Source organism: Streptomyces speibonae (genome assembly GCF_984686075.1).
In genome coordinates, this window is record NZ_OZ480260.1 from 6696633 (window position 1) to 6808924 (window position 112292).

104 protein-coding genes, 1 tRNA gene and 2 pseudogenes (2 of these 107 cut by a window edge) are annotated in these 112292 nt (G+C 72.6%); 56 read left to right on the top strand and 51 right to left on the bottom strand.

Annotated features, from left to right (window positions below; all coding sequences use genetic code 11):
• Both AC5L3C_RS30125 and AC5L3C_RS30130 read right to left on the bottom strand, forming a co-directional pair.
• Positions 1-1075 (bottom strand): annotated as a pseudogene (locus AC5L3C_RS30125) (ABC transporter permease subunit); its annotated part reaches 892 nt to the left of the window's first position; the annotation flags it as partial.
• Between the two features lie 12 nt (positions 1076-1087).
• Positions 1088-1573: a hypothetical protein gene (locus AC5L3C_RS30130; RefSeq protein WP_493652122.1), complete on the bottom strand. Its 486-nt coding sequence runs from the start codon at positions 1571-1573 to the stop codon at positions 1088-1090.
• 133 nt (positions 1574-1706) lie between these two features.
• Here AC5L3C_RS30130 and AC5L3C_RS30135 point away from each other — a divergent pair, with 133 nt between their 5' ends.
• Genes AC5L3C_RS30135 through AC5L3C_RS30145 form a run of 3 tightly spaced genes read left to right on the top strand, consistent with a single transcriptional unit; the run spans position 1707 to position 4646 of the window.
• Positions 1707-2276, top strand: a complete 570-nt coding sequence (locus AC5L3C_RS30135; RefSeq protein WP_493654085.1) for an MTB12 C-terminal domain-containing protein — start codon at positions 1707-1709, stop codon at positions 2274-2276.
• Positions 2245-3546 carry an ABC transporter substrate-binding protein gene (locus AC5L3C_RS30140; protein WP_493652124.1) on the top strand — a complete coding sequence of 434 codons (1302 nt, stop codon included), beginning with the start codon at positions 2245-2247 and terminating at the stop codon, positions 3544-3546. The genes AC5L3C_RS30135 and AC5L3C_RS30140 overlap by 32 nt, the downstream gene beginning before the upstream one ends.
• A 59-nt stretch (positions 3547-3605) precedes the next feature.
• The gene (locus AC5L3C_RS30145; protein WP_493652126.1) at positions 3606-4646 is read left to right on the top strand and encodes a helix-turn-helix transcriptional regulator; all 1041 of its coding nucleotides are present in this window, start codon (positions 3606-3608) and stop codon (positions 4644-4646) included.
• Here AC5L3C_RS30145 and ctaD read toward each other — a convergent pair.
• Positions 4531-6222 (bottom strand): annotated as a pseudogene (gene ctaD / locus AC5L3C_RS30150) (aa3-type cytochrome oxidase subunit I); the annotation flags it as partial. The gene AC5L3C_RS30145 and the pseudogene ctaD sit on opposite strands and share 116 nt — an antisense overlap.
• Positions 6223-6644: 422 nt before the next feature.
• Here ctaD and AC5L3C_RS30155 point away from each other — a divergent pair.
• Positions 6645-6860, top strand: a complete 216-nt coding sequence (locus AC5L3C_RS30155; RefSeq protein ID WP_125507726.1) for an I78 family peptidase inhibitor — start codon at positions 6645-6647, stop codon at positions 6858-6860.
• A 10-nt stretch (positions 6861-6870) separates the two neighbouring features.
• Here AC5L3C_RS30155 and AC5L3C_RS30160 read toward each other — a convergent pair whose 3' ends face one another.
• Together AC5L3C_RS30160 and AC5L3C_RS30165 are read right to left on the bottom strand one after the other, a co-directional pair.
• A complete protein-coding gene (locus tag AC5L3C_RS30160; protein ID WP_493652128.1) occupies positions 6871-7872 on the bottom strand; it encodes a phosphatase PAP2 family protein in 1002 nt (333 codons plus the stop codon).
• A 231-nt stretch (positions 7873-8103) separates the two neighbouring features.
• Complete coding sequence (locus tag AC5L3C_RS30165) at positions 8104-9441, bottom strand: glycosyltransferase family 39 protein (RefSeq protein ID WP_493652129.1); 1338 nt, start codon at positions 9439-9441, stop codon at positions 8104-8106.
• A 267-nt stretch (positions 9442-9708) separates the two neighbouring features.
• Here AC5L3C_RS30165 and AC5L3C_RS30170 point away from each other — a divergent pair, with 267 nt between their 5' ends.
• Together AC5L3C_RS30170 and AC5L3C_RS30175 are read left to right on the top strand one after the other, a co-directional pair.
• Complete coding sequence (locus AC5L3C_RS30170) at positions 9709-11307, top strand: MFS transporter (protein WP_493652131.1); 1599 nt, start codon at positions 9709-9711, stop codon at positions 11305-11307.
• A 224-nt stretch (positions 11308-11531) separates the two neighbouring features.
• On the top strand, positions 11532-12722 hold the full coding sequence (locus tag AC5L3C_RS30175) for an acyl-CoA dehydrogenase family protein (protein ID WP_493652132.1): 1191 nt from the start codon (positions 11532-11534) through the stop codon (positions 12720-12722).
• 52 nt (positions 12723-12774) lie between these two features.
• On the opposite strand, the gene AC5L3C_RS30180 is transcribed toward AC5L3C_RS30175, so the two are convergent.
• Entirely contained in the window at positions 12775-13212 is a 438-nt protein-coding gene (locus tag AC5L3C_RS30180; protein WP_493652134.1) for a cell division protein SepF, read from the bottom strand.
• A 290-nt stretch (positions 13213-13502) separates the two neighbouring features.
• On the opposite strand from AC5L3C_RS30180, the gene AC5L3C_RS30185 reads away from it, so the two are divergent.
• The 4 genes from AC5L3C_RS30185 (at position 13503) to AC5L3C_RS30200 (ending at position 18313) form a co-directional block, all read left to right on the top strand.
• On the top strand, positions 13503-14654 hold the full coding sequence (locus AC5L3C_RS30185; RefSeq protein ID WP_493652136.1) for a DUF5685 family protein: 1152 nt from the start codon (positions 13503-13505) through the stop codon (positions 14652-14654).
• A 293-nt stretch (positions 14655-14947) separates the two neighbouring features.
• Positions 14948-15856 carry a S1 family peptidase gene (locus AC5L3C_RS30190; RefSeq protein ID WP_125507740.1) on the top strand — a complete coding sequence of 303 codons (909 nt, stop codon included), beginning with the start codon at positions 14948-14950 and terminating at the stop codon, positions 15854-15856.
• 214 nt (positions 15857-16070) lie between these two features.
• The gene (locus AC5L3C_RS30195) at positions 16071-17000 is read left to right on the top strand and encodes a slipin family protein (protein WP_493654086.1); all 930 of its coding nucleotides are present in this window, start codon (positions 16071-16073) and stop codon (positions 16998-17000) included.
• A gap of 242 nt (positions 17001-17242) precedes the next feature.
• Positions 17243-18313 (top strand): S1 family peptidase, encoded by a 1071-nt coding sequence (locus AC5L3C_RS30200; RefSeq protein ID WP_493652137.1) that lies wholly within the window; start codon positions 17243-17245, stop codon positions 18311-18313.
• Between the two features lie 301 nt (positions 18314-18614).
• Here AC5L3C_RS30200 and AC5L3C_RS30205 read toward each other — a convergent pair whose 3' ends face one another.
• The gene (locus tag AC5L3C_RS30205; RefSeq protein ID WP_493652138.1) at positions 18615-19670 is read right to left on the bottom strand and encodes a DUF3533 domain-containing protein; all 1056 of its coding nucleotides are present in this window, start codon (positions 19668-19670) and stop codon (positions 18615-18617) included.
• Between the two features lie 154 nt (positions 19671-19824).
• On the opposite strand from AC5L3C_RS30205, the gene AC5L3C_RS30210 reads away from it, so the two are divergent.
• Both AC5L3C_RS30210 and AC5L3C_RS30215 read left to right on the top strand, forming a co-directional pair.
• Positions 19825-23346 carry a DNA polymerase III subunit alpha gene (locus AC5L3C_RS30210; protein ID WP_493652139.1) on the top strand — a complete coding sequence of 1174 codons (3522 nt, stop codon included), beginning with the start codon at positions 19825-19827 and terminating at the stop codon, positions 23344-23346.
• Positions 23343-24311, top strand: coding sequence for a DNA polymerase Y family protein (locus tag AC5L3C_RS30215; RefSeq protein ID WP_493652141.1), 969 nt, complete (start codon positions 23343-23345; stop codon positions 24309-24311). The genes AC5L3C_RS30210 and AC5L3C_RS30215 overlap by 4 nt, the downstream gene beginning before the upstream one ends.
• 12 nt (positions 24312-24323) lie before the next feature.
• Here the strand turns inward: AC5L3C_RS30215 and AC5L3C_RS30220 are convergent, their stop codons facing one another.
• The gene (locus AC5L3C_RS30220; RefSeq protein ID WP_493652142.1) at positions 24324-24698 is read right to left on the bottom strand and encodes a cupin domain-containing protein; all 375 of its coding nucleotides are present in this window, start codon (positions 24696-24698) and stop codon (positions 24324-24326) included.
• A gap of 92 nt (positions 24699-24790) precedes the next feature.
• Here AC5L3C_RS30220 and AC5L3C_RS30225 point away from each other — a divergent pair, with 92 nt between their 5' ends.
• Both AC5L3C_RS30225 and AC5L3C_RS30230 read left to right on the top strand, forming a co-directional pair.
• Entirely contained in the window at positions 24791-25237 is a 447-nt protein-coding gene (locus AC5L3C_RS30225; protein ID WP_493652144.1) for a MarR family winged helix-turn-helix transcriptional regulator, read from the top strand.
• A gap of 173 nt (positions 25238-25410) precedes the next feature.
• On the top strand, positions 25411-26271 hold the full coding sequence (locus AC5L3C_RS30230; protein ID WP_493652145.1) for an esterase/lipase family protein: 861 nt from the start codon (positions 25411-25413) through the stop codon (positions 26269-26271).
• A gap of 76 nt (positions 26272-26347) precedes the next feature.
• Here AC5L3C_RS30230 and AC5L3C_RS30235 read toward each other — a convergent pair whose 3' ends face one another.
• Positions 26348-27409, bottom strand: coding sequence for a lytic polysaccharide monooxygenase auxiliary activity family 9 protein (locus AC5L3C_RS30235; protein WP_493652147.1), 1062 nt, complete (start codon positions 27407-27409; stop codon positions 26348-26350).
• Between the two features lie 178 nt (positions 27410-27587).
• Between AC5L3C_RS30235 and AC5L3C_RS30240 the strand changes: the two genes are divergently transcribed.
• Positions 27588-28061 (top strand): GNAT family N-acetyltransferase, encoded by a 474-nt coding sequence (locus AC5L3C_RS30240; protein WP_493652148.1) that lies wholly within the window; start codon positions 27588-27590, stop codon positions 28059-28061.
• Between the two features lie 20 nt (positions 28062-28081).
• On the opposite strand, the gene AC5L3C_RS30245 is transcribed toward AC5L3C_RS30240, so the two are convergent.
• The gene (locus AC5L3C_RS30245) at positions 28082-28216 is read right to left on the bottom strand and encodes a hypothetical protein (protein ID WP_125507759.1); all 135 of its coding nucleotides are present in this window, start codon (positions 28214-28216) and stop codon (positions 28082-28084) included.
• A gap of 138 nt (positions 28217-28354) precedes the next feature.
• Here AC5L3C_RS30245 and AC5L3C_RS30250 point away from each other — a divergent pair, with 138 nt between their 5' ends.
• Positions 28355-28975 carry a class I SAM-dependent methyltransferase gene (locus AC5L3C_RS30250; protein ID WP_493652149.1) on the top strand — a complete coding sequence of 207 codons (621 nt, stop codon included), beginning with the start codon at positions 28355-28357 and terminating at the stop codon, positions 28973-28975.
• Positions 28976-29038: 63 nt separating this feature from the next.
• On the opposite strand, the gene AC5L3C_RS30255 is transcribed toward AC5L3C_RS30250, so the two are convergent.
• Both AC5L3C_RS30255 and AC5L3C_RS30260 read right to left on the bottom strand, forming a co-directional pair.
• A complete protein-coding gene (locus AC5L3C_RS30255) occupies positions 29039-29539 on the bottom strand; it encodes a ribonuclease FAU-1 family protein (RefSeq protein ID WP_125507763.1) in 501 nt (166 codons plus the stop codon).
• Positions 29520-30449 carry a GNAT family N-acetyltransferase gene (locus tag AC5L3C_RS30260; RefSeq protein WP_493652151.1) on the bottom strand — a complete coding sequence of 310 codons (930 nt, stop codon included), beginning with the start codon at positions 30447-30449 and terminating at the stop codon, positions 29520-29522. Before AC5L3C_RS30260 ends, AC5L3C_RS30255 begins: the two co-directional genes overlap by 20 nt.
• Positions 30450-30556: 107 nt before the next feature.
• Here AC5L3C_RS30260 and AC5L3C_RS30265 point away from each other — a divergent pair, with 107 nt between their 5' ends.
• Positions 30557-30922, top strand: a complete 366-nt coding sequence (locus tag AC5L3C_RS30265; RefSeq protein WP_493652152.1) for a GntR family transcriptional regulator — start codon at positions 30557-30559, stop codon at positions 30920-30922.
• Positions 30923-31003: 81 nt separating this feature from the next.
• Here AC5L3C_RS30265 and AC5L3C_RS30270 read toward each other — a convergent pair whose 3' ends face one another.
• The 5 genes from AC5L3C_RS30270 to AC5L3C_RS30290 all read right to left on the bottom strand — a co-directional run bounded on the left by AC5L3C_RS30270 (position 31004) and on the right by AC5L3C_RS30290 (position 35587).
• On the bottom strand, positions 31004-31771 hold the full coding sequence (locus tag AC5L3C_RS30270) for a DUF72 domain-containing protein (protein WP_493652154.1): 768 nt from the start codon (positions 31769-31771) through the stop codon (positions 31004-31006).
• Between the two features lie 16 nt (positions 31772-31787).
• Positions 31788-32882, bottom strand: a complete 1095-nt coding sequence (locus tag AC5L3C_RS30275; protein ID WP_493652155.1) for a DUF5925 domain-containing protein — start codon at positions 32880-32882, stop codon at positions 31788-31790.
• A gap of 62 nt (positions 32883-32944) precedes the next feature.
• On the bottom strand, positions 32945-33766 hold the full coding sequence (locus AC5L3C_RS30280; RefSeq protein ID WP_493652156.1) for a polysaccharide deacetylase family protein: 822 nt from the start codon (positions 33764-33766) through the stop codon (positions 32945-32947).
• The gene (locus AC5L3C_RS30285; RefSeq protein WP_493652157.1) at positions 33759-34769 is read right to left on the bottom strand and encodes a glycosyltransferase family 2 protein; all 1011 of its coding nucleotides are present in this window, start codon (positions 34767-34769) and stop codon (positions 33759-33761) included. Before AC5L3C_RS30285 ends, AC5L3C_RS30280 begins: the two co-directional genes overlap by 8 nt.
• Positions 34766-35587 carry a glycosyltransferase family 2 protein gene (locus AC5L3C_RS30290; protein WP_493652159.1) on the bottom strand — a complete coding sequence of 274 codons (822 nt, stop codon included), beginning with the start codon at positions 35585-35587 and terminating at the stop codon, positions 34766-34768. The genes AC5L3C_RS30285 and AC5L3C_RS30290 overlap by 4 nt, the downstream gene beginning before the upstream one ends.
• A 607-nt stretch (positions 35588-36194) precedes the next feature.
• Here AC5L3C_RS30290 and AC5L3C_RS30295 point away from each other — a divergent pair.
• On the top strand, positions 36195-37001 hold the full coding sequence (locus AC5L3C_RS30295) for an SGNH/GDSL hydrolase family protein (protein ID WP_493652160.1): 807 nt from the start codon (positions 36195-36197) through the stop codon (positions 36999-37001).
• Positions 37002-37005: 4 nt separating this feature from the next.
• Here AC5L3C_RS30295 and AC5L3C_RS30300 read toward each other — a convergent pair whose 3' ends face one another.
• The 4 genes from AC5L3C_RS30300 to AC5L3C_RS30315 all read right to left on the bottom strand — a co-directional run bounded on the left by AC5L3C_RS30300 (position 37006) and on the right by AC5L3C_RS30315 (position 43968).
• Positions 37006-38676: a serine/threonine-protein kinase gene (locus tag AC5L3C_RS30300; RefSeq protein WP_493652161.1), complete on the bottom strand. Its 1671-nt coding sequence runs from the start codon at positions 38674-38676 to the stop codon at positions 37006-37008.
• A 9-nt stretch (positions 38677-38685) separates the two neighbouring features.
• A complete protein-coding gene (locus AC5L3C_RS30305) occupies positions 38686-40263 on the bottom strand; it encodes a HoxN/HupN/NixA family nickel/cobalt transporter (protein ID WP_493652163.1) in 1578 nt (525 codons plus the stop codon).
• Positions 40260-41666, bottom strand: a complete 1407-nt coding sequence (locus AC5L3C_RS30310; RefSeq protein ID WP_493654088.1) for a tetratricopeptide repeat protein — start codon at positions 41664-41666, stop codon at positions 40260-40262. Before AC5L3C_RS30310 ends, AC5L3C_RS30305 begins: the two co-directional genes overlap by 4 nt.
• 769 nt (positions 41667-42435) lie before the next feature.
• Positions 42436-43968, bottom strand: coding sequence for a DUF4331 domain-containing protein (locus AC5L3C_RS30315; protein ID WP_493652165.1), 1533 nt, complete (start codon positions 43966-43968; stop codon positions 42436-42438).
• Between the two features lie 246 nt (positions 43969-44214).
• Here AC5L3C_RS30315 and AC5L3C_RS30320 point away from each other — a divergent pair, with 246 nt between their 5' ends.
• The 3 genes from AC5L3C_RS30320 (at position 44215) to AC5L3C_RS30330 (ending at position 45971) form a co-directional block, all read left to right on the top strand.
• Positions 44215-44757 carry a sigma-70 family RNA polymerase sigma factor gene (locus AC5L3C_RS30320; RefSeq protein ID WP_125507782.1) on the top strand — a complete coding sequence of 181 codons (543 nt, stop codon included), beginning with the start codon at positions 44215-44217 and terminating at the stop codon, positions 44755-44757.
• Positions 44754-45569 carry an anti-sigma factor gene (locus AC5L3C_RS30325; RefSeq protein ID WP_493652167.1) on the top strand — a complete coding sequence of 272 codons (816 nt, stop codon included), beginning with the start codon at positions 44754-44756 and terminating at the stop codon, positions 45567-45569. The genes AC5L3C_RS30320 and AC5L3C_RS30325 overlap by 4 nt, the downstream gene beginning before the upstream one ends.
• Positions 45570-45695: 126 nt before the next feature.
• The gene (locus AC5L3C_RS30330) at positions 45696-45971 is read left to right on the top strand and encodes a hypothetical protein (protein ID WP_493652168.1); all 276 of its coding nucleotides are present in this window, start codon (positions 45696-45698) and stop codon (positions 45969-45971) included.
• Positions 45972-46148: 177 nt separating this feature from the next.
• Here the strand turns inward: AC5L3C_RS30330 and AC5L3C_RS30335 are convergent, their stop codons facing one another.
• Both AC5L3C_RS30335 and AC5L3C_RS30340 read right to left on the bottom strand, forming a co-directional pair.
• Positions 46149-46931 (bottom strand): ABC transporter permease, encoded by a 783-nt coding sequence (locus tag AC5L3C_RS30335; protein WP_493652170.1) that lies wholly within the window; start codon positions 46929-46931, stop codon positions 46149-46151.
• Entirely contained in the window at positions 46928-47905 is a 978-nt protein-coding gene (locus tag AC5L3C_RS30340) for an ATP-binding cassette domain-containing protein (protein ID WP_493652172.1), read from the bottom strand. Before AC5L3C_RS30340 ends, AC5L3C_RS30335 begins: the two co-directional genes overlap by 4 nt.
• Positions 47906-47967: 62 nt before the next feature.
• On the opposite strand from AC5L3C_RS30340, the gene AC5L3C_RS30345 reads away from it, so the two are divergent.
• Positions 47968-48681: a TetR/AcrR family transcriptional regulator gene (locus AC5L3C_RS30345; protein ID WP_493652174.1), complete on the top strand. Its 714-nt coding sequence runs from the start codon at positions 47968-47970 to the stop codon at positions 48679-48681.
• Between the two features lie 129 nt (positions 48682-48810).
• Here AC5L3C_RS30345 and AC5L3C_RS30350 read toward each other — a convergent pair whose 3' ends face one another.
• The 3 genes from AC5L3C_RS30350 to hmgA are packed head-to-tail and all read right to left on the bottom strand — an operon-like array spanning position 48811 to position 52165.
• Complete coding sequence (locus AC5L3C_RS30350; RefSeq protein ID WP_493652175.1) at positions 48811-50010, bottom strand: type ISP restriction/modification enzyme; 1200 nt, start codon at positions 50008-50010, stop codon at positions 48811-48813.
• A 25-nt stretch (positions 50011-50035) separates the two neighbouring features.
• Positions 50036-50785, bottom strand: a complete 750-nt coding sequence (locus tag AC5L3C_RS30355) for a GntR family transcriptional regulator (RefSeq protein ID WP_125507796.1) — start codon at positions 50783-50785, stop codon at positions 50036-50038.
• A 27-nt stretch (positions 50786-50812) separates the two neighbouring features.
• Entirely contained in the window at positions 50813-52165 is a 1353-nt protein-coding gene (hmgA, locus tag AC5L3C_RS30360) for a homogentisate 1,2-dioxygenase (RefSeq protein WP_493652176.1), read from the bottom strand.
• Positions 52166-52338: 173 nt separating this feature from the next.
• On the opposite strand from hmgA, the gene AC5L3C_RS30365 reads away from it, so the two are divergent.
• From AC5L3C_RS30365 to AC5L3C_RS30395, 7 genes are all read left to right on the top strand, one after another.
• Entirely contained in the window at positions 52339-52941 is a 603-nt protein-coding gene (locus AC5L3C_RS30365) for a hypothetical protein (RefSeq protein WP_493652177.1), read from the top strand.
• Positions 52941-53558, top strand: coding sequence for a TetR/AcrR family transcriptional regulator (locus AC5L3C_RS30370; RefSeq protein WP_493654089.1), 618 nt, complete (start codon positions 52941-52943; stop codon positions 53556-53558). The genes AC5L3C_RS30365 and AC5L3C_RS30370 overlap by 1 nt, the downstream gene beginning before the upstream one ends.
• Before the next feature lie 90 nt (positions 53559-53648).
• Entirely contained in the window at positions 53649-55916 is a 2268-nt protein-coding gene (locus AC5L3C_RS30375) for a molybdopterin oxidoreductase family protein (protein WP_493652179.1), read from the top strand.
• 75 nt (positions 55917-55991) lie between these two features.
• Positions 55992-56195, top strand: a complete 204-nt coding sequence (locus AC5L3C_RS30380) for a hypothetical protein (RefSeq protein ID WP_125507804.1) — start codon at positions 55992-55994, stop codon at positions 56193-56195.
• 208 nt (positions 56196-56403) lie between these two features.
• Positions 56404-57747 (top strand): ABC transporter ATP-binding protein, encoded by a 1344-nt coding sequence (locus tag AC5L3C_RS30385; RefSeq protein WP_493652181.1) that lies wholly within the window; start codon positions 56404-56406, stop codon positions 57745-57747.
• A gap of 104 nt (positions 57748-57851) precedes the next feature.
• Positions 57852-59240, top strand: coding sequence for an aldehyde dehydrogenase family protein (locus AC5L3C_RS30390; protein WP_493652183.1), 1389 nt, complete (start codon positions 57852-57854; stop codon positions 59238-59240).
• Positions 59241-59257: 17 nt separating this feature from the next.
• The gene (locus AC5L3C_RS30395; RefSeq protein WP_493652184.1) at positions 59258-60343 is read left to right on the top strand and encodes a Zn-dependent alcohol dehydrogenase; all 1086 of its coding nucleotides are present in this window, start codon (positions 59258-59260) and stop codon (positions 60341-60343) included.
• Between the two features lie 91 nt (positions 60344-60434).
• Here AC5L3C_RS30395 and AC5L3C_RS30400 read toward each other — a convergent pair whose 3' ends face one another.
• Positions 60435-61145, bottom strand: a complete 711-nt coding sequence (locus tag AC5L3C_RS30400) for an ArsR/SmtB family transcription factor (RefSeq protein ID WP_493652186.1) — start codon at positions 61143-61145, stop codon at positions 60435-60437.
• 32 nt (positions 61146-61177) lie between these two features.
• Positions 61178-61834, bottom strand: a complete 657-nt coding sequence (locus AC5L3C_RS30405) for a TetR/AcrR family transcriptional regulator (RefSeq protein ID WP_493652188.1) — start codon at positions 61832-61834, stop codon at positions 61178-61180.
• A gap of 88 nt (positions 61835-61922) precedes the next feature.
• Here AC5L3C_RS30405 and AC5L3C_RS30410 point away from each other — a divergent pair, with 88 nt between their 5' ends.
• The 3 genes from AC5L3C_RS30410 (at position 61923) to AC5L3C_RS30420 (ending at position 64166) form a co-directional block, all read left to right on the top strand.
• Entirely contained in the window at positions 61923-63074 is a 1152-nt protein-coding gene (locus AC5L3C_RS30410; protein WP_493654090.1) for an acyl-CoA dehydrogenase family protein, read from the top strand.
• A 60-nt stretch (positions 63075-63134) separates the two neighbouring features.
• Positions 63135-63422 (top strand): YiaA/YiaB family inner membrane protein, encoded by a 288-nt coding sequence (locus tag AC5L3C_RS30415; protein ID WP_125507816.1) that lies wholly within the window; start codon positions 63135-63137, stop codon positions 63420-63422.
• Positions 63423-63521: 99 nt separating this feature from the next.
• Positions 63522-64166 carry a TetR/AcrR family transcriptional regulator gene (locus AC5L3C_RS30420; RefSeq protein ID WP_493652189.1) on the top strand — a complete coding sequence of 215 codons (645 nt, stop codon included), beginning with the start codon at positions 63522-63524 and terminating at the stop codon, positions 64164-64166.
• Here the strand turns inward: AC5L3C_RS30420 and AC5L3C_RS30425 are convergent.
• Positions 64157-64618, bottom strand: a complete 462-nt coding sequence (locus AC5L3C_RS30425) for a MaoC family dehydratase (protein WP_125507819.1) — start codon at positions 64616-64618, stop codon at positions 64157-64159. The two genes, AC5L3C_RS30420 and AC5L3C_RS30425, sit on opposite strands and share 10 nt — an antisense overlap.
• A gap of 138 nt (positions 64619-64756) precedes the next feature.
• Here AC5L3C_RS30425 and soxR point away from each other — a divergent pair, with 138 nt between their 5' ends.
• Entirely contained in the window at positions 64757-65227 is a 471-nt protein-coding gene (soxR, locus tag AC5L3C_RS30430) for a redox-sensitive transcriptional activator SoxR (RefSeq protein WP_493652192.1), read from the top strand.
• Between the two features lie 604 nt (positions 65228-65831).
• Here the strand turns inward: soxR and AC5L3C_RS30435 are convergent.
• From AC5L3C_RS30435 to AC5L3C_RS30445, 3 genes are all read right to left on the bottom strand, one after another.
• Complete coding sequence (locus tag AC5L3C_RS30435) at positions 65832-66899, bottom strand: RNA ligase (ATP) (RefSeq protein ID WP_493652193.1); 1068 nt, start codon at positions 66897-66899, stop codon at positions 65832-65834.
• 170 nt (positions 66900-67069) lie between these two features.
• A complete protein-coding gene (locus tag AC5L3C_RS30440) occupies positions 67070-67672 on the bottom strand; it encodes a hypothetical protein (RefSeq protein ID WP_125507826.1) in 603 nt (200 codons plus the stop codon).
• Between the two features lie 429 nt (positions 67673-68101).
• Positions 68102-69352, bottom strand: a complete 1251-nt coding sequence (locus AC5L3C_RS30445) for an exo-beta-N-acetylmuramidase NamZ family protein (protein WP_493652195.1) — start codon at positions 69350-69352, stop codon at positions 68102-68104.
• Between the two features lie 168 nt (positions 69353-69520).
• Here AC5L3C_RS30445 and AC5L3C_RS30450 point away from each other — a divergent pair, with 168 nt between their 5' ends.
• Together AC5L3C_RS30450 and AC5L3C_RS30455 are read left to right on the top strand one after the other, a co-directional pair.
• On the top strand, positions 69521-70294 hold the full coding sequence (locus AC5L3C_RS30450; RefSeq protein ID WP_493652196.1) for an SDR family oxidoreductase: 774 nt from the start codon (positions 69521-69523) through the stop codon (positions 70292-70294).
• 200 nt (positions 70295-70494) lie between these two features.
• A complete protein-coding gene (locus AC5L3C_RS30455) occupies positions 70495-71088 on the top strand; it encodes a TetR/AcrR family transcriptional regulator (protein ID WP_125507833.1) in 594 nt (197 codons plus the stop codon).
• Here AC5L3C_RS30455 and AC5L3C_RS30460 read toward each other — a convergent pair.
• Positions 71027-71278 carry a hypothetical protein gene (locus AC5L3C_RS30460; RefSeq protein WP_493654091.1) on the bottom strand — a complete coding sequence of 84 codons (252 nt, stop codon included), beginning with the start codon at positions 71276-71278 and terminating at the stop codon, positions 71027-71029. The genes AC5L3C_RS30455 and AC5L3C_RS30460 overlap by 62 nt on opposite strands.
• Here AC5L3C_RS30460 and AC5L3C_RS30465 point away from each other — a divergent pair.
• Positions 71199-71360 (top strand): hypothetical protein, encoded by a 162-nt coding sequence (locus AC5L3C_RS30465; protein ID WP_493654207.1) that lies wholly within the window; start codon positions 71199-71201, stop codon positions 71358-71360. The genes AC5L3C_RS30460 and AC5L3C_RS30465 overlap by 80 nt on opposite strands.
• An 18-nt stretch (positions 71361-71378) precedes the next feature.
• Here AC5L3C_RS30465 and AC5L3C_RS30470 read toward each other — a convergent pair whose 3' ends face one another.
• Entirely contained in the window at positions 71379-72629 is a 1251-nt protein-coding gene (locus tag AC5L3C_RS30470; RefSeq protein ID WP_493652198.1) for an acyl-CoA dehydrogenase family protein, read from the bottom strand.
• 6 nt (positions 72630-72635) lie between these two features.
• A complete protein-coding gene (locus AC5L3C_RS30475; RefSeq protein WP_493652200.1) occupies positions 72636-73658 on the bottom strand; it encodes a phosphotransferase family protein in 1023 nt (340 codons plus the stop codon).
• Between the two features lie 161 nt (positions 73659-73819).
• On the opposite strand from AC5L3C_RS30475, the gene AC5L3C_RS30480 reads away from it, so the two are divergent.
• Positions 73820-74749, top strand: coding sequence for an NADP-dependent oxidoreductase (locus AC5L3C_RS30480; RefSeq protein WP_493652201.1), 930 nt, complete (start codon positions 73820-73822; stop codon positions 74747-74749).
• Between the two features lie 168 nt (positions 74750-74917).
• On the opposite strand, the gene AC5L3C_RS30485 is transcribed toward AC5L3C_RS30480, so the two are convergent.
• The 3 genes from AC5L3C_RS30485 to AC5L3C_RS30495 all read right to left on the bottom strand — a co-directional run bounded on the left by AC5L3C_RS30485 (position 74918) and on the right by AC5L3C_RS30495 (position 76277).
• A complete protein-coding gene (locus AC5L3C_RS30485; protein WP_493652202.1) occupies positions 74918-75214 on the bottom strand; it encodes a DUF202 domain-containing protein in 297 nt (98 codons plus the stop codon).
• Positions 75215-75282: 68 nt separating this feature from the next.
• The gene (locus AC5L3C_RS30490) at positions 75283-75684 is read right to left on the bottom strand and encodes a YidH family protein (protein WP_493652203.1); all 402 of its coding nucleotides are present in this window, start codon (positions 75682-75684) and stop codon (positions 75283-75285) included.
• A complete protein-coding gene (locus tag AC5L3C_RS30495; protein WP_493652205.1) occupies positions 75681-76277 on the bottom strand; it encodes an NUDIX domain-containing protein in 597 nt (198 codons plus the stop codon). The genes AC5L3C_RS30490 and AC5L3C_RS30495 overlap by 4 nt, the downstream gene beginning before the upstream one ends.
• Before the next feature lie 258 nt (positions 76278-76535).
• On the opposite strand from AC5L3C_RS30495, the gene AC5L3C_RS30500 reads away from it, so the two are divergent.
• The 4 genes from AC5L3C_RS30500 to AC5L3C_RS30515 all read left to right on the top strand — a co-directional run bounded on the left by AC5L3C_RS30500 (position 76536) and on the right by AC5L3C_RS30515 (position 80624).
• On the top strand, positions 76536-77486 hold the full coding sequence (locus tag AC5L3C_RS30500; RefSeq protein WP_493652207.1) for a hypothetical protein: 951 nt from the start codon (positions 76536-76538) through the stop codon (positions 77484-77486).
• 67 nt (positions 77487-77553) lie between these two features.
• Positions 77554-79095 (top strand): APC family permease, encoded by a 1542-nt coding sequence (locus AC5L3C_RS30505; RefSeq protein WP_493652209.1) that lies wholly within the window; start codon positions 77554-77556, stop codon positions 79093-79095.
• A 76-nt stretch (positions 79096-79171) separates the two neighbouring features.
• Positions 79172-79927, top strand: a complete 756-nt coding sequence (locus AC5L3C_RS30510; RefSeq protein WP_125507854.1) for a molybdopterin-dependent oxidoreductase — start codon at positions 79172-79174, stop codon at positions 79925-79927.
• Entirely contained in the window at positions 79911-80624 is a 714-nt protein-coding gene (locus AC5L3C_RS30515; RefSeq protein WP_493652211.1) for a cytochrome b/b6 domain-containing protein, read from the top strand. Before AC5L3C_RS30510 ends, AC5L3C_RS30515 begins: the two co-directional genes overlap by 17 nt.
• Here the strand turns inward: AC5L3C_RS30515 and AC5L3C_RS30520 are convergent.
• Both AC5L3C_RS30520 and AC5L3C_RS30525 read right to left on the bottom strand, forming a co-directional pair.
• The gene (locus tag AC5L3C_RS30520) at positions 80617-82014 is read right to left on the bottom strand and encodes a GntT/GntP/DsdX family permease (RefSeq protein ID WP_493652213.1); all 1398 of its coding nucleotides are present in this window, start codon (positions 82012-82014) and stop codon (positions 80617-80619) included. The two genes, AC5L3C_RS30515 and AC5L3C_RS30520, sit on opposite strands and share 8 nt — an antisense overlap.
• Before the next feature lie 75 nt (positions 82015-82089).
• The gene (locus AC5L3C_RS30525) at positions 82090-82608 is read right to left on the bottom strand and encodes a gluconokinase (protein ID WP_493652215.1); all 519 of its coding nucleotides are present in this window, start codon (positions 82606-82608) and stop codon (positions 82090-82092) included.
• Positions 82609-82745: 137 nt separating this feature from the next.
• On the opposite strand from AC5L3C_RS30525, the gene AC5L3C_RS30530 reads away from it, so the two are divergent.
• Positions 82746-83456 carry a FadR/GntR family transcriptional regulator gene (locus AC5L3C_RS30530; protein ID WP_493652217.1) on the top strand — a complete coding sequence of 237 codons (711 nt, stop codon included), beginning with the start codon at positions 82746-82748 and terminating at the stop codon, positions 83454-83456.
• Here the strand turns inward: AC5L3C_RS30530 and AC5L3C_RS30535 are convergent.
• Complete coding sequence (locus tag AC5L3C_RS30535) at positions 83453-83827, bottom strand: YchJ family protein (protein ID WP_493652219.1); 375 nt, start codon at positions 83825-83827, stop codon at positions 83453-83455. The genes AC5L3C_RS30530 and AC5L3C_RS30535 overlap by 4 nt on opposite strands.
• 63 nt (positions 83828-83890) lie before the next feature.
• Positions 83891-83975: transfer RNA gene (locus AC5L3C_RS30540), tRNA-Leu, on the bottom strand.
• Positions 83976-84174: 199 nt separating this feature from the next.
• Here AC5L3C_RS30540 and AC5L3C_RS30545 point away from each other — a divergent pair.
• From AC5L3C_RS30545 to AC5L3C_RS30555, 3 genes are all read left to right on the top strand, one after another.
• The gene (locus AC5L3C_RS30545; protein ID WP_493652221.1) at positions 84175-85500 is read left to right on the top strand and encodes a M20/M25/M40 family metallo-hydrolase; all 1326 of its coding nucleotides are present in this window, start codon (positions 84175-84177) and stop codon (positions 85498-85500) included.
• 152 nt (positions 85501-85652) lie between these two features.
• Entirely contained in the window at positions 85653-85886 is a 234-nt protein-coding gene (gene chpH, locus AC5L3C_RS30550) for a chaplin ChpH (protein WP_125507868.1), read from the top strand.
• Between the two features lie 167 nt (positions 85887-86053).
• Positions 86054-86755, top strand: coding sequence for a chaplin (locus AC5L3C_RS30555; RefSeq protein WP_493652222.1), 702 nt, complete (start codon positions 86054-86056; stop codon positions 86753-86755).
• 72 nt (positions 86756-86827) lie between these two features.
• Here the strand turns inward: AC5L3C_RS30555 and AC5L3C_RS30560 are convergent, their stop codons facing one another.
• Positions 86828-87016, bottom strand: coding sequence for a DUF5703 family protein (locus AC5L3C_RS30560; RefSeq protein WP_125507873.1), 189 nt, complete (start codon positions 87014-87016; stop codon positions 86828-86830).
• 47 nt (positions 87017-87063) lie between these two features.
• Here AC5L3C_RS30560 and AC5L3C_RS30565 point away from each other — a divergent pair, with 47 nt between their 5' ends.
• On the top strand, positions 87064-87747 hold the full coding sequence (locus AC5L3C_RS30565) for a hypothetical protein (RefSeq protein ID WP_125507875.1): 684 nt from the start codon (positions 87064-87066) through the stop codon (positions 87745-87747).
• A gap of 5 nt (positions 87748-87752) precedes the next feature.
• Here AC5L3C_RS30565 and AC5L3C_RS30570 read toward each other — a convergent pair whose 3' ends face one another.
• On the bottom strand, positions 87753-89732 hold the full coding sequence (locus AC5L3C_RS30570; protein WP_493654093.1) for an ATP-dependent DNA helicase: 1980 nt from the start codon (positions 89730-89732) through the stop codon (positions 87753-87755).
• Positions 89717-90703 carry an aldo/keto reductase gene (locus AC5L3C_RS30575; protein WP_493652224.1) on the bottom strand — a complete coding sequence of 329 codons (987 nt, stop codon included), beginning with the start codon at positions 90701-90703 and terminating at the stop codon, positions 89717-89719. The genes AC5L3C_RS30570 and AC5L3C_RS30575 overlap by 16 nt, the downstream gene beginning before the upstream one ends.
• 725 nt (positions 90704-91428) lie before the next feature.
• Between AC5L3C_RS30575 and AC5L3C_RS30580 the strand changes: the two genes are divergently transcribed.
• On the top strand, positions 91429-92487 hold the full coding sequence (locus AC5L3C_RS30580) for an LLM class F420-dependent oxidoreductase (protein ID WP_493652225.1): 1059 nt from the start codon (positions 91429-91431) through the stop codon (positions 92485-92487).
• 247 nt (positions 92488-92734) lie between these two features.
• Positions 92735-93523: a ferritin-like domain-containing protein gene (locus tag AC5L3C_RS30585; protein ID WP_493652226.1), complete on the top strand. Its 789-nt coding sequence runs from the start codon at positions 92735-92737 to the stop codon at positions 93521-93523.
• A 73-nt stretch (positions 93524-93596) separates the two neighbouring features.
• Here the strand turns inward: AC5L3C_RS30585 and AC5L3C_RS30590 are convergent, their stop codons facing one another.
• Positions 93597-94628: a magnesium and cobalt transport protein CorA gene (locus AC5L3C_RS30590; RefSeq protein WP_493652227.1), complete on the bottom strand. Its 1032-nt coding sequence runs from the start codon at positions 94626-94628 to the stop codon at positions 93597-93599.
• A gap of 62 nt (positions 94629-94690) precedes the next feature.
• Here AC5L3C_RS30590 and AC5L3C_RS30595 point away from each other — a divergent pair, with 62 nt between their 5' ends.
• The 4 genes from AC5L3C_RS30595 to mshC all read left to right on the top strand — a co-directional run bounded on the left by AC5L3C_RS30595 (position 94691) and on the right by mshC (position 98269).
• A complete protein-coding gene (locus tag AC5L3C_RS30595) occupies positions 94691-95377 on the top strand; it encodes a histidine phosphatase family protein (RefSeq protein ID WP_493652228.1) in 687 nt (228 codons plus the stop codon).
• Positions 95378-95477: 100 nt separating this feature from the next.
• Positions 95478-96068 carry a DUF3090 domain-containing protein gene (locus AC5L3C_RS30600; protein ID WP_125507887.1) on the top strand — a complete coding sequence of 197 codons (591 nt, stop codon included), beginning with the start codon at positions 95478-95480 and terminating at the stop codon, positions 96066-96068.
• Positions 96032-96865, top strand: coding sequence for an SCO1664 family protein (locus AC5L3C_RS30605; protein ID WP_493652229.1), 834 nt, complete (start codon positions 96032-96034; stop codon positions 96863-96865). Before AC5L3C_RS30600 ends, AC5L3C_RS30605 begins: the two co-directional genes overlap by 37 nt.
• A 174-nt stretch (positions 96866-97039) precedes the next feature.
• The gene (mshC, locus tag AC5L3C_RS30610) at positions 97040-98269 is read left to right on the top strand and encodes a cysteine--1-D-myo-inosityl 2-amino-2-deoxy-alpha-D-glucopyranoside ligase (protein ID WP_493652230.1); all 1230 of its coding nucleotides are present in this window, start codon (positions 97040-97042) and stop codon (positions 98267-98269) included.
• Between the two features lie 75 nt (positions 98270-98344).
• Here mshC and AC5L3C_RS30615 read toward each other — a convergent pair whose 3' ends face one another.
• The 5 genes from AC5L3C_RS30615 to AC5L3C_RS30635 all read right to left on the bottom strand — a co-directional run bounded on the left by AC5L3C_RS30615 (position 98345) and on the right by AC5L3C_RS30635 (position 104741).
• Positions 98345-99331 carry a PAC2 family protein gene (locus tag AC5L3C_RS30615; protein ID WP_493652231.1) on the bottom strand — a complete coding sequence of 329 codons (987 nt, stop codon included), beginning with the start codon at positions 99329-99331 and terminating at the stop codon, positions 98345-98347.
• Positions 99332-99576: 245 nt separating this feature from the next.
• Positions 99577-101193 carry a glycerol-3-phosphate dehydrogenase/oxidase gene (locus tag AC5L3C_RS30620; RefSeq protein ID WP_125507894.1) on the bottom strand — a complete coding sequence of 539 codons (1617 nt, stop codon included), beginning with the start codon at positions 101191-101193 and terminating at the stop codon, positions 99577-99579.
• Between the two features lie 8 nt (positions 101194-101201).
• Complete coding sequence (glpK, locus tag AC5L3C_RS30625; protein WP_493652232.1) at positions 101202-102740, bottom strand: glycerol kinase GlpK; 1539 nt, start codon at positions 102738-102740, stop codon at positions 101202-101204.
• Between the two features lie 83 nt (positions 102741-102823).
• Positions 102824-103618, bottom strand: a complete 795-nt coding sequence (locus AC5L3C_RS30630; RefSeq protein WP_493652233.1) for an MIP/aquaporin family protein — start codon at positions 103616-103618, stop codon at positions 102824-102826.
• Positions 103619-103976: 358 nt separating this feature from the next.
• Entirely contained in the window at positions 103977-104741 is a 765-nt protein-coding gene (locus tag AC5L3C_RS30635) for an IclR family transcriptional regulator (protein ID WP_125507900.1), read from the bottom strand.
• Positions 104742-105040: 299 nt separating this feature from the next.
• Here AC5L3C_RS30635 and metH point away from each other — a divergent pair, with 299 nt between their 5' ends.
• The 4 genes from metH to AC5L3C_RS30655 all read left to right on the top strand — a co-directional run.
• A complete protein-coding gene (gene metH, locus AC5L3C_RS30640) occupies positions 105041-108553 on the top strand; it encodes a methionine synthase (protein WP_493652235.1) in 3513 nt (1170 codons plus the stop codon).
• Positions 108554-108680: 127 nt separating this feature from the next.
• Positions 108681-109382: an HAD family hydrolase gene (locus tag AC5L3C_RS30645; RefSeq protein WP_493652237.1), complete on the top strand. Its 702-nt coding sequence runs from the start codon at positions 108681-108683 to the stop codon at positions 109380-109382.
• Positions 109383-109827: 445 nt separating this feature from the next.
• Entirely contained in the window at positions 109828-111435 is a 1608-nt protein-coding gene (locus AC5L3C_RS30650; protein WP_493652239.1) for an ABC transporter substrate-binding protein, read from the top strand.
• A gap of 57 nt (positions 111436-111492) precedes the next feature.
• A protein-coding gene (locus AC5L3C_RS30655) for an ABC transporter substrate-binding protein (protein ID WP_493652240.1) crosses the window boundary here: on the top strand, positions 111493-112292 show its 5' portion. The gene runs 781 nt beyond the window's last position; only the first 800 of its 1581 coding nucleotides appear in the window; the start codon lies at positions 111493-111495; its stop codon lies off the right edge, out of view.

Below are 112292 nucleotides of genomic sequence, written 5' to 3' on the forward strand. Positions count from 1 at the left end.
CGCCAAGACCCGCGTACGCCGCCTGCCCGAGCGAGATCTGTCCGCCCCGGCCGGTGACCACCACCAGGGACAGCAGGATCACCGCCAGCGCGGGCACCTGCACCGCCGTCCGCAGATCGTCCCCGGCGAAGCCCAGCGGCAGCAGCAACAGCGCCCCGGCCGCGATCCGGACGCCCGGCGGCGCCGGCACGCGTGCGCCGGTTGCGCGCGGAAGCGCGTCGTGCGCGCCGACGCCGGGCAGCACCAGCGCGGCGAACAGCAGCGCCACGACGAACAGGTTGGCGCCGACCGCCTGGAGCAGCGGCTCGCCCCACCCGGACGGGTGCAGCCGCGTCAGCTGACTCTGCGCCACACCGATGCCCAGCGCGACGACGACCGCCACCGTCAGACCGCGCATCCGCGCGGCGACCGCGACCGCCACCACCTCCATCACGAGCAGCGGCAGCCCGTACGGATCGAGCCGTACGTACGGCGCCAGCAGCACCCCTGTCAGACCCGCCGTGAACGAGCCGAACGCCCAGCCGGCCGCCGCCACCCGGTCCGCGTCCACCCCGGCGAGCACGGCCAGCTCCCGGTTGTCCACCACGGCCCGCAGCTCCCGCCCGAACCGCGTGCCGCGGATCACCGCCGCGGCCCCCGCCGCCAGCACCGCCACCACCGCGAGCTGCCCCCACGGCTCGGCCGCCACCAGCACCGGCGCGTCGTCCCGCGCACCCTGCCCCCACACCAGCGCCGCGCCGCCCACCAGCAGCACGAACACCCCGATGGACGCCACCAGCGTCCGCGCCGGATCACCGCCCCCCACGGACAGCGGCCGGAACACGAACCGCTCCAGCACCACGCCGATGCCCGGCGCCACGACCAGCAGGGTCAGCGCCGCGGCCGACCACAGCGGCCAGCCCTCGTCGACCACCAGAGCGCGCAGCACATACGCACACACCATGGCGATCGCGCCGTGCGCGAAGTTCAGTACCCCGGTCGCCCGGTAGGTCACGATCAGACCGATCCCGGTGAGCGCCGCGGCGGCGCCCACCGCCAGCCCGGCCAGGGTGAGGTCGTACGTCAGCGAGGACATCGGCGGCGCACGTCAGCCGGTCCCGTCGGCGGGTTCGCAGATCGGGCACGGCCCCAGCTCACCGCTCGCGATCAACGTGCCGTCCACCGGTACCGCCTCCGCCTTCCCCGCGACCAGCGGGCAGTCCGCGCGGTGCCACAGCGTCCCGCCCGGCACCATCAGCATCTCCCGGCCGACCGCGACCGGCGCGCCGGCCGGCCGTCCGGAGGCATCGGCGCCGGCGTCGGCCGGCCCGGCGTCGACCAGGAGGCCGTACAGCTCCTCCACGCGGAGCGCGGCCGCGGCGCCCCGGCCGTGCGCGAGCAGCACCGCCCCGGCGACGAGCAGCGCGGCCCCGGGAATCGTGCAGGACGCCAGGTAGGGCAGCTGCCGTTCGGCGTAACGCTCACCCGAGACGCCGTACCAGCCGAGGACGCACAGCACCGCGCCCGCGGCGAGGGCGGCCCAGCCCGCCCACAGCGCGGGGTGGGCGGTCCGCAGCCGGGCTGTCCGCGTCATGGCTCCCACCCCTCGGGGGTCCCGTCCGTGTGCCTGTCCATGTCAGCCGATGGCTTGCACTATGCCCCCTGGAAGCCGACCCTGAAAGCACCGGGCGGACATGGCCCGGACCGACACCCGATTGGTGAGCCAGATGGTTCTCGGCAGCGATCTCAGGCGGGGGAACGCGAAGAGAGGACGTGGCCCACGGGCGGCGGGGCGGGGCACGGCGCTGACCGCCGCCCTGGTGCTGGTCCTCGGGCCGGTTCTCACGGCATGCGGCGACGACGGCGGAGGCGGCGAGAGCCCGCCCCCGACGACGCCGGACCGTACGACGAGCGCACCGGGCACCGCGCCCGCGAACCGGCCGGCGGCCGAGCAGGAGATCCGGCAGAACTGGGAGAAGTTCTTCAGCCCCGACACCTCCCTGAACGAGAAGAAGGCCCTGCTGGAGAACGGCGAGACGATGGGGCCCGTCCTCGACGCGTTCAGCGGTGACGAACGGGTCGGACAGGTGCAGGCGCAGGTCAACGACGTCACGTTCACCTCGGCGACCCGGGCGGACGTGTCCTTCTCCCTGACCCTCCAGGGCGCCACCGCCCTGCCGGACGCCTCCGGGACCGCCGTCGAGCAGGACGGCACCTGGAAGGTGTCCGTCAAGTCCCTGTGCGCGCTGGTGCAACTGAGCGGCGATGGCTCGACGCCGGACATCCCGGGCTGTTAGCGCGCTCGCCGCGGCCCTGCTGCTGGCCCTGACCGCGGCGTGCGGCAGCCGCCTGCCGGAGAGCGACTTCGAGGGCGGGGACCGCCGCCCGCCCGCCTCCACGCGGGCCACGGGCGAGCCGTTGCGGGTCGGCATCATCACCAGCGCCACCAGCCCAGTCGGCGGCAGCGCCTTCACCGGCCCCCGCGACGGCGCCCGCGCCTGGTTCGACCGGCTCAACGAGCGCGGCGGCATCGACGGCCGCCGCGTCGAGGTGCGCCTGTGCGACGACGGGGGCAGCGGCGTCGGCAACAACGAGTGCGTCCACCGGCTGATCGACGAGGACAAGGTCCTCGCCCTGGTGGCCACCACCGCCCTGGACTACGCGGGCGCCTCCCGGGTCTCCGACGCGGGCGTCCCCGACATCGGCGGCCAGCCCATCGGCACCGCCTACGACACCTACCCGCACCTCTACGGCATCTACGGCAGCGACGCCCCCAGGAACGGCACCCCCGGCTGGGACGGCACGCTGTACGGCGGCACCGAGGTCTACCGCTACTTCAAGCGCGAGCACGGCGCCCGCACCGCCGCCGTCGTCTCCTACAACCAGTCCGCGTCCGCCGCCTACGCCCGCCTGGTGGAACGGGGCCTGAAGGCCGAGGGGTACGACGTCGTCACCGAGCAGCTCGACTTCGCACTGCCGAACTTCCGCGCGGTGGCCGCCGATCTGAAGGAACAGGGCGCCGACCTGGTCTTCGACGCCATCGACGGCCACGGCAACGCCCGCCTCTGCCAGGCCATGGACGATGTCGGCGCACAGGTCACCGCCAAGGTCACCAACGTGCAGAACTGGACGTCCAGCGTCGCGGAGGACTACAAGGACGCCCCGCGCTGCCGCAACGCCCTGTGGGCGACCGGCTCCAGCCGCAACTACGAGGACACCGGCCACGACGCCGTGAAGGAGTTCCGCGACGCCACCGAGGACCTGCCGACGCACTCCCAGTGGCAGCTGGAGGGCTGGGCCGCCGCCCGCTGGTTCACCGACGCGGCGACGTCCTGCGCCCGCACCGGCATCACGCGCGCCTGCGTCGACGCCTTCGTCGACGGTGCCGACGGCTACACCGCGGGCGGACTGCTGCTGCCCGTCTCGTTCACCCCGTCGCCAGAGCCGCCGAGGACCGCCAGGACCTGCCTGTCCGTGGCCCGTTGGCGCGACGGGCAGGGCTGGGTCACCCAGGGCGACATGAACCGCACCTGCTTCCGCGTGCCGCAACTCGCCTACGAGCCCTGAACCCCGGCTCCCGCCCTTGCGGACAGCACCTGTCCGCGGGGCCTGGCAGACTCGCCGCCATGTTGGAGACCTCGGCACGTCTGCTGCGCCTGCTGTCCCTGCTCCAGGCCCACCGCCAGTGGTCGGGCGCCGACCTGGCCGAACGGCTCGGGGTCAGCGCCCGCACCGTGCGCCGGGACGTGGACCGGCTGCGCGAACTCGGCTATCCGGTCAACGCCGGCCCGGGCACCGGCGGCGGCTACCAGCTGGGCGCGGGCGCGGAACTGCCGCCGCTGCTGCTGGACGACGAGGAGGCCGTGGCCGTCGCCGTGGGGCTGCGCACCGCCGCCGGACAGGGCGTCGAGGGCATCGGCGAGACCTCCGTACGGGCCCTCGCCAAGCTGGAGCAGGTGCTCCCGGACCGGCTGCGCCGCCGCGTGGGTGCCCTGAACGCCTACACCGTGCCGATGCTGCGCGGCCCGCGCGCGGACGCCGTCGACCCCGCCGTGCTGACCGAACTGGCCCACCTGTGCCGGGACGCCGAGCGGCTGCGCTTCGCGTACCGGGGGCACGACGGCACGTCCACGCGGCGCACCGTGGAACCGCACCGCCTGGTGTGCTCCGAGCACCGCTGGTACCTGGTCGCCTGGGATCTCGACCGCGAGGACTGGCGCACCTTCCGCGCGGACCGCATCACCCCCGCACCGCCGCACGGGCCGCGCTTCGTCCCGCGCGAGCCGCCCGCCGACGACCTCGCCGCCTATGTCTCCCGGGGCGTCTCCACCCACGCGTACGCCGCGCACGCGGTGATCCGCCTGCTGGTGCCGCTGGAGGAGGCCGTCGAGCGGATCTCACCCTCCACCGGGACGCTCGAGGCGGAGGGCCCGGACAGCTGCCTGCTGCGGACCGGGGCGGCGAGCCTGGACGTGATGGTGGTCCATGTGATGCTGCTGGGCTTCGACTTCGAGGTGCTGGAACCGGTCGCGCTGATCGACGCGGTCAGAGCGGCTCATGACCGGCTCGCTCGCTCCTTGGCTCGGGCTGGGACGACAGGGCCGCGTACTCGGGATGGTGCAGGTCGAACGCCGGCGACTCCGAACGGACCCGGGGCAGGGTCGTGAAGTTGTGCCGCGGCGGCGGACACGAGGTCGCCCACTCGAGGGAGCGGCCGTAGCCCCAGGGGTCGTCGGCCTCGACCCTGGTGCCGTACCTGGCCGTCTTCCAGACGTTGTAGAGGAACGGCAGTGTGGACAGGCCGAGCAGGAAGGAGCCGATGGTCGAGACGGTGTTGAGCGCGGTGAAGCCGTCGGCCGCCAGATAGTCCGCGTAGCGGCGCGGCATGCCCTCGGCGCCCAGCCAGTGCTGCACCAGGAACGTGGTGTGGAAACCGATGAACAGGGTCCAGAACTGGATCTTGCCGAGCCGTTCGTCGAGCATCTTCCCGGTGAACTTGGGCCACCAGAAGTAGAACCCGGCGAAGGTCGCGAAGACGACGGTGCCGAAGACGACGTAGTGGAAGTGCGCCACCACGAAGTACGAGTCCGTCACATGGAAGTCCAGCGGCGGCGAGGCGAGCAGCACCCCGGTCAGCCCGCCGAACAGGAACGACACCAGGAACCCGGTGGCCCACAGCATGGGGGTCTCGAAGGACAGCGAGCCCTTGATCATGGTGCCGGTCCAGTTGAAGAACTTCACCCCCGTCGGCACCGCGATCAGGAAGCTCATGAGGGAGAAGAACGGCAGCAGCACCGCGCCCGTGGCGAACATGTGGTGCGCCCACACCACGACCGACAGGCCGGTGATGGCCATGGTGGCGCCCACCAGGGTCAGATAGCCGAACAAAGGCTTGCGGCTGAAGACCGGGATGATCTCCGTGACGATGCCGAAGAACGGCAGCGCGATGATGTAGACCTCGGGATGGCCGAAGAACCAGAACAGGTGCTGCCACAGCAGAGCCCCGCCGTGGGCGGCCTCGAAGACCTGGGAGCCGAACCGCCGGTCCGCCTCGAGGACCAGCAGCGCCGCCGCCAGCACCGGGAACGCCAGCAGGATCAGGATGGACGTGAAGAGGGTGTTCCAGGTGAACAGCGGCATCCGGAACATCGTCATCCCGGGGGCCCGCATGCCGATGATGGTCGTGATGAAGTTGACCGCGCCGAGGATCGTGCCGAAGCCGGACAGGGCGAGGCCCATGATCCACAGGTCGGGGCCGAGGCCGGGGGAGTACTGCATGCTGTTCAGCGGGGCGTAGGCGAACCAGCCGTAGGCGGCCGGACCCCCGGTCACCGCCAGGGACCCGAGCACGATCAGCCCGCCGAAGAGGAACAGCCAGTACGAGAGCATGTTGAGCCGGGGAAAGGCCACGTCGGGCGCGCCGATCTGCAGCGGCATCAGTTCGTTGGCGAACCCGGCGAAGCTGGGCGTCGCGAACAGCAGCAGCATGATCGTGCCGTGCATCGTGAACAGCTGGTTGAACTGCTGGTTGTCGACGATCTGCAGTCCCGGCCGGGCCAGCTCGGCGCGCATGACCAGCGCCATGACGCCGGCGACGAGGAAGAACGCGAACGACGTGATCAGGTAGAGATGGCCGATCTTCTTGTGGTCGGTCGTGGTCAGCCAGTCGATCACCACCCGTCCGGGCCGCCGCCGGCGAGGGTGCTCCGGCAGCTCCGTCGCCCGAACGGTCTGCGTCCCCATCGCTCGCCCCTTCGCTCGTCGCGCGCCGGGCCCGGCCGGAGCCCGCGCCTCCGGTACCCCGGGCCCACGCCATGATGCTCGTCCCCCAGGGCACTCCCGACAGAGGGCGTGGCGGACCGGTGTGGAGAACGAGCACTTTGTGTGTGCACGGGTTTCGGCGGTCAAACACGGAGGAGAAAAGGAACGGCGTCCCGGGACCGCTTCCCACGGCACTTTCCGCCGGGGTTTATGGCGGCGCCGGTGTGACACGCGAGAATTACGTTCGAATACTTCGGAAGGCGTACCGAAGAGGCCATCCGGGTGACAGTCATCGGCATGAACGGCTGTCGTGATCCTGTGACACAAGTGTGACCACCGGGGGACGCTTCGCTCGTTCCCGGCCCGGACTTCCGCGGTCACGGGCCAGGGCATAGCGTGGCCGTATGGCTTCCATTCCGACACCCCCCGCGGAACCCGACGACAGCCCCGAGGCCTATGTCGGCCTCGCCGCCGAGAGGGCCGAGCGCCTGGCGCGCGAGCGCGGCTGGCCGACGGTGCGGGCGCTGGCCCCGGGGACGATCATCACGATGGAGTACCGCGTGGGCCGGCTGAACTTCGAGGTGAAGGACGGCCGGGTGGCGCGGGCCTGGAAGGGCTGACCCCCGGCCGTCAGGGACGGGTCGCCGACGTCGTACCGCGCGGGTGGCGGTCCGGGTGCGGCGGGCGGCGGCTGCCCGCCGGGGTGACCGGGGAGCGCTCGGCGCGGGTGGTGTGCGGGCCGGGCGCCAGGTACACCGGCGACCGGGACGGACGGCCCGCGGCCACCGGCTCGGGAGTCTGCTCCGCGCGGCCGGTGAGCGGCTTGAGCACGACGGGCCGCCCGACCACCGGTCGGGCCGTCGCGGCACGGGCCCCGCGGGCCCGCCAGCGGTCGCGCAGACCGAGGATCCGGGCCTCGGCACGCGCGATCGTTGGCTCGAACCAGGGCAGCGCGAGCAGGATCAGCAGGCCCGCGGCCCAGCCGAGGATCACGTCGCTCAGCCAGTGCGTCCCGATGTAGACGGTGGAGAGCCCCACGCCGAGCGAGGTCACCGCGGACAGGGCGGACAGCCAGCGGCGCGCTCTCGGGGTCGAGGCCAGGTAGGCCAGGATTCCCCACGTCACCACGGCGTTGGCGGTGTGGCCGCTGGGAAATATATCGCCGCCGAGCCACATCTCGTTCGAGCCGATCTCGGTGGCGTAGTGCGGCCCGAGGCGCCCCATGCCGTACTTCGCGGCACCCACGGTGATGTTGAGCAGCAGCAGTGAGACGCCCAGCGCGAGCAGCGGACGCAGGGTGTGCTGCCGCCAGGACCGCCAGCCCAGCCAGGCCGCGACCATCACGGCGGTCGGGCCGCGCTGGCCCAGCACCACGTAGTAGTCGACGAAGGCGTGGATCTCCGGCCACTGCTGATAGGGACGGAAGAACATCACCTGCCAGTCCAGCCGGACCAGCCAGGAGGTGACCACTACGGCCCACACGATCGCCATGTAGAAGGCCAGGGTGGCGCCGAAGAGCACCATCCGGTGCCGGCTCATTCGCGGCATGCCGATGTGAGCCGGTCGTTCCGGCTCTCGGTCCAGCCTCGCGAACACCCGGTCCAGACGGGTGTGGTTCCGTTCGGTACGCACCCAATCGACGTTACAGCGAGTGAGCGCGGAACCCCGACGAATCAGCGTCTTTGTGATGACGATGTGATGTGGGATTCCTCTCAGAACGATCTTTATTTCCGGTGAATCCGCGCCATGGCCTTCAATTACCACGACCGGGCGGAGCGTCGGTTTTTCCGCGCTTTTGAATTCGTTCACCGGGGCCTGGCGCGGATTTTTCCCGCCGCTCATCGTCCGAGTGGAGGGGCGGCGTCAGGGCGGCCCCGAGCCGTTCAGCCAGGAGGCGCCGTACACCGCCGAGGCCACCGCGACCGCCCCGACCACCAGTGCCGGCCGGGGTGCGCGCAGCCGGGCCAGGGCCAGGGCCGGCGGCAGCAGCAGGGGGAACGCGGGCAGCAGCAGCCGGGGCTTGGAGCCGAAGTAGCTCGACGCGCACAGCGCGAGCGTGGTGATGACCCCGGCGTACACCAGCAGCGGGAGCGGCTGCCGCTGCCGTACGCAGACCACGTACAGCCACACCACGAGGCAGACCCCGAAAAGCAGTCCGAGGCCCGCCAGGGCGGACGGGAACGAGGTGAACTCGGCGGCGACGAAGCGGGCGAATGCGTAGCCGCCGTCGAACCCGTTGCCCCACCCGGCCTGTACCTCGAGATATCCCAGTGGACCGTTCCCGGTCCGGTGGCCCACCCACAGAACGTAACCGGCGGCCCCGAGGGGCGCGAGCAGCACGCCGAGGATCCGGCGCACGCCCAGGGCGCGCTGGGCGGGGAGGGCGCCGTCCGGGGCGCGCACACGCCGGGCGGCCGCGTCCGGACCGGCGCTCCCATCGCCCCGCGCGCCGTCCGGCGCTCCCGCGCTGCCGCTCCCCACGAAGGAGGTGCCGCCGCGCCCGGAGCCGGGGCGTTCCCCCAGAAAGGAGCCGGAGCGGTCCCCCAGAAAGGAGCCGGGGCGTTCCCTCAGAAAGGAGACAATGGCCGCCGCCCACACCGCCGCGACCACCGCGAGCCCCACCGGCCGGGTCAGCCCCGCCAAGCACGCCAGCACCCCCGCCGTCACCCAGCGGCCGGTCAGCACGGCGTACAGCGACCACGCGGCGAGCGCGGTGAACAGGGACTCGCTGTACGCCATCGACTGCACGATCCCGACCGGCACCACCGCCCACAGCAGCACCGCGTGCACCCCGGCCCGCGGCCCGTACACATGGTCCGCCACCGCGAAGACGCCCCATGCCGCGGCGAGCGAGGCGAGCACCGAGACGAGGAACCCCCCGTCGGCGTACGACAGCGGCGACACCGCCGCCACCAGCCGCTCCAGCCACGGCAGCAGCGGGAAGAACGCCAGGTTGGAGTGCACCTCACCGCCCGGCAGCCGCACCTCGTAGCCGTATCCCAGCTCGGCGACCCGCGTGTACCAGAGCGCGTCCCAGCGGGCGGTCAGCAGCGTGTACGCGTCCTTGCCGTGCGCCCGGCTCCACAGGAACAGCACGGCCAGGCCCAGGGCCCGCACGGCGGCGTACCCGAGGAGCGCCGATGCCGCCCGGCGCAGGGCTCCGGGGAGGGCGGGGACAGCACGGGTCTCGAGATCGTTCACGGGCCCGATTATCGACCCGGCGCGCAGCCGGCCCGCCCCGCGGACCGTCCGCACCGGGCGAGCGGACGTGGCGCACGCCACACCGGTCCGCCGGAACTGTTGAGAGGCCCGCCCCTCGACCTCCGGCCGCACTGGCGTACTCTGACGTGTCACTCGCCGCTCGTAGCGCGGGCCGGAGACGCCGCTCCTTCTCCGGCCGAGTCACGGGGGAGTCCCCACCCCCGTGAGCCCGCCGAGCGCGAGGGAACTTCTGGGAGGTACGTGTACATGTCCGGGACGACCACGGCCGCCTCCGCGCTGCGCCGTCGGGCGGCCGGGGCCGGTGCCAACCGCTGGGTGGTACTCGTCGTCCTCTGCGTCAGCCTGCTGCTGGTCGCCGTCGACGCCACGGTGCTGCACGTGGCGGTCCCCGCCGTCACCGAGGACCTCAGGCCCGGCGCGGTGGAACTGCTCTGGATCGTCGACGCCTACCCCTTGGTCTGCGCCTCGCTGCTGATCCTCTTCGGCACCCTGGGCGACCGGGTCGGCCGCAGACGTGTGCTCCTCCTCGGCTACGCCCTGTTCGGCGTCGCCTCCGGCCTGGCGGCCCTCGCGGACAACGCCCAGGTGCTGATCCTGGCGCGGGCCCTGCTCGGCGTCGGCGGCGCCATGATCATGCCGGCCACGCTGTCGATCCTGCGCCAGGTCTTCCCGGACCGGCGCGAGCGGGCGCTCGCCATCGGCCTGTGGAGCGCGGTCGCCGCGGTGGGCGCCGCGGTCGGGCCCCTGCTCGGCGGCTTCCTGCTGGAGCACTTCTGGTGGGGCTCGGTCTTCCTGGTCAACATCCCGCTGATGCTGGTCAGCCTGCCGGTGGGACGGATGCTGCTGCCGGAGTCGAAGGGCGAAGGCGACGGCCCCTGGGACGTGGCTGGCGCGCTGCTGGCCGCCGCCGGACTCTTCGCGCTGGTCCTCGGCGTCAAGCGGCTCGGCGGGCACTCCGTCACCGCCGTGTGGACGCTGCTGCCGCTGCTCCTGGGCGCCGGACTGCTCGCCGCCTTCGTGCGCCGGCAGCGGCGCCGCGCCCACCCGCTGGTCGACCTGCGGATGTTCGCCCGCCCGGCGTTCAGCACGTCCGTGGGCTGCATCGTGCTGGCGATGCTGGCCCTGGTGGGTCTGGAACTGATCGCGGCGCAGTACCTCCAGCTCGTCCTCGGCCTCTCCCCGCTGGAAACCGGACTGCGCCTGCTGCCGCTGACGATCGCCGCGATGGCGGCGGGGCTGGCGGGCGCGCGCATGCTGCGCCGGTTCGGCCCGCGCCGCATGGTCGGCGCGGGCTTCTGCCTGACGGCCGGCGCCGTGGTGCTGCTGACCGCGATGGGCGGACACGACAACGCCCCGCTGCTGCTCACCGGCTTCGTCCTGCTCGGCTTCGGCCTGGAGACCACGCTGTTCGGCGCGTACGAGTCGATGCTCAGCGAGGCGCCGCCGGAACAGGCCGGCGGGGCGGCCGCGATCGGCGAGACCTCGTACCAGCTGGGCGCCGGGATCGGGATCGCGCTGCTCGGCAGCGTCATGAACGCCGCCTACGCGCCCGGTCTCACCGGTGTGCCCGGGGTGCCCACGACGGCCTCCGCCGCGGCGGAACACTCCCTGGGCGAGGCCTACGAGGTGGCGGCGCAGCTCGGCGGGCCGGCCGGGGACGCCCTGCGGCACGCGGCGCGCCACTCCTTCGTGCACGGGCTGCATGTGACGCTGCTGGTGAGCGCGGGGCTGCTGCTACTCGGGGCGGTGATGGCGCTGCGGCTGCCGCGGGTGATGCAGTGCGAGGCGGAGGCCGTGGAGCTGCCGGCGCCCCGGGAGGCGGTGAAGTCCCGTGTCTCGGTGTGACCGTTTCGGTCCCTCACCCGCGCGCCACCCGTTCACCGTTTCCGGAGAGGCGGGCGTCGCCCGTGGGGGCGGGGCGCCGTCGGCGTCCGCGGGCGGTCCGTCCTCGACGCGGTATCCCCTGCGCGGGTGGGGGAGCGGGGGTGGACGCGCGGGAGACCGCGGCGTAGCGTCGGCCCGGAGCCGGGACTAGCGGTGCTAGTTTTATCGTTCTGGAGGGTTCCCTGATGTCCGCGTCCGCGAAGCTGCCCCCCTTCGACCCCGCCGACCCCCTCGGCCTCGACGACCTGCTGGAACCGGAGGACCGGGCCATCCGGGACACGGTGCGGGGCTGGGCGGCGGACCGCGTCCTGCCGTATGTCGCCGACTGGTACGAGAAGGGCGAGCTGCCCGGCATCCGGGAGCTGGCGCGGGAGCTCGGCGGCATCGGCGCGCTTGGCATGTCCCTGGAGGGCTACGGATGCGCGGGGGCGAGCGCCGTGCAGTACGGGCTGGCCTGTCTGGAGCTGGAGGCGGCCGACTCCGGGATCCGCTCCCTGGTCTCCGTCCAGGGCTCGCTCGCCATGTACGCCATCCACCGCTTCGGCAGCGAGGAGCAGAAGCAACGGTGGTTGCCGGCGATGGCCTCCGGCGAGGTCATTGGCTGCTTCGGCCTCACCGAGCCCGACATCGGCTCCGACCCCGGCTCGATGCGCACCTACGCCAAGCGCGACGGCGGGGACTGGGTGCTCAACGGGCGCAAGATGTGGATCACGAACGGCTCCGTGGCCGGGGTCGCCGTGGTGTGGGCACGGACCGACGAGGGGATCCGCGGCTTCGCCGTGCCCACCGGCAGCCCCGGCTTCTCGGCGCCCGAGATCAAGCACAAGTGGTCCCTGCGCGCCTCCGTCACCAGCGAACTGGTCATGGACGACGTACGGCTGCCCGCCGACGCGGTGCTGCCGGAGGTGACCGGTCTGAAGGGCCCGCTGAGCTGTCTGTCGCACGCCCGGTACGGCATCGTCTGGGGCGCGATGGGCGCCGCGCGGAGCTCGTTCGAGGCGGCCGTCGACTACGCGAAGTCGCGGGAGCAGTTCGGGCGGCCCATCGGAGGGTTCCAGCTGACCCAGGCCAAACTCGCCGACATGGCGGTCGAACTGCACAAGGGGATTCTGCTCGCCCATCATCTGGGGCGGCGCATGGACGCCGGCCGCCTGCGTCCCGAGCAGGTCAGCTTCGGCAAACTCAACAATGTCCGCGAGGCCATCGGCATCTGCCGTACGGCCCGTACGATCCTCGGGGCCAACGGGATCTCACTCGAATACCCGGTGATGCGGCACGCGACGAACCTGGAATCGGTGCTCACCTATGAGGGCACCGTCGAAATGCACCAGCTCGTGCTGGGCAAGGCGCTCACCGGAATCGACGCGTTCCGGTAGGGCCGGCCGCGGAGGACCTCACGCGGAGGCGGGGCCGGCGAGCGGCCCTGCCTCAGCTCTGGTTGAAGAAGCCGTCCGAACGGTGCGCGGCCGGCTCGCCGCTGACGACCTCGGTGTCGGCCGGGCTGAGCAGGAACACCCGGTTGGAGACCCGCTCGATGGAACCGCGCAGACCGAAGATCAGGCCGGCGGCGAAGTCGACGACGCGCTTGGCGTCGGCGGCGTCCATCGCGGTGAGGTTCATGATGACGGGAACGCCCTCGCGGAAGAGCTCACCGATGGCGCGGGCGTCCCGGAAGCTGTCCGGGGTGACCGTGCCGATACGGCGGCCCTTCTCCTCGGCGACGTCCGTGGCCACCTTGACCCGCGGATCGGTGACCCAGGCCTCCCCGGTCTCGGGCCCGTCGGAGTAGTCGTCGTCGTAGTAACGCTCGTCTTCGTTGTCGTCGACGAGGCCAAGCCAGGCACTCGCCTTGCGTACCGATCCCATGGACGCCTCCTCTCACAGCTGTCTTTCTGCTTTCCGCACCCCTATGGTCGTCCATGATGCGGATGGCGCGCCAAGTGGATAGACGCCGCGCGGGGGGTTTGTGACGGTACTGGTGCACAGCGAATCCGTCGAGAGTCCGGGTTTCCCAAGGGTCTTGATGTAAACGGCTGCTGACTGTGAGTGAAATATGATTCTTCCCGGCGTCCGGGTGATGAGGGGTGCGTACGGGTGAACTCCGTGGCCGATACGATGCGGCCGCTCAGCGTCGTACAACTGCACGGGGGAACGTCGTGTTCGGAATGGTCAGGCCGTGTCGGCACCGGCTCGGGGAACGGCTCACCGCCCAGTGGACTGCCCATTTGTGCGGTCTGTGTCTGGCGTTGCGCGGGGATCACGGACAGCTCGCGCGTCTCGTCACCAACTATGACGGGCTCCTCATATCCGTTCTGACGGAGGCTCAGTCCGGCCCGGACGTGGCGGGACGGCGCACCGCGGGACCCTGTCCGCTGCGCGGGCTGCGCACCGCGTCCGTCGCACACGGTGAGGGCGCACGGCTCGCGGCGGCCGTCTCCCTGGTCCTGGCCTCCGCCAAGGTGCGCGACCATGTCGCCGACGGGGACGGACTGCTGGCGCGCCGGCCGGTCGCGCTCGCCGCGCGCCGGGTCGCCGCGAGCTGGGACCGGGCCGGGGCGCGGACCGGTACGGACATCGGGTTCGACACGGCCGTCCTCCTTGACGCCGTGGACCGGCAGACCGGCATCGAGGCACTCGCCGGACCCGGCACACCGCTCCTGACGGTCACCGAGCCGACCGAGACGGCGACCGCGGCGGCCTTCGCGCACACCGCCGTGCTCGCCGGGCGGCCGCACAACGCGGAACCGCTCGCCGAGGCCGGGGCGCTCTTCGGACGCCTCGCCCATCTGCTGGACGCGGTGGAGGACCGGGCGGCCGACGCCGCCTCGGGCGCCTGGAACCCGCTCACCGCCACGGGCACCTCACTCCAGGAGGCCCGCCGGCTCGCCGACGACGCGGTGCACGGCATCCGGCTCGCCCTGAAGGAGGTGGAGTTCACCGACGGCCGTCTCGCGCACCGGCTGCTCGTCCATGAACTGCCCAACTCCGTCCACCGCGCCTTCGGTACGGTCTCCTGCGCTCACGGCAGCGGCCCCTACGCCCCTCCCGGCGGCCCCGGCGCCCCGCTGCCTCCCGGGCCGCCGCGCCGCGACCGGCGCGGGCTGATGGCGGGCTGCGCGGTCTGGCTGGGTCTCGCCTGTACCTGCCAGCTGTGCTGCGGCACCTACGAGGATCCCTGGACCCGCGAGCCCAAGCAGGGGTCCTGCAGCAACTGCGACTGCAGCGGCTGCGGCGACTGCTGTGAGTGCTGCAACTGCTGCAGCTGCTGTGGTGAGGACGGCGGCTGTGACTGCGGGTGCGACTGCTGAGCCGCATCCGGAGAGGCGAGTTCCGGACACGGCACGACTGTTCGACCCGTCGTCAATCCGGTGTGACCTGAGGTAACGCAATGCCTCACTGGGGTCAAATCTCGCCCTTGGTTCAAAGGTTGACGGCCGAAAGGCACCCTTGCGCCGAACGGTCGGTCGGCCGAATACTCACCATCAGCGCTTGTCAGGGGCACGGCGTGTTCCGGGATCCGGGCACCCTGCCCACTGACTGCGCCTCACGGGCCCTCAACCCCACGAGAGGGCCCCCGACTTCCTTTGTGGAGGAACGACAAGTGAGGATCAAGCGCACCAACCCCCGCAGCGGCGTCTCGAGACGGACTCGGCTGATCGCCGTATCCACCGGCCTCGTGGCCGCTGCCGCGATCGTGGTCCCCAGCGCGAACGCGGCCGAAACCCCCACCACCTTCAGCTCCGCTGAGCTCAACAGCGTCAGCGGATCGGTGCTGAAGGCCGACATTCCCGGCACCGCCTGGGCCGTCGACAGCAAGTCCAACCGGGTGCTCGTCACCGTCGACAGCACCGTCTCCCAGGCCGAGATCGACAAGATCAAGCGGCAGGCCGGGGATGACGCCGGGGCGCTCACCATCAAGCGCACCCCGGGCACGTTCAACAAGCTCATCCAGGGCGGCGACGCCATCTACGCGAGCAGCTGGCGCTGCTCCCTCGGCTTCAACGTCCGCAGCAGCAGCGGAGCCGAGTACTTCCTGACCGCCGGCCACTGCACGGACGGCGCGGGCACCTGGTACGCCAACTCCGGCCGCAGCACGGTGCTCGGCTCGACCGCCGGCTCCAGCTTCCCGGGCAACGACTACGGCATCGTCCGGTACACCAACTCCTCCATCAGCAAGCCCGGCACCGCGGGCGGCGTGGACATCACCCGCGCGGCCACCCCGAGCGTGGGTACCACGGTCATCCGTGACGGTTCCACCACGGGCACCCACAGCGGCCGGGTGACCGCCCTCAACGCCACCGTGAACTACGGCGGCGGCGACATCGTCGGCGGTCTCATCCAGACCACGGTCTGCGCCGAGCCCGGCGACTCCGGTGGTCCGCTCTACGGCAGCAACGGCACCGCCTACGGTCTGACCTCCGGCGGCAGCGGCAACTGCCGCACCGGTGGAACGACCTTCTTCCAGCCGGTGACCGAGGCCCTGAGCGCCTACGGGGTCAGCGTCTACTAGGACCGGCACCGCGCACCGCCGGTCGCACCGGTTTCGCACCACCGGTCGCACCGGTACCGCCTGGATCAGGCAGCAGCGAGCCCCCGCACGCACCCGCGTGCGGGGGCTCCCCCTTGCGTGGGGACGGAGCTACCGTCGTAGGACACACCAGGACGCGCCGGGATGCACCGGACGCGGGATGCCTGATGCGTCACTTCGGACCCTGGGGGCCGTGATGGTCGAGGAGCTGGTGACGGCGGGAGCGGCGGCGGTGTCCGCCGGAGCGGTCTATGTGATGGCGGCGGCGCGGGTCGTCAAGCAGTACGAACGCGGCGTGGTGTTCCGGCTCGGCCGGCTCCGCCCGCAGGTGCGCGGGCCCGGTTTCACGATGATCGTCCCGGTGGTGGACCGCCTGCACAAGATCAACCTGCAGATCGTCACCCTGCCGGTCCCGGCCCAGGAGGGCATCACCCGGGACAACGTCACGGTCCGCGTCGACGCGGTCGTCTACTTCAAGGTCGTCGACGCCGCCGCGGCCCTGGTCAACGTCGAGGACTACCGCTTCGCCGTCTCCCAGATGGCCCAGACCTCCCTGCGGTCCATCATCGGCAAGAGCGATCTGGACGACCTGCTGTCCAACCGCGAGAGGCTCAACCAGGGCCTGGAACTGATGATCGACAGCCCCGCCGTCGGCTGGGGCGTGCAGATCGACCGGGTCGAGATCAAGGACGTCTCCCTGCCCGACACGATGAAGCGCTCCATGGCCCGCCAGGCCGAGGCCGACCGCGAGCGCCGGGCCCGCGTCATCAACGCCGACGCCGAACTCCAGGCGTCCAAGAAGCTCGCCGAAGCCGCCCAGGAGATGGCCGAGACCCCCTCCGCGCTCCAACTGCGCCTGCTCCAGACCATCGTCGCCGTCGCCGCCGAGAAGAACTCCACCCTCGTCCTGCCCTTCCCCGTGGAACTCCTCCGCTTCCTGGAACGCGCCTCGCAGCCGCTGCCCACGGCCGCGCAGCCGTCCTCCGGGCCGGTGCGGGAAGCGGTACGGGAACCGGTGCAGGAGCAACGTCCCTCCGGCGCTCCCCGCGTGGAACCGGACCACGAGGGGTCGATTTCCGGCCAAGCGCCGATGCCGGGGCCTGTACCGCCGGTTACTCCCTCGTAGCGTTTGCAGTGCGAATCGCGCTGCGTGTCCATGACCTGTCAGGACATAGGGGGCGCACGGTCGTTGTCGCACGCGCGTCCTGAAGTCGACCTTGTGTGCTCCCTGTGGGGTTCGGAAGAGTAGGCGCCGTTCGACCGGCACGGGTGTGGCTTTTGCTGTGCGCCGACCCCGTAGCCGTACGCCTTCCGGTCCGACGGGGTCCCCACAACCTCCCGGGCCGTCCCCCCACAGGAGGACGTGAGTTGAAGCACCGACGCATACCCAGGCGACGTGCGGTCATGGCGGGTGCGGGCATCGCCGCACTGGCTGCCGGCGCGGTCACCTTCCAGACTGCGAACGCCAGCGAGGTCCCGGCGGACCCCGCACCCCGGACCCTCTCGGTCACGGCGGCCGGAAAGCTCGCCTCGACCCTCGCCCAGGACCTGGGCGCGGACGCGGCGGGAACGTACTACGACGCGAAGAGCAAGTCCCTCGTGGTGAACGTGCTCGACGAGACCGTCGAGTCGGCCGGCGCCGAGGCGAGAGTCGTGGCGCACTCCCTGGCCGAGCTGAAGAGTGCGCGCGCCACCCTCGCCCAGGACGCCACCATCCCGGGGACCTCCTGGGTGACCGACCCGACCACCAACAAGGTCGTCGTCACCGCGGACCGCACCGTCTCCGAGGCCCAGTGGGCCGAGCTGACGAAGGTCGTCGACTCCCTCGGCACCAAGGCCGAACTGAAGCGCACCAAGGGGGAGTACAAGCCCTTCATCGCCGGCGGCGACGCCATCACCGGCAACGGCGGGCGCTGCTCGCTCGGCTTCAACGTGACCAAGGGCGGCGAGCCGCACTTCCTCACCGCCGGGCACTGCACCGAGGGCATCTCCACCTGGTCGGACTCCGCGGGCAACGTGATCGGCGAGAACGCCGACTCCAGCTTCCCGGGCGACGACTACGGCCTGGTCAAGTACACCGCCGACGTGGCCCACCCGAGCGAGGTGAACCTCTACGACGGCTCCGCGCAGGCGATCTCCGGCGCCGCCGAGGCCACCGTCGGCATGCAGGTCACCCGCAGCGGCTCCACGACCCAGGTGCACTCCGGCACGGTCACGGGTCTGGACGCCACCGTGAACTACGGCAACGGCGACATCGTCAACGGTCTGATCCAGACCGACGTGTGCGCCGAGCCCGGCGACAGCGGCGGCTCGCTCTTCTCGGGCAGCAGCGCGGTCGGCCTCACCTCCGGTGGCAGCGGCAACTGCTCCGTGGGCGGCACGACCTTCTTCCAGCCGGTGACCGAGGCCCTGTCGGCCACGGGCACGCAGATCGGCTGACCCGCCCCGCTCCCACGTCCCGTCCCTCCACCGCGGAGGGGCGGGACGTTCCGCGTCGGCGTGCCGGGCCCTGTCATCACATCCCGTCTGCCGTGCGACGCCATGCACGTCCCCCGGCTGCCCGAAGGGCGCGGGAGGTGCCCCCCCACTCGCCGCACCGGGCCCCTGGCCCGAGTACATCCGGTACGAGTGCCAGGGCCCGGCACCCCGCCGGCCTTCGGCCGGGGCCCCCGGGGCACGCCCCTGACGCCGCACGGCCCGCCCTTCGGGCGGACGACGGGAATGCGGCGACAGGACCTGGCTAGGCCGCGGCCGACGTGGCCGCGGTCGCGCGTCTCCGGCGCAGTGCCGACATCAGCAGGGTGAGCGCGGTCCCCGCCAGGGCCCACGCCGACAGGACCAGCAGCGCACCGGTCATGCCGCTGCCCCCGAAGTACACGATCGAGCGGGCCGCCCACGTGCCCGCGCCCGGTGGCAGCGCCGGCCCGACGGCCGCCCAGAACGGCGGGAGCAGGGGAGGCGGCAGCGCGCCGCCCGCGCTCGGGTTGCCCAGGATCACCACGAGCAGGATCGCCACCCCGATGCCGACGACTCCGAGGACGGCCTGCAGGGCGAGCGTGGCGGCGCCCACGGCGAAGGTGATCAGCGCGCCCAGTCCCCACAGGGCCGCGGTTCCGCCCGGCAGCGCGTCCAGCGCCGGTCCGGCGATGAGGGCGCCGCCGAGTCCGCCGACGACCGCGACCAGGGCCATGGCGCCGAGCCGGATCACCGCGCGGCGCGGGGTGGAGGCCCGCGCGCCCGCGCTGATCGCCAGGATCGACGCGCACAGATAGCCGCCCACGCACCACCCCACCACGACGTAGAAGGACGAGAGCCCGTTGGCGTCCTGGGCGGAGGCCGGGACGACGTCGACGGTCCGCAGGGTGCGCCCCTCGGACTCCTCCAGATCGGTGGCGAGCCGCTCCAGGGCGGTGGCCAGGGCGGTGCCGCCGCCGGTGGCGACCAGCAGGGTGTCGGTGGTCCCGCCGGGGTCGACGACCAGGGCGCCGTCGAGGTCCCGGTTCCTGAGCTGCTCGCGGGCGGCGGCTTGGCCGGACACCGCCCGCGGGTCCAGGGGCGAGCCGGGCAGCCGCTCCAGCCGGGCCACCGTCTGCTCGGCCGCGGCCGGGGGCGCGACGACCCCGAAGGGCGCGTCCCGCAGCTTCGGGTGGTGCAGGGCTCCCACGTAGGAGGCGATGAAGAGCAGCTGGAGCGCGATCACGCCGAGGACGAGCAGGGTGGCCCGGGGGGTGACGGCGTCCCGGACCTCGTGGAGGAACGAGCCGGGGCGAGGACCGGGGCCGGCGCTCTGTGTCATGTCCCCACGGTCCGGGGGAATGGGTGTTTGCGCAGGTGGGACGGGGCCGAACGGTTGTCGCACATGCATTCGAAAATTGGTCTATGGTGGGGGTGAGGTAGCTGGGAACAATTGTTCGAGAGTCGGTCGGAGCTCACGAGTGCGGGAGGTGCGTGTGCCGGGTTTCACGCATCTGCACACCGTCTCCGGGTTCTCCCTGCGCTACGGCGCCTCCCACCCGGAGCGGCTGGCCGAGCGCGCCTCCGAGCGGGGCATGGACGCCCTCGCCCTCACCGACCGCGACAGCCTCGCCGGGTCCGTCCGTTTCGCCAAGGCCTGCGCGCAGGCGGGCGTCCGCCCGCTGTTCGGCGCGGAACTGGCGGTGGCGGCACCCGTGACGCCGGGGGGTGACGCGTCCGTACGGAGGGAGCGGCGCCGTACCCCGGTGCGCGGCGGTGCCTTCATCGACGAGTCGACACCGCGTGTCACCTTCCTCGCCCGGGACGGCGCCCGCGGCTGGGCCGACCTGTGCCGCCTGGTCTCCGCCGCTCACACCCAGGAGGGGCTGCCGCTGCTGTCCTGGGACGCCAACCATGCCGACGGCCTGACCGTGCTGCTCGGCCCCGACTCCGACGTCGGCCGCGCCCTCGCCGCGGGCCGCCCCGACCGCGCCGCCCGGCTGCTCGCCCCCTGGCGGGAGGTCTACGGCGACGCCCTGCGCCTGGAGGCCGTCTGGCACGGACGCAAGGGCACCGGGCCCGGCTCCCTGCGACTGGCCGCCCGCACCCTCGGCTTCGCCGCCGAACACCGCGTCCGGCCCGTCCTCAGCAACGCCGTCCGCTACGCCGACCCCGGTCTCGGCCCGGTCGCCGACGTGCTGGACGCCGCCCGCCGGCTGGTCCCCGTCGACCCGGCCAAAGGGCTGGACTCCGGTGAGGCCTGGCTCAAGGACCAGGGCGCCATGCTGAAGGCGGCCGAGCGGATCGTGGAGGCCGCGGGCTTCCGGCGCGAGGCCGCCCCGCGGCTGCTGGAGCAGACGCAGGCCACGGCCGCCGAGTGCCTGGTCGACCCCGAGGACGACCTCGGCATGGGCAGCGTCCACTTCCCCGAGCCGCACCTCGTCGGCGCCGGCCGCCGCACCGCCCAGCGGGCCCTGGCCTCCCGGGCGGCGGCGGGCATGGTGCTGCGCGGCTACGCCGGGCGCCGGGATTACTGGGAGCGGATGCACCACGAGCTGGACATCATCGCCCACCACGGCTTCGCCTCCTACTTCCTGACCGTCTCCCAGGTCGTCGACGACGTACGGGACATGGGCATCCGGGTGGCCGCGCGCGGCTCCGGCGCCGGCTCCCTGGTCAACCACCTCCTCGGCATCGCGCATGCCGACCCGGTCGAGCACGGGCTGCTGATGGAGCGCTTCCTGTCCAGGGAGCGGGTGGTGCTGCCCGACATCGACATCGACGTGGAGTCCGCGCGGCGCCTGGAGGTCTACCGCGCGATCATCGACCGGTTCGGCACCGAGCGGGTCGCCACGGTCGCCATGCCGGAGACCTACCGTGTGCGCCACGCCGTCCGTGACGTCGGCGCCGCGCTGTCCATGGACCCGGCCGAGATCGACCGCGTCGCCAAGTCCTTCCCGCACATCCGCGCCCGCGACGCCCGCGCGGCGCTCGAAGAGCTGCCCGAGCTGCGGGAGCTGGCGGGGGAGAAGGAGAAGTACGGCAGGCTGTGGGAGCTGGTCGAGGCCCTGGACGCGCTCCCGCGCGGCATCGCCATGCACCCCTGCGGAGTGCTGCTGTCCGACGCCTCCCTGCTGACCCGTACGCCGGTCATGCCGACCAGCGGCGAGGGCTTCCCCATGGCGCAGTTCGACAAGGACGACGTGGAGGACCTCGGGCTGCTCAAGCTCGATGTGCTGGGCGTGCGGATGCAGTCGGCGATGGCACACGCCGTCACCGAGGTGGAGCGGGCCACGGGGGAGCGGATCGACCTGGACGCGGTGCCGGAGGGCGACCCGGAGACGTACGGGCTCATCCGGTCCACCGAGACGCTCGGCTGCTTCCAGATCGAGTCGCCGGGCCAGCGGGACCTGGTGGGGCGGCTCCAGCCGGCCACCTTCCACGACCTGGTCGTCGACATCTCCCTCTTCCGCCCCGGCCCGGTCGCCGCCGACATGGTGCGGCCGTTCATCGAGGCCCGGCACGGACGGGCGCCGGTGCGCTATCCGCACCCGGACCTGGAGGAGCCGCTGAAGGGGACGTACGGTGTCGTCGTCTTCCACGAACAGGTCATCGACATCGTCTCGATCATGACCGGCTGCGGGCGCGGCGAGGCGGACCGGGTGCGGCGCGGGCTGTCCGACCCGGAGTCGCAGGGGCGGATCAAGGTCTGGTTCGCGCAGCACGCGGCGGCCCGCGGCTATGACGCGGAAACGATTCATCGCACCTGGGAGATCGTCGAGGCCTTCGGGTCCTACGGCTTCTGCAAGGCGCACGCGGTCGCCTTCGCCGTGCCGACGTACCAGTCGGCGTGGCTGAAGGCGCACCACCCGGCGGCCTTCTACGCGGGGCTGCTCACCCATGACCCCGGGATGTACCCGAAGCGGCTGCTGCTGGCGGACGCGCGGCGGCGGGGGGTACCGGTGCTGCCGTTGGACGTGAACAGGTCGGGGGTCGCACACAGGATCGAACTGGTGTCTGATTCATCGGGTGGCAAAGGGGCCACGTGGGGACTCCGGCTGGCGCTCTCCGACGTGCACGGCATCAGCGAGGCCGAGGCCGCCCGGATCGCCGAGGGACAGCCCTACGCCTCACTGCTCGACTTCTGGGAGCGGGCCCGCCCCAGCCGCCCGCTCGCCGGACGCCTCGCGCAGGTCGGCGCGCTGGACGCGTTCGGCGCCAACCGGCGCGATCTGCAACTGCACCTGACCGAACTGCACCGGGGCGCCCGGGGCGGCCGCGGCGACCAGCTCCCCCTGTCCGGCGGCCGCAGGACCGCCCCGGCCGGGCTGCCCGATCTCACCCCGTCGGAGAAGCTCAGCGCCGAGCTGGGTGTGCTGTCCATGGACGCCTCGCGCCATCTGATGGACGACCACGGCGCCTTCCTCGAGGAACTGGGCGTGGTCTCCGCGCGGCGGCTGCGCGAGGCCCGGCACGGGGACACCGTGCTGGTCGCGGGGGCCAAGGCGGCCACCCAGACCCCGCCCGTCCGCTCCGGCAAGCGGGTCATCTTCTCCACCCTGGACGACGGCACGGGCCTGGTCGACCTTGCCTTCTTCGACGACTCCCACGACGCCTGCGCGCACACCGTCTTCCACTCCTGGCTGCTGCTGGTGCGCGGGGTGGTGCAGCGCCGCGGCCCGCGCAGCCTCAGCGTGGTCGGCTCCGCCGCCTGGAACCTCGCCGAGCTGCTGGAAGTGCGCCGGGACGAGGGGCTGGAGGGCGTCGCGGCCCGGCTGGCCGCCGCGGACGGCGGCGGGGGCGGCGATCCCGGGGAGGGCCCGGCCCGCAGGCGGCTCGCCGGTTCCGACGGGCGGCCCGCGCCGGCCGGCTCCGCGGCCCGGGACCCGATGGAGGACAGGACGATCCGCATGCCCACGGGGTACGAGATGCACCCCTGGGCCGATCTGCGCCCCGCGGGTGAAGGGCCCGCGGTGGGAAGGAAGTTGTGGCACCAGAGTCCGGGGAGTGCGGGATGACCATTCTCTGCGTACGTTTCCAGCTGTCCTCGGCGGACGAGGCGGCCCTGCCGGGGCTGCTCGGCCTGCTCGAGGAGTTCACCCCCGTGGTGCGGGCGCTGCCCCCCGACGGGGCACTGGCCGATCTGCGCGGCGCCGAACGGTACTTCGGGCGCACCGCCGTGGAGCTGGCCTCGGTGATCCGCGTCCGCGCCCTCGCCCTGCACGGCGTCGACTGCGCGATCGGCGCCGGGCCCGGCCCGATGACGGCCCGCATGGCCCTGCGGGAGGCGCGGCCGGGGCTGACCCGCGCGGTGGCCGAGGACGAGGTGCGCGAGTTCCTCGCCGACCAGCCCGTCGTCGCGCTGCCCGGGGTCGGCACGAAGACCGCCCGCACCCTGTGCGAGTACGGCCTCGACACCCTCGGCCGGGTCGCCGCCGCGCCGCTGTCCACGCTTCAGCGGCTGGTGGGCGCCAGGGCCGGGCGCGAACTGCACGAGAAGGCGAACGGCGTCGACCGCGGCCGGGTCGTCCCGAACGCGGTCTCCCGGTCCCTGGCCACCGAACGCCCCTTCACCCGCGACGAACTGGACCCCGCCCGGCACCGCCGCGCCCTGCTCTCGGCCGCCGAGGAACTGGGCGCCCGGCTGCGCGCCCTCGACAAGGTCTGCCGCGGTCTCACCCTCACCGTGCGCTACGCCGACCGGTCCGCCACCACCCGCACCCGCACGCTCGCCGAGCCGACGGCCCATTCGGCCGCGCTCACCGAGGCGGCGTACGGCCTGTACGGGGCGCTCGGTCTGCAACGCGCCCGGGTGCGCGCGATCGCGCTGCGCGCGGAGGGCCTCGGCCCCGCCGAGCGGGCCTCCCACCAGCTCACCTTCGACCCGGTGGACGAGAAGGTGCGCCGGCTCGAGGAGGTCGCGGACCGGGCGCGGGCGAAATTCGGCCCCCGCGCGGTGATCCCGGGCACGCTGGCCGCGTAGGCCCCGGCGCGCTCAGTTGGCCCACGGCGGCGCGATGCGCGTGCCGTCGGCCAGGGTCGCCTCCAGGCCGTGGGACGTGGTGACCCAGGAGACCGCCGCCTCGGCGGCCGGGTTCTCGACGGCGAGGGTCGCGCCGGCGTGGACGATCACCGTGTCGCCCGCGGTGATCCGGTGCTCGGTGCCGTCGAGGGTGATCAGCAGCTCGCCGGCGAGCAGGTGGAAGATCTCCTCCCGGCTGACGGTGTGCGCGGGCGCCCGGGTGCCCGCGGGGATCTCGCCCCGCCAGGCGCACAGTTCCCTGCTCCCGGTCGACGGGGTGGCGTACGCGACGAAGCGGGCGCCGTGCATCTCGTGGACGACGGCTTCGGACGGTCGGACTACGGGCATGACGGTGGCCTCCGAAGGCTGGTCAATGGTCAAGTGGATTGACTATATGGTCAAGCAGCCTGACTATTTCGTCAAGGTGCTTCAATGCCTCCGTGCAGAACTCCGAGGCCATGGCCCTGTCCGCCGCCCTGCTCGCCGTCGCCGGGGAGCTCACCCGGCGCATTCACGACGGCGTGGTCGCCCGGGGGTTCGAAGGGCTGCGGCCCGCGCACGGCTTCGCCTTCGCCCGTCTCGCCCCGGACGGCGCGACGGTCACCGACCTGGCGGTCCATCTCGGGGTCACCAAGCAGGCCGCGAGCCAGCTCGTCGACGAGCTGGTGCGCAAGGGGTACGCCGCGCGGCGCCCGCATCCCGGGGACGCGCGCGCCCGGCTGATCGTCCTGACCGAGTCGGGATGGAGCTGCGCTCGGGCGGCCGAGGAGGCGGCGGCGGAGGCCGTGCGGGGCTGGGACGCGGCCCTGACCGAGGAGGAACTGCGCGTCCTGCGGGAGACGTTGCTGCGCATCGCGCCCGACGGGCCGATCCGCCCCACTTGGTGACGCACTATCAGGTGCGGGAGATCGATCGCAGGTTAACGCTGGAAGTTTTTACCGACCCGTAACTTCCCCCTTTTACTACTCACCCGTAACTTGACGAGTGAACAGCATCCTCGTGATCCGGATCACAGGGCGTAGGACCCCACCCTTCCCCCGTACCGCAAGGAGATCACGCGATGCTGCCCTGGAAGCGAGTGATCAGACCCCTGGCCGCGCTCCTGCTGACCGCCGCCCTCACCCTCCCCGCCGCGGCGAGCGCCCAGGCCGCCGGCGCACCCCGCTCGGGCTGGAACGACTGGGCGTGCAAGCCCTCCGCCGCCCACCCCCGCCCCGTCGTCCTGGTCCACGGCACCTTCGGCAACTCCGTCGACAACTGGCTGGGCCTCGCGCCCTATCTGAAGCACCGCGGCTACTGCGTCTTCTCCCTCGACTACGGGCAGCTCCCCGGCGTCCCCTTCTTCCACGGCCTCGGCCCCGTCGAGAAGTCCGCCGAACAGCTCGACGCCTTCGTCGACGACGTGCTCGCCGCGACCGGCGCCGCGAAGGCCGACATCGTCGGCCACTCCCAGGGCGGCATGATGCCCCGCTACTACCTCAAGTTCCTCGGCGGAGCGGACGAGGTGAACGCCCTCGTCGGCATCGCGCCCAGCAACCACGGCACCACCCTCGGCGGCCTCACCAAGCTGCTGCCGTTCTTCCCCGGCGCCGAGGACCTGCTGAGCGAGGCCACCCCCGCCCTCGCCGACCAGATCGCCGGCTCCGCCTTCCTCACCAAGCTCAACGCGGGCGGCGACACCGTACCCGGAGTCCGCTACACCGTCATCGCCACCCGGTACGACGAGGTCGTCACCCCGTACCGCAGCGCCTACCTGACCGGGCCGAACGTGCGCAACGTGCTGCTCCAGGACCTCTGTCCGATCGACCTGTCCGAGCACCTGGCGATCGGGCTGTTCGACCGGATCGCCTTCCACGAGGTGGCAGGCGCCCTCGACCCGGCCCACGCCGAACCGACCACTTGCGCCTCGGTGTTCGGCTGACACGTGTGGATCGCGGCCGAAAAGTACCGGGGCCCTGTCCGGCCTGAGCCGCCGGACAGGGCCCCGGGCCCGTGGATCAGCGGCCGTGCCGCCCGGTCACCGTGCGCCGCCGCGCGGAGGCGAACAGCGCCGCCGAGCCGAGCGCCAGCGCCGCGGCGCCGCCGATCATCAGATACGGAGTGCCTGCGTCACCACCGGTCTCCGCGAGGTTCTCGCCGGACCCGGCCGCCTTGGGCCGGGTCCCGGTCCCGTCGTCCGTGCCGGGGCCGTCGTCCGCCGCGACCGGCTCCGCCGAGGTGCGGGGGTCGTCGTCACCGTGCCCGTGGTTCTCGACGGTCGACTTGCCGGCACCCTCCTCGATCTGCTCCTCGGACGGGGCGGAGGCCGTCGGCGCCGGATCCGCCGCCTCGTCCGACGAGCCACCCGAGCCGGAGGACTCGCCGCCGCCCTCCTCGCCGCCACCCGTCCCGTCCCCGCCGGACTCGCCCCCGCCCGCCTGTGAGCCGCCCCCGAAGGTGACGTCCGAGCAGGAGTAGAACGCCTCCGGGCTGTCCGACCGCTGCCACACCGCGTACAGCACCTGCTTGCCGGAGCGCTCGGGCAGGGTGCCGGTGAAGGTGTAGAAGCCGCCCGACGCGGCCGGGTCGGTGGCCGACGCCACCGGGTTCGCCAGATCCAGGTCGCCCCAGGCCAGCGGCTGCGACGGGTCGTAGCCGGGCTTGGTGATGTACACCTTGAAGGCCCCCTTGTGCGGGGCCGTCACGCGGTACTTGAAGGTGTACGAGCCGCTGCTCACGCTCGTCGTGGGCCAGTCCGTACGGGCCAGGTCGAGTCCCTTGAACGCCTCGTTGCCCGCGCTGCACAGCTTGCCGTCGGGGATGAGCTCCTGGTGGCGCCCGCCCGCGTCACCGATGCGGATGCCGTTCCAGTCGTAGAGCGCCTGGGTGCCGCCGGCCGAGACCGCCGCCCCGCACGCCGCCGACCCGGGGCTCTCCGGACCCTCGGCGTAGCACTGCGCGACCCGGCTGACCGGGTCGCCCATCGAACCGTGCGCGGCCGCCGGCGCGGCGGACAGCCCGGTCAGGGCGAGCGGGGCGAGACCGGCGACGGCGACAGCGGCCTTACGGCGTGCGGACATGGGGCAGCAACTCCTCGACAACGGCGATCTCTGGATCCTTGGGGGGAATCCCGTGGGGGTGGCTCAGAAGCTAGCCCCAAAGAAGCGCGAAATCGCCGGGTGAGGGCCCGCGGGAGAGATCCTTATGGCCGCGTTAAGGGAGTGCTCAGGCTGGGATCAGGTAGGTAGCGTGCGCGGCATGACGCACCCGCGGATCCGCCCGGCCGTCGCCGCCGACGTTCCCGAGGTGAAGGCGGTGATCGACGCCGCCTTCCGGCCCTACATCGCGCGCATCGGGGTGGTGCCGGTGCCCATCGAGGCGGACCACGCGGCGGACGTGGCCGCGGGCAAGGTGTTCGTGGCGGAGGCGCCGGGGGACGCGGCGGGCGCCGCGCGGGTGACCGGGCTCCTCGTGCTCGAGCCCCGCGGGGACCACCTCTACCTGGACGTCCTCGCCGTCCGCCCGGCCGCGCGGGGCACGGGGCTGGGGCGGCTGCTGCTGGAGTTCGTGGAGGCACGCGCGCGTGCGCTCGGGCTGCCCGAGATCAGGCTCTTCACCCACGCCATGATGTGGGAGAACCGCAGGATCTACCCGAAGTTCGGCTACGAGGCCGTGGAACGCGGGGTCACCGGACCCTACGACCGGATCCACTACCGCAAGCGGCTGGAGTGAACCCCGCGCGGCGCGGGCGTTCAGCAGTCGGGCCACCAGGTGCGGGCGATGTCCTTGCGGACCTCGGGTCGTCCCGCGGGGCGCTCGTCGGCCTCCTCGCGGACCTGGCGGGTGTCCGTCTTCCTCGGGGGCTTCTGCACGGTGATGCGGCGCATGGCTGCCTCCTTCAGGGTCCACCGGATTCCGCGTTCTCACGGAGGTAGACCTTTCGGGGGAGAGTTCCTCATCGGTCCCGTTCTGTCTGTGGCGGCAGTCACGATTCGATTGTCAGTGGCGGGTGTCACTCTGGGGCCATGACCACGTATGACGGTGACGGGGCGGGCACGGACGGTGTCGACTGGGACGCGCGGGCCGCGGCCTTCGACGAGGAGCCGGACCACGGGCTGCGCGACCCGGAGGTGCGCGCGGCCTGGGCCGGGCGGCTGCGGGACTGGCTGCCCGCGCGGGCCGGTGACGTCCTCGACGTCGGCTGCGGCACCGGCAGCCTGTCGCTCCTCGCGGCCGAGCAGGGGCACCGGATCACCGGGGTCGACGCCTCCCGGGCGATGGTGGCGCGCGCCCGCGAGAAGCTCGCCGGACGCGACGCGGTGTTCCTCGTCGGCGACGCGGCGGCACCACCGGTCGGCGAGGAGCGCTACGACGCGGTCCTGGTCCGGCATGTGCTCTGGGCGCTGCCCGAGCCGCGGCGGGTGCTGCGGCACTGGCGCGACCTGCTGCGGCCGGGCGGGCGACTGGTGCTGGTCGAGGGCGTGTGGGGGACGGTGAACCCGGCCGGCATGCCGCAGGAGACGCTCACCGCCCTGCTCGCGCCGATGGCCCGGGAGCTGCGCGTGGAGCGGCTGTCCGGGGACCGGGCGCTGTGGGGCCGCGACGTGGACGACGAGCGCTATGCGGTGGTCGCGGTCCCGGACTGAAACGGGACCGCGCAACACCGCTCAGGGGCCGTTCGGGGGCTGTTCGGGAACCGCCCGTGCCGCTCAGGCGAGCAGTGCTCCGAACCCGCCCTCACGGGCCCGGGCGTCCAGCTCGTCGAGGGCGGCCACCGCGGCGGCCGCCGCCTCGGGATCCTTCGTGAGCAGCCCGCTCGCCGCGAACTCGTCCTCGTCGAGCCGCCGTATGTCCGTGCCGTCCGCGGAGACCCACAGGTCCAGGTCGAGGTCCTCGACGACCAGCCGGCCCCCGGAGAGCTCCGCCGGGCGGGTGATGTCGCAGTAGTGGCCCTTGAGGACGCCCCCGGCGGTGCGGACCTCCTTCACGGAGTACCACCGGTCGCGCCAGTAGTGCTCCGTGAAGACGTCCCCGGGCTCGAAGCGCACGAAGCCGAAGTCGCGCACGCCGCTCCCCGCCCAGGGGGCGCGCACACTGACGCGCGTGCCGTCGTCGGCGAGCAGGTCGGCCGGGTAGCGGATCTTCATCCGCCCCGCCTTGACGAGGACGACCTCCACCCGCGCCGGTCCGTCAGCCGAGTTCGCGGACATACCGCACCTCCGTCCCGCAGATCTCGTAACCGAACCACTTGTTGATCGCGATCATCGGCCCGTTCCCGGTGTCGTTGCCCGTGAACGCCTCCGTGTACCCGGCCGCGCGGGCGCGATGCAGGGAGTCGTTCTTGGCGAGCTTGGCCAGGCCCCGGCCCCGGTGGGCGCGGGCGGTACCGGTCATGGCCGTGGCGTACCGGGTGCCGCCGTCAACGCGGGCCGCGGAGAAGGCGGCGGGCCGGCCGTCGACCAGCGCCACCGTGGTCAGCTCCGGGCTGAACATCGGGTGCCGCCAGGTCTGGGCCAGCCACGCCTCGTAGTCGGTGAACTCGGCGTCCACATCGCTCGGCTCGTCCGCCATGGTCTCCGCGTCCAGCTCGAACAGCGGGCGCGGGTCACCGGCGAAGTCCGAGGCCGGGCGCAGCTCCACGCCCGGCGGCGGGTCCTGGAGCGGGGGCAGGGTGCCGCCCGCCAGGTCCAGGCGCAGGAAGTGGGCGGAGCGGCTCGCCCGGTACCCGTGCCGCTCGGCGAACGCGCGGTGCCCCGGCTCGTCCAGCACCCAGGCCAGCAGTCTGGTCGCCCCGTGCGCGGCCAGATGCTCCTCGGCGGCGCGCACGAGCAGCGTGCCCGCGCCCCGGCGCGTGTGCCCCGGATGGACGTAGACATTGACGTTGCCGTGGCCCGGCTCGGAGCTCTCGTGCGCCAGGTGCACCTGCGCCGTGCCGATCACCTCGCCGTCGGCGACGGCCACGAGGGGCCGGTAGCGGGCGTCGGGGGGCAGGTGCGCCAGGTCGTGGGCCAGGGAGTCCGGGGTGACGAGGATGAACGGCAGCGCGGCGTGCCGGACCCGGGCGAAGCCATCGAGGTCGGCGCGCGCGACGGAGCGCAGATCGCGGATGGTCACTGTCATGGGGGCGCACGCTACGGCGGACGCGCGCGGGGTGCCTCCCATTTTTCCGGCGGGTGCGGGAGGTACGGCGGGTGCGGGATGCGCGGCCGGTGCGGGACAATCATGGCGTGACCTTGAAGATCCGGATCGAGGACGGCGCGCCGCCGTACGAGCAGGTAAGGGCCCAGATCTCCGAGCAGGCCCGGTCGGGAGCGCTGCCGGTGGGATACCGGCTGCCGACGGTGCGGGGGCTGGCCGAGACGCTCGGCCTCGCCGCGAACACGGTGGCGAAGGCGTACCGGGCGCTGGAGGCCGACGGGGTGATCGAGACGCGGGGGCGGAACGGGACGGTGGTCGCTGCCGCGGGCTCGGCGGCGGAACGCGAGGCCGCGTCGGCGGCGCAGGGGTACGCGGAGCGGGTTCGGCGGCTGGGGCTGAGTGAGGAGGAGGCGCTCGCTGCCGTACGAGATGCCCTGCGTGCGGCTTTTGAGTGAGCGCCGTCGCGGCCGGGGTGTGTGCCCGGCCGCCGACTCGCTGTGGCTTGTCGCGCCCACGCGGCGGAGCCGCATGTCGACTCAGCCCCGCGCCCCTTGGGGAGTTCGAGTGACCCTGTGCTGCGTTGTGCGGGCCAGCCGGGCGAAGAGGGTGGCGTCGGTCACCGCTGCCGCGTGGGGGTCGTTGTTGAAGTAGGTGTAGATGTCCTCGCGGGGGGACCACGTGGTCGCGATGCGGTCGAGCCAGGTGCGCAGGGACTGGCGGCCGTAGTGGGGCCAGGGCTGGGCGCGGCCCTGGTGGAAGCGGACGTAGCCCCAGTCGGCCGTGCGCCACAGGGGCGTCACCGGGCGGGCCAGCACGTCGGCCCAGCACAGGGCGGCGCCCCGGGACTCCAGTACGGCGCGTGTCTCCGGCGTCCACCAGGACGGATGGCGCGGCTCGACCGCCACCCGTGTCGAGGCGGGGAAACAGCGCAGACAGGCGTGCAGCAGCGCGGGGTCGGCCCGGAGCGTGGGCGGGAGCTGGAGGAGGACCGGGCCGAGCCGGTCGCCCAGTCCGGCGGCCCGGCTCATCAGGCGTTCCACCGGCTCCTCGGGATCGCGCAGCCGTTTGATGTGCGTCAGGTAGCGGCTCGCCTTGACCGCGACGACGAAGCCCGGCGGGGTGCGCTCCCGCCAGGCCTCGAAGGTCTCCCGGGACGGCAGCCGGTAGAAGGCGTTGTTGATCTCGACGGTGGCGAACTGTGCCGCGTACTCCTCCAGCCAGAGACGCACCGGAAGACCGGCCGGGTACAGCACCCCGCGCCAGTCCTTGTACTGCCACCCCGACGTCCCGACGAACAGGGTCATACAGCCATCAAAGCACCTACAGGTACAGGCCCGCGTCCGCGTCGCCCCGCGGTTCCGGCAGGGCGGTCGGTGACGTGCCCCGGCGCAGCGCGTACAGCTCCGCCAGGGTCGCGCCCTGGCGTCCGACGCCCTCCTCGGTGCCCAGCCAGTTCACCGCCTCCGCGCGGGTGAGCTGCCCCACCTCGATCCGGGCGAGGCAGCGGCCGGGACGGACCACGGCCGGGTGGAGACGCTCCAGGTCCTCGTTGGTGGTGACCCCCACCAGCACGTTGCGCCCCTGGCCGAGCAGACCGTCCGTCAGGTTCAGCAGCCGGGAGAGGGCCTGGCCCGCGGTGTGCTTGGCCTCGCCGCGGATCAGTTCGTCGCAGTCCTCGAGGAGCAGCAGCCGCCAGCGGCCCTTGCCCGAGGTGTCCTCCTCGCCGATGGCGATGTCCATCAGATAGCCGACGTCGGAGAAGAGCCGCTCCGGGTCCAGGACGCAGTCCACCTGGCACCAGTCCCGCCAGGAGCGGGCCAGCGTGCGCAGCGCGGAGGTCTTGCCGGTGCCCGGCGGGCCGTGCAGCAGGAGCAGCCGGCCCGAGATGTCCTCGGGCGTCGTCTTCATCAGACGGTCCATCGCGTCCGCCACCGGGGCGGTGTAGTTGGGCCGGATCTCCTCCCAGGTGCCCGCCGAGATCCTCCGGGTGGTGCGGTGCGGGCCGCGGCGCGGGGAGACGTACCAGAAGCCCATGGTGACGTGCTCCGGCTGGGGTTCGGGCTCGTCCGCGGCGCCGTCGGTGGCCTCGCCGAGGATCTTCGCGGCGAGGTCGGCGCTGGTCGCGGTGACCGTGACGTCGGCGCCCCGGTTCCAGCGGGAGATCAGCAGGGTCCAGCCGTCGCCCTCGGCCAGGGTGGCGCTGCGGTCGTCGTCCCGGGCCAGCCGCAGCACCCGCGCGTTCGCGGGCAGCAGGGTCGCGCCGGAGCGCACGCGGTCGATGTTGACGGCGTGCGAGTACGGCTGCTCGCCCGTCGCGAAGCGGCCGAGGAACAGCGCGTCGACGACATCGGACGGGGAGTCGCTGTCGTCGACGTGGAGCCGGATCGGCAGGGCGTCGTGCGGTTGCGCGGACATGTTCGCCATGATCGGTCACGCCGACGCCCCGTGCACCCGATTTCCCCGGCTCACATGGCAGATCACTCCGGTACGGCACGGTGGCCGGACCGCGGCCGGCTCAGCAGCCGTGCCGCCCGCCGGGTGCGGCGCACCATCGCGTACCCCTTGGTCAGGGCGCGGTCCCGCGCGAAGGTGCGGCCGACCGCGCGCCCCTGGATCAGCCGTTCGAACTCGGCGGCGGTCGTCGACCTGCGCACCGTCACGCGCCGCAGGGCGTACGGCCCCTGGGCGCGGCGGGCGAGGCCGTTGCCGACGGCGAGGGCCTGGGCGTAGCCCGTCTCCCGCACCGCCTCGCGCACCCGGCGGCTGGAGTAGCCGTAGGGATACGCGAACGAGGCGGGCCGGGAGCCCAGCTGGTCCGAGAGGATCTCCGCGCACCGGATCAGCTCGGAGCGCAGCCGGTCCTCGTCGAGCTGGTCGAGCTGCGGATGGCTGTGGCTGTGCCCGCCGATCTCCACACCGCCGTCCGCCAGGTCCCGCACCTGGCCCCAGTCGAGCATGGTGTCCGGGCCGCCGCCGGTGTCGTACGGCCCCCGGAGCCAGCCGGTGGAGACGAACAGGGTGGCCGGGAAGCCGTGCCGCGCCAGGACGGGCAGGGCGTGCCGGTGCACGCCTTCGTAGCCGTCGTCGAAGGTGACCAGGACCGGCCGCGCGGGCAGCGGGCGGCCCGAGCGCCAGCGGGCGGCCAGTTCGGCCGTGGTGAGCGGGGTGAGGCCCCGGTCCGCGATCACCGCCATCTGCCCGGCGAACGCCCCGGGGGAGACGGACAGGGCGCGGGTCGCCCCGGCGGGGTCGTCCGCGACCGCGTGGTACATGAGGACGGGGACGCGTACGTCAGTCATGGCCGCCGCCCTCCCCGACGGCCGCGACGGAGAAGGTGACCCCGCCCCGCCGGGCCCGCACGCTCCCCACCAGATAGCCGCCCGCCGCCGTGAGCACCCCGGCGACGATCGCCCCCGCGCGGCCCGCGCCGCCCGGGCGGGCCAGCAGGGCGTCGCGCAGCCCCCGCACCACCCCGGCGGGCAGCACCCGCGTGGTGTACCGGCGTTCCGACTCCAGCCCCTTGTCCGCGCCGACGCTGCGGGCCACCAGCGCCTTGGACAGGCCCTCGGCGTAGGTCCGGGTCCGGAAGTAGCGGAAGTGCTCGCGGGCCTCGGGCACCCGGTGGTGGATCACCGCGCGGTCGTCGATCAGCAGGATCGCGTCGGGCCGGGCGCGGCCGAGGCGGATGCACAGCTCCGTCTCCTCCCCGCCCAGCGGGCGCTTGCTGCCGTCGCGTCCGATGCCGGTGGCGAAGCCGCCCGCCGCGTCGAAGGCCTCGCGCCGGAAGGAGGCGTTGCCGCCCAGGACGTTGCGCACCCGCACCCGTCCGCTCGGCAGGCCCCGGTAGGTGCAGCCCACCACCCAGTCGAACTCCTCGGGGAACCACGCGGGACGCCGGCCCGAGGCCCAGACCGGCTCGGTGCGCCCGCCGACCGCCAGCACGCGCGGGTCGGCGTACCCCGCGGCGAGGTGCTTCAGCCAGTCGCGTTCGGCCACGGCGTCGTCGTCGAGGAAGGCGACGACGTCGCCGCGCGCGGCGGCGATGCCGGTGTTGCGGCCTGCGGACAGACCGCGGGGGCCCGCGTTGGCGAGCACCCGCACGACGGAGCCGTCCGGGGGATCCTTGAACTCCTGGACGAGACGGTCCAGGAGCGCCTGGTTGTGGTCGACGACCAGCAGGGTCTCCAGGGCCGGCCGTGACTGCGCCCGCACCGAGGCGACCGCCGCGAGGACGTCCGCCCAGCGGTCCTCGGTGTAGGCGCAGATCACGACCGAGACGCCCGGGGTTCCGGGATCGCTCAAGACGCCTTCCCCCGGACCGTGTCGAGCAGCGGCGAGTGGCGCGGACGGCGGCGCAGCGCCCGCCGGTTGGAGCGCTCACCGAGGATCACCCGCAGCACCCGCAGACCGTCGCGCACCGCCCGCAGATTGCTGGTGCCGTGGATGCGCAGGTATTCGTGGCTGGGGATCTCCTGCACCTTCAGCCCGGCCTTGACGACCCGTATGTTCATCAGGGTCTCGACCTCGAAGCCGGTGCAGTCGAGGTCGATCTTGTCCAGGCAGTGCCGCCAGAAGGCGTTGTAGCCGTAGCAGAGGTCGGTGTACCGCGCGCCGAACTTGCGGTTGACCACGGCGCACAGCACCCGGTTGCCGAGTTTGCGGATGAAGGTCATGTCGTCGGTGCCGCCGCCGTTGGCGAAGCGGGACCCCTTGGCGAAGTCCGCGCCGGAGACCAGTGCGGAGACATAGCTGACGATCTCGTTGCCGTCCGCCGAGCCGTCCGCGTCGACCATCACGATGATGTCGCCGGTGCAGGCCTCGAAGCCGGAGCGCAGCGCGTCGCCCTTGCCCTTGCCGCGCTGCCCGACGACCTTCACGCCGGACCGCAGTCCGCGGGCCACCTCGACGGTGTTGTCGGTGGAGTTGCCGTCGACCAGGACCACTTCGTGGATCCAGTCGGGAAGCGTCTTGAAGACGTACGGCAGGTTCTCCGCCTCGTTCATGGCCGGGATCACCACGCTCACCGGCGGCGCGATGGCCAGGTGCGAGGAGACGGGCCGGTACTTCCCGGCGGGCGGCGGATCCTGGTCCGCGGCCGCCGGCTGCAGTACGGAGCTCATGAGTCTGGTCCCTCTCGTCCGGTGGACCGCCCGCCCCTCGGGCAGCCCGGCTGTTCGTCCGGTTCGAAAGGGGGGTTCTCACTCCACGGCACGACGGAAGGAACCGCCGTGCACGCAGGGTGAGCTGGCAAAACTGGCCGGCCGTGAGAACGGCGGCCGACCGCGCGGCACGGCCCGGTCACCAGTGCGGTCACCGAGCACGGCACCCCCCTACCGCGCCCCGCGCCGGTTCGTCGCGGTCCTGAGCCCTCCCCTGGAGCCGCGTACTGACGGACCGATGCGGGTGAGATGTATGACGGTATTGACGATTGAACCCGAATGGCAAGACCTGGAACGGCATCCCACGTTTGTGCTGGTTATGCCGTGACAGGTGTCGCTTGCCCGGATTTCTGTGTCTGCATGGCCGACTTTGCCCCCTGAAGCGTCGGATGCCGGGCTTCAATGTGGCGCACCCCGTAGAGGGCGTCAAGGGTCGAAAGGGTTGAAAGTCCCTCCGAACAGATTTCGTCCAGAATTGAAACGGCAACAGTTTTGGCATGAACACTTCCGGTCAACACGCGTAGTTGGTACGACGGTTGAGGCAGAGATCCTGCTAAAGGGAGGTTCCATGAGACGTTCCCGACTTGTCCGCTTCCTTGGCCCACTCCTCCTCGCCGTCACCACCGCCCTCACCGGGGCAACGGCGGCACACGCGTCCCAACTGGCCGCGACCGGCGGCTATGTGGCGCTCGGCGACTCCTACTCCTCCGGTGTCGGAGCCGGCAGCTACATCTCCTCGAGCGGCGACTGCAAGCGCAGCACGAAGGCCTACCCCTACCTCTGGGCGGCCGCCAACTCACCCTCGTCCTTCGACTTCACCGCCTGCTCGGGCGCCCGAACGGGTGATGTTCTCTCCGGGCAGCTCGGTCCGCTCTCCACCGCCACCGGTCTGGTCTCGATCAGCGTGGGAGGCAACGACGCGGGCTTCGCCGACGTCATGACGACCTGTGTGCTCCAGTCCGACAGCTCCTGCCTCTCCCGGATCGCCACCGCGCGGGCGTACGTCGACTCGACGCTGCCCGGCAGGCTCGACAGCGTCTACTCGGCGATCAGCGACCGGGCGCCGAACGCCGACGTCGTGGTGCTCGGCTACCCCCGCTTCTACCAGCTCGGCACCTTCTGCATCGGTCTCTCCGAGACCAAGCGGAAGGCGATCAACGGCGCCGCCGACCATCTCGACAACGCCATCGCCCAGCGCGCCCGGGCGCACGGCTTCACCTTCGGCGACGTACGCACCACGTTCACCGGCCACGAGATCTGCTCCGGCAACTCCTGGCTGCACAGCGTGGACTGGTTCAACATCGGCAACTCGTACCACCCGAAGGCGGCCGGCCAGTCCGGCGGCTATCTTCCGGTGTTCGACGCCGCGGCCTGACCCGTCAGGAGCCGCCGTCCGGACCGGAGGAAGAAGCGGAGGCCCCGCCCGTCGGGGTCTCCGTCTCACACGTCACCGAGAACGGCACCGTCTCGGACCTGGTGTGCACCGGCCGGCGGACCTCCACACCGATCCGGCTGCTGAACGTCCCGTTCTCCGCGTACGTCGTCACCGTCACCGTGTCCTGCTTCGAACGCCCGCCCCCGTCGGCGAACGACAGGGTCCGCCAGCCCGGATCGGCCACCGAGCCGTCCTCGGCCACCCAGCGGTAGGACACCTCGGCGGGCAGCCGTCCCACCGTGAACGTCGCCGTGAAGGCGGGCGCCCGCTCGCCCGGCGGCGGACAGCCGCCGGAGTACTCCGTGCGCACCCCGGTGACCGTCACCGACACCGTCTGCGGCGGCGGAGTGCTCTCCTCACCTTCCCCGTCGTCCCCGCTCGCGGTGGGGGAGGGGCCCGGATCCTCCGTTTCCGGTGTCGCGCCTGAGCCCTCGCCCTCCTCCTCGCCGGTCCGCGCCGGCGAACTGACACCGCCGCCGCCGTTCCTGGCCTCCTGACCGCCGTCCCCGCGGTTGAGCAGCGCGTACGACAGCCCGGCCAGCGCCAGGGCCAGCACGACCACACCCACCACCAGCACGACCGCACTGCGCCGGTCACGCCCCGGCCGGGCGACCGGGGCGGCCACCGTCGGCGACCCCGCGACCGGCGCCGGGGCAGCGGGCGGGGGCGTCTCCGGGTGCGGCAGCGGAAGCGCGGCCACCGTCGGCGCGTACGGCGCCGAACGCGCCGTGTCCGCGCGGGGCGTGCCCCCGGCGCCGATGACCCGCAGCTCCTCGTGCGCCCGCTCCGCCGGCAGCCGCTCGGCCGGGTTCTTGCGCAACAGCCCCGCGATGACCGGGGCGAGCGGACCCGCCCGGCGCGGTGGCGGCAGTTCCTCGTCCACGATCGCCCGCAGCGTGCTCAGCGGAGTGTCCTGACGGAAGGGCGAGACGCCCTCCACCGCCGCGTACAGCAGCACACCGAGCGACCACAGATCCGACTCGGGCCCCGGCGTACGCCCCAGCGCCCGCTCCGGCGCGAGGAACTCGGGCGATCCGACGACCTCCCCCGTCATGGTCAGCGCGGAGCTGCCCTCGACCATGGCGATCCCGAAGTCGGTGAGTACCACCCGCCCGTCGTTGGCGATGAGGACGTTCGCGGGTTTCACGTCCCGGTGCAGCACCCCGGCCCCGTGCGCGGCCCGCAGCGCGGTCAGCACCTCCGCGCCGATCTGCGCGGCCCGCCGCGGCGGCAACGGACCCTCCGCCTCCAGCACGTCGGCGAGCGAGAGGCCGCGGACCAGCTCCATGACGATCCACGGACGCCCCTCCTCGACCGCCACGTCGTACACCGTCACCACCGTGCGGTCCGAGATCCGGGCCGCCGCCCACGCCTCCCGCTCCAGCCGCGCGTACAGCCGCTCCACGTCGGACGCCGGCAGTCCGGCCGGGGCGCGCACCTCCTTGACGGCGACCTCGCGGTGCAGCAGCTCGTCGCGAGCCCGCCACACCGTGCCCATCCCGCCCTCGCCCAGCGGCGACAGCAGCCGGTAGCGATCCGCGATCACCCGCTCACTGCCCGGTTCTTCGGACACGGCGCCCCCATTCGCATCCGGGCGAATTCTCCCTTTCCTCATGAAAGTAGCTCAGCCGAGCGCCGATGCCGCCCCCCTGAACACCAATCCGGCGCCCAACGCCAGGACGACGAACGCCGATCCGAGGGGCGCGCTGCGGCGCACCAGCGCCGCCCAGGGGGCGGACGTCCAGCGCGGCCGCCGGTCCAGCAGCCGCGTCACACCGCTGCCCGCCTTGACGACCGCGTACCCGGCCGCGGTCAGGGTCAGGGCCAGCCCGACGCCGTACGCCACGACGAGCAGCAGCCCGAACCAGGCCTGGCCGAGCGCGGCGGCGCCGACCAGCACCACGACGGCCGACGGACTGGGCACCAGCCCGCCGGCGAACCCGAGCAGGATCGTGCCCCGGAGGGTGGGCGCGGCGGGGTGGGTGTGGGTCCGGCCGCCGTGGGTGTGCTCGACATGGCCGTGCGGCTGTTCGTGGTTGTGCGTGTGGCTGTGGGCGTGCTCGTGGTGGTGGGCGTGGTCGTGGCCGTGACCGTGGGGGTGGGCGTGCTCGTGGTCGTGCGAGTGCGAGTGCGAGTGCGAGTGCGGGTGCGGGTGTACGTGCCCGTGACCGCGGCCGCGCAGGGCACGGCGTACGAGGCTCGCGCCGGCCAGGGTGACGAGGACACCGCTCGCGACGCCCAGCCAGGCGATCACCGACGGCGCCGCCGCCGAACCCGCCGTGACCAGCAGCCCCAGGGCGACCACACCGAGCGTGTGGGTCACCGTGACCGACGCGGCCATGGGCAGGACGTCCCGCAGCCGGGCCCTGCCCCCGCGCGCCGCGGCCGTCGCGGCCATGAGGGTCTTGCCGTGCCCCGGGGCGAGCGCGTGCATCGCGCCGAGCCCCACGGCGATCAGCAGGGCCAGCGCGGCGAATCCCGCGGTGAGATCGCGCCGGGCGACGAGTTCGTCCAGGGCACGCGTGAAACGGTCCGCCCCGCGCGGCAGCACCGCCGAGGCGGGCGCGTCGGCCTCCTCCCCGGTCAGGGCGGGACCGCCGGGCCGGACACGCAGGGTCGCGGTCCTGGAGTCGGCGGGGGAGGAGAGCAACTCCTCCGGATACCGGGTCAGTTCGCGCGACAGCGACGCCGCGGGCACGTCCGAGGCGGTGAGCGTCATACGGTCGCCCCGCGCGGTGATCTCCCGCCAGCCGGGACCGGACGCCGCGCCCGCACCCTGGAAGCGCACGTCCACGGTGTCGCCGTCCGGGAGCGGCGCGGTCAGCCCGCACTCCACGCGGAGGGTGTCGAGCCCCGCCTGACCGGGGCGCACGCGCGCGCGGGCGTCGCGCACGGTCAGCGGGGCCGCGCGGCCGCCCACCCGCACCTCGCTGTCCCGCGCGGCCGCGGCACAGCGCTCCCGCGCCCAGCCGTCCCGGCCCAGCCGGTCGATGTCCGGCCCGGCCTGCGTGGCCGGGATCTCGGCGAGGTCCTCGACATGCCGGACGCGCAGTTCACCGGGCGCGGCCACCAGGCCGTCGTAGCGGTTGACGGTGAAGTTGCCGAGCGGGTGCGCGCTCGCCGTCGTGGCCGGCGCCAGCACGAGCGCGCAGGCGGCGGTGAGGACGGCGGCACCCGCGGCGGGACGACGGAGGAGGATCACCGTGCCGCCTCCAGTTCCTCGAGCGCGGCCCGTGCCGCGCGGGCGCCCAGCGGCGAGAACGCCGGGTTCAGTTCCAGTGCCGCGGTGAGGGAGGCACGGGCGGCCCGGTCGTCCCCGACGGCCTTCTCGATCATGCCCCGGTGATAGAGGAGGACGGCGTCGCGGTAGCCGGTGGCGGTGGCACGGCGGGCGTACCGCAGGGCCTCCCTGTCGCGGCCGTTGACGTGCAGGGCCCAGGCGAGGGCGTCCGCGGTGTGCACCGTGTGCCGGCGGTCCCACTCCGCGCGGGCCGCGCGCAGCGCCTCCCCGGCGTCCCCGTGATCTGCCGCGGCCAGCGCGGTGTCGAGGTCGGCGGCGACCCCGCCGGCGCGGGCCAGCGCGGTCCAGGCGTCGACGAGGGCGTACTGGGCGCGTGCCTTCGCGCGGTCGCCGTCGGCGCCGCGCGCCTCGTACAGCTCGCCCAGGGCGACCAGCGGGCCGGGCAGCGGGGCACGGGCGACGACCCGCTCCAGCGTGGTGACGGCCCCCGCGCGGTCCCCGCTCGCGGCCTGGGCGCGGGCCCGGCCCTCCAGAGCGGGCAGATACGTGTCGTCGGCGGCGAGCGCCCGCGCGTAGTGCGTGAGCGCCGCCTCGTGGTCGCCACGGCTCCGGGCCAGCTGCCCCAGCGCGGTCGCCACATACGCCACGTCCGCGGGCGTGGCCGCGCTGTCGAGGGCGCGCCGCAGCACCTTCCGCGCGGTGCGTACGTCGCCCCGCAGCTCCTTCACGTACGCGTACCGCGTGAACACCGGCACCCCGGGCCGCCTGCGGTCGGCGGTGGCGGCGGCCTCGGCGGCCTCGTCGTACCGGCCCAGCTCGACCAGGGCGTCGATACGGGAGCACAGGGCGCGCTCGCTGTAGGGGTTCTGCTCCAGGGCCCGGTCGGCGAAGTCCAGGGCCCGGGCGAAGTCGTGCCGGGCGGCGGCGAGGGCGGCCTGGCCGGCCAGGGCCGGATCGTTGTCCGGCTTCAGGGCGAGGGAACGCTCGAGCGCCCGCTCGGCCTTCGGGTAGCGGGAGGGGTCCCCGTGGGTCCGCGCCTGTTCGACGTAGGCCGTGCCCAGCGTGGCCCAGCCGGTGAAGTCACGGGGCTGGTCCCGCAGATGGGCCTGAAGGGAACGGATCCCGGTGTCGAGGTCGCCCCCGGCGAGCGCACCGGCCGCGACCGCCGCGGTGCCGGTGCCGGTCCCGGCCCGCCCGCCGTCCCGGTCACCGCCGGCCGCGATGCTTCCCGCGGTCAGCGCGACGGCCAGCAGCACGGCGCACGAGGCGGCGTGCAGCCCGCGCCCGCGCCGCGCGGCGGCGGCGAACCGCCGCAGCACCGCGATTCGCCGTCCCGGGTCCGCACTCCCCTCCGGGACGGCCACCCGGTCCCGCCCCCGGCCGCCCTCCACGTCCGCGCCGTGGCCGGGGCTGTCCGTCGCGTGCCGGTGCTCGGTGCCGGTGGCGGTCCGCGGCGTGTGTGCCGGGTCCGGGAGGCGGCGGGCCCGCGGTGTGCCGCCGGCCCTCGCCCGACGACCGCCGGCCGGCTCACCTTGCGCGTCCGCGCCCCGGGCGGCGGTCTTCCCGGACTCCGGTGCCGGGGTGCCGGCCCCGCCTTCGCCGGCCGCTTCCCGGCCGTCCTCGCCCCGGCGCCCGTGCCCCGGTCCGTCCGCCGCCTGCGCGCGGGCAGCGGTGTCCACCCGGTGCCGCTCCTCGCGCCGGCGTGCACCGGGCACCGTGTGCGGCCCGTGCCGGTCCACGGGCTCGCGGCTGTCGGCCGGCCGGGGGAGGTTCCGTCCCGCCGTCACCGGGTCGGCGGATCCCGGCCCGTGACCGTCCCCCCTGTCCTGGCCGTCCTGTGGCCGGAGTCCGGAGGTCTCCTCGCCCTCGGCTCCCGGCCGCTGACGCGGTGTCACCGCACGCGCCCGCTGCGGGGCGGCGGCCCCCGTCCGCTCTCCGTCCCCGCCGGGGCGCAGCGGTGCCGGAGGCGTACCGGCGGGGCCGGAACCATCCGGTGCGGGCGGCACCGGACCCTGCTCGTCGTCGTTCGTGCCCGGGGGCATGGCCTCTCCTCGGAGGGTTCGGCGGCACGGCCCGTGCCGTGGGGGTCGGGTGAGGACGGGCCGCGCCTGCTGGTGGGGAAGGGGACCGGGGTCAGTACGCCCGGCGGCGCATCCGGCGCCACCACATCAGCGCCACGCCGATCAGCAGCAGCCCGCCGGCGCCGGCACCCGCGGACGCGGCGATCAGGGCCGTGTCGTCCGAGCCCTCCGCGCCCGCCGGGCTCAGCGCGTCACCGAGCTGGCTGCGGACGTCGTTGCCGCCGTCCACGCCCTTGGCGAGCGGACCGCGCGATCCCTCCGTCGGGTTCGCCAGATACGGGAAGGCCTTGCCGAACTCCTTGTCATTGGCGTCGACCGCGTCCCCCAGGTCGTTCTCCGCACCGACCAGTTCACCCTCGACGACCTGGAGCGCGGCGTCGATCACGTCATCCGTGAGCCGGCGCCCGTTGGGGAAGCCGGCCTTGTCCCCGTCCAGGACGCCCAGCCGCTTCGGCTCGGCGGCCGGCTCGACGGAGGTGTTGAGGCGCAGCATCTCCGACGGCGTGACGTGCGGCGGCTGGTTGAGCCCTTCGACGCCCTTGAGGAAGACGTCGACGAGGTCGTTGCGGGGCGTGTCGGGCGCCGGGATCTTGTAGATCCCCTCGATCAGCTTCGGCAGCTCCGGCTCGGTGACGTTCTTCAGGAACTGCGCGTCGTCCCACGGACCCGACGCGTTGAACGTGTCCTTGTCCTTCAGCGGGTTGACGACCTCGTTCACCAGCGGGTTGCCCAGCCGCGACACCTGGACGAAGTGCCCCTCGGCGTTCTTGCGCTGCGTGGTCGACCAGATGCCGACGACCGGCTGGTCCGCCGACTCCGTGATCATGTCGGTCGGGACCTGCAGCGCGAGGGAGTTGACGTTGTAGCCCTTGAGCGTGTCGTTGCCGACCTCCGAGAGGTTCCCGCCGTACAGCAGGTCGAAGACCCGCAGGTCCAGGAAGAACGGGTCGTCGGCCTGGCCGGCGAACGTCGTGGCCCCGCCCGCGAGTTCGTGGATTGCCTGCTTGCGCAGCGTGTCGTAGTCCGGCATGGACGCCTTGCCGACGTTCGACGGGGCGACCGGGACGTCGTCCGCGATCTTCGTGCGGGACACCGCGTGCTGGTCCTTCAGCTTCAGCAGCTCGATGTCGTAGGTCTGCGTGATGTTGAGGTCCTGGTCGTCCAGGCTGGTGACCGGGCCCGTGTTGTACAGGAACGTCTTGTCGTTCTTGGTGTGGGTGGTGAACGTGTAGCGGAAGAGCAGTTCGCCCTGCGCGTCACCGTTGTTGTCGATGTGGATGTCGTACTGCGCGTCCTCGGCGAACGTGAAGAAGTTCGGACCGCCGGCCGGCTCCTCGAAGGGGATCCAGTTCGCGATGATCGTCGTCGTGTCCGGCTTGTCGGGGCTGACGAACGCGTAGAGGTCCGTGTTGTCGAACTGCGGGGTGCCCGAGATCAGCGGGGCCTCCCGGTGGGAGGAGGCGGAGGCCGCCTCCGGTTCCAGCGTGGACACACCGGCGGCTGCGAGCCCCCCGGCGGCCAGCGCACCGCAGATGAGGGTCGCGAGACTCCTGCGCCCCGCACCGGTCCTGGAATTAGGTGTCATGCCGTCCGTCCTCAGTGCCGACTTGCCTTGACGCACTGGGATTCGGAGCACGCGACGGGCCGGATTGGTCGACTTCTTCGAATCGTTCCCCGGCCCCTCCCGGCGGGCGGCCGCACCCGTAGCATTTCTCGCTGCCGACCCGCGTTTTCGGGCCCGGTGATCCGTACTTCCCATCCGGAGGCTCGCGCGCTGCGAATGCCTCGTGTGACCGGGTGGCCCCGCGGGGCCGGGAGAGGGGAACGCGCGTTGGAGGCGGACGAACTGCTGGTGCGGGTGGCCGGGGGTGACCAGAAGGCGTTCGAGGATCTGTACGGGCTGGTCTCGGGGCCGGTGTACGGGCTGGTGCGGCGGGTGGTGCGGGACCCCGCGCAGTCCGAGGAGGTGGCCCAGGAGGTGCTGCTGGAACTCTGGCGCTCCGCCGCGCGGTTCGACCCGGGCCGGGGCAGCGCCCTGTCCTGGGTGCTCACCCTCGCCCACCGCCGCGCCGTCGACCGGGTCCGCAGCGCCCGCGCGGCCGGCGAGCGGGAGCAGCGCGAGGCCAGGCGCGGCCACGGTCCGGCCTTCGACCAGGTCGCCGAGGAGGTCGAGGCCGGCCTCGAACGGGAGTGGGTACGCCGCTGCCTGGACCGGCTCACCGCGCTCCAGCGCCAGTCGGTCACCCTCGCCTACTACGACGGCTACACCTACCGGGAGGTGGCCGAGCGGCTCTCACTGCCGCTGGGCACCGTCAAGACCCGGATGCGCGACGGACTGACCCGCCTGCGCGAGTGCCTGGGAGGTGCCGCATGAGCCTGTTCGGCCGACTGCTGTCCCGCGGCGACCAGCACTCGCTGGCCGCCCCGTACGCCCTGGACGCGCTGGAGCCCGCCGAGCGGGTCCGCTTCGAGAAGCATCTGGCCTCCTGCGCCCGCTGCGCCGCGGAGGTGCGCGACCTCGCCGAGGACGCCGTCCGTCTCGCCTGGTCCACGGCCGCGCCGGCGCCGCCCGCGATGCGGGACCGGGTGCTGGCCGCGGTCCGGACCACCGCCCAGGAGCCCGCACCCCGGGAATCGGCACGCGCGCGTGCGCCGCAACTGCCGCCGCACGTCTGGGGCGCCGCGCCCCCGCCCGCCCGTGAGCGGCGCCGGGCACCGCTGTTCGTACCGTTCGCCACGGCCACCGCCGCCGCGGCCCTCGTCGTCGCCTCCCTGTTCGCCGTCCAGGCGGACCGCACCCAGGACCGGCTCGACGCCGAACGCGACCGGGCGCGTGAGATCGCCCACGTCCTGGCCGCCCCCGACGCGCGGGCGGGCAGCGGGCAGGACGGGGACGGCCGCACGATCGGAGTGATCGCGTCCGCGTCGACCCGCAAGGCGGTCGTCACGCTCGGCGGATACGGCGACCCTCCGAACGGACGTGTGCGTCAGCTCTGGCTGATGGGCCCGGGGGAGCAACCGCGTTCCCTGGGCCTCTTCGAGGGCGACACGCCGCTGGTCGCCTCGGGTCTGGACCCCGCGGCGACGTCACTCGCCGTGACCGTCGAGCCCGACGGCGGCTCTCCGCAGCCGACCGGCCAACCCATCGTCCAACTCGCCCTGAAAACGGTCGGATTCGGAGAGTAACCATCGCCGGTTCGTCAACACCCTTATGGGGAAGGTGAATCCTGTGACCTCGATACACGAGTGCCCGTACGGGGCGATAGGGTTACTCTGCCCGGGCCGGGTGGACTCGTACGGGTGGGGAGTGACATGGAACAGATAACAGTGCGCAGCAGGGCCAGGGTCCCTGCGATCACCTGCGGGAGCAGCGCGACCAGTTCGCGCCTCGACCGCCATCTCTCGGTCCTGTCGGGACCGGCGGTCCCGCAGCGCGAGACGGCCGAGGCGACCACGCTGATGCGCGAGCTGACCGCGCACGACACCGTGCCCAACCGCGACGCCAGGGGCGCGCGGGCCCGCACGAGCCGCGTCAAGCTCTTCGCCCCGCTGCGCCGACTGCGCCGCTCCCTGTTCGGCAGCCGGTAGCGCCCGCGCCGGACGGTCCCCGCCGTCCCGGCGCAGCGCCACCGCCCCGCCCGTCATCCCCGCGGGCCTTCCGGGGCACGTGGCGCACCAGCGCCCTCAGCACGTCCCTTACCGGCGCCCCCGGTCCCACCCGGCCACGACCCGGGGGCCCGCCGGTCCCTCCCCGCCACCCCCACGTCAGCGCTCGCCGCGCGCGTACGCCCGCACCGCGAGCGGCACGAACACCGCGAGCAGCACCGCGATCCAGGCCAGCGATCCCGCGACGGGATGCGCCACCGGCCAGGCCGCCCCCTCCGGCACCGGCGCGTTGCCGAAGAGGTCCCGCAGCGCCGTCGCCACCGCGCTGATCGGGTTCCACTCCGCCACCGTGCGCAGACCGCCCGGAAGTCCTTCGGCCGGGATGTACGCGCTGGACAGCAGCGGCAGCAGGAAGGTCGCCCCGCCCAGCTGACCGGCCGCCTCCTCGTTCCGGGTGTGCAGCCCCAGGAAGATCCCGGCCCACACGCACGCGAACCGGAACAGCAGCAACAGCGCCAACGCGCCCACGGCGGCCGGGACACCGCCCTCCACGCGCCAGCCGACCGCCAGCCCCACCAGCAGGAACGGCACCGTTCCCGCAGCCGTCACCAGGACGTCCGCCACGGCCTGGCCCATCGGCACGGCGGCCCGGCTCACCGGCAGCGTGCGCAGCCGGTCCGTCATCCCGCGGTGCACGTCCTGCGCGGCCTGGAACATGCCGGTCATCACCCCGCCCGCCGCCGTTGCCACGAGCAGCCCCGGCACCAGGAAGGACCGGTACTCGGCGCCCGGCACGGCGAGCGCGCTGCCGAAGACGTAGCCGAAGAAGAGCAGCATGCTGACCGGCATCGTCTGGGTGAGGACCAGCAGCCCCGGGTTGTTCCGCATCCGCCGCAGCTGCCGGCCGAGCAGTGCGGTGCCGTCGTATGCCAACGTGCTCATGCGGCACGCTCCTTGTCGTCGCCGGGGCGGCCGGCGAGGGCGCCGGGGCCCTCGGTCAGCCGCAGGAACACATCGTCGAGGGTCGGGGGCCGCAGGCTCGCGTCGAGCAGCGGCACGCCCGCCGTGTCCAGCGTGCGCACCAGGTGCGGGAGGGTGAGCGTCGCGTCCTTGGTGACCACCGCGACCGCGTTCCGCTCCCGGTCCAGGGAGGGCTGCGAGCCGGTGAGCCGGTCCAGCACCCCGGCGGCGTCCGCCAGCGCGCCGGCGTGCGCGACGACCACTTCCGCGTGCGTTCCGACCAGTGCCTTGAGTTCGGCCGGCGAACCGGTGTGCGCCACCCTTCCCCGGTCCACCAGGGCGATGTCGTCGGCGAGCCGGTCGGCCTCCTCCAGATACTGGGTGGTGAGCAGCACGGTCGTGCCCTCGTCGGTCAGCTCGCCCACCGCCTTCCAGATCAGCGTGCGGCTGGCCGGGTCGAGACCGGTCGTCGGCTCGTCCAGGAACAGCACCTCGGGGCGGCGGATCAGGCTCGCCGCGAGGTCCAGCCGGCGGCGCATACCGCCGGACCAGCCGGACGCCGGCCGGTCCGCCGCCTCCGTCAGCCCGAACCTCTCGAGCAGCTCGGCGGCCCGCGCGGCGGCCTTGTCCACCCGGTGCAGCCGGGCGAACAGGCGCAGATTCTCGCGCCCGGTGAGATCCCCGTCGATCGAGGTGTCCTGCCCGGTGACGCCGATCCTGCGGCGGACGGCGGCCGCCTCCCGGACGAGATCGTGACCCGCGACGCGCGCGGATCCCGCGTCGGGCCGCAGCAGCGTGGTCAGCAGCCGGACGGCCGTGGTCTTGCCCGCGCCATTGGGCCCGAGCACCCCGCACACGGTGCCCTCGGCCACCGCCAGATCCAGCCCCCGCAGGGCATGGACCTCCCCGAAACGCTTCTCCAGACCCTCACTAAGTACAGCGTACGTAGTAGTCATGGGTTGACCATAGCGCATTACGTACGGTGTACGTAACTACGATGGTGGGGAGGTGATGACCGATGGCGGGCCGAGCGGCCGAACCCCACGTGATCTGGGCGCGCCCCGAGCGCACCGGCCGTGGACCCAAACCGGCGTACACCCGCGCCGACATCGCCGCGGCGGCGGTGCGCATCGCCGACGCCGACGGCCTGGACGCGGTCTCCATGCGCCGCGTCGCCGCCGAACTGGGCTGCGGCACCATGTCGCTGTACAACTACGTCCCCCGCAAGGAGGACCTGCACGAGCTGATGGTGGACGCGGTCGCCGGCGAGCACGAGCTGTGGGAGCCCACCGGAGACTGGCGCGCCGACATGCTGCGGGTGGCCCATCAGACGCGGTCGCTGATGCACCGCCACCCGTGGCTGCCGCGGCTGATGTCGCCCGTCTACGGCTTCAGCCCCAACTCCCTGCGCTATCTCGAACACTGCCTGGCCTGCCTGGACACGCTCCCCGCGCCCTACGGCACCAAGCTGGAGCTGATCGCGATGCTGAACGGCATCGTGACGACGTACGTCACCAACGAGCTGGCCACCGCCGAACGCACGCGCTCGCTGCCCTGGTCCCAGGAGCAGGAGGACGCCGTCCGGATCGCCTACCTGGGCGCCCGGATCGCGACCGGCGCCTATCCGCGGATGGCGGCGGCCTTCACGGAGGACGCCGGCCCGATCGACCTGGAGGCCGTCTTCGAACGCGCCCTCACCCGCATGCTGGACGGCTTCGAACCCCGCGACTGACCCCGGGCCGGCACAGCGGCCCGTCCGGCGTTCGAGGACGAGGACGAGGCCCGTTCAGGGCCGAAAGGGGGTCCGGGGGCGAAGCCCCAGGGGACGGGACGGGAAGGGGCGGCGGGGGCGAGAAAAATCTCAGAGCAGCGCGAGTTGCCCCTCCGGCCCCTCCTCGTGGGCGTCCAGCACCGAGGCGGGCCGCCGGGCGGCGGACGGAACCGGCAGCACACCGGCCTCGCGCAGCTCGGCCGGAGTGATCGGCCGGGGAAGCCCCGACTCCGTCAACGCCACCTGCTCCGCCCGCAGCTCCGCCAGCAACGTGAGCACCGTGACGAGCTCCAGCAGCTCCGACGTCCAGGCCTGCGGCCAGACGACCGGCCGGATCGCCGCCAGCGTCCCCGGCTCACCCGCCTCCGTACGCGCCGCGAACCACTGCTCCAGCACCCGGACACCCCCGGCCTCGAACTCCCACGCCTCGGGCGGCACGGGGGAGACGCGGCCCTCGTCGAGCAGCAGCGCCTCCTCGTCCCGGTCGTAGCGCACGGTCAGCGGCCGGGAGGGCAGCGGGGCACGGACGTAGGGGCGGCGTCCGCCCGGCAGTTTGGGCCGTTCCCCGTCGCGCCGCATCAGCCACAGCATCCTGCGGCCCACCGCCACGCCCCGCTCCCACGCGTCCGCGTCCCCGGTGAGCGGCACCGCGAGGCCCGTCGGCGTCGGCCGGGCCACGGCCGTCGTCCAGGCGAGGACGTCCACGGGGGAGGGGGCGTGGCCGAGCCGGGCGGCGAGGTGGCCGGTCAGGCCCGGCGCCAGGTTGGGCTCGGCGGCCCCCGGGCGGCGGTACAACGGGCGGACGCGCCCCGCGCGCAGCACGGGCGGCAGGGAGGTGGCGAGCAGCGGCGGACCGGCGTCGCCGTCGGCGGCACCGCCGCGCGCGCCTTGCGCCTCCACGACGAAGACCTGCCGCTCGTCCGCCACCCGCCACAACTCGGGCCGGGCCGCGTCGATCAGCCGCTGATCGGGGATCAGCCACTGCTCGTCGAACGGGGCGTACAGGACCCGCACCGGCTCGGCGCACGGACCCGAGGCGCGGGCCAGCCGCTCCGTGCCGCCGTCCCGCCCCGGCAGCCGGCCGACCGCGGAGTGCGGGGTCCGGGCGCGCGTGGACTGGAACAGGGCCTCGCGGTCCTCTCCCGTGGCCTTCATCAGGGTGTCCCAACGGGCCTTCAGACACGCCGCGTCGGGGGCCGCCGGCCACCCCCGGCCGAGCCGCGGCGGTGCGACGGACCACGGCATGAGGTCCGCCAGCAGCGGAGCGTCGTCGTGCGTCACGCAGGGCATCGTACGGCCTGGGACCGGGAGCGGATCAGGTGGCGTCCAGCGTCACCGTGAAGGAGAAGCGGTCGCCCCGGTAGTGGATGACGGCCACGTCCAGGGGCCGGCCGTCGGTGTCGTAGGTGACGCCCGTGTAGTGCAGGATCGGGCTGAGCAGCGGCACCTGGAGCAGGCGCGCCGTCTCCGGGTCGGCGAGCCGCGCCTCCACGGTGTCCGTGATCCGGCCGATGTCCGCCCCGACGGCGTCCCGCAGCACCTTGGTCATCGGCCACCGCACCAGATCGTCCAGGTCGATCCGGGCGGCCACTTCGGGGCGGACGTAGTTGCGGGCGTGGTTGGTCGGCTCGCCCGTCTTCTCGTCGCTGCGCAGCCGGTGGTACGCCGCCGCCTCGGTCAGGTCCGGGAAGTACTCGGCGAGCTCGGCCGGCACCGGCGCCGGACCGTGCTCCAGCAGCTCGGTGGTCATCCCGCTCTGCTGGGCCACGATCGCGTCCACCGAGCCCAGCAGCCGCACCGGGGAGCCCCGCCGGGCGCCGGGCTCGATGAAGGTCCCGCGCCGGCGGTGGCGGGTGATGAGCCCCTCGTCCTCCAGCTCCTTCAGCGCCTGCCGCATGGTCAGCACGCTCACCCCGTAGTGCCCGGCCAGTTGTTCCTCGGTGGGCAGCCGCAGGGGGTCCTGGGGGGAGCGGCCGAGGATCGAGGCGCGCAGCGACTGCGACACCTGGTACCAGAGCGGCAACTTGCGATTCAGGACGATCGAATCCGGAGCGAAGGAGGTCACGGGCTATCCGTACCGGTCGGAGAACGTTCAGTGCAACGGTTGGAAGTGACGCTCGAGCCCCTGCCACACGTCGTCGTAGCCCTGCTGCAGGTGCTCCGCCCGTGCCGCCTGGGGGGTCAGGGACACCGGCCAGCGGGTCTCGAACATGAAGGCCAGGCCGTCGTCGATCTTCTGCGGCCGCAGTTCCGCCGCGCTCGCCCGGTCGAAGGTCTCCCGGTCCGGACCGTGCGCCGACATCATGTTGTGCAGCGAGCCCCCGCCCGGCACGAAGCCCTCCGCCTTCGCGTCGTACGCGCCCTCGATCAGGCCCATGTACTCGCTCATCACGTTCCGGTGGAAGTACGGCGGCCGGAAGGTGTCCTCGCCCACCAGCCAGCGGGGGGCGAAGACCACGAAGTCCACCCCGGCCAGCCCCGGTGTGTCGCTCGGCGAGGTCAGCACCGTGAAGATCGACGGGTCCGGGTGATCGTAGGAAATGGTGCCCATCACATTGAACCGGCGCAGATCGTAGGCGTACGGCACATGGTTGCCGTGCCAGGCCACGACATCCAGCGGGGAGTGGTCATAGGTGGCCGACCAGAGGTTGCCGCAGAACTTGTTCACCACCTCCACCGGACGCTCGACGTCCTCGAACGCGGCGACCGGCGCCCGGAAGTCACGGGGGTTCGCCAGCCCGTTGGCGCCGATGGGGCCGAGGTCGGGCAGCCGGAACGGCGCCCCGTAGTTCTCGCACACATAGCCGCGGGCGGACTCGTCCAGGAGCTCCACACGGAACCGCACCCCACGAGGGATCAGCGCGATGTGTCCCGGCTCCACATGCAGCAGCCCGAACTCCGTGCGCAGCAGCAGCCCGCCCCGCTCGGGGACGATCAGCAGCTCACCGTCGGCGTCGCTGAACACCCGGTCCATCGAGGCGGTGGCGTGGTACAGGTGCACGGCCATCCCGGTGCGCTGGGCGACGTCGCCGTTGCCCCCCAGGGTCCACAGGCCGGCCAGGAAGTCGGTCCCCTCGGCCGGCTCGGGCAGCGGGTTCCAGCGCAGCCGGTTGGGGTCGGGGACCGTCTGGGTGAAGGGCGCCGTGCGCAGCGCGCCGTTGCCCGTGCGGGTGAACGGGGGGTGGGCGGCCGACGGGCGGATCCGGTACAGCCAGGAGCGGCGGTTCGCCGCCCGCGGCTCGGTGAACGCCGAACCGCTGAGCTGCTCCGCGTACAGCCCGAGCGGTGCGCGCTGCGGCGAGTTGCGGCCCTCGGGCAGCGCGCCCGGGATCGCCTCGGAGCTGTGCTCGTTGCCGAAGCCGGAGAGGTGCTCCAGGCCCTCGGCCACCTTGCGCGCTCCCTCGCGGTCGACTGCTCCCGCGCGGGCGGTGCCCCCATCGGTCATCTTCGCTCCCTTGCGATCCGATTCCTATGGAACACCGTAGGATTGCGTTTTCCGCAGCGCAAGAGGGCGCGGACCCGTCGGCGCGGCGTGTCGCACCCTCCTCTCGTCGGAGGACACGGAACCAGACTCCAGGGGGATCCCCGGGCTCGTACCGGTGTTCTACGCTCCCCGGCATGACGTGGAGGCGGAGCATCATCACCGCGCTCGCGGTCTGTCTCGTCCTGTCGGCCGGAGCTGCGGGCTGCGACTCCCGTGCCGCCCAGGGGCAGGACGAGGTGTCGCCCTCGCCCGTCGGCCGGCTCCTCGAGGAGACGGACGCGGACGGGCGCCCCTATCGCGAGGTGGACGGGGAGAAGGCTCCCGAGCTCGGGGTCGAGGTCACCCCCGACGGTGAGGGCGGCTGGGACGTACGGCTGCGCGTGCGCAACTTCCGCTTCTCGCCCGAGGGGGCGAGCGATCGCGCGGTGCCCGGCCGGGGGATGGCCCGCCTCGAGGTCGACGGCCACCGTGTCGCCCTGCTGCGCACTCCCGAGTACCACCTGCCCAGCAGCTTCGTGACGCGCGGCACGCACCAGATCACCGCCCGCCTGTACGCCGATGACGGCTCGGTGTGGGCCGTGGACGGCGAGCCGGTCGAGAGCACCGCCGACATCACCGTCTCCGAGCAGGAGCCGAGCGCGGACCCGAGCGCGGAACCCCTCGCCGGCGCCGGCACACCGGAGCGTGGCCGCGGTGGCGGAGGGCGCGGTTCACCGGACGGCACCGAGCAGGCATGATGAGGCCCGTGCCCCATGCGACATCGCTCCGCAGAGCGCCCGTGCAGCGGCGCAGCGCCGAACGGCTGGCCAGAATCCTCGACGCCTGCGCCGAACTCCTCGACGAGGTCGGGTACGACGACCTGAGTACCCGGGCCGTCGCCGAGCGCGCCGGTGTCCCCATAGGCTCCGTCTACCGCTTCTTCGGCAACAAACGCCAGATGGCCGACGCGCTGGCCCAGCGCAATCTGGAACGCTTCACCGAACGCGTCGGCGAACGCCTCGAAGCCGCCGGCGACCGGGGCTGGCGGCACGCCATGGACGTCGTGCTCGACGCCTACCTGGAGATGAAGCGCACCGCCCCCGGCTTCTCGCTGGTCGACTTCGGCAACCAGATCCCGGTCGGCACCCGCCGCACCGAACCCAACCACCGTGTCGCCGACCCCCTCACCCGTCTGCTCTCGGCCTCTCTGGGCCGCGCCGTGGACGAGGACCTGAGCCGCGCCGTCCTCATCGCCGTCGAGACCGCCGACGCCCTGGTCCACCTGGCGTTCCGGATGGCGCCCGACGGGGACGAGAAGGTCATCGGCGAACTGCGGGGGATGCTGCGCGCCTATCTGGCCCAGGTCCTGGACTGAGGCCGGCCCGACGCCGCCCCTCCCCGCCATGCGTACCGGTCGGTATGCTCGGCTCGTCCGTGCGCCACGCCGCCGTACCCGGGAGGACCCGTGTCCCGCACCGCCCTTCGCATCTGTCCGCTGTGCGAGGCCACCTGCGGCCTGACGCTCACCATCGACGACGGCAGGGTCACCGGCGCGCGCGGCGACCGCGACGACGTGTTCAGCCAGGGCTTCATCTGCCCCAAGGGCGCCGCCTTCGGCGCCGTGGACTCCGATCCCGACCGGCTGCGCGCCCCCCTCGTCCGCGTCGACGGGGAACTGCGCGAGACGACCTGGGAGGCGGCGTTCGACGCGGTGGCCGCCGGGATACGTCCGGTCGTCGAGCGGCACGGACCGCACGCCGTCGGCGTCGTCCTCGGCAACCCCAACGTGCACACCATGGCCGGCGCCCTCTACCCGCCCGTGCTGATCGGCGGGCTCGGCACCCGCAGCCTGTTCACCGCCTCCACCGTCGACCAGATGCCCAAGCACGTCTCCAGCGGCCTGCTCTACGGCGACGCGAACCTCATCCCGGTGCCCGACCTCGACCGCACCGACCACCTCCTGCTGATCGGCGCCAACCCCCTGGAGTCCAACGGCAGCCTGTGCACCGCCCCCGACTTCCCCGGCCGGCTCAAGGCGCTCCGGGCCCGCGGCGGCACCCTCACCGTCATCGACCCCCGCCGCACCCGCACCGCCCGCCTCGCCGACCGGCACCTCGCCGTCCGCCCCGGCACCGACGCGCTGCTCCTCGCGGCGATGGCGCACACCCTGCTCGACGAGGGCCTCGCCGACCTCGGCGAGCGGGCACCGCACATCCAGGGGTACGACGACCTCGCCGCCGCACTCGACGGCTTCACACCCGAGGCGGTGGCCGCCGCCTGCGACATCGACGCCCCCCTCATCCGCACCCTCGCCCGCGAACTCGCCGCCGCACCCACCGCCGCCGTCTACGGCCGCATCGGCAGCTGCACCGTCCCGCACGGCACCCTCGCCAGCTGGCTCGTCGACGTCCTCAACATCCTCACCGGCAACCTCGACCGCCCCGGTGGCGCCCTCTTCCCGCAGGCCGCCACCGACCGGACACCGCGCCCCGCCGGACCCGGCCGCGGCTTCGCCCTCGGACGCTGGCACTCCCGGGTGCGCCGGCACCCCGAGGCCAAGGGCGAACTCCCGCTGGCCGCCCTCGCCGAGGAGATCGACACCCCCACCGACGAGGGCGAGCCGGTCCGCGCCCTCATCGCCGTCGCCGCCAACCCCGTGCTCTCCGCCCCGGACGGCGACCGGCTCGACAAGGCGCTCGGCTCGCTCGACTTCATGGTGAGCGTCGACCCCTACCTCAACGAGACCTCGCGGCACGCCGACGTCGTCCTGCCGCCGCCCCCGCCCGCGCAGAGCCCGCACCACGACTTCGCCTTCAACACCCTCGCCGTGCGCAACCAGGTCCGCTACACCCGCGCGGCCGTCCCCCTGGAGCCCGGCCGCATGACCGAGACCGAGATCCTCGCCCGGCTGGTCCTCGCCGCCACCGGCATGCACGGCGCCGACCCCGCGGCCGTGGACGCCCTGGTGATCGAACAGACCCTCGGCAAGGCGGTCCGGGACCCGAACTCCCCGGTGCACGGCCGCGACCCCAAGGACCTCGCCGACCGCCTCACCGGCGACAACGGCCCCGAACGGCGCCTCGACATGATGCTGCGCCTCGGCCCCTACGGCGACGGCTTCGGCGCCGACCCGGACGGCCTCACCCTCGCCAGGCTGCTCGCCCACCCGCACGGCATCGACCTCGGCCCGCTGCGCCCCCGGCTGCCCCAGCCGCTGAAGACCCGCAGCGGCAAGGTCGAACTGCTCCCCGGGCCCATCGCCGCCGACCTCCCCCGGCTCCGCGCCGCCCTGGACGAGCGCCCCGCCGGACTCGTCCTCGTCGGCCGCCGCCATCTGCGCTCCAACAACAGCTGGATGCACAACGTGCCCGCCCTCACCGGCGGCTCCAACCGCTGCACCCTCCACCTCCACCCCGACGACGCCGAACGCCTCGGCATCCGGGACGGGCAGCCGGTGCGCGTCAAGGGAGCCGGCGGCGAGGTGACCGCCCCCGCGGAGGTCACCGACGCCGTGCGCCGGGGCGTGGTGAGCCTGCCGCACGGCTGGGGCCACGACCGCCCCGGCACCCGTACCCGGCACGCGTCCGCCGACCCCGGCGCCAACGTCAACCAGCTCCTCGACGGCAGCCTCCTCGACCCGCTGTCCGGCAACGCCGTCCTCAACGGGGTGCCCGTCGAGGTGGCCCCGCGGACCGCCGCCGCCGAACGGCGCCCGGGAACCCGCGTGCCCTGACAGGATGGGCGCACCACACGCACGCACGGGCGCGCCGCGGGCAGCGGGGCCCCCGTGCGCCACGAGAGGAACGTCATGCTGATAGCCGTGCTGTCCGTCGTGCTCCTGGCCGTCGTCGCCGGATGCGCCTGCGTCGTCTGGGCGGCGCGCGGCGGTCCGCGCTGGACGCACGGCGTGGCGAAGGCGACCCTGGCGACGGGCGAGGTGCTCCGGGTGGTCCGTCCCCGCCCGGGCACGAGGGGATCCACGATGAGCGGCTCCGACGGCGGGGAGGGCTGACGCACGGCGCGCCGGTGCCGCGCCGCCGCACGCACTGAATCCCCGCGTCCGGTTTCTCACGGATCGGACGAAGCTCCGAGATCCTGTCCCGCATCTTCCCCCGGCCGCCTACTTTCCGTTAGCTTCCGTGACTCACACGTCCCGTACGACCCGCACGTGGCGTCCGACTGCGGAGCTACAGCGCTCTGATGAGCCCCGGGGGCCCCTCATGACACGCGCCATCACCCTGCACGACGTGAGCAAGAGCTACACGCGAGGTGTCCGCGTGGTGGACCGGCTGTCGCTGGACATCGCGCCGGGAGAGTTCCTCGTCCTGCTCGGTCCCTCCGGCTGCGGCAAGTCCACCGTGCTCCGGATGATCGCCGGACTGGAGGAGATCGACGAGGGCCGGCTCTTCCTCGACGGCGAGTACGGCAACGAGCTGCCCCCGTCCGACCGGGACATGGCGATGGTGTTCCAGAACTTCGCCCTGTACCCGAGCATGACCAGCCGCGACAACATCGGTTTCCCGCTGCGCATCGAGGCGCCCGGCACCGACCCGTCCCCACGGGTGGACGCCACCGCCCGCATGCTCGGCATCGAGGACCTCCTCGACCGCTTCCCCGCCCAGCTCTCCGGCGGTGAGCGCCAGCGGGTCGCCATGGGCCGGGCCATCGCCCGCCACCCCTCCGCGTTCCTGATGGACGAGCCGCTGTCCAACCTCGACGCCAAGCTCCGCAACCATCTGCGCGCCGAGATCTCCCAGCTCACCCGCGAACTGGGCGTCACCACCGTCTATGTGACCCACGACCAGTCCGAGGCGATGTCGCTCGGCGACCGGGTGGCCGTGCTGCGCGGGGGCGTCCTGCAACAGGTCGGCACGCCGCGCACGGTGTACGCGCTGCCGAACAACGTCTTCGTCGCCGCGTTCATCGGCACCCCGCGCATCAATCTGCTGCGCGGTCTGGTGCGCGCCCCCCTGGACGGGGCGATGTCCATCAGCCTGGGCAAGCAGTTCCTGCGGCTGCCCGAACCGCTCTCCCTGGACCATCAGTTGCTCCGCGTCCAGCAGGGCCGTGAGGTCATCGTCGGGCTGCGCTCCGAGGCCGTCCGGATCGCCAAACCGTCCGCCGCCCGCCCCGGCGAGGTGGCCCTCACCGGCCTGGTGGAGCACCTGGAGTTCCAGGGCCACGAGGTGCTCGTGCACTTCAACACCGGGTCCCAGCCCGCCGTGGTGCCCGAACTGGAGGCCCCCCGGCCCGGACCCGAGCGCCAGGGCCGGCGCCGCCGCCGCGAGGGAGGCACCGTCCTGGAGCGGCTGCGGGAGCGGGCGGGCGCGCTGCGCACCGGGGGCGTCGCGACGCTGGAGGCCCCCGAGCGGCCCGCACCGGCGCCCTCCTCCGCCGACCCGCGCGTCCCGGGTGACCTCATCGTCCGCACCACTCCGGACATCCGCCTCCGGCACGGCATGCAGGTGCCGCTCCTGGTCGACCTCGCCCACCTGTTCGTCTTCGACCAGCACGGCGCACGGATCTGCCCGAACCCGGACCGGCTGCCCGACCTGGAAGAGTGACCGGGGCGCGGCGTTCCCCCCCTGGCGCGAGAAAACTATCATCGCTAGTTTAGGGTCCGGAGGACCGATCAGCCGTGTCCCGACGCCCGCCCGGAGGAAGCGCGATGAAGGCATACGACGGCATGTACATCGACGGGGCCTGGCGCCCGGCCGCCGGATCCGACGTGATCGACGTGGTGAACCCGGCCGACGAGCAGGTGATCGCCACCGTCCCCGCGGGCACCGCCGAGGACGTCGACGCCGCCGTGCGCGCCGCCCGTGCCGCCCTCCCGGCCTGGGCCGCCACCCCGCCCGACGAGCGCGCCGCCCGCCTCACCGCCCTGCGGGACGTGCTGGCCGCCCGGCGGGAGGAGATCGCCGAGACGGTGACCGCCGAACTCGGCTCGCCCCTGAGGCTCTCGCAGGCCGTCCACGCGGGCGTCCCGGTCGTGGTCGCGGGCTCGTACGCCGAGCTGGCGGCGACGTACTCCTTCGAGGAGCGGGTGGGCAACTCGACGGTGCTGCACGAACCGGTCGGTGTGGTCGGCGCGATCACCCCCTGGAACTACCCCCTGCACCAGATCGTCGCCAAGGCCGCCCCCGCCCTCGCCGCCGGCTGCACCATCGTCGTCAAGCCCGCCGAGGACACCCCGCTGGTCGCCCGGCTCTTCGCGGAGACCGTGCACGAGGCCGGGATCCCCGCGGGCGTGTTCAACCTCGTCACCGGCCTCGGCCCGGTGGCCGGCCAGGCCCTCGCCGAGCACCCGGACGTCGACCTGCTCTCCTTCACCGGCTCCACCGCCGTCGGCCGCCGCATCGGCGCGATCGCCACCGGCATGGTGAAGAAGGTCGCCCTCGAACTCGGCGGCAAGTCCGCCAACGTCGTCCTGCCCAGCGCCGACCTCGCCCGCGCGGTGAACGTCGGGGTCGCCAACGTGATGACCAACTCCGGCCAGACGTGCAGCGCCTGGACCCGCATGCTGGTCCACCGCGACCAGTACGACGAGGCGGTGGAGCTCGCGGCGGGCGCCGCCGCCAAGTACGGCGACCGCATCGGGCCGGTGGTCAGCGCCAGGCAGCGGGACCGGGTGCGCGGCTACATCGAGAAGGGCGTCGCCGAGGGCGCCCGCCTGGTCGCGGGCGGCCCCGAGGCCCCGCGCGAACAGGGCTTCTACGTCAGCCCCACCGTCTTCGCCGACGTCACCCCGGAGATGACCATCGCCCAGGAGGAGATCTTCGGCCCCGTCCTGTCCGTCCTGCGCTACGACGACGAGGACGACGCCCTGCGCATCGCCAACGGCACCGTCTACGGCCTCGCCGGTGCCGTGTGGGCCGGCGACGAGGCGGAGGCGGTGGCCTTCGCCCGGCGCATGGACACCGGTCAGGTCGACATCAACGGCGGCCGCTTCAACCCCCGCGCGCCCTTCGGCGGTTACAAGCAGTCGGGCGTGGGCCGTGAACTCGGGGCGCACGGCCTGTCCGAGTACCTCCAGACCAAGTCCCTCCAGCTCTAAGGGGAGTCGTGTCCGCCATGGCCGTACGTGCCGCCGTTCTGCCCGCCGTCGGTGCCCCGCTGGAGGTCACCGGGATCGACCTGCCCGAGCCCGGACCCGGCCGGGTCCGCGTCCGGCTCGCCGCCGCCGGCGTCTGCCACTCCGACCTGTCCCTGTCCAACGGCACCATGCGTGTGCCGGTCCCGGCCGTCCTCGGCCACGAGGGCGCCGGCACGGTCGTCGCCGTCGGCGAGGGAGTCACCCATGTCGCGCCCGGCGACGGCGTGGTGCTCAACTGGGCCCCCTCCTGCGGCACCTGCCGTGCCTGCGCGCGCGGCGAGGTGTGGCTGTGCGCGGGCGCCCTGGACGGCGCGGCGCAGGTGCACGCCCGCCGCGCCGACGACGGCACCGACCTGCACCCGGGGCTGAACGTCGCCGCGTTCGCCGAGGAGACGGTGGTGGCCGCCTCCTGTGTCCTGCCCGCCCCGGAGGGCGTCCCGCTCGCCGACGCCGCCCTGCTGGGCTGCGCGGTGCTCACCGGCTACGGCGCGGTGCACCACTCCGCGCGGGTGCGGCCCGGCGAGAGCGTCGCGGTCTTCGGCGTCGGGGGAGTGGGCCTCGCCGCCCTCCAGTCGGCCCGGATCGCGGGCGCCTCGACGATCGTCGCGGTCGACGTCTCCCCGCACAAGGAGGAACTCGCCCGTGCCGCCGGGGCCACCGACTACCTCGTCGCCTCCGACACCACCGCCCGGCAGATCCGCGCCCTCACCGGCAAGGAGGGCGTGGACGCGGCCGTGGAGTGCGTCGGGCGCGCGACCACCATCCGCACGGCGTGGGAGTCCACCCGGCGCGGCGGACGCACCACGGTCGTCGGCATCGGCGGAAAGGACCAGCAGGTCACCTTCAACGCCCTGGAACTCTTCCACTGGGGCCGGACCCTCTCCGGCTGCGTCTACGGCAACTCCGACCCCGCCCGGGACCTTCCGGTCCTCGCCGGACACATCCGGGCCGGCCGCCTCGACCCGGGCGCCCTGGTCACCGACCGCATCACCCTCGGGGGCATCCCGGCCGCCTTCGACACCATGCTCGCGGGCAAGGGCGGACGGGCGCTGGTGGTGTTCTAGGCCCTGCCGGCACGGGGCGTCGCACGGCAGACGGGAAGGGGACGACACGGCCCGGCCGGGCCGCGCGGGCGTCCTGCCGGGCGTCAGAGGGTCAGTCCAGAGCCCCCGCGTCGATGCCCAGCAGCTCCGACAGGGCGCGGGCGCCGGCCGGGGTCACCTTCACCGCGCGCTCGGAGCCGATGCGCACGCACCACTGCTCGCGCAGGGCGTGCCCGCACAGCGCCGCGCCCGCGGCTCCGGCGAGGTGGGGGCGGCGTTCCGTCCAGTCCAGGCAGGCGCGGGCCAGCGGGCGGCGTCCCGGGCGGTCCAGGCCGATACCGGCCCCGGCGAACCAGCTCAGTCCCGCGTCGGTGAGCGCGAACCCGGTGTCCTGGCGCAGCAGCCCCCGCGCGGTGAGCGCGTCGGTGACGGCGATGCCGAGCCGGCCGGCGAGATGGTCGTAGCAGGTGCGGCCGCGGGCCATGGCGGAACCGGCACCGGACTGCCGCAGGGTGCGCACGGGTTCGGCGGCCTCCGGGGCGAGCTGTGCGGCCAGGTCCTCCACCAGCTGGGCGGCCCGCGCGTCGGCGAGCCGTACATACCGGTGCCGGCCCTGGCGCTCCTCGGCCAGCAGCCCGCCCGCGACCAGCTTGCCCAGATGCTCGCTCAGCGTGGACGCGGCGACCCCGCAGTGCCGGGCCAGCTCGCCCGCCGTCCAGGCCCGCCCGTCCAGCAGCGCCAGCAGACACGCGGCCCGGGTCTCGTCGGCGACCAGCGCGGCGAACCGGGCCAGCCCCGCCGCCCGGGCATCCTTCCTGCTCATGCCCCCAGCATGCGCCCAGGACGCTTCGGCGTTCACCGAAGGGTGCCGCCGGCCTGCTTCCGCAGCTGCTCGTACTGGAGCGCCAGCCCGTCCAGCAGGGCGGTCAGCCCCGTCTCGAAGGCCCGCTCGTCGATCTTCTCCTGCTGCTCGGCGAGCAGATGGGCCTGCCCCAGGTGGGGGTAGTCGGCGGGGTCGTAGGCACCGGCGTCGTCCACGAAGCCGCCCGCGAAGGAGCCGAGCGCCGAGCCCATGACGAAGTACCGCATCAGCGCGCCGATGGACGTGGCCTGCGCGGGCGGCCAGCCCGCCTCGACCATGGCGCCGTAGGCCGCGTCGGCGAGCCGGAGCGCCGCCGGGCGGCGGCCGGGGCCGCGGGCCAGCACCGGGACGATGTTCGGGTGGTCGCGCAGCGCGGAGCGGTAGGAGACCGCCCAGTCGTGCAGCGCGGTCCGCCAGTCCCGGCCGTCCTCGAACATCGACAGGTCGACCTGGGCGCTGACCGAGTCGGCCACCGCCTCCAGGATCTCGTCCTTGGTGCGGAAGTGGTTGTAGAGCGAGGGCCCGCTGACCCCCAGCTCCGCCGCGAGCCGCCGGGTGGAGACGGCGGCCAGGCCCTCCGCGTCCACGAGCGCACGGGCCGTCTCGACGATCCGGTCGGTGCTGAGCAGGGGCTTGCGCGGTCGGGCCATGGCGCACATAGTAGGACCGCGACAGAAACTAGCAGTGTTAATTTAAATGTACACGGGCCTGTTGGCTCTCACGTGGGGTGACGCGGTGATGAACCTGGAGCTGAGTGACGAGCAGGAGGCCGTCCGCCGGCTCGCCCGGGACTTCGTCGAGCGCGAGGTCGTGCCCCACGCCACCGCCTGGGACCGCGCCGAGGAGGTCGACCGCTCCATCGTCGGGAAGCTCGGCGAGGTCGGCTTCCTCGGGCTGACGGTCGACGAGGAGTACGGCGGCTCCGGCGGGGACCATCTCTCGTACTGCCTGGTCACCGAGGAGCTGGGCCGTGGCGACTCCTCCGTGCGCGGCATCGTCTCCGTCTCCCTCGGCCTGGTCGCCAAGACCGTCGCCGCGTGGGGAAGTGAGGAGCACAAGCGCGCCTGGCTGCCCGGTCTGACCTCGGGGGAGTACGTCGGCTGCTTCGGCCTCACCGAGCCGGGCACCGGCTCCGACGCCGGCCGGCTCACCACCCGCGCGGTGCGCGACGGCGACGACTACGTCATCGACGGCAGCAAGATGTTCATCACCAACGGCACCTGGGCCGACGTCGTCCTGCTCTTCGCCCGCTCCACCGACGACCCCGGTCACCGGGGCGTCTCCGCCTTCCTCGTCCCCGCCGACACCCCGGGCCTGACCCGCCGCGCGGTCCACGGCAAGCTCGGGCTGCGCGGCCAGGCCACCGCCGAACTGGTGCTGGAAGGGGTGCGCGTGCCCGCCTCGGCGCTGCTGGGGGAGGAGGGCAAGGGCTTCTCCGTCGCCATGTCCGCCCTCGCCAAGGGCCGGATGTCGGTGGCGGCCGGCTGCGTCGGCATCGCCCGCGCGGCGCTGGACGCGGCCGTGCGCTACGCGGGGGAGCGGGAGCAGTTCGGCAAGCCCATCGCCGGCCATCAGCTCGTCCAGGAGCTGATCAGCGACATCGCCGTGGACGTGGACGCGGCCCGGCTGCTGACCTGGCGGGTCGCCGACCTGATCGACCGCGGCCGGCCGTTCGCCGTCGAGTCCTCCAAGGCCAAGCTGTTCGCCTCGGAGGCGGCCGTCCGCGCCGCGAACAACGCCCTCCAGGTCTTCGGCGGCTACGGGTACATCGACGAGTACCCGGTGGGCAAACTCCTGCGCGACGCGCGGGTGATGACCCTGTACGAGGGCACCAGTCAGATCCAGAAGCTGGTCATCGGACGCGATCTGACCGGGGTCTCCGCCTTCTGAGTACGGCTCTGAGTACGCGAGCGGATGTGGCGGCGGACACGTGTGCCGATGCTGGTCCCCATGAGTGACACACCGGTCAAGCAGCAGAGCACGGCCGCCTTCTACGGACAGGCCGTCGCGTCCTTCGGGGTGGCCCTGGGGGCCACCGCGGTCGGCATCTTCAACCTGGAGACCGACACCTGGGTCCGCGCGTTCCTGGGGATCGCCGTCCTGTACCTGGTCACCTCCGCGTTCACCCTGGCCAAGGTCATCCGCGACCGCCAGGAGGCCGGGCAGATCGTGAACCGGGTCGACCAGGCCCGCCTGGAGAAGCTCCTCGCCGAGCACGACCCGCTGCAGAAGCTCTGAGGCGCGCGGGCTCCCGGGCGCGGAGGCCCCGACGCGCACTAAGCGCTCGCTCACCCTTGCCGGTATGGTGGTGGCCCTGCCAGCGAATGAGGTGAGTTGATGAGTACGGCGGAGGAGACGGCCGGTGCCGAGGCGGAGCCGTGGGGCGAGGTCACGCCCGACGCGGCCCGACGGCTGCTGCTCGCTGCCGTGGAGGCGTTCGCCGAGCGCGGCTACCACGCGACGACGACCCGTGACATCGCGGGCCGCGCGGGGATGAGTCCGGCCGCGCTCTACATCCACTACAAGACCAAGGAAGAGCTGCTCCACAAGATCAGCAGGATCGGTCACGAGAAGGCCGTGGAGATCCTGCGCACGGCGGCCCGCGCGGAGGGCGGCCCGGCCGAGCGGCTCGCCGACGCGGTCAGCTCCTTCGTCCGCTGGCACGCGCGCGGGCGCACCACCGCCAGGGTCGTGCAGTACGAACTCGACTCGCTCGGCCCCGAGGCCCGCGCGGAGATCCTCGGTCTGCGGCGCCAGGTCGACGCCGAGGTGCGCGGGATCATCGAGGACGGGGCGCGCACCGGCGACTTCGACGTCGTCGACGTGCAGGGCACCACCCTCGCCGTGCTCTCGCTCTGCATCGACGTGGCCCGCTGGTTCAACGTGGACGGACCCCGTACGCCGGAGGAGGTCGGCGCGCTCTACGCCGACCTCGTGCTCCGGATGGTCGGGGCCGGGGCCTCCGGCGCCGCTCAGAGGTAGTAGCGGGCCACCGACTCCGCCACGCACACCGGCTTGTCGCCGCCCTCGCGCTCCACGGTGAACGCCGTGGCCACCTGGACGCCGCCCGGCACCTCGTCCACCGCGGTGATCGTCGCGGTGGCGCGCAGCCGCGAGCCGACCGGCACCGGGGCGGGGAAGCGCACCTTGTTGGTGCCGTAGTTCACGCCCATCTTCACGCCCTCGACGGTGATCAGCTGCGGGCCGAACAGCGGCAGCAGCGACAGCGTCAGATAGCCGTGGGCGATCGTCGTCCCGAACGGACCCGCCGCGGCCTTCTCCGGGTCGACGTGGATCCACTGGTGGTCGCCGGTGGCCTCGGCGAACAGGTCGATCCGCTTCTGGTCGATCTCCAGCCAGTCGGTGTACCCCAGCTGCTCGCCCACCGCCGTCCTCAGTTCGTCGACGGACGTGAAGATCCTCGGCTCTGCCATGTCCCGGCCTCTCGCGTCGCGTGAGCGCGGGCGGCATCGCCCTGCGCATGCCCATGTCTAAGCAACTGCTTAGCATGGTCGGCCGGGCGCCCCCTGTCAACGGACACGGGTGCCGTGGGGGTGGGTAGGCTTCGAGGAGTGCAACGGATTCCGGAAAAGATCCACGAGCTCACGGTCGGCCAGCTCTCCGCCCGCAGCGGCGCCGCGGTGTCGGCCCTGCACTTCTACGAGTCCAAGGGCCTGATCAGCAGCCGCCGCACACCGGGCAACCAGCGCCGCTACACCCGTGACACCCTGCGCCGGGTCGCCTTCATCCGCGCCGCCCAGCGCGTCGGCATCCCGCTCGCCACGATCCGCGAGGCGCTCGCCGAGCTGCCCGAGGAGCGCACCCCCACCCGGGACGACTGGGCGCACCTCTCCGAGGCCTGGCGCTCCGAACTGGACGAACGCATCAAGCAGCTCAACCGCCTGCGCGACCACCTCACGGACTGCATCGGCTGCGGCTGCCTCTCCCTGGACAAGTGCGTCCTGTCCAACCCCGACGACATCACCGGCGAACGCCTGACAGGCTCCCGCCTCCTCCCCGAACCTCCCGCACACGACGCCTGACCCCCAGGCACCGCCACGGAACGCTCACGCGGCACCGGGCGCGTACCGCGTCCGGCACGGAGAACTGGCTTCCCGCGCCGACGCCGACACCGCTTGCGCGGCGCCGGGCGGCCGATGCCGGATCCGGGGCGCAGTGGCCAGGCACCCGTCCCCGGGCCTTGCACCGCGACCGGCGGCCCCGAGCGGGGCTGTGCCGTCGTCGGCCGCCCGCCGGGGCCGACACCCGGCGGGGACGCTCCGTGTGCCGGTCAGGGATCGTGGTGGTGGCTGCCTGGCGCGAGGTACCGGGGGCGGCCCGGGTCCGGGGTGCCTTGCGCCACCGCCGGATCCCGGGCGTAGTGGCCGAGCTCCGCGCCAGGGACTCGCCCCGGCGACCGGCGGCCCGAGCCGCACCGCCCCGCCGCCGGCCGCCCGCGCCGGGGCCGACACGCGGTCGGTGGTCCGTGCCGGTCCGGGAGCGTGGTGGAGGCCTCCTGCGTCGCGCCGGCGTGCGGCGCCGGGTGGGCCGTGCCATGTCCGGGGCGCTGCGGAGAGGCACCCGCGTGCAGCCGGAGCGCGGCGACCGACGGCCCGGGCCCGTGGCCCGGGGGTCACCCCCCGGTGCTCACTCGTACTCCGTGCCGTTCCTGCGGGTCAGGTAGGACGGGCTTACGGCCTTGGCTATGGCGCGGGTGCCGGTTGTCGGGCTGTGGCGCTCGACGACCGGGCGGATCACCACGCCCTCCCGCAGGTGCAGCTCGCGGCCGGAGACCGTTTCGCGGCCGGTGGCGGTCTCAAGGACGTGCTCGCTGTCGTACGGGCCGGTGAAGAGGTGCGGGACCAGCGGCAGGCGGCCGGTCAGCAGCTGGGCGGGGGACAGCCAGCGCACGCGGCCGTCGATCTCCGCGGAGACGTCGAACACGGCGTACCCGAGGGTGTCGCGCCGCCCGTCCGCACCGTAGGACAGGTCCTGCACCCCCGCGCCGTACACCTCGCCGAAGATGCCGACCCGCCGGGCGCCCAGCCGGGCGGCGAGGTCCGCCGCGACCTCGGCGACGCCATGGCCGCGCACCGCACGCCAGTACAGATTGCGCGGGTCCTCCTTCAGCGCCAGCGACTTCGCGCCGAAGCCCTTGGAGGAGACGTACACCCTGTCCAGCTCGGCGGAGTACGTCAGCAGGCAGGCCGTGCCGTGCAGCTTCTCCGTGACCACCACGGGCTCGCCCGGCGCGAAGATCTCCGGGTAGCGCTGGATGTTCTCGATGTCGACCCACGGCAGCAGCTCGGGCGCGGACTCCACCTCACCGCTCATCGTCGGCGGGATGGGCGGCACCCACTTGGTGATGCCCAGCAGCTCCGCGAAGTCCGTTCCCTCCCCCGCCGCCCGCACCAGGTCCACGTCCGCGAGCGCCTTCGGCCGGCACACGATGCCCTGCGACAGCTCACCGCGCAGCCGGATCGCCTTGACCCGGTCACGGTTCCCGCCCGCCAGGCGGCCGGTCAGCCCCAGCTCCTCGATCAGCCCGGCGGGCAGCACGGACTGCTCGGGGATGTAGACGGCGGCGTCACCCGTACGGTACGCCCCCTTGGCGACGACGGCCCGGTACAGGCCCACCTGGGCCAGCTCGAGGGCGTCGGCGCCCGGGTGTTCGTGGACGGTCAGGATTTCGGCGGTGACGCGCAGCGTCGACATCGGGACAGCTCCCAGGGCTCCGAGGTGCGTTTCATCGCCCTCAACTGTCCGTGGAACAAAGCCCTGGAACGACCGGTTTCCCACCTGCTACGGTCCCCCGGGAGCCACCGGGGGTGCGGCATCCCCGGCGCACCCCCATGCCCCCGTTGCTCCCCGCCTCGCTCAGAACCTCAGGCCGACACCAGCAGCCTCGCCCGCCGCGCCTCCGCCAGCGCACCGGGAGTGAGCACGGGCCGCGGCACCAGAATTCCGCAGTCCGTGCAGACCGGGCCCGCCGACGGCTCGTGATCCAGGTCGTGACGCCATATGAGCCGTTCCCCCCGGCATACCGGGCAGGCGGTGCCCGGCTCCCGCTCCAGCGCGGCGATCAGCCGCCGCAGCACCTCCGCCAGTGGCTCCCGCGGATGCACCCGTGGATCGTCGCACCAGGCCACACCGAAACCGCCCCAGGTCAGCCGGTGCCAGTCGTCCACACTGCCCGGGCTGCGCAGCCCGTCCTGCTTCTCCTTCCTGCGGCGCTCGGCGAACTCCACCTCGTACGCCAGCCAGACCGCCCGGGCCTCCTCCAGTTCGTCCAGTGCGGCCACGAGCCGCGCCGGGTCGACGGAGCGGTCCTCGGGATCGAACCCGGCCCGCGCGCACAGATGGTCCCAGGTCGCCCGGTGACCGTAAGGAGCGAACCGCTCCAGGCACTTGCGCAGCGAATAACGCCGCAGGGCCAGATCGCACCGCGGATCTCGTACCTGTCTCGCCAGACTCCGGAAACCGGCCATCGTCCTGCACCTCCGTCACACCTGCACCTGTTGTCCGGTCACTTCGGCGTCGTCGAACGGACGTCGCCGAATAGACGTATCGACACGCGAATCGGCTCCATCCTTTTTCCGATGGCCCCCATCAGCGGCCGCGGGGCCTCGCGAGCCAACTTCCCCGGTCCGTACTTCAGTTGTGGCAGCCCGCGGGGGTACCGGCGGTAACGCGCACCGTGTCCTCCACGGGGAGCGACCCTCCCCCGACAGCCTGAGAACTCCCCACGGGCTCCCCGGGTTCCTGAACAGGCGGTCGATATGCACACGCGTCCTCGATCCCACGCGCCCGGCGCTCCACCCCACTCCTCCCGTGACCGCATCACCGCAGGTCACAGCCCGATACGACAAGGCAGCGGATCGCCGTACGCGACCCGCCGCCCCTTCCTGCCGCCGTGCTCAGCGGTACAGCAGGTACGGCCGCCGCATCCTCCGGAACCCCGCCAGCTCCTTCTGCCAGCCGGCCACCACCTCGTCCGTGTCCGCCCCGGCGTCGATCATCGTGCGCACCAGCGTGGAGCCCGTGAGCTTGTCGATCCAGTGGTCCGGACGCCAGGCGAAACCGCTCCAGGACCGCTTCGCCGTGATCAGCAGATGGACGCCCGTCCGCACCGGATCGAAGGCCGTGCGGTCGTGCACATGCAGCTGCACGCCCCCGACCGTCTTCCCCTGGAACTTGGAGAACGTCGGCGTGAAGTACGCCTCCCGGAACCGCACGCCCGCCGGTGCCGAAGCGTTCGCCGCGGCGGCCCAGCGCCCGTCGATCCCCTCCGCGCCCAGCAGCTCGAACGGCCGGGTCGTCCCGCGCCCCTCCGACAGGTTCGTCCCCTCGAACAGACACGTCCCGGAGTACACCAGCGCCGTTTCCGGCGTCGGCATGTTGGGGCTCGGCGGCACCCACGGCAGCCCGGACGCGTCGTAGAAGTCCGACCGCCGCCACCCCGACATCCGCACGGTCGCCAGCGGCACCGGCGTCGTCAGGAACTCGCCGTTGAACAGCCGCGCCAGCTCCGCCACCGTCATCCCGTGCGCCTGCGAGATCGGCTGCCGCCCGACGAACGTCGCGAACTCCTTGTGCAGCACCGGACCCAGCGCCGCCCGCCCCGTCACCGGGTTCGGCCGGTCCAGCACCATGAACCGCTTGCCGGCGAGCGCGGCCGCCTCCATGCAGTCGAACAGCGTCCAGATGTACGTGTAGAACCGCGCGCCGACGTCCTGGATGTCGAAGATCACGGTGTCCACACCGGAGGCGGTGAAGATGTCGGCGAGCTCCTGACCGCTCTTCAGATACGTGTCGTAGACGGGCAGACCGGTCGCCGGGTCGTCGTAGCGGCCCTCGGAGCCGCCGGCCTGCGCGGTGCCCCGGAAACCGTGCTCGGGGCCGAACACGGCGATCAGGTCCACCCGGTCGTCGCCGTGCATCACGTCGACGATGTGCCGCACGTCCCGGGTGATGCCGGTGGGGTTGGTGACCACGCCCACGCGCCGGCCGTCGAGCGGCGCGTAGCCCTCCTCGGCGAGGCGTTCGAAGCCGGTGCGCAGCCTCCGGCCGCCGCCGTGCGTCGGCCCGGCCGTGGCCGCCGCCGGGGCGGCGGAGGCCGCGACCGCGGCCGTGGTGGTGGCGAGCAGTCCCCGTCTGGACAGCTTCATTCAGTGACCTCCGTGATCGCGGCGGGTGTCATGCCCACGCACGCTAGCGCGCGGGACCGCCCCGCGGAACGAACCCGACCGGCCTGCCTCGCAACGCCCCTTCCACCACGCATACCGACCGGTTAGTCTGTCCTGCGGAAGTCGCTCGGAGCCGCGTCGGAGGAAGCCATGGTGCACACCCTGCAAGGTGCGAAGGTGGTCGTCACAGGAGCCGGGGCCGGCATCGGAGCCGCGCTCGCCCGCCGCTTCGCCGCCCAGGGGGCACGCGTCGTCGTCAACGATCTGGACGCCGGCCGTGCCAAGGCCGTCGCTGAGGAGATCGACGGCCTCGCGGTCCCGGGCGACGCCTCCGCGATCGTCACCGACGCCCGCGACGCGCTCGGCGGCACGGTCGACGTCTACTGCGCCAACGCCGGCGTCGCCGCTGGCAGCGGGGAGCCGGAAGACCCCCTCGACGAGCGGAGCTGGGCCCTGTCCTGGGACGTCAACGTCATGGCGCACGTCCGCGCGGCGCACGCGCTGCTCCCGGACTGGCTGGAGCGCGGCAGCGGCCGCTTCGTCTCCACCGTCTCCGCCGCCGGACTGCTCTCCATGGTCGGCGCCGCCCCCTACGCCGTCACCAAGCACGGCGCCTACGCCTTCGCCGAGTGGCTGTCGCTGACGTACCGCCACCGCGGGGTGAAGGTCCACGCGATCTGCCCGCAGGGCGTGCGCACCGACATGCTCGACGCCAGCGGCAGCGCGGGCGACCTGGTCCTCAGGCCGACCGCCGTCGAACCGGACGACGTGGCCGACGCCCTCTTCCGGGGCATCGAGGAGGACCGCTTCCTGATCCTCCCGCACCCCGAGGTCGCCGAGTACTACCAGACCCGCGCCACCGACCCCGACCGCTGGATCGCCGGCATGAACCGCATCCAGCGGCACTGGGAGACGGCCCGCTGACCCGCCCCGCCGCCCCGGATCCGACCCGGCTGTACCTGCCGGGCACCCCGGGGAGAGACTGACCGCCTGCGAGGATGCGCTGCGGGCGGGGATCCTGCCGGACCGGCCGGAGACGGTCAGTGGGAAGATCCTCGGTCGGGAAGAGCGTTTCCCGATCCACCACGACTCAGGACAGCGACACGGAAAGGCGGGTGGCGGCAGTGCCCAGGACAACGGACGGTGACGGGACGCCTGTGCCGCAGCGGCTCCTGGCCGCCGCCACCCGGCTCTTCGCCGAGCAGGGCTACGACCGCACCTCGGTGCAGGAGATCGTCGAGGCGGCCGGAGTCACCAAGGGGGCGCTGTACCACTACTTCGGCTCCAAGGACGATCTGCTGCACGAGGTGTACGCGCGCGTGCTGCGCCTCCAGCAGGAACGCCTGGACCACTTCGCGGACGCCGACGAACCCGTCGAGAAGCGGCTGCGCGACGCCGCGGCCGACGTCGTCGTCACCACGATCGAGAACCTCGACGACGCGTCGATCTTCTTCCGCTCCATGCATCACCTCAGCCCCGAGAAGAACAAGCAGGTGCGCGCCGAGCGCCGCCGCTACCACGAACGCTTCCGCGCGCTGATCGAGGAGGGACAGCGAGAGGGCGTCTTCTCCACGGCCACCCCGGCCGACCTCGTGGTCGACTACCACTTCGGCTCCGTGCACCACCTGTCCACCTGGTACCGCCCCGACGGCCCGCTCAGCCCGCAGGAAGTCGCCGACCATCTGGCGGACCTGCTGCTGCGGGCACTGCGACCGTGAGCCGCCCCCGGCCCATGAGGTGATCGAGCAGCGCGCCCGCCGCCGCGTTGCGCGGCCGTGCCCCGCGCCCGGCCAGCACCACCGTGCGCCCCGGATCCGGCTGCCGGACCGTGATGCACGGCAGCCCCGCCCGCTCACCGATCGGCCGGGGCACGAACGCCACCCCGATCCCGGCCCGCACCAGATCCACCAGCAGCCCCGCCTGGGTGACGTCGCAGGTGATCCTGCGCGCGCTGGCGCTGACGGACCACACACCGTTCGGCGGCTACTGAGGAGGACGACCGCCGTCGTCAGAGGTACCGCTTCAGCTCCCGGCGCGCCAGCGACCGCTGGTGCACCTCGTCGGGCCCGTCGGCGATCATCAGCGTGCGGGCACCGGCGTACAGCTCGGCCAGCGGGAAGTCCTGGCTGACCCCGCCCGCCCCGTACAGCTGGATCGCCCGGTCGAGGATCCCGACGACCGTACGCGGCGTGGCGATCTTGATGGCCTGGATCTCGGTGTGGGCGCCCCGGTTGCCGACCGTGTCCATCATCCAGGCCGTCTTCAGCACCAGCAGCCGCAGCTGCTCGACCGCCACGCGCGCGTCGGCGATCCAGTTCTGCACCACGCCCTGCTGGGCCAGCGCCTTGCCGAACGCGTCCCGGCCCACCGCCCGCCGGCACATCAGCTCGATGGCGCGCTCGGCCATGCCGATCAGCCGCATGCAGTGGTGGATCCGGCCGGGACCGAGCCGGGCCTGGGCGATGGCGAAGCCGCCGCCCTCCTCGCCGATCAGGTTCGACACCGGCACGCGCGCGTGGTCGAAGACCACCTCCGCGTGTCCGCCGTGGTAGTGGTCCTCGTAGCCGAAGACCCGCATCGCGCGCTCGACCGTGACACCCGGGGTGTCGCGCGGGACCAGCACCATGGACTGCTGGCGGCGGATGTCCGCCCCGTCCGGATCGGTCTTGCCCATCACGATGAAGATCCTGCAGTCCGGGTGCATCGCCCCGGAGATGTACCACTTGCGGCCGGTGACGACGTACTCTCCCCCACTCTCGGCTCCGCTCGAGCGGGAGGTGCCCCCCTCGTCCCGCTCGATGCGCGTGGTGATGTTGGTGGCGTCCGAGGAGGCCACCTCCGGTTCGGTCATCGCGAACGCCGACCGGATCTCACCCGCGAGCAGCGGCTGGAGCCACTGCTTCTTCTGCCGCTCGTCGCCGAACTGCGCCAGGACCTCCATGTTCCCGGTGTCGGGCGCCGCGCAGTTGGTGACCGTCGGCGCGATCTGCGGGGAGCGGCCCATGATCTCGGCGAGCGGGGCGTACTGCAGGTTGGTCAGCCCGGCGCCGTGCTCGGAGTCCGGCACGAACAGGTTCCACAGGCCCTGCCGACGGGCCTCGGCCTTCAGCTCCTCGACCACGGGGACACTCTCCCACGGCGAGGCCAGCCGCTCGCGCTGCTCGTGCGCGACCCGCTCGGCCGGGTACACGTACTCGTCCATGAAGGCGAGCAGCCTGCCGCGCAGCTCCTCGGTGCGCGCGTCGAACGCGAAGTCCATGTGCTCTCAGCCTTCCTGAAGAGTGGTCAGACCGTGCTCGATGAAGACCGGCACCAGATCGCCGATGCGGTCGAAGCCGCCCCCGACCGTCCGGCCCAGCGTGTAGCGGTAGTGGATGCCCTCGAGGATCACCGCGAGCTTGAACCAGGCGAACGCCGTGTACCAGGACACCCCGGAGACATCACGCCCCGACCGCGCGGCGTACCGCTCGACCAGCTCGGCGGGCGCGGGGTGCCCGGGGGCCTCGGCGGTCGTGGAGACGGGGGAGTCCGGCAGGCCCAGCGGCATGCTGTACATCACCAGCAGCCCGAGGTCGGTCAGCGGATCCCCGAGGGTGGACATCTCCCAGTCGAGGACGGCCTTGATCCCCTCGTCCTCGCCGATCAGCGCGTTGTCGAGGCGGTAGTCGCCGTGCACCACGGCGGGCGCGGGGGAGGGGGGCAGTCCGCGGCCGAGCGCGGCGTGCAGCTCGTCGATCCCGGCCAGCTCCCGGTTGCGGGAGGCGTCCAGCTGCTTGCCCCAGCGCCGCAGCTGCCGGTCCAGGAACCCCTCGGGCCGGCCGAAGTCCGCCAGCCCCACCTCGCCCGGCTCGACGGCGTGCAGCTCGACGAGCGTGTCCACCAGGTTCAGCACGGCGTCCCGGGTGCGCTCGGGGCCGAGCGGGGCGAGCTGGTCCGCCGTGCGGTACGGGGTGCCCTCGACGAACTCCATGACGTAGAAGGGCGCCCCGAGCACCTCCTCGTCCTCGCACAGCAGCACGGTGCGCGGTACCGGTACGGGGGTCGGATGCAGCGCGCTGATCACCCGGTGCTCGCGCTTCATGTCGTGCGCGGTGGCCAGGACATGGCCGAGCGGGGGACGCCGTACGACCCACCTGGAGGTGCCGTCGGTGACCGTGTACGTGAGGTTCGACCTGCCGCCCTCGATCAGCCGGCCGGTGAGCGGGCCGTTCACCAGACCAGGCCGCTCCCGTTCGAGCAGGCCGCGGAGCCGGTCGGGATCGAGTCCGGGCGGGTGGTCGGGGCTCATCGCGGCTCCTCGCGGCAGGGGACGGTGCCACCTATGATGCCGACCGGTCGGTATGTCGTCCAGAGCGGCGGCGAAACGTGATCGGGCCCACGATAGGCGCCCGCCCCCACCCCCGGGCGTCCGGCTTGCGAACCGGAAACGGGTCGTGGAGGGTCATTCGCATGAAGGCGATCAGTTACACACGGTACGGCGGCCCCGAGGTGCTCGGCGTCACGGAACTCGACGAGCCCAGGGTCGGCCCCGACTCGGTGCTGGTGAGGGTGCGGGCGGCGGCGGTCAACCCGGTGGACTGGAAGTGCCGTGAGGGCTACCTCGACTCCCTGCTGCGGCCCGTCTTCCCGGTCGTTCCCGGCTGGGACGTCTCCGGCGTGGTCGTCCGGACGGGGATCGCGGTCCCGGAGTTCTCCGCGGGTGACGAGGTGATCGGCTACGTGCGCCAGGACGTCCTGTCCGAGGGCACCTTCGCCGAGTACGTGGCCGCGCCGGTGCGTACGCTCGCACGCAAGCCGCGCAACCTGTCCTTCGAGGAGGCGGCCGGCCTCCCCCTCGCCGGTCTCACCGCGTACCAGGCGCTGCACCGGGTCCTCGAGGCCAAGCGCGGCGAGACCGTCCTGGTGCACGCGGCGGCCGGCGGGGTCGGCTCCATCGCCGTCCAGCTCGCCGCCCACCTCGGAGCCCGGGTCATCGGCACGGCGAGCGAGCGCAACCACGACTTCGTCCGGGGCCTGGGCGCGGAGCCGGTGAGCTACGGCGAGGGCCTCGCGGAACGGGTGCGCGGGCTGGCCCCCGAGGGGGTGGACGCCGTGCTCGACACGGTCGGCGGGGACGCCCTGAAGGCCTCCGCGACCCTCCTCACCCCGGACGGCCGCCTGGTCTCGATCACCGACCCCGAGGTGCTGTCCTACGGCGGTCAGTACTGGTTCGTCCGCCCGGACCCCCAGGACCTGGCCCACCTGTCCGACCTGGCGGAACAGGGCGCGGTGACGGTCCACGTCTCGGAAACCTTCCCCCTGGAACGCACCCCGGACGCCCACCGCCTGAACCAGGAGGGCCGCACCAGGGGCAAGATCGTGGTCACCCTTCCCGACTGACCAGCCCGGATGACTGACCGGCCCGCCCGGACGATTCAGTCCGTCTGGGGGTACCCCCTTTGGGGGAGTTTGAGGACGAGGCCCGAAGGGCCGACAAGGGGGTCCGGGGGCAGTGCCCCCGGGGACGGGACGGGAAAGGGCGACGGGGGCGAAACACTGCCTGCGGCCTCACCCCCGCACCACCGGCCACACCCCACACACCACCGTCGCCACCACACACGCCACCGCGGTCACCGCATGCCGATGCTCCAGCGTCTCCGGCACCCGCGTCCCCTCCAGCCCCCGGATCCGCCGATGGGCGATCATCCAGAACCCCACCCAGCAGGCGGCGAACACCACCCCCGCCGCCACCACGACCCCCACCGCACCCCCACTCCCCAGCAGCGCCTTCCCGGCCAGCACGGCCACCACCGTGCTCGACAGCGTCGTACGCCGCCACGCCAGCCGGGTCCGCTCCGACTGCAACCCGGGATCCCGCTCGGGCTGCGGGGCTCCGTCCCCCGAAGACGCGGCCCCCGGGGATCCCGCCCCGCTCACCTCTGCCACCCCTCCAACCCCACCAGCACCACCACGATCATCGCCGCGGCCACCACCGACACCACCACACTCAGCACCGCCGGGAACCGTGACACCGGCAGATCCTCACCGCGCCGCATGGCCCGCTCGCACCGCACCCAGTGGTTGACGGCCCGCAGCGCGCACAGCGCCCCGGCGCTGAGCAGCGCCAGCGCCAGCCCCACCCGCCAGCCCCACCGCAGATCCGGCAGGAACTGGTCCAGGGCGAACCCGCCGCCGACCAGCGCGAGGGCGGTCCGCAGCCAGGCGAGGAAGGTGCGCTCGTTGGCCAGCGAGAACCGGTAGTCGGGCGTGTCGCCCTCCTCCCGCATCGCCGCGGGCGCGAACCACAACCGGACGTTCCGCACATACTCGATCACGTCGGCGACCCTACCGACGGCTCCGCCGAACCCGAACCCCCGGGGCCGTCCGCGCCTCCGGGACCACCCGGCCCGCCCTTCCCCGACCGCCACGCCCTGAGCCGCTCGTACGCCGCCAGCCCGTCCGGCACCCACTCCCACTCACCCTCGGCGAGGCGCCGCTCCACCTCGGCCCGGGGCAGGAAGGCGTGCCACGCCACCTCCTCGGCCTGCGGCCGCACCGGCAGCTCGCAGCGCACCTCGTACACCGCCGACCACCAGGTCCGGCCCGCCCCGTCGTCGTACAGGAACTTGAAGAGGTACTCGGGGCGGGGGAGTCCGCTCACGCCCAGCTCCTCCTCGGCCTCCCGCAGGGCCGCCTCGGCGTAGTCCTCGCCCGCGCCGACCACGCCGCCGACGAACATGTCGTACAGGGACGGGAAGACCAGCTTGCCCGGCGTCCGGCGGTGGACGAAGATCCGCCCCTCGGCGTCCCGGGCGAGGACGAAGGCGCAGCGGTGGCGCAGGCCCCGCGCGTAGGCCTCGCCGCGGGGCGACCGCCCGACCACCCGGTCGTTCTCGTCGACGATGTCGATGATCTCGTCAGCACTCATACGGCCATCCAAGCAGCGCGCCCGGCCCCGCACAGCGCCCCGCACCGCGCCACGCTCCGAGCCCGGCCCCGCGAGTCCGACAAGTTGCCTGTTCGTGACCGCGGTTGACGCGTGTAACAACCCGGTTGCCCTTGACGTGATCCGTTGGCTGGCGGTTTGCTGTCTGTGATCAGCTCATGGCACACGGCAGTCGACCACTGTCGTACCGACCGCCCGCCGTGAGCGAAGCATAAGAAGAGCGCGTGAGGAAGTCCCGCGGTGTCCCCACCCCCGCCTCCCCTCGGCCGTGCCCGCAAGCGCGGGGCACAGGCCTTCGACGAGGCCCTTGACGACGCCGAACTCGTCGCCGCACGCGCCGCGTTGGCGCAGGGTCGGTGGCAGAACACCCGTTCGCTGCTGGTGCAGACCGGGGACGACTGGGACCGCCGGGGCCACCGGGTCACGGTGCTCGCGCGGGAGACGCACACGGCCGCCTGGGCGCGCGAGTGGCTGCTCGCCGAGCCCGGCTCCGGTGACGCCTCCGTGCTGCTGGCTCTGGCCCAGGTGCGCCGTGCGCTGCGCGGCAAGGAGAAGACGGCCCGCGTGCGCGAGAGCTGCCTCAAGGCCGCGGAGTTGCTGCCCGCCGACCCCACTCCCTGGCTCGGTCTGCTGCTCCTGGAATGCTCCCTGGGCGCGGAGGGGGACGTGGTCCGCGTCTTCGAGCAGGTCCGCACCCGGTACGCGGACCACCACCACGCCCACCACCTGGTGGTCGCCTGGCTCGCGGAGCGACGCGTGGAGGCGGGCCCGGACCCGCTGCACGAGGTGTACGACTTCGCCAACTGGGCCGCCGAACAGGCGCCCGCCGACTCGCCGCTGGCGATCCTGCCGGTCATCGCGCACGCCGAGCGCTACCGCACCCTGGCCGCCGCGGGGCACGAGCCCGCCGACCCGGTCGCCTCCGGCCACTGGGTGGGCCGCCGTGCCCGGCAGGTGATGAAGGCCGCCTTCGACTGGTGGCTGGAGTGGGAGCGCGAAGACCACCCGCGCCGGCTCGTCGACCTCAACTTCCTCGCCCACGCCAAGGTGTGCGAGGGCCGGAGCGCCGAGGCCGCCGCCCTCTTCCACCGCATCGGCGACCACGCCACCCCCGCCCCCTGGTCCTATCCGGAACGTGACGCCATGACCGCCTTCCGCGCCGCCCGAGCCGCCGCCCTGGGCACGGCCTGACCCCAGCCCCCACCCCCCCCCCCCCCCGCGCACCCGCCAACACCCCCGACCCGAGGACGGTCTCGAGATGACGACGGACAGTTCGAGAACCAGCAGAGCCGCCGCAGACGGCATCAGTACGTTCAAGGGGCAGGAACGCGCGTTGCGCGCCGACCGCCTCGGCACGGGGGGCCTGCTGCTCTCCGTACTCGCCGCGACCGCCCCGCTCATGGTGGTGGCCGGTGTCATGCCCACCACATTCGCGGTGATGGGCATCGTCGGCCAGCCGCTGCTCTTCGTGGTCCTCGGCCTCGTGCTGGTCCTCTTCAGCCTCGGCTACGCCGAGATGAGCCGGCACGTCCACAACGCCGGCGCCTTCTACGCCTACATCTCCCGCGGACTCGGCGGCACCGCCGGCGCGGGCGCCGCCCTGGTCGCCCTCGTCGCCTACAACTCCCTCCAGGTCGGCATCTACGGCATCTTCGGCTTCGAGGTCTCCAGCCTCTTCGCCACCTACGCCGACCTCGAGGTCGCCTGGTGGATACCCTCGCTGGTGGCCGTGCTGGCCGTCGGCGCGCTGGGCTGGCTGAAGATCGACGTCAACGCGCGCGTCCTCGGCGTCCTGCTGGTCATCGAGGTGCTGCTGGTCGTCGTCTTCGACGTCGCCGCCATCGCCGACCCCGGCAGGGAGGGCCTCTCGCTGCACGCCTTCAACCCGGACACCCTCACCGGCGCCGGCGTCGGCACCGCCCTGTGCTTCTGCATCGCCGCCTTCCTCGGCTTCGAACAGGCCCCCGTCTACGCCGAGGAGACCAGCAAGCCGCACGAGGTCGTGCCGCGCGTGATGTTCCTCGCCGTCACCGGGGTCGCCGTCTTCTTCGCCATCAGCAGCTGGGCGCTCACCGTCGCCACCGGCCCCTCCGGCATCATCGCCACCTCCCAGGAGCAGAGCGCGGGCCTGCTGTTCTTCCTCACCGAGGACCGGCTCGGCACCGCCTTCACCGACGTCCTGCACATCCTCTTCGTGACCGGCATGTTCGCGGCGATGCTCAGCTTCCACAACGTCGTCGCCCGGTACGCCTTCGCCATGGGCCGTGAGGGCCTGCTGCCCGCCGCCTTCGGCCGTACCACCGGCACCAGCGGCGCCCCCGGCACCGGCTCCCTGCTCCAGACCGGCATCGCCACCGTGCTGGTGCTCGCCTTCGCCCTCACCGACGACAAGCCCACCGGCGACCCGACCGCGCCGGTGCTGCGCCTGTTCACCTGGGGCGGCAACATCGGCGCGCTCGGCGTGATCGTCCTGATGGCCATCGCCTCCCTGTCCGTCGTGGTCTTCTTCGTCCGGCGCGGCGCCGCCGGCGCGCAGGCCTGGCGGCTGGTCACGTCGAGCATCGCCGGCCTCGCTCTGGTGGTGATCGCCGGCTACACGGTCAAGGACTTCGACGTGCTGGTCGGGGCCGGACCCGACTCCGCCCTGAGCTGGATCCTGCCCGGCGTCATCGGCCTCGCCCTCGTCGTCGGCCTGATCCACGGCGCCGTGCTGCGCTCCCGCGCCCCGGAGACGCACGCCCGCATCGGGCTCGGCAACGAGGCGTTCCAACTCGACCAGGAGGCCGAGCGCGGCGCGTAGGAGGCGGTGGTTACGGAACTCTGACGGGCACCCGCGATCCCTGGCACGGCCGGGGCGCGGGTGCTCGAATGGAGGGGTGAATCCCCAACAGCCGCCGGAAGACGCCGAATCGCCGGACGGGACGGACACCCGGGGCAAGCCCGTCGGCCGCCGCGTCCTCCTCGGCACCCTCGGCCTGGGTGCCCTCGGCGTGGCCGGCGCGCCCACCCTCCAGCGCGGTCTGGAGTCCTTCCTCGCCGGAGCCGCGGGCAAGGACCCCACCGGCCTGACCGGACTGCTCCCCAACGGCGGCGGCTTCCGCTACTACTCGGTCACCTCCTCCGTCCCGAGGAAGAACGCCGACACCTACCGCCTCACCGTCGACGGCCTCGTCGACCGGCCCGCCGCCTACACCCTGGCCGAACTGAGGGCCCTGCCGCAGACCCGCATGGTCCGCGACGTCCAGTGCGTCACCGGCTGGCGGGTGCCGCGGACCCCGTTCGAGGGGGTGCGCCTGTCCCGGCTCCTGGACGCCGCGGGAGTGCGCCCCGGCGCCGGTGCCGTGCGCTTCACCTGCTTCGACGGCGCGTACTCCGAGAGCCTCACCCTCGACCAGGCCCGCCGCGCGGACGTCCTGGTCGCCCTGCGCATGCGGGACGAGGACCTCGGCCACGCGCACGGCGGCCCGGCCCGCCTCTACGTGGCCCCGATGTACTTCTACAAGTCCGCCAAGTGGCTCTCCGGCATCACCGTCACCGAGGACGTCGAACCCGGCTACTGGGAGGAGCGCGGCTACGACATCGACGCCTGGGTCGGCCGCTCGAACGGACGCGACGATGCCCCCACGACCTGACGCCCCGCCCGCCGCCACGGACGTACGGCGCTTCGGCCCCGTCCAGCGGTGGGTGCACCGCGCCACGGCCGCGCTGATGGGCGTCTGCGTGGCCACCGCCGCCTGCCTCTACGTCCCCCAGCTCGCGCAGCTCGTGGGCCGCCGGGCCCTCGTGGTCACCGTCCACGAGTGGTCCGGACTCGCCCTGCCGCTGCCGGTCCTCGCCGGCCTGGCGTCCCGGGCGTTCCGTGCCGACCTCGGCCGGCTCAACCGCTTCGCCCCGCACGACCGCACCTGGCTGCGGGCCGCCCTGCGCCGCGACGGGGGCCCCTGCGCCCGTCCGGCCGGGAAGTTCAACGCCGGCCAGAAGCTCTACGCGGCCTGGATCGCGGGCGCCACCCTGGTGATGCTGGGCACCGGCCTGCTGATGTGGTTCACCCGTCTCACCCCGCTGGTGTGGCGCACCAGCGCGACCTTCGTGCACGACTGGCTGGCGCTGACCATCGGCATCGTCCTCGCCGGGCACATCGGCATGGCCCTGGCCGACCCCGAGGCCCGCCGCGGTCTGCGCACCGGCTGGGTCGGCACGGCGTGGGCCGAGCGCGAACACCCCTTGTGGCGCCCCGGGCCGCCCCCGCACACGGACGGGCCCGCCCGCCCCCGGGCGGGGAGCGGACGGGCCGCGCGTGCCGCAGGCCGGACGGGACCGGCTAAATGATCAGCGACAGCAGCAGGACGAAGGCACCGGCCACCACCGAGATGATCGTCTCCATGATCGACCAGGTCTTGATCGTCTGACCGACGTTCAGCCCGAAGTACTCCTTCACCAGCCAGAAGCCGGCGTCGTTGACATGGCTGAAGAACAGCGAACCGGCACCGATCGCCAGCACCAGCAGCGCGGCGTGGGTGGTCGACATGTCGGCGGCCAGCGGCGCCACCAGACCGGCCGCGGACACGGTCGCCACGGTCGCCGACCCGGTCGCCAGCCGGATCGCCACCGCGATCAGCCAGGCCAGCAGCAGCGCCGGGATCGACCAGTCCTCGGAGATGTCCAGGATCATCTGGCCCACACCGGTGTCGATGAGCGTCTGCTTGAAACCGCCGCCCGCGCCGACGATCAGCAGGATGCCCGCGATGGGCGCGAGCCCCTTCTCGACCAGCGACGAGATGCGCTCCCGGCTGAACCCGGCGGGCACACCCAGCGTGAAGATGCCGACCAGCACGGCCGCGAGCAGCGCGATCAGCGGGGAACCGATCACGTCGAAGACGCGCTGCACGGAGTTCCCGGTGTCGTCGATGACGATGTCGACCAGCGCCTTGGCCAGCATCAGCACGACCGGCAGCAGGATCGTGGCCAGCGTCGGGCCGAAGCCGGGGCGCTTGTCGAGCTCCTCGGAGGGCCGCTGCGGGATCATCCGCTCGGGGGCCGGGACGTCCACCCAGCGGGCGGCGTACTTGGAGAACAGCGGACCGGCCACGACGACCGTCGGTATCGCGACGAGCACGCCCAGGGCCAGCGTCACACCGAGGTTGGCGCCGACGGCGTCGATCGCGACCAGCGGACCGGGGTGCGGCGGCACCAGCCCGTGCATCACGGACAGACCGGCGAGCGCGGGGATGCCGATGCGCATCAGGGAGTAGTTGCCGCGCTTGGCGACCATCAGCACCACGGGGATCAGCAGCACCACGCCGACCTCGAAGAACAGCGGCAGACCGATCACCGAGGCGATCAGCACCATCGCCCACGGCATGGTGCGGCCGTTGGCCCGCTCGAGGATGGTGTCGACGATCTGATCGGCGCCGCCGGAGTCGGCGAGCATCTTGCCGAGGATCGCGCCGAGGGCGATCAGCACGCCCACACCGGCGACGGTGGAACCGAGTCCGGCGCTGAAGCTGCCGATCACCTCGTCCAGCGGCGCCCCGGCGAACGCGCCGAGCGCCAGCGACCCGATGGTCAGCGACAGGAAGGCATGCAGCTTGAACTGGGTGATGAGCAGGACGATGACGGCGATGCCCGCCAGGACGGCGATGCCCAGCTGAGCGTGGCCGGCCGAGGTGATCGGCTCGGGTGCGTCCGCTGCCAGCATCTCGACGCTGAGTCTGGTCACGGTGGTTTCCCTTAAGTATGCGGGGGGTTGGGGAGAACCGGGGAGGTGGAGGCGCCCCGGGGGGTCCGGCCGGACCTACGAGGTGGGCTCGGGGAGGGCCTCGAGGGCGGCGGCCGCCCGGTCGGTGATCTCCTCGGGGCTGCCCGCCACGTCCACGGCGACCCCGGCCTCGTCCGGCTCCAGCGGCTGGAGCGTGGCGAACTGGGAGTCGAGCAGTGCCGTGGGCATGAAGTGACCCTGCCGGTGCGACATCCGGTCCTCGATGAGCGCGCGGTCACCGGTGAGGTGCACGAACACCACACCGGGTGCGGCGGCCCGCAGCCGGTCGCGGTACGACCGCTTCAGCGCCGAGCAGCTGACCACCCCGCCGTGCCCCGCCCGCTCGTGCGCCCACGCGCCGATGGCATCCAGCCACGGCCGGCGGTCGTCGTCGGTGAGCGGGGTGCCGGCCGTCATCTTGTCGATGTTGGCCTGCGGATGGAAGTCGTCGCCCTCGGCGTACGGCACGTCGGAACGGGCCGCGAGCAGGGGTCCGATGGTGGTCTTGCCGGTGCCTGCCACGCCCATGATCACGACGACTTTCGGGGTGTTCATCGCTGCCTCACTGTCCGCTGTCTTCGTCGACGCATGATGTCGACGGCAACTGAAGCTCATTAATAAGACAACTTCAAGGGTCTGTGACGTATAAGTCTGACTTTTTATCCGGGTGATCCGCCCCGTACGCTGAGTGCATGACCACCAAGGGCCGGGGGCTGCACGGCCGTGTCCTGGACACCCTCGGCCCCGAGATCACCGCCGGCACATACCCGCCCGGCAGCGTCCTGCGCACCGACGAGCTCGCCCAGCGCTTCGACGTGTCGCGCTCCGTGATGCGCGAGGTGGTCCGCGTCCTGGAGTCCATGCACCTCGTCGAGTCCCGGCGCCGCGTCGGCGTGACGGTCAGACCGGCCGTCGAGTGGAACGTGTACGACCCCCAGGTCATCCGCTGGCGGCTGGCCGGCGCCGACCGCCCCCGGCAACTGCGCTCGCTCACGGTGCTCCGTTCGGCGATCGAACCGGTCGCCGCGGGCCTCGCCGCCCGCAACGCCACGGCCGAGCAGTGCGCCGAACTCACCGAGTGCGCCCTCGGCATGGTCGCCCACTCACGAGGCCACAAGCTGGAGGGCTACCTCTTCCACGACGTGGCCTTCCACCGCGTGATCCTCAACGCCTCCGGCAACGAGATGTTCGCCCGTCTCGGCGACGTCGTCGCCGAGGTCCTGGCCGGCCGCACCCACCACGACGTGATGTTCGAGGACCCCGACCCGGCCGCCGTCACCCTGCACGTCCAGCTCGCCGAAGCGGTCCGCGAACGCGACGCCGCCCGCGCGGAACGCCTCACCCGCGACATCACCGAGGGCGCCCTCCACGAACTGGACATCCTCGCACCCAACGGACCCTAGTCGAGGAACTCCCCGTCCACGTACACCCACGCCCCGTCGACCCGCTCGAACCGGCTGCGCTCGTGCAGCGCACCGCCCCGGTAGGAGGCGCGGAAGGTCACCGTCCCGGTGGAGTGGAAGGCGGACCCGCCCTCACCGCCCAGGATCTCCAGCCCGGTCCACCGCGTCGACGGATCGAAGCCGACCCGCTCCGGCCGCGTCCGCGGATGCCAGGTCCGCAGCAGATACGCCCCGTGCCGCCGCACGAACGCGCAGTACCGCGACCGCATCAGCCGCTCGGCGGTGGGAGCGCCGGCGGCCCCCGCGTGGAAACGCCCGCAACAGGCCTCGTACGCCTCGGGCAGCCCGCAGGGGCAGGGACGAGCGGTCATGGTCACCTCCGCGACAACGCCGTGAGGGCCGCGACCTCGCGGTCGCGGCCCTCACGCTCCATGTGTCCGAGGGGGGACTTGAACCCCCACGCCCGATAAAGGGCACTAGCACCTCAAGCTAGCGCGTCTGCCATTCCGCCACCCGGACAAGGTGTCTGTCGCGCGGGTTTCCCCCCGCGGCGACGACGTAAACATTACCAGGTGTTCAGGGGTGGCCGATCAACCCGCCCGGCGGCGTGGTCGTCCGAACGGGGCAGGACCGGCCGGACCGGGTCTTGGGACCCGCCCGCGGGGGAGAGAGGATGAGGACAGCCACCAGCGGGAAGACCAGCAGCGGGAGGAAGCACGTGAGCCAGACGGACACGGCCAGGGGCGTCACCAGTGAGGACGAGGTCGTGGACCTCTGCCGCGAGCTGATCCGGATCGACACCAGCAACTACGGCGACCACTCCGGCCCCGGCGAGCGCAAGGCGGCCGAGTACGTCGCCGAGAAGCTCGCCGAGGTGGGCCTCGAACCGCAGATCTTCGAGTCCCACCCGGGCCGCGCCTCCACGGTCGCCCGGATCGAGGGCGAGGATCCGTCCCGGCCCGCCCTGCTCATCCACGGCCACACCGACGTCGTACCGGCCAACGCCGACGACTGGACGCACCACCCGTTCTCCGGGGAGATCGCCGACGGATGCGTGTGGGGGCGCGGGGCGGTCGACATGAAGGACATGGACGCCATGACCCTCGCGGTCGTCCGCGACCGGCTGCGCAGCGGACGCAAGCCCCCGCGCGACGTCGTCCTCGCCTTCCTCGCGGACGAGGAGGCCGGCGGCACCTACGGCGCCAAGCACCTGGTGCGCAAGCACCCCGAGCTGTTCGAGGGCGTCACCGAGGGGATCGGCGAGGTCGGCGGCTTCTCCTTCACCGTCAACGAGAAGCTGCGCCTCTACCTCGTCGAGACCGCCGAGAAGGGCATGCACTGGATGCGGCTCACCGTCGACGGCACCGCGGGCCACGGCTCGATGACCAACGACGACAACGCCATCACCGAGCTGTGCGAGGCCGTCGCCCGCCTCGGCCGCCACACGTGGCCGGTCAGGGTCACCAAGACCGTCCGCGCCTTCCTGGACGAGCTCTCCGACGCGCTCGGCACCGAGCTCGACCCGGAGAACATGGACGAGACCCTCGCCAAGCTCGGCGGTATCGCCCGCATGATCGGCACCACCCTGCGCAACTCGGCGGCGCCCACCCAGCTCGGCGCGGGCTACAAGGTCAACGTCATCCCCGGCCAGGCCACCGCACACGTCGACGGCCGGTTCCTGCCCGGCTACGAGGAGGAGTTCCTCGCCGACCTCGACCGCATCCTCGGCCCGCGGGTGCGGCGCGAGGACGTGCACGCCGACAAGGCCCTGGAGACCGGCTTCGACGGCCGGCTCGTCGACGCCATGCAGACCGCGCTGCGCGCCGAGGACCCCATCGCCCGGGCCGTGCCGTACATGCTCTCCGGCGGCACCGACGCCAAGTCCTTCGACGACCTCGGCATCCGCTGCTTCGGCTTCGCGCCGCTGCAACTGCCACCGGAGCTGGACTTCGCGGGCATGTTCCACGGCGTCGACGAGCGGGTCCCGGTGGACGGTCTGAAGTTCGGTGTACGGGTGCTCGACCGCTTCCTGGACGCCTCCTGAGCCGGTGACCCGGTGCATCCGATATTCGGGCAGGCGTACGGAGTCGACTGGGAAGGGTGAATGCGACCATAAGCTCGTAGCCTCATTACTTCCTCCTCGTTACCCGTGATGTGATCCGCGACTTTGGATCGCTTTGCCAACAAGGAGGAACAATGCTCAAGAAGGTCGTCGCTGTCGCGGCCGCCACCGGTGGTCTGGTTCTCGCGGGCGCGGGCATGGCCGCCGCCGACTCGGGCGCCCAGGGTGCCGCCGTGCACTCCCCGGGTGTCCTTTCCGGCAACGTCGTCCAGGCGCCGATTCACGTTCCCGTGAACGTCTGCGGCAACACGGTCTCCGTGATCGGGCTGCTGAACCCGGCCTTCGGCAACACCTGCGCCAACGTCTGACGTTGTGCCTCGCCCTCCGGGGCACGCCCGCTGAGGGCTCGAGCCGGTCGGCCCCGGAGCGCGCGCCATGCGCTCCGGGGCCGTCCGGTATCCGAAAACGTCGGAACACCGGGAATTCACCAGGAACGCCGATTCCCGGCACCAGGTCGAAGGCAGGGAATTCAGCAATGCGACAGGTCACCCGCAAGGGCCTGATGACCATGGCGGCCGCCACCGGTGTGCTCGCCGCCGCGGGCGGGACCGCCGCCCACGCGGACTCCGGTGCGACGGGCGCCGCCGTCGGCTCGCCCGGCGTGCTCTCCGGGAACACGGTGCAGGCGCCGGTGCACGCCCCGGTCAACGTCTGCGGCAACACCGTCAACGTCGCCGGTCTGCTCAACCCGTCCGTGGGCAACTTCTGCGCCAACAAGAGCGGGGCCCCCTCCCACGGACACGACAGGACCGGCGGCGCACAGGCCGACGGCCACACCGCCGACTCGCCCGGCGTGGGATCCGGCGACCACATCGAAGCCCCGGTCCATGTCCCGGTGAACGTCTGCGGCAACAGCGTCAATGTACTCGCGGCCGGCAACGCCACCGAGGGCAACGGCTGCGCGAACGGCGGCCCGGAGAAGCAGACGCCGGAACAGCCCGGCGGACCCGAGCAGCCGGAGTTCCCCGGCGACGACGAGCCGGACACCCCGGCCACGCCGGGCGAGGACACGCCGCGCGGCAACCAGCCGGACACCCACACCACCGGCCGGGCACAGGCCGACGCGGAGCTGGCGCAGACCGGCAGCGAACTGCCCCTGGGCCTCGCCCTGCCGGCCGGCGCGGGCGTGCTGCTCGCCGGCGCGGTCCTCTACCGCAAGGCCCGCAGCGCCGCGTGACACCGGGCACACGGAGGGGGCCCCGCGACCGCGGGGCCCCCTCCGTGTCTGATTCCGGTCGGGTCGCGCACCTCACCAGGTGGCGCGCACCTGGCGGATGATGCGCCGCCGCAGCCGCACCCTGCGGCTGCCGTCACGCATCAGCGTCAGGCGGTACAGCTCCCAGTGACCGTACTCTGCATGGTCCGTCAGCAGACGTGCCGTGTCCTTGCGGGAGACCCCGCGCGGCACGTACACGTCGACAAATTCGTATTCCGGCATCGCATCTATTGTGCGGGCCGGGCCCCGGTACGGATAGCGTCTGCACTATGTCTGATGCTGCGCAGCCCACCGCTGCCGAGGTACGCGCCGCCGCCGAGGCGGTCAAGACCGCGCTCGACCGCCACCTGGCCGCGGTCGAACGCCGGTCGGGGGAGGACGACCCGGCCGTCTACGAGGCGTTCAACCAGCTGGCCGCGGCCGCGGAGACGTACGACGAACTGCTCTACGACCGCTACGACGAGGTCACCCCCTTCGAGATCCCGGGGGCCGAGGACACGCCGCCGTACACCGGCCCCGAGGAGCCGAGCGCGGTCAGCGTGCTGATCCGCCGCGACTACACCGTCGCGGAACCGCAGCGGCTGCTGGCGCACGCCGAGCGGATCGAGGCGGCGGACGACGAGGGCTCGGACGCCTCCGAGACCGTCCACGGCGCGCTCGGGCTGCTGTTCGGCGAGTTCGAGCCGGACGAGATCGCCTCCCGGCACAAGGAGTTCGGCCTCGAGGAGGGCGACTCCACGCTCTGGGTGACGGCGACGGACGAGCCCGCGGACCCCGGCGACTGGCTCGACGCGCCGTTCGAGGACGTGGACCCGCAGCACGTGATCTGCCGATTCGACGTCAGCGCCGTCTTCGACGAGGACGACACCGACGACGACACCGACGACGACCTGGAGGACCCCCGGCTGCCGACACTGGACGAGGACGAGGACCTGGAGCCGCTCGACCGCTGACCCGTTCAGCTCGCCCGGGGCGCCAGCAGCACCGGCAGCCGGGTCGTGCGCGGCTTGGCGGGCACCTCGGCCACGGCGCGCGGCAGCGCCTGCTCCACCCCGTGCACCACGGACAGATGCCGGTCGGCCCGGCTGAAGGCCGTGTACACCCAGGGCCGGCTCAGGGCCGGGGCGGCATCGCCGGGCAGCACGACCACCACCGCGGGCCACCGGCAGCCCGCCGCCTGGTGCGCCGTGAGCGCCCAGCCGTGCCGCACGGTCCGCTCCACCCGCTCGCGCGGTACGACGATCTCCTCGCCCCCGCACACCAGATGCAGCCCCTCGCCGTCGGCCCGCGCCACGCTCCCCGGCACCGTGTGCCCCGGAGCGGGGGAGTAGGCGATCCGGTCGCCCGGGTCGAACCCGCCGAAGCGCCCGGGCCCCGGGTTGAGCCGCTCCTTCAGCGCCGCGTTCAGTGCCCGCGTACCCACGGCGCCCCCGTGCCCGGGAGTGATCACCTGTGTCTCCTCAGCCGGCACCCCGATCGCGCGCGGCACGGAGTCCGCCACCAGCTGCACGGTCCGGTGCACGGCCTCACCCGCGTCCCGCACCGGCACGATCACGACTTCCTTGCCGGGCGCGGCCACCTGGTTCAGCTCGCCGACGCCGATACCGGAGACCAGTTCGCCCAGCGGGCCGGGGTCCGGCCGCCGTGAGGCGACCTGCGGACAGCACCGCGCCGCCAGCAGATCGGCGAACACCCGGCCGGGCCCCACCGACCACAGCACCCCGGGGTCCCCGGCCAGCACCAGCCGCGCCCCGTCCGGCAGCGACTCCGTCAGCAGCGCGGCGGCCTCGACATCCAGCTGCGGAGCATCCAGCACCGCCAGCACATCGACGTCCAGCGAACCATCGGCATCCCGCCCCGGCCCCTCGGCACCGGACAGCAGCCCGGCGACCGTGGCGACACCGGGACCGTCGACCAACGCGGCGAACCGCGCCCGCCCCACCGGACTGTGCGTCGCGGCCCAGACCCGCAGTCCCAGGCCGTGCGCCGCGTCCAGCAGCGCCGCGGGCTCGGCCAGCGAGGCCTCGCCGCCGGTGTGCAGCACCAGCCCGTGCCCGGCGACCGCGCGGATCAGCTCCCCCGCGGAACCCTCCGCGGCGTCCGCCGCGCGCTGCCACTCCTCGCCCTCCTGCTTGGGCACGGAGTCGGCCAGCCGGGCCAGACCGTCGGCGAGGCTCTCCTCCGCCATGGCCAAGCGCTCCAGCCCCACCAGAACCCGAACAGGCTCCTCCTCGTCCAGGCCGTCCTGGAAAACCAGAACATCCCCTTCCGCGATGGCGTTCTGCACCGCCTCCTCGGGCTGCGGAACACCCTGCCGCCCCAGTGCCTCGGCCAGCGCGGGCATCTCCAGCACGGTGTGCCCGGCCGGCGCCGCCTGCTCCAGCAGCCACACGGCGACCGCGCGTCCCCGCCGCTCGTCGCCGGGGCCGGCCTCGCCACCGAGCAGCGCCCGGGCGAACCCGTCGGCCTGCTCGGGCCGCACCCCGGTCACCCGCAGCAGCTGCCAGGGATCGTCCCGCAGGCGCTCGGCGGCACCCTCGCCGAGCGCACCGGCGGCCTCCGTGGCGAGCCCCTCCGGAGCGCCCCCCTGGACCAGCACCTCCCGCACCGCCGCGACGGCACCGGCGTCCGCCACCCGGACCGGCGCCTCGACGGGCGCCTGCCGCACTTCGGGAGCGGGCCGCCGGGGCGCGGGCCTGGCCTCCTCGACCACGGTGGCGGGGGGCTTCTCGCCGCTCTCCACGGCCCGTACGGCGGCCAGCAGATCGGCGGCCGTGCCGCTCAGCTTGGTGCCGGCCTCGATCGGCGCCCGCTCGGCCTTGCGCCGCTCGATCCGCTCCCGCTCGAGACGCTGGGCGGCCAGCTCGGCCTCGGCCTCGGACACGTGCGCACCCTCGGCGTCGGGGCTCTCGGGCTCGGTGCTCACAGCGTGCTCCAGTCGTGATCGGGATACCGGTGCACGGGCGCCGACACGTCGTCCAGCGCCCGGCAGATCTCGTCAGGAAGACTAAGGGCCTCCACTGACAACGCCGCCGTGAGCTGCTGGGCGTTGCGCGAGCCGACGATGGGCGCGGTGACTCCGGGCCGGTCCCGGACCCAGGCGAGCGCCACCTGGAGCGGGGTCACGGCGAGCCCGTCCGCCGCGGTCGTCACGGCGTCCACGATCCGGCTCGCCGTGTCGTCGAGGTAGGGCGCGACGAAGGGCGCGAGGTGTTCCGAGGCGCCGCGGGAATCCGGCGGGGCGGCGTCGCCCCGGTACTTGCCGCTCAGCACGCCCCGGCCGAGCGGGGAGGACGGCAGGAGCCCTATCCCCAGATCGAGGGCGGCGGGCAGCACCTCGCGCTCCACGCCGCGCTGCAGCAGCGAGTACTCCATCTGCGTACTCGCCAGCCGGGTCCGCGTCCCCGGCACGGCCAGCTGCCAGGTCGCCGCCTTGGCCAGCTGCCAGCCGCAGAAGTTGGAGACGCCGGCGTAGCGCACGCGGCCGCTGCCGACAGCGATGTCGAGCGCCTGAAGGGTCTCGTCCAGCGGGGTGGCGGGGTCGTAGGCGTGGATGTGCCACACGTCGACGTAGTCGGTGCCGAGACGGGACAGGGAGGCGTCCAGCGCGGAGAGCAGATGGCCCCGGGAGCCGTCGAACCGGCGGTCGGGGTCGGGGACGCTGCCGGCCTTGGTCGAGATCACGAGGTCCCGGCGCGGCACGAGGCCGTCCATGAGCCGTCCGAGCAGATACTCGGCCTCTCCGTCGCCGTACACGTCGGCGGTGTCGACGAGGGTGCCGCCGGCTTCCCAGAAGGTCTTCAGCAGATCCGCCGCGTCGTGCTCGTCGGTGTCCCGACCCCAGGTCAGGGTCCCGAGTCCGATCCGGGACACGCGCAGGCCGGTACGGCCGAGATGCCTCTGCTCCATGAACGCCGAGATTACTGGCCGGAGCCGCGAGTGCGGGCGCCTGTGGACCACCGATTTCCGTGATGCTCTGACCGACGGGGTGTGCTGCCGCGCCCGGCACCTCACAGGCGCCCTGTGCTGGGGCGGCCCGGGAGGCGTCTGCGCAGCCCGGCGCCAGAGGGGTGCCTCCCCCACTCTCGGCTTCGCTCGAGCGGGAGGTACCCCCATGAGCGGGGGGACCCCCATCGCCCTGGGGGCACCTCCCAGGCCCTTAAGGCTCTGGGGGAGGCACGACTGCCCGCGGAGCGCGGAGGCGTGCCTGCGGATCGCGGCGGTAGCCGCGGAGGGCGGCAGGCAGGCCGCCCAGCTGCGGCGCGGATCGCGGGCAGCGACGGCGCGGATCGCGCGGCTCGCGGGGAGCGGCGGCGCGCAGGCCGCCGCCCGCAGGCCGCCGCCCGCAGCGCGCAGTCCGCGGCGTGCGGCAGGCGCGGGCGGCGGGGAGGGGACGGGACGGGGGTGTGCGCCCGCAGTGGCTGGCGCGTCCGCACCGCCCACCCCCACCAGCAAGCTCGATCGCGCCAGTCCGAGGACGTACACCCCCGGCCCGGCCCCGCACCACCCACCCCCCGTAGGCGCTACGCGCACCCCCACCGGAGGGACAGCGGCGCCGCAGGCACCCACCCCACCCACCGGAGGTATAAGGTCAGCGCACAAGCGACGTTACTCATCGGTAAGGGGAGACGGCCATGCAGCTAGGGATCAACCTCGGCTACTGGGGCGCCGGAATGGACGCGGACAACCTCGCCGTGGCCCAGGAAGCCGACCGCCTCGGATACGCGGTCTGCTGGGCCGCCGAGGCCTACGGCTCCGACGCCGCCACCGTGCTCACCTGGGTCGCCGCCCAGACCGAGCGCATCGACGTCGGCTCCGCCATCTTCCAGATCCCCGCCCGTCAGCCCGCGATGACCGCGATGACCGCGGCCACCCTCGACTCCCTCTCCGGCGGCCGCTTCCGCCTCGGCCTCGGCGTCTCCGGCCCCCAGGTCTCCGAGGGCTGGTACGGCGTCAAGTTCGACAAGCCCCTCGCCCGCACCCGCGAGTACGTCGAGATCATCCGCAAGGCCATGACCCGCGAACGCCTCACCCACGACGGCGAACACTGGACGCTCCCCCTCCCCGGCGGCCCCGGCAAGCCCATCAAGCTCACCGTGCACCCGCAGCGCGAGCACATCCCCCTCTACATCGCCGCCATCGGCCCGAAGAACCTCGAACAGACCGGCGAGATCGCCGACGGCGCCCTGCTGATCTTCCCCTCCGCCGAGCACCTCGAGGAAACCGCCGTCCGGCACCTCCGCGCCGGCCGCGAAAAGGCCGGCAAGACCCTCGACGGCTTCGACATCTGCCCCACGGTCCCCCTGGCCGTCGGCGAGGACAAGGACATCACCACCCTCGCCGACACCTTCCGCCCCTACACCGCGCTGTACGTCGGCGGCATGGGCAGCCGCAAGCAGAACTTCTACAACCAGCTCGCCCGCCGCATGGGCTACGAGCAGGAGGCCGCCGACATCCAGGACAAGTACCTGGCCGGCGACAAGCAGGCCGCAGCCGCGGCCGTCCCCCACGACCTGATCGACAAGACGACGCTCCTCGGTTCCGTGGACCGTATCGCCGACCGCATGAAGGCCTACGCCGCCGCCGGCGTCACCACCCTCACCCTCGCCCCGGCCGGCTTCACGCTCGACGAGCGCCTCGCGTCGCTCCGCGCCGGCACCGAGGCCCTGGAGCGAGCCGGCCTCGCCTCCTGAACCTCCGACCGCAAAGTCATCGCGGCCGTGGTGGGGGCTCGGGGGTCCACCCCGCCACGGCCGTCACCCACATCAACGCCCCACCTCTCCCGCGGTTACGCCCCGATGCACCCGCGCACGTACTCCTTTTGGCGGAGTTGTCCGACACGCCTGTTGCCGCGCCCGGCCACGCGCATTTGACTCGTTCTTTGCGGAACCGCAGCAGCCAGCACCGCGGAGCCCGCGGAGAGCGGAGAGGTGGCCCATCATGCTTTCGGCGAAGAGCCTGTTCCAGGAGATTCTCGACAACAACGAGTCGTTCGCCCTGTTCTGCTCCATCGCGGCCAGCGGCGAGTCCCAGGGAGGCTGGGAGAACGCCCGCATCGCCGCGCTGGTCCCCGAATCCCAGCGCGAACTCGCCCCCAAGATCACCCGGCACGGCGCCGACGAGGACAAGCACGGCCGCATCTTCAACGCGTTGCTGAAGAAGCGCGGCCTGCAGCCCGTCCCGGTGCCCCCGGAGACCGACTACACGATGCTCCTGGAGAAGCACGGCATCGGCCTGGCCCACGACCAGCTCAAACGCGACGAGCCCCTCACGGTCCAGGACATCGTGACCTACCTCGCCCACAGCAGGGTCACCGAACAGCGCGCCTCCGAGCAGATGGAACTGCTCCGCAAGCACTTCACCGACCACCCGGACCTCGGCCGCGCGGTCAGGATGATCTCGAACGACGAGGACAACCACCTCGCCTACTGCCACGAGGAACTGCTGCGCTTCGCGTACGCCGGACACGGCAGAACCATCCAGCGCACCCTGCGCGAGTGCGCGCTCGCGGAGATCCGCATCTACCGGGACGTGAGCCTCGCGGTGATGGCCCACATGGGCCGCATCCTGGGCTGGCCCAAGCCCAAGGCGGCGGTCCTGGCGGCCGGCATCCACGCCGTGTACGCGTACGAACGCGCGGGCGGCTGGCGCCGCATGGTCTCCCTGAGAATGCCGGACCGCCGCAACGCGCTGGGCGGCCCCGCCACCCCGGAACCGGAAGCCGCCTGACCCGAACCGGAAACGGCCCGACCCGAACCACAGACCACCCCCACCTCACCCCCACCTCACCCCCCACCCCGGCTCACATCCACCCCCGCCGCTTGAACAGCCGGTACAACAACACCTCCAGCCCGCCCATCACCACGATCACCACCGGATACGACCACTCCCACCGCAACTCCGGCATGTGCTCGAAGTTCATCCCGTAGATCCCCGCGATCATCGTGGGGATCGCGGCCATAGCCGCCCACGCGGAGATCTTCCGCATGTCGTCGTTCTGCCGCACGCTCATCTGCGCCAGATGCGCCGAGAGGATGTCCGAGACCAGCCGGTCCAGCCCTTCCACGGACTCGTTCACCCGGGTGAGGTGATCGTGCACGTCACGGAAGAACGGCCGTGCCTTCTCCTCCACGAACGGCACCCCCGCCCCGAACGCACCGCCCCCGCCGACCCCGCCCGCCCCCGACGAGACCCCCACCCCGGCCAGTCGCGTCATCGGCAGCGCCAGCGGTCCCGTGGCCCGGCGGAACTCCAGGATCTGCCGCTTGAAGCCGTAGATCCGCGAGGCGGTGTTCCGCGAGCCGCCCCCCTCCGGGCTGAAGACCTCGGCCTCCAGCTCCTCCAGGTCGGTCTGCAGCTCCGTCGCCACCTCCAGATAGTGGTCGACGACGGCGTCGGACACCGCGTACAGCACCGCCGTGGGCCCCTCGCCCAGCAGCTCGGGCTCCCGCTCCAGCCGGTTGCGCACCACCGCCAGCGGCGCGCCCTTCCCGTGCCGCACGGTCACCGCGAACGAGTCGCCCAGGAAGATCATGATCTCGCCGGAGGTGACGGTGTCGCTCCGCGGCTCGTACACCACCGGCTTCAGGACGACGAACAGCGAGTCGTCGTACACCTCGAGCTTGGGGCGCTGATGCGCCTTGAGGGCGTCCTCCACCGCCAGCGGATGCAGCCCGAACTCCTGCGAGACCAGCGCGAACTCCTCCGCCGACGGCTCATGCACCCCGATCCAGACGAAGCCCCCCGCCGACCGCGCCTCCTGAAGCGCGTCGGAGAAGTCACGGGGCCCCTCCGACCGACGGCCCTCCCGGTAGATGGCACAGTCGACGATCACGAAACGTCTTCTCCTTCCTCGTCCCGGACACCGCACGCCCGGGTACGCCTACCCTGGGCCGCATGCCCACGTTGCTCCTGGTCCGGCACGGACGTTCGACCGCCAACACCGAGGGACTGCTCGCCGGCCGGACGCCCGGCGTCGCCCTCGACGACCGCGGGGCCGCGCAGGCCGCCGCACTGCCCGGGCGGCTCGCCGAGCTGCCCCTGGCCGAGATCGTCACCAGCCCGCTCCAGCGGTGCCGGGAGACGATCCGGCCGCTGCTGGACGCCCGCCCCGGCGCGAGCGCGCACACCGAGGAGCGCATCGGCGAATGCGACTACGGCGACTGGACCGGCCGTAAACTCGCCGAGCTCAAGGACGAGCCGCTCATGGAGGTCGTGCAGGCACACCCGTCGGCGGCGGCATTCCCCGGCGGGGAGTCCATGCGCGCGATGCAGACGCGCGCCGCGGAGGCGGTGCGCGAGTGGAACGCGCGCGTGGAGCGCGACCACGGCGCCGACGCCGTGTATCTCATGTGCTCGCACGGCGACATCATCAAGTCTCTCGTCGCGGAGGCACTGGGACTTCATCTGGACCTCTTCCAGCGGATCACCGTTGAACCGTGTTCCATCACCGCGATCCGTTACACACGGCTGCGCCCGTTTCTCGTCCGCCTCGGCGACACCGGCGACTTCGCGTCGCTGGCACCGCGCGAGGAGCCGCCCGCCGACGACGCCACGGTCGGGGGCGACGCGGGCGCACCGTGATCGTCCGCCGCAGTAGGGTGAAGCGATCGCAGGAGTGCGCCGTACGTCCGTACCCCGTGAACAGTCCGCCCGTACCCACGACTCTCAATGGAGACAGGACGTGTCCCGTCAGGTGTTCCTCTACGACCAGCCGGAACGTTTTGTGGCCGGCACGGTCGGACTGCCAGGGCGCCGTACGTTCTTCCTCCAGGCCTCCGCCGGCTCCCGGGTGACCAGCGTGGCCCTGGAGAAGACCCAGGTCGCGGCGCTCGCCGAGCGCATGGACGAACTTCTCGACGAGGTCGTACGCCGCAGCGGCGGCAGCGCCGCGGTGCCCGCCATGGCGCCGACCGAGGTCGCCGACACCGCGCCGCTGGACACGCCCGTGGAGGAGGAGTTCCGCGTCGGCACCATGGCGCTCGCCTGGGACGGCGAGGAGCAGCGCATGATCGTCGAGGCCCAGGCGCTCGTCGAACTGGACGCCGACTCCGAGGAGGACCTGGCCGAGGCCGAGGAGCGGCTGCTCCAGGACGAGGAGAACGGGCCCCCGATGCTCCGCGTCCGCCTCACCGGCGCGCAGGCCCGGGCCTTCGCCAAGCGCGCCCTGGACGTCGTCAACGCGGGGCGGCCGCCGTGTCCGCTGTGCAGCCTCCCGCTCGACCCGGAGGGACATGTATGTCCGCGCCAGAACGGATACCGCCGCGGAGCGTGACGACCGTCGACCCGGACGCCGGCACGCTGCTCGCCCGCGGCGAGCTGACCGTGCGCGGACGCATCCGTGAGGCGTCCAACGCGGCGCTGTACTGCACCGTCACCCACGAGGGACGCGAGGCCGTCTGCGTCTACAAGCCGGTCGAGGGGGAGCGGCCCCTGTGGGACTTCCCCGACGGCACGCTCGCCGGGCGCGAGGTCGCCGCGTACGAGGTCTCGGAGGCGACCGGATGGGGCCTCGTCCCGCCCACCGTGCTGCGTGACGGCCCGTACGGCGAGGGCATGTGCCAGCTGTGGATCGACACGGCGCCCGGCACGGAGCTCCTCGCCCTGGTGGACGGGGAGGAGCCGGAGCCGGGCTGGAAGGCCATCGGCTTCGCCGAGGTCGGCCCGGGCCGCACCGCCCTGCTCGTGCACGCCGACGACGAGCGGCTGCGCCGGCTCGCCGTGTTCGACGCGGTGATCAACAACGCCGACCGCAAGGGCGGCCACCTCCTGCCCACCGCGGACGGACGGCTGTACGGCATCGACCATGGCGTCACCTTCAACGCCGAGAACAAACTGCGCACGCTGCTGTGGGGCTGGGCGGGCGAGCCCCTGCCGCAGGAGGCCCTCGGCGTGCTGGAGCGCCTGAGGGACGCTCTCAGCGCCACAGGCCCGCTCACCGCGGTCCTGACCCCCCTGATCACCCGCGCGGAGATCGACGCCACACGCGCCCGTGTCGAGTCCCTGCTCAGCACCGGGGTGCACCCGCAGCCGGGCACCGAATGGCCGGCCATTCCCTGGCCCCCTGTTTGACCGCTCGGCGGCCCCGCGCCGGCCGGGTCCCGCCAGGGTGCCCACCGCCCCCCTCCCGCCCGCGCGGGACGCGGCCGGGGGAGCACACCGCGCGGAGGTGTGCAAGAGGGCCCTCCCGGTCATCCGGCCTGCTCCGGTTGTTATACGGAACTCCGGTCCGGTTAGGCTCGTGGCATGCATGCCTGGCCCGCTTCCGAGGTCCCCGCCCTGCCCGGTCAGGGCCGCGACCTGAGGATCCACGACACCGCGACCGGGGGCCCGATCACCCTCGACCCCGGTCCCGTCGCCCGTATCTACGTCTGCGGCATCACCCCCTACGACGCCACCCACATCGGACACGCGGCGACCTACAACGCGTTCGACCTGGTGCAGCGCGTGTGGCTCGACACCAAGCGGCAGGTTCACTACGTCCAGAACGTCACCGACGTCGACGACCCGCTGCTGGAGCGGGCCGAGCGGGACGGCGTCGACTGGACCGCGCTCGCCGAGCGCGAAACCGCGCTGTTCCGTGAGGACATGACGGCCCTGCGGATACTGCCGCCGCGGCACTACACAGGCGCCGTCGAGGCGATACCCGGCATCGTCCCGATCGTCGAACGGCTGCGTGATCTCGGCGCGACCTACGAGATCGAGGGCGACATCTACTTCTCCGTCGAGTCCGACCGGCACTTCGGCCAGGTCTCCCACCTCGACGCCGCCGCGATGCGCCTGCTGTCCGCCGAGCGCGGCGGCGACCCGGACCGCCCGGGCAAGAAGAACCCCGTCGACCCGATCCTCTGGACGGCCGCCCGCGAGGGCGAGCCGAGCTGGGACGGGGGCTCCCTCGGCCGGGGCCGGCCCGGCTGGCACATCGAGTGTGTGGCCATCGCCCTCGAGCACCTCGGCATGGGGTTCGACGTCCAGGGCGGCGGCTCCGACCTGGTCTTCCCGCACCACGAGATGGGCGCGTCGCACGCCCACGTGCTCACCGGCGAATTCCCCATGGCCAAGGCGTACGTCCACGCCGGCATGGTCGCCCTGCACGGCGAGAAGATGTCCAAGTCCAAAGGCAACCTGGTGTTCGTGTCGCGGCTGCGGCGCGACGGCGTGGACCCGGCGGCGATCCGGCTGGCGCTGCTCGCCCACCACTACCGCGCGGACTGGGAGTGGACCGACCAGGTCCTCCGGGACGCCGTGACCCGCCTGGACCACTGGCGCGCCGCCGTCTCCCGGCCCGACGGCCCGCCCGCCCACGCGCTGGTCGAGGAGATCCGCGACGCCCTCGCCAACGACCTGGACGCCCCGGCCGCGCTGGCGGCCGTCGACCGCTGGGTCCTCCTCCAGGAGGAGACCGGAGGCACCGACACCGGCGCCCCCGGCGTCGTCTCCCGCGCGGTGGACGCCCTGCTCGGCGTGGCACTGTAAACGGCCGGAGACCCCGGCGACACGACGAGGGCGCCCCTTCCTCCCGGGAAGGGGCGCCCTCGTCGTTCGCTCCGGTCAGTCCTCCGACGACTCCTCACCGTCCGCGTCGGCCTCCGGCTTGGGCGGCTTCGGCGGCCGTGCCCTCCCGCCCGGGCCCTCCCGCCGGTACGACGTTCCGTCCGAGCCGTCCGCCGTGGCGTGGCCGCCCGGCGGTCCCGACGCCCCGTCACGGCGCCGCAGATAGCGCTCGAACTCGCGGGCGATCGCCTCGCCCGACGCCTCCGGCAGCTCGGCGGTGTCCCGGGCCTCCTCCAGCGTCTGCACGTACTCGGCCACCTCGCTGTCCTCCGCGGCCAGTTGGTCCACGCCCACCTGCCAGGCACGCGCGTCCTCGGCCAGCTCGCCCAGCGGGATGCGCACGTCGATCAGGTCCTCCAGACGGTTCAGGAGGGCCAGCGTGGCCTTCGGGTTGGGCGGCTGTGAGACGTAGTGCGGGACCGCGGCCCACAGCGACACCGCGGGCACGCCCGCGTGGGTGCACGCCTCCTGGAGGATGCCGACGATGCCCGTGGGGCCCTCGTACTTGGTCTCCTCCAGCTCCATGCGGCGGGCCAGGTCCGGATCCGACGTGGTCCCGCTGATGGGGACCGGACGGGTGTGCGGGGTGTCGCCGAGCAGCGCGCCCAGCACGACCACCAGCTCCACGCCCAGTTCGTGGGCGAAGCCGAGGAGCTCGTTGCAGAACGAACGCCACCGCATGGACGGTTCGATGCCGCGGACCAGTACCAGGTCGCGCGGCTTCTCCCCGCCGATCCGGACCACCGACAGCCGCGTCGTCGGCCAGGTCACCTTGCGGACGCCGCCGTCCATGAACACCGTGGGACGGTTCACCTGGAAGTCGTAGTAGTCCTCGGCGTCCAGCGCCGCGAACACCTCGCCCTTCCACTCCCTGTCCAGGTGCGCGACCGCGGTGGAGGCGGCGTCACCGGCATCGTTCCAGCCCTCGAACGCGGCCACCATGACCGGGTCGATCAGCTCGGGAACCCCCTCGAGCTCGATCACCCAGCGCCTCCTTCCGACGTGCCCTCGCGTACGCCCCAACCTTACGGCGTGCCCAGCGGGCTCCCGCAGCCCCCTGACAAGGGGAGTGCCCCCATCACTGCCCCGCCCGACACCGGGAAACACCCCGTGCCAGGCAGGGGCACAGGTGCGGTCCGGGGCCGGCATGCGACAGGGGCGGCTCCGTCGGCGCGGAGCCGCCCCTCTTCCGCTGCCGGCTTCCGTGCGGGGGAGCCGGGGGCCGCCGGTCACCTCCGGTCGAGCAGCTCCTGGACGTCCGCGCGGACCTCGTCCGTGGCCAGGCCCCGGATCGTCAGCGTGGTGCGGCGCCGCAGCACGTCGTCCGCGGTCTGCGCCCACTCGTGGTCCCGGGCCCAGACGACCTGCGCCCAGATCTCCGGGGCGTCCGGGTGGACGCGCCGGCCCAGCGCCGGGTCCTCGTTGGCCAGCCGGGCGATGTCGAAGGCGAGCGAACCGTAGTGGGTGGCCAGGTGCCTGGCGGTGTCCGCGGCCATGCGCGGGCCGGGCGCGGGGCCGTCCACCAGCAGCCGGTGGGCGACCGCGCGGGGGTTGGCCACACCCGGCAGCGGCAGCTTCTTCGGCAGCGCGGAGACCGGCTCGAAGTCCTCGCCCAGCGGGTGTCCGGGCAGCGACTGGAGCTTGTGCATCACGGTGCGGCCGATGTGGCGGAACGTGGTCCACTTGCCGCCCGCGACGGACAGCATCCCGCCCCGGCCCTCGGTGACGACCGTCTCCCGCTTGGCCTTGGCGGTGTCCCCGGGGCCGCCCGGCAGCACCCGCAGACCGGCGAAGGCGTAGGTGATCAGGTCACGGTCGAGCTGCTGGTCGCGGATGGAGAACGCGGCCTCGTCGAGTATCTGCGCGGTGTCCTTCTCGGTGACCGAGACATCCGCCGGGTCGCCCTCGTACGCCTCGTCGGTGGTGCCGAGCAGCAGCATGTCCTCCCAGGGGAGGGCGAAGGTGATGCGGTACTTGTCGATCGGGGTGGCGAGCGCGGCCCTCCAGGGGGAGGTCCGCTTCAGGACCAGATGCGCGCCCTTCGACAGACGGATGGACGGTGCCGCATCGGGGTCCTCCATACGGCGCAGGTGGTCGACCCAGGGGCCGGTGGCGTTCAGCACCAGGCGGGCGTTGACGCCGAACTCCTCGCCCGAGAGGCGGTCGCGCAGTTCGGCACCGGTGACCCGGCCCTTGGTGAAGCGCAGGCCCGTCACCTCGGCGTGGTTGAGGACCACGGCGCCCGACTCGGCCGCCGCGCGGACGGTCATCAGCGCCATGCGCGCGTCGTTCATCTGGTCGTCGCCGTAGACGGCGACGGCCTTGAGGTTCTCGGTGCGCAGCTCGGGCACGTCCTGCGCGGCCTTGGCCGGGGAGAGCAGGTGGCCGACGCCGTCACCGAAGGCGGACAGCGCCGAGTACGCGAAGACGCCGGCGCCGAGCTTCGCCGCGCCGTGCGGCCCGCCCTTGTACACGGGGAGGTAGAACGTGAGCGGGTTCGACAGGTGGGGGGCCACCTGACGGGAGACCGCACGGCGCTCGAAGTGGTTCTCCGCCACCAGCTTCACGGCACCGGTCTGCAGGTAGCGCAGACCCCCGTGGAGCAGCTTGGAGGAGGCGGAGGAGGTGGCGCCGGCGAAGTCGCCGGCGTCCACCAGAGCCACCCTGAGGCCGGACTGCGCGGCGTGCCAGGCGGTGGAGATGCCCAGGATGCCGCCGCCGATCACGAGAAGGTCGTACGACGCCTTGGAGAGCTGCTCCCGGGTCTCGGCGCGGCTCGGGTTCGAGCCGGACGCCGGGCGCGTCCCCAGGGCAGGCACGGTCTGCAGGGTGGACTGGGTGGTCATGGCGGTTCTTACTCCTCGTCCTCGAGCCAGCCCATGGTCCGCTCGACGGCCTTGAGCCAGCTCTTGTACTCACGGTCGCGGGTCTCCGCGTCCATGCGGGGGGTCCACTCGGCGGCCCGCCGCCAGTTGGCGCGCAGGTCGTCGGTGCTGTTCCAGAAGCCGACGGCCAGGCCGGCGGCGTAGGCGGCGCCGAGGCAGGTGGTCTCGGCGACCATCGGACGCACCACGGGGGCGTCCAGGAAGTCCGAGAGCGTCTGCATCAGCAGGTTGTTGGAGGTCATGCCGCCGTCGACCTTGAGGGCGGTGAGCTCCACGCCGGAGTCCTTCGTCATGGCGTCCGCGATCTCCCGCGTCTGCCAGGCGGTGGCCTCCAGCACGGCGCGCGCGAGGTGCGCCTTGGTGACGTACCGGGTCAGGCCCGCGATCACACCGCGGGCGTCGGAGCGCCAGTACGGGGCGAACAGGCCGGAGAAGGCCGGCACGAAGTAGGCGCCGCCGTTGTCCTCCACGGACAGCGCGAGGGTCTCGATCTCGGCGGCCGTGGAGATCAGGCCCATCTGGTCGCGCATCCACTGCACCAGGGATCCGGTGACGGCGATCGAGCCCTCCAGGGCGTAGACCGTGTCCTGGTCGCCGATCTTGTAGCCGACGGTGGTCAGCAGGCCGCTGTAGGAGTTGATGATCTTGTCACCGGTGTTCATCACCATGAAGGTGCCGGTGCCGTAGGTCGACTTGGTCTCGCCCTCGGAGAAGCAGGTCTGGCCGAACAGGGCCGCCTGCTGGTCGCCCAGCGCGGAGGCGACCGGGATGCCGCCGAGCAGGTCGCCCAGCTTGCCGCCCTTGATCTCGCCGTAGACCTCGGCGGAGGAGCGGATCTCGGGCAGCATCGCCAGCGGCACGCCGATGGACTCGGCGATCTTCTCGTCCCACCGCATGGTGTGCAGGTTCATCAGCATGGTGCGGGAGGCGTTGGTGACGTCGGTGACGTGGTGGCCGCCGTCGACGCCGCCGGTCAGGTTCCAGATGACCCAGGTGTCCATGGTGCCGAAGAGGATGTCGCCGGCCTCGGCGCGCTCCTTGAGCCCTTCGACGTTGTCGAGCAGCCAGCGCGCCTTGGGGCCGGCGAAGTAGGAGGCGAGGGGGAGACCGGTCTCGCGGCGGAAGCGGTCCTGGCCGACGTTGCGGCCGAGCTCGCGGCACAGGGCGTCGGTGCGGGTGTCCTGCCAGACGATGGCGTTGTGGACGGGCTCGCCGGTGTTCCTGTCCCACAGCACGGTGGTCTCGCGCTGGTTGGTGATGCCGATGGCCTTGATGTCGTCGCGGGTGATGCCCGCCTTCTCGACGGCTCCGGCGACCACCTCCTGGACGTTGGTCCAGATCTCGGTGGCGTCGTGCTCGACCCAGCCCGGCTTGGGGAAGATCTGCTCGTGTTCCTTCTGGTCGACGGAGACGATGCGTCCGTCGCGGTCGAAGACGATGCAGCGGGACGAGGTGGTGCCCTGGTCGATGGCTGCGATGAACGGGCCGGCGGTGTGGGCGTCGGTCACTGTGTGCTCCTGGCTGTTCCTTGGTTACGGGGCTGTATGTGCGGCGCTTCTACAACATTCGCTGTTTTCTGCGACTCGGTCACCTACGCGATGGCGACGTTGTAGAGACCGGCCGCGAGAGCGCCGCCGATCAGCGGTCCCACCACCGGGACCCAGGCGTACGACCAGTCCGAGCCGCCCTTGTTCGGCAGCGGCAGCAGGGCGTGCACGATGCGCGGTCCGAGGTCGCGGGCCGGGTTGATCGCGTACCCGGTCGGGCCGCCGAGGGACAGACCGATCGAGACGACCACGAGCGCCGTGATCAGACCGCCCAGCACACCGAGGCCGTTGCCCGCGTCGTTGAGGCCCTGGGTGAGCACGGCCAGCAGCAGTACCGCGGTGCCGATGATCTCCGTGGTGAGGTTCTGCACCGTGTGCCGGATCTCCGGGCCGGTGGAGAAGATGCCGAGCACGGGGCCCGCGCCCTTCTCCTGCGCCTCGACGGACTTGGCGGCGGTGGCCTGGGCCCCCGGACCGCCGACGATCTCCTTGTCGGTGAGGTGCGCGTGGAACTGGCCGTAGTAGGCCGCCCAGACCAGGGTCGCACCGATCATCGCGCCGAGGAACTCACCGGCGAAGTAGGTCGGAACGTTGCTCCACTCGTCGTCCTTGATGGCGAGCGCCACGGTCACGGCCGGATTGAGGTGGGCGCCGGAGAGGGGCCCCGCGATGTACACCGCCGTCATGACGGCGAAGCCCCACCCGAAGGCGATGGCGAGCCAGCCGGCGTTGCGGGCCTTGGAGGCCTTGAGCGTCACGGCGGCACACACGCCGCCGCCGAGCAGGATGAGTATGGCGGTACCGATGGTCTCGCCGATGAAGATGTCGGAGCTGGACACCCGCGACTCCTTTGTCCTTCGTCCAGGGAGCCGACCCCCGGGTCCCACCGGGGATTGGCGCCCTCAGGGGTGAGAGCGATGCCGGCCCTTGGCGTTGTCACACTCTAGCGCGTATTGCCGGTAGGTGTTCGACAATGCCGACCGATGGACGGGAGTCTTTCCCGGCGTCACGGATGCGTCAAGAGTCTGGTTGCCGAAAACGGGATCGTTACTGATCGCCCGCGCCGCCGATCTCCGCGGCGCCTCCGCTGCCTGCCCGCGCATGCGCCCGGCCGCCCCCCCCCGCGGGTGCGCACGCCCGCACGCGCGAAGGCGACCGGAATGCCGTACGGCACCCCGGTCGTCCTCCGTCGTGGGCTCAGAAGCGCGCGGCGCCCAGGTCCCGCGAGACCGCGCGGGCGCAGTCCCGCACCGCCGCGATCAGCTCGGGCCGCAGCTCGCCGTCCCGGCGCAGCCGCTCCACCGCCCCGGCGATGCCGACCGCGCCCACCGGCATGCGCCGCCGGTCGTGGATGGGGGCGGCGAGGGAGGCGACACCCTCCCAGGTCTCCTCCACGTCCGCCGCGTACCCGCGCGCGCGGGTGAGGTCGAGGATGTGCTCGAAGGCGTCGAGGTCGCACACCGTGCGGTCGGTGAAGGCCTTGCGGTCGGCCTCCAGGGCCTCGCTGTGGGCCACCGGGTCGTAGGCCGACAGTACTTTGCCCAGGGCCGTGGAGTGCAGCGGCTGCATGGCGCCGATCTCCAGCACCTGCCGGCTGTCGTCGGGCCGGAAGACGTGGTGCACGATCAGCACGCCCTGCTGGTGCAGGACCCCGAGATAGACGCTCTCGCCGCTGGAACGGGCCAGGTCGTCCGTCCACACCAGGGCGCGCGCCCGCAGCTCGTGCACGTCGAGATAGGTGGTGCCCAGGCGCAGCAGCTCGGCGCCCAGCTGATAGCGCCCGGAGACGTCGTCCTGCTCGACGAACCCCTCCTGCTGGAGGGTGCGCAGGATGCCGTGGGCGGTGCCTTTGGCCAGGCCCAGCGACGAGGCGATGTCCGACAGGCCGAGCCGCCGCTCGCCGCCCGCGAGCAGCCGCAGCATCGCCGCCGCCCGTTCGAGCGACTGGATGTTCCGTGCCATCGCCGTCCTGCCTCCGTCCCCTTCGACCGCCGACCCGCGACGCGCCGCTGCCGATGTTCGGCAATGCCGAACACTACCGGTCCATGTCGACCTTGTGCCAATGGTCGGCCGGGATTCGGTCGGGCAACTCCTCCTCCGCACACCGCGTGTCGGCCATCATCGTCCGCCCCCTGGACGCCCTGAACATCAGGGCGCGGTCCCGGATACCCTGACGGCGTGCGCCCTGCCGGAAAGTGCGAACAGCAGCTTTCCGGACAGCCGCAAAGCCGACAGCCGTCGCACCTGAGGGAGCCCCTTTCATGGCCTCGTTGCCGCTGACCCCCGCCGCCGACAGCCGGACCCGCGCGTCCGCTCTCCGAGAGGCGCTCGCCACCCGCGTGGTGGTCGCCGACGGAGCGATGGGCACCATGCTCCAGGCCCAGGACCCCACCCTCGAGGACTTCCAGAACCTCGAGGGCTGCAACGAGATCCTGAACCTGACCCGCCCGGACATCGTCCGTTCGGTCCATTCCGCCTACTTCGACGCCGGAGTGGACTGCGTCGAGACCAACACCTTCGGCGCGAACCTGACCGCCCTGGGCGAGTACGACATCCCCGAGCGCGTCACCGAGCTGTCCGAGGCGGGCGCGCGCATCGCCCGCGAGGCCGCCGACGAGTTCGCCGCGCGGGACGGCCGGCCGCGCTGGGTCCTGGGCTCGATGGGCCCCGGCACCAAGCTGCCCACCCTCGGCCACACCACGTTCACCGCCATCCGCGACGCCTACCAGCAGAACGCGGAGGGACTGCTCGCCGGCGGCGCGGACGCGCTGCTGGTGGAGACGACGCAGGACCTGCTGCAGACCAAGGCCTCCGTGATCGCCGCCCGCCGCGCGATGGAGACCGCCGGGTACGACGTCCCGCTGATCGTGTCGGTGACGGTGGAGACCACGGGCACGATGCTGCTGGGCTCGGAGATCGGTGCGGCGCTGACGGCGCTGGAGCCCCTGGGCATCGACATGATCGGCCTGAACTGCGCCACCGGCCCGGCGGAGATGAGCGAACACCTGCGCTACCTCGCCCGCCACTCCCGCGTCCGGCTGTCCTGCATGCCGAACGCCGGCCTGCCGGAGCTGACCAAGGACGGTGCCCGCTATCCGCTGAGCGCGGGAGAGCTGGCGGACGCGCAGGAGACCTTCGTCCGCGACTACGGCCTGTCGCTGGTGGGCGGCTGCTGCGGCACCACGCCCGAGCACCTGCGCCGGCTCGTCGAGCGGGTCAGGGACGTGGCCCCGGCCGAGCGCGACCCGCGCCCGGAGCCCGGCGCCGCCTCCCTCTACCAGACCGTTCCGTTCCGCCAGGACACGTCCTACCTGGCGATCGGTGAGCGGACGAACGCGAACGGGTCGAAGAAGTTCCGCGAGGCGATGCTGGAGGGCCGCTGGGAGGCCTGTGTGGAGCTCGCGCGGGAGCAGATCCGCGAGGGCGCCCACATGCTCGACCTGTGTGTGGACTACGTCGGCCGGGACGGCGTGGCGGACATGCGGGAGCTGGCCGGCCGGTTCGCCACCGCCTCCACCCTGCCGATCGTGCTGGACTCCACCGAGGTGGACGTCATCCGGGCGGGGCTGGAGCAACTCGGCGGACGCGCGGTGATCAACTCGGTGAACTACGAGGACGGCGCGGGGCCGGAGTCCCGGTTCGCACGCGTGACCCAGCTGGCGCGGGAGCACGGGGCGGCGCTGATCGCGCTGACCATCGACGAGGAGGGGCAGGCCAGGACCGCCGAGAAGAAGGTCGAGATCGCCGAGCGGCTGATCGAGGACCTCACCGGCAACTGGGGCATCCACGAGGAGGACATCCTCATCGACTGCCTGACCTTCACCATCTGCACCGGCCAGGAGGAGTCCCGGCGCGACGGCCTGGCGACCATCGAGGGCATCCGCGAGCTGAAGCGGCGCCACCCGCGCGTGCAGACCACCCTGGGCCTGTCGAACATCTCCTTCGGGCTGAACCCGGCCGCCCGCATCCTGCTGAACTCCGTCTTCCTGGACGAGTGCGTCAAGGCGGGCCTGGACTCCGCGATCGTCCACGCGTCGAAGATCCTGCCGATCGCGCGGTTCAGCGAGGAGGAGGTCACCACCGCCCTGGACCTGATCCACGACCGGCGGCGCGAGGGCTACGACCCGCTGCAGAAGCTCATGCAGCTGTTCGAGGGCGCCACCGCGAAGTCCCTGAAGGCGGGCAAGGCCGAGGAGCTGGCCGCGCTGCCGCTGGAGGAGCGGCTGAAGCGGCGGATCATCGACGGTGAGCGCGACGGCCTGCAGGCCGACCTCGACGAGGCACTCCAGACGCGCAAGGCGCTGGACATCGTCAACGACACCCTGCTGGACGGCATGAAGGTGGTCGGCGAGCTGTTCGGCTCCGGGCAGATGCAGCTGCCGTTCGTGCTGCAGTCCGCCGAGGTGATGAAGAACGCGGTGGCGCATCTGGAGCCGCACATGGAGAAGACCGACGAGGCCGGCAAGGGCACGATCGTGCTGGCCACCGTGCGCGGGGACGTGCACGACATCGGCAAGAACCTGGTCGACATCATCCTGTCGAACAACGGCTACAACGTGGTCAACCTGGGCATCAAGCAGCCCGTCTCCGCGATCCTGGACGCCGCCGACCAGCACAAGGCCGACGTCATCGGCATGTCCGGCCTGCTGGTGAAGTCCACGGTGATCATGAAGGAGAACCTCGAGGAGCTCAACCAGCGCGGACTGGCGGCCGACTACCCCGTCATCCTCGGCGGCGCCGCCCTCACCCGCGCCTACGTCGAGCAGGACCTCCACGAGATCTACCAGGGCGAGGTCCGCTACGCCCGCGACGCCTTCGAGGGCCTGCGCCTGATGGACGCCCTCATCGGCATCAAGCGCGGCGTCCCCGGCGCCCAGCTCCCCGAGCTGAAGCAGCGCCGGGTCCGGGCCGCCACCGTGGAGATCGAGGAGCGTCCCGAGGCCGGACACGTCCGCTCCGACGTCGCCACCGACAACCCGGTCCCCGAGCCGCCCTTCTGGGGCACCCGCGTCATCAAGGGCATCCAGCTCAAGGAGTACGCGGCCTGGCTCGACGAGGGCGCCCTCTTCAAGGGCCAGTGGGGCCTCAAGCAGGCCCGCACCGGCGCGGGACCGACGTACGAGGAGCTCGTCGAGAGCGAGGGACGGCCCAGGCTGCGCGGGCTGCTGGACCGGCTGCAGACGGAGAACCTGCTGGAGGCGGCCGTGGTCTACGGCTACTTCCCGTGCGTCTCCAAGGACGACGACCTGATCATCCTGGACGAGCAGGGCAACGAGCGCACCCGCTTCACCTTCCCGCGCCAGCGCCGCGGACGCCGCCTGTGCCTGGCGGACTTCTTCCGCCCCGAGGAGTCCGGCGAGAGGGATGTCGTGGGCCTCCAGGTCGTCACCGTCGGCTCCCGCATCGGCGAGGAGACCGCGCGGATGTTCGAGGCCAACGCCTACCGCGACTACCTGGAGCTCCACGGGCTGTCCGTGCAGCTGGCCGAGGCGCTCGCCGAGTACTGGCACGCACGGGTGCGCTCCGAGCTCGGCTTCGCGGCGGAGGACCCGGCCGCGATGGAGGACATGTTCGCCCTGAAGTACCGCGGCGCCCGCTTCTCCCTCGGCTACGGCGCCTGCCCGGACCTGGAGGACCGCGCCAAGATCGCCGGTCTGCTCGAGCCGGAACGCATCGGCGTCCGCCTCTCCGAGGAGTTCCAGCTGCACCCGGAGCAGTCCACGGACGCCATCGTGATCCACCACCCGGAGGCCAAGTACTTCAACGCCCGCTGAGGCCCCGCGCGGCGTCGCACAGGTCACACCAGGCATGCGCGGCCCGCACGACGTACACTGGTCGGTCCACCGCAGGCCGGTTCCCCTCGTGGGAACCGGCCTGATCTTCCCTCAAGGAGGTACGTGGATGACCAGTACGGTCCCCGCGCTCGGAACTCTTACGGCCGAAGGCTCGGCCCTCCAGGCCGTGCTCCTCGACATGGACGGCACCCTGGTGGACACCGAGGGCTTCTGGTGGGACGTCGAGGTCGAGGTGTTCGCCTCCCTCGGCCACACCCTCGACGACGCCTGGCGCCATGTCGTGGTCGGCGGCCCGATGACCCGCAGCGCGGGGTTTCTCATCGAGGCGACCGGTGCCGACATCTCCCTTGCCGAGCTGACGGTGCTGCTCAACGACGGCTTCGAGGACCGCATCGACCGCGCCCTGCCGCTGATGCCGGGCGCCGCCCGGCTGCTCGCCGAGCTCGCCGAGCACCGGATCCCCACGGCGCTCGTCTCCGCGTCCCACCGGCGCATCATCGACCGGGTCCTGACCACGCTGGGGCCGCAGCACTTCGCGCTGTCGGTCGCCGGTGACGAGGTGCCGCGGACCAAGCCGCACCCCGACCCGTATCTCGCGGCCGCCGCGGGGCTCGGCGCGGACCCCGTGCGGTGCGCCGTCGTCGAGGACACCGTGACCGGGGTGACCGCCGCCGAGGCGGCCGGCTGCCAGGTCGTCGCGGTGCCGTCGGTGGGCCCCATCACGTCGGCCGCCCGGCGCACCGTCGTTCCCTCGCTGGAAGCAGTGGACCTGACGTTCCTGCGCGGGCTGATGACGGAAATGCGCTAGGCCGTTCACCCAGCGTGCCGCGGAACGGAAAACCGGAATTGCCGCCACTCGGTCACCGGTGACGGGCGGATGCCCGAAACAATTCGCTCCGGTTGCCGGTGGCCGAATTCCGGCGTCCCGGATCCCCTTTTCACATGTGAGGTTCACCACATGCAAGGGGGTCGACAACGATGTCCCAATGTGCCCTCCATCCGATTTCGGACGTCACCGGTGCGCCCTTGTGTCCTGATTGATGTGAACCTGCACTAATCCTTCCCGGGTCACCTTCGCCGATCCGTTCACACCCGGTTTCACTGCGTGATGAGCGGTCAACTCCGGGGGCTGCGAACCCTCCTGCGAGCGCGGACTAATGTCGTCGCGAGAACCCCGCCCCCATCCATGTGATCCGCTGCGACAACCCTGCATGCCGGATACACGGAGTCGACAGTCCTGGAGAAACTCGAGCATGAACCGCAAGACTTTGGTGCTGGCGGCCGCGATGGGCCTGCTCGCGCCGGTGCTCGCCGCCTGCGGCGACACCGAGGGCGGGAGCGGCGACGGCGATGCGATCGTTGTGGGCACCACGGACCGGTTCACCGCATCGGAGGAGGACGGTCTCGCGCCTCTCGATCCGGCCTTCGCCTATGACGTCGGTACCTGGAACATCCTGCGGCAGACCGTGCAGACGCTGATGGTGCAGCCCCGCGGCGACGGCGAGCCGGTGCCCGACGCGGCCAAGTCCTGCGGATTCACCGACGCCGGCAACGAGCGCTACAGTTGCAAGCTGCGCGACGGCCTCAAGTTCTCCAACGGCGACGCGATCACCGCGGCCGATGTGAAGTTCTCCATCGAGCGCGCCCTCGCCATCGAGGCCGACAGCCTGGTGTTCGCGCTGCTGTCCACCATCGACACCGTCGAGACGCAGGGCGACGACGAGGTGATCTTCCACCTCAAGGCCGCCGACGCCACCTTCCCGTACAAGCTGTCCACTCCGGTCGCGGGCATCGTCAACCCGGACGACTACGAGAAGAACAAGCTGCGCGAGGGCTTCGAGATCAGCGGCTCCGGGCCGTACACGATCGACGCCGATGTCGAGGACAACCACATCGTCAAGGCGACGTTCACCAAGAACGGCAACTACAAGGGCGCGTTGAAGGTGAACAACGAGAAGGTCGAGATGCGGACCTTCGAAACCTCCGAGGAGATGGGGGAGGCGCTGGAGAAGGGGGACATCCAGGTCATGACCCGCTCCATGTCGCCCGAGCAGATCCAGAAGCTCGCCAACGCGAACGACGGCGAGATCGAACTCGTCGAGTCCCCGGGTCTGGAGATCCGGTACCTGGCCTTCAACACCAAGGCCGAGACCGTCGAGGACAAGGCCGTCCGCCAGGCGATGGCCCAGATCATCGACCGCGGCAAGCTGGTCGGCAACGTCTACGGCACGCAGGCCCAGCCGCTGTTCTCGCTGGTCCCCGCCGGCGTCACCGGCCACAACAACGCGTTCTTCAACAAGTACGGCGACCCGAACGTGGCCAAGGCCCGCCAGCTGCTCGACGGGGCCGGCGTCAGCACGCCGGTGAAGGTGACGCTGCACTACACGACCGACCACTACGGTCCCGCGACCAAGGCCGAGTTCGAGCAGCTGAGCAAGCAGCTCAACGACAGCGGCCTGTTCCAGACCGACATCGAGGGCGTGCCCTGGAACGACTTCAGCCCCGGCGGCCGCAAGGGCAAGTACGACGTCTACGGCATGGGCTGGTTCCCCGACTACCCGGACGCCGACGCCTTCCTCTCGCCCTTCCTCGACAAGGACAACTTCCTCAACTCGCCCTACGCCAACGAGGAGATCCGCAAGGATCTGCTCCCGGAGTCGCGCCGTCAGGCCGACCGGCTGTCCGCCTCCGACAGCATCACGGAGATCCAGGACATCGTCGCCGACGAGGTCCCGGTGCTCCCGCTGTGGCAGGGCAAGCAGTTCATCGCCACCCGCGATGGCATCACCGGCACCGCCTACGCCCTCAACTCGTCCGCCACTCTCCAGCTGTGGGAGCTCGGACGCGGCGCCAGCGGCTGACGGACCTGCACGGTGCCCTGCGCGCTCCGGGCACACAGAACGAACAAGGCACAACACGTGAATCTGCGCAACCAGTGGCCGGTCCTGCCCCTCGTGGCGGGGCCGGCCTCCGGTCTGTTGACCGGCTGCGGTACCCAGAACGGCACGGGAGCCGACGGCTCCGGCATCGTGGTGGGGATGTCCGACGACGTCCTGGCCACCGACCCCGCCTCCGGCTACGACCCCGGCTCCTGGCTGTTGTTCAACAACGTCTTCCAGTCGCTGCTGCACTTCCCCAAGGGTGCCACCGAGCCCCGGCCCGACGCCGCCGAGAGCTGCGACTTCTCGGACGCCGCGACCAAGGTGTACACCTGCACCCTGCGGGACGGGCTGACGTTCAGCAAGGGTGACCCGCTCACCTCGAAGGACGTGAAGTTCTCCTTCGACCGCATGCTGAAGATCAACGACCCGGACGGCCCGGCGGTGATGTTCCCGACGCTGGAGAAGGTCACCACCCCCGACGCGCGGACGGTCGTCTTCGAACTCAACACGGCCGACGCCACCTTCCCCAGCAAGATCGCCTCCGGCGCCGGATCCATCGTCGACCACCGCGAGTACGACGCCGCCGGGCTCCGCGAGGACGGTGAAGCGGTCGGCTCCGGCCCGTACAGGCTGGAGTCGTTCGGCAACGACCGCGCCGTGTTCTCCGTCAACGAGCACTACCGGGGCAGCGCGGAGCCCAAGAACACCGGCGTGACACCGGAGTTCTTCCACGGCGACCAGAAGGGGCTGCAACAGGCCGTCCAGGATGCCGAGGTCGACATCGCCTACCGCGGTCTCACCGCCGGGGCCATCGCCGGCATCGAGGAGGCCGACCG

Coding starts and splice junctions, on each gene's coding strand:
- AC5L3C_RS30400 (WP_493652186.1), bottom strand. CDS start 61,145: ATGAGCAGGAAGGATGCCCGGGCGGCGGGGCTGGCCCGGTTCGCCGCG.
- AC5L3C_RS30175 (WP_493652132.1), top strand. CDS start 11,532: ATGTCCGCGTCCGCGAAGCTGCCCCCCTTCGACCCCGCCGACCCCCTC.
- AC5L3C_RS30260 (WP_493652151.1), bottom strand. CDS start 30,449: ATGACAGTGACCATCCGCGATCTGCGCTCCGTCGCGCGCGCCGACCTC.
- AC5L3C_RS30425 (WP_125507819.1), bottom strand. CDS start 64,618: ATGGCAGAGCCGAGGATCTTCACGTCCGTCGACGAACTGAGGACGGCG.
- AC5L3C_RS30145 (WP_493652126.1), top strand. CDS start 3,606: ATGTTGGAGACCTCGGCACGTCTGCTGCGCCTGCTGTCCCTGCTCCAG.
- AC5L3C_RS30270 (WP_493652154.1), bottom strand. CDS start 31,771: ATGACCCTGTTCGTCGGGACGTCGGGGTGGCAGTACAAGGACTGGCGC.
- AC5L3C_RS30635 (WP_125507900.1), bottom strand. CDS start 104,741: ATGGCACGGAACATCCAGTCGCTCGAACGGGCGGCGGCGATGCTGCGG.
- AC5L3C_RS30535 (WP_493652219.1), bottom strand. CDS start 83,827: ATGACCGCTCGTCCCTGCCCCTGCGGGCTGCCCGAGGCGTACGAGGCC.
- AC5L3C_RS30235 (WP_493652147.1), bottom strand. CDS start 27,409: ATGTCCGCACGCCGTAAGGCCGCTGTCGCCGTCGCCGGTCTCGCCCCG.
- AC5L3C_RS30170 (WP_493652131.1), top strand. CDS start 9,709: ATGTCCGGGACGACCACGGCCGCCTCCGCGCTGCGCCGTCGGGCGGCC.
- AC5L3C_RS30315 (WP_493652165.1), bottom strand. CDS start 43,968: ATGACACCTAATTCCAGGACCGGTGCGGGGCGCAGGAGTCTCGCGACC.
- AC5L3C_RS30565 (WP_125507875.1), top strand. CDS start 87,064: ATGTCTGATGCTGCGCAGCCCACCGCTGCCGAGGTACGCGCCGCCGCC.
- AC5L3C_RS30255 (WP_125507763.1), bottom strand. CDS start 29,539: ATGTCCGCGAACTCGGCTGACGGACCGGCGCGGGTGGAGGTCGTCCTC.
- AC5L3C_RS30370 (WP_493654089.1), top strand. CDS start 52,941: ATGAGGCCCGTGCCCCATGCGACATCGCTCCGCAGAGCGCCCGTGCAG.
- AC5L3C_RS30450 (WP_493652196.1), top strand. CDS start 69,521: ATGGTGCACACCCTGCAAGGTGCGAAGGTGGTCGTCACAGGAGCCGGG.
- AC5L3C_RS30215 (WP_493652141.1), top strand. CDS start 23,343: ATGACCATTCTCTGCGTACGTTTCCAGCTGTCCTCGGCGGACGAGGCG.
- AC5L3C_RS30130 (WP_493652122.1), bottom strand. CDS start 1,573: ATGACGCGGACAGCCCGGCTGCGGACCGCCCACCCCGCGCTGTGGGCG.
- AC5L3C_RS30580 (WP_493652225.1), top strand. CDS start 91,429: ATGCAGCTAGGGATCAACCTCGGCTACTGGGGCGCCGGAATGGACGCG.
- AC5L3C_RS30230 (WP_493652145.1), top strand. CDS start 25,411: ATGCTGCCCTGGAAGCGAGTGATCAGACCCCTGGCCGCGCTCCTGCTG.
- AC5L3C_RS30480 (WP_493652201.1), top strand. CDS start 73,820: ATGAAGGCGATCAGTTACACACGGTACGGCGGCCCCGAGGTGCTCGGC.
- AC5L3C_RS30275 (WP_493652155.1), bottom strand. CDS start 32,882: ATGTCCGCGCAACCGCACGACGCCCTGCCGATCCGGCTCCACGTCGAC.
- AC5L3C_RS30295 (WP_493652160.1), top strand. CDS start 36,195: ATGAGACGTTCCCGACTTGTCCGCTTCCTTGGCCCACTCCTCCTCGCC.
- AC5L3C_RS30345 (WP_493652174.1), top strand. CDS start 47,968: ATGGCGGGCCGAGCGGCCGAACCCCACGTGATCTGGGCGCGCCCCGAG.
- AC5L3C_RS30445 (WP_493652195.1), bottom strand. CDS start 69,352: ATGAAGCTGTCCAGACGGGGACTGCTCGCCACCACCACGGCCGCGGTC.
- metH (WP_493652235.1), top strand. CDS start 105,041: ATGGCCTCGTTGCCGCTGACCCCCGCCGCCGACAGCCGGACCCGCGCG.
- AC5L3C_RS30220 (WP_493652142.1), bottom strand. CDS start 24,698: ATGCCCGTAGTCCGACCGTCCGAAGCCGTCGTCCACGAGATGCACGGC.
- AC5L3C_RS30365 (WP_493652177.1), top strand. CDS start 52,339: ATGACGTGGAGGCGGAGCATCATCACCGCGCTCGCGGTCTGTCTCGTC.
- AC5L3C_RS30350 (WP_493652175.1), bottom strand. CDS start 50,010: ATGCCCTGCGTGACGCACGACGACGCTCCGCTGCTGGCGGACCTCATG.
- AC5L3C_RS30515 (WP_493652211.1), top strand. CDS start 79,911: ATGCCCCCACGACCTGACGCCCCGCCCGCCGCCACGGACGTACGGCGC.
- AC5L3C_RS30390 (WP_493652183.1), top strand. CDS start 57,852: ATGAAGGCATACGACGGCATGTACATCGACGGGGCCTGGCGCCCGGCC.
- AC5L3C_RS30575 (WP_493652224.1), bottom strand. CDS start 90,703: ATGGAGCAGAGGCATCTCGGCCGTACCGGCCTGCGCGTGTCCCGGATC.
- AC5L3C_RS30410 (WP_493654090.1), top strand. CDS start 61,923: ATGAACCTGGAGCTGAGTGACGAGCAGGAGGCCGTCCGCCGGCTCGCC.
- AC5L3C_RS30325 (WP_493652167.1), top strand. CDS start 44,754: ATGAGCCTGTTCGGCCGACTGCTGTCCCGCGGCGACCAGCACTCGCTG.
- AC5L3C_RS30620 (WP_125507894.1), bottom strand. CDS start 101,193: ATGACCACCCAGTCCACCCTGCAGACCGTGCCTGCCCTGGGGACGCGC.
- AC5L3C_RS30280 (WP_493652156.1), bottom strand. CDS start 33,766: ATGACTGACGTACGCGTCCCCGTCCTCATGTACCACGCGGTCGCGGAC.
- AC5L3C_RS30205 (WP_493652138.1), bottom strand. CDS start 19,670: ATGACACAGAGCGCCGGCCCCGGTCCTCGCCCCGGCTCGTTCCTCCAC.
- AC5L3C_RS30290 (WP_493652159.1), bottom strand. CDS start 35,587: ATGAGCTCCGTACTGCAGCCGGCGGCCGCGGACCAGGATCCGCCGCCC.
- AC5L3C_RS30405 (WP_493652188.1), bottom strand. CDS start 61,834: ATGGCCCGACCGCGCAAGCCCCTGCTCAGCACCGACCGGATCGTCGAG.
- AC5L3C_RS30250 (WP_493652149.1), top strand. CDS start 28,355: ATGACCACGTATGACGGTGACGGGGCGGGCACGGACGGTGTCGACTGG.
- AC5L3C_RS30650 (WP_493652239.1), top strand. CDS start 109,828: ATGAACCGCAAGACTTTGGTGCTGGCGGCCGCGATGGGCCTGCTCGCG.
- AC5L3C_RS30440 (WP_125507826.1), bottom strand. CDS start 67,672: ATGGCCGGTTTCCGGAGTCTGGCGAGACAGGTACGAGATCCGCGGTGC.
- AC5L3C_RS30435 (WP_493652193.1), bottom strand. CDS start 66,899: ATGTCGACGCTGCGCGTCACCGCCGAAATCCTGACCGTCCACGAACAC.
- AC5L3C_RS30495 (WP_493652205.1), bottom strand. CDS start 76,277: ATGAGTGCTGACGAGATCATCGACATCGTCGACGAGAACGACCGGGTG.
- AC5L3C_RS30475 (WP_493652200.1), bottom strand. CDS start 73,658: ATGAGCCCCGACCACCCGCCCGGACTCGATCCCGACCGGCTCCGCGGC.
- AC5L3C_RS30340 (WP_493652172.1), bottom strand. CDS start 47,905: ATGACTACTACGTACGCTGTACTTAGTGAGGGTCTGGAGAAGCGTTTC.
- AC5L3C_RS30385 (WP_493652181.1), top strand. CDS start 56,404: ATGACACGCGCCATCACCCTGCACGACGTGAGCAAGAGCTACACGCGA.
- mshC (WP_493652230.1), top strand. CDS start 97,040: ATGCATGCCTGGCCCGCTTCCGAGGTCCCCGCCCTGCCCGGTCAGGGC.
- AC5L3C_RS30645 (WP_493652237.1), top strand. CDS start 108,681: ATGACCAGTACGGTCCCCGCGCTCGGAACTCTTACGGCCGAAGGCTCG.
- AC5L3C_RS30140 (WP_493652124.1), top strand. CDS start 2,245: ATGGCTCGACGCCGGACATCCCGGGCTGTTAGCGCGCTCGCCGCGGCC.
- AC5L3C_RS30605 (WP_493652229.1), top strand. CDS start 96,032: ATGTCCGCGCCAGAACGGATACCGCCGCGGAGCGTGACGACCGTCGAC.
- hmgA (WP_493652176.1), bottom strand. CDS start 52,165: ATGACCGATGGGGGCACCGCCCGCGCGGGAGCAGTCGACCGCGAGGGA.
- chpH (WP_125507868.1), top strand. CDS start 85,653: ATGCTCAAGAAGGTCGTCGCTGTCGCGGCCGCCACCGGTGGTCTGGTT.
- AC5L3C_RS30245 (WP_125507759.1), bottom strand. CDS start 28,216: ATGCGCCGCATCACCGTGCAGAAGCCCCCGAGGAAGACGGACACCCGC.
- AC5L3C_RS30335 (WP_493652170.1), bottom strand. CDS start 46,931: ATGAGCACGTTGGCATACGACGGCACCGCACTGCTCGGCCGGCAGCTG.
- AC5L3C_RS30585 (WP_493652226.1), top strand. CDS start 92,735: ATGCTTTCGGCGAAGAGCCTGTTCCAGGAGATTCTCGACAACAACGAG.
- AC5L3C_RS30300 (WP_493652161.1), bottom strand. CDS start 38,676: ATGAGGAAAGGGAGAATTCGCCCGGATGCGAATGGGGGCGCCGTGTCC.
- AC5L3C_RS30180 (WP_493652134.1), bottom strand. CDS start 13,212: ATGGGATCGGTACGCAAGGCGAGTGCCTGGCTTGGCCTCGTCGACGAC.
- AC5L3C_RS30415 (WP_125507816.1), top strand. CDS start 63,135: ATGAGTGACACACCGGTCAAGCAGCAGAGCACGGCCGCCTTCTACGGA.
- AC5L3C_RS30530 (WP_493652217.1), top strand. CDS start 82,746: ATGACCACCAAGGGCCGGGGGCTGCACGGCCGTGTCCTGGACACCCTC.
- AC5L3C_RS30505 (WP_493652209.1), top strand. CDS start 77,554: ATGACGACGGACAGTTCGAGAACCAGCAGAGCCGCCGCAGACGGCATC.
- AC5L3C_RS30240 (WP_493652148.1), top strand. CDS start 27,588: ATGACGCACCCGCGGATCCGCCCGGCCGTCGCCGCCGACGTTCCCGAG.
- AC5L3C_RS30155 (WP_125507726.1), top strand. CDS start 6,645: ATGGCTTCCATTCCGACACCCCCCGCGGAACCCGACGACAGCCCCGAG.
- AC5L3C_RS30470 (WP_493652198.1), bottom strand. CDS start 72,629: ATGGACTTCGCGTTCGACGCGCGCACCGAGGAGCTGCGCGGCAGGCTG.
- AC5L3C_RS30135 (WP_493654085.1), top strand. CDS start 1,707: ATGGTTCTCGGCAGCGATCTCAGGCGGGGGAACGCGAAGAGAGGACGT.
- AC5L3C_RS30330 (WP_493652168.1), top strand. CDS start 45,696: ATGGAACAGATAACAGTGCGCAGCAGGGCCAGGGTCCCTGCGATCACC.
- AC5L3C_RS30595 (WP_493652228.1), top strand. CDS start 94,691: ATGCCCACGTTGCTCCTGGTCCGGCACGGACGTTCGACCGCCAACACC.
- AC5L3C_RS30525 (WP_493652215.1), bottom strand. CDS start 82,608: ATGAACACCCCGAAAGTCGTCGTGATCATGGGCGTGGCAGGCACCGGC.
- AC5L3C_RS30555 (WP_493652222.1), top strand. CDS start 86,054: ATGCGACAGGTCACCCGCAAGGGCCTGATGACCATGGCGGCCGCCACC.
- AC5L3C_RS30560 (WP_125507873.1), bottom strand. CDS start 87,016: ATGCCGGAATACGAATTTGTCGACGTGTACGTGCCGCGCGGGGTCTCC.
- AC5L3C_RS30195 (WP_493654086.1), top strand. CDS start 16,071: ATGGTCGAGGAGCTGGTGACGGCGGGAGCGGCGGCGGTGTCCGCCGGA.
- AC5L3C_RS30395 (WP_493652184.1), top strand. CDS start 59,258: ATGGCCGTACGTGCCGCCGTTCTGCCCGCCGTCGGTGCCCCGCTGGAG.
- AC5L3C_RS30380 (WP_125507804.1), top strand. CDS start 55,992: ATGCTGATAGCCGTGCTGTCCGTCGTGCTCCTGGCCGTCGTCGCCGGA.
- AC5L3C_RS30420 (WP_493652189.1), top strand. CDS start 63,522: ATGAGTACGGCGGAGGAGACGGCCGGTGCCGAGGCGGAGCCGTGGGGC.